Annotated in this window: 108 protein-coding genes and 7 pseudogenes (2 of these 115 only partly in view); 82 read left to right on the forward strand and 33 right to left on the reverse strand. The window is 60.2% G+C overall.

The features are described 5' to 3' along the window. The 4 genes from G9X68_RS17495 to G9X68_RS17510 all read left to right on the forward strand — a co-directional run. A protein-coding gene (locus G9X68_RS17495; RefSeq protein ID WP_171603463.1) for a sugar ABC transporter substrate-binding protein crosses the window boundary here: on the forward strand, positions 1-763 show its 3' portion. The gene continues 317 nt to the left of window position 1, outside the view; 763 of the gene's 1080 nt are visible here — the last part of the coding sequence; its start codon lies off the left edge, out of view; its stop codon occupies positions 761-763. Between the two features lie 109 nt (positions 764-872). Further along, the gene (locus G9X68_RS17500; protein ID WP_240603662.1) at positions 873-1913 is read left to right on the forward strand and encodes an ABC transporter permease; all 1041 of its coding nucleotides are present in this window, start codon (positions 873-875) and stop codon (positions 1911-1913) included. Positions 1914-1918: 5 nt separating this feature from the next. Next, positions 1919-3421 carry a sugar ABC transporter ATP-binding protein gene (locus G9X68_RS17505; RefSeq protein WP_171603464.1) on the forward strand — a complete coding sequence of 501 codons (1503 nt, stop codon included), beginning with the start codon at positions 1919-1921 and terminating at the stop codon, positions 3419-3421. A 10-nt stretch (positions 3422-3431) separates the two neighbouring features. Further along, a complete protein-coding gene (locus tag G9X68_RS17510; RefSeq protein WP_171603465.1) occupies positions 3432-4400 on the forward strand; it encodes an ABC transporter permease in 969 nt (322 codons plus the stop codon). A 77-nt stretch (positions 4401-4477) separates the two neighbouring features. Here G9X68_RS17510 and gloA read toward each other — a convergent pair whose 3' ends face one another. Next, positions 4478-4891: a lactoylglutathione lyase gene (gloA, locus tag G9X68_RS17515; protein ID WP_168311130.1), complete on the reverse strand. Its 414-nt coding sequence runs from the start codon at positions 4889-4891 to the stop codon at positions 4478-4480. A 160-nt stretch (positions 4892-5051) separates the two neighbouring features. Here gloA and G9X68_RS17520 point away from each other — a divergent pair, with 160 nt between their 5' ends. The 4 genes from G9X68_RS17520 to G9X68_RS17535 are packed head-to-tail and all read left to right on the forward strand — an operon-like array spanning position 5052 to position 8855. Beyond that, positions 5052-6497, forward strand: a complete 1446-nt coding sequence (locus tag G9X68_RS17520; RefSeq protein WP_171603466.1) for an FAD-binding oxidoreductase — start codon at positions 5052-5054, stop codon at positions 6495-6497. Between the two features lie 3 nt (positions 6498-6500). Next, positions 6501-7220, forward strand: coding sequence for a FadR/GntR family transcriptional regulator (locus G9X68_RS17525; RefSeq protein ID WP_171603467.1), 720 nt, complete (start codon positions 6501-6503; stop codon positions 7218-7220). Positions 7221-7237: 17 nt separating this feature from the next. Next, on the forward strand, positions 7238-7981 hold the full coding sequence (locus tag G9X68_RS17530) for an SDR family oxidoreductase (RefSeq protein ID WP_171603468.1): 744 nt from the start codon (positions 7238-7240) through the stop codon (positions 7979-7981). 28 nt (positions 7982-8009) lie between these two features. Continuing rightward, positions 8010-8855 (forward strand): fumarylacetoacetate hydrolase family protein, encoded by an 846-nt coding sequence (locus G9X68_RS17535; RefSeq protein WP_171603469.1) that lies wholly within the window; start codon positions 8010-8012, stop codon positions 8853-8855. Between the two features lie 35 nt (positions 8856-8890). On the opposite strand, the gene larB is transcribed toward G9X68_RS17535, so the two are convergent. Genes larB through G9X68_RS17555 form a run of 4 tightly spaced genes read right to left on the reverse strand, consistent with a single transcriptional unit; the run spans position 8891 to position 12568 of the window. After that, a complete protein-coding gene (gene larB / locus G9X68_RS17540; RefSeq protein ID WP_171603470.1) occupies positions 8891-9553 on the reverse strand; it encodes a nickel pincer cofactor biosynthesis protein LarB in 663 nt (220 codons plus the stop codon). Then, positions 9550-10341: an ATP-dependent sacrificial sulfur transferase LarE gene (gene larE, locus G9X68_RS17545; RefSeq protein WP_171603471.1), complete on the reverse strand. Its 792-nt coding sequence runs from the start codon at positions 10339-10341 to the stop codon at positions 9550-9552. The genes larB and larE overlap by 4 nt, the downstream gene beginning before the upstream one ends. Continuing rightward, positions 10338-11654, reverse strand: coding sequence for a nickel pincer cofactor biosynthesis protein LarC (gene larC, locus G9X68_RS17550; RefSeq protein WP_206679758.1), 1317 nt, complete (start codon positions 11652-11654; stop codon positions 10338-10340). Before larC ends, larE begins: the two co-directional genes overlap by 4 nt. 5 nt (positions 11655-11659) lie before the next feature. Continuing rightward, positions 11660-12568 (reverse strand): NAD(P)-dependent oxidoreductase, encoded by a 909-nt coding sequence (locus G9X68_RS17555; protein WP_171603472.1) that lies wholly within the window; start codon positions 12566-12568, stop codon positions 11660-11662. A gap of 122 nt (positions 12569-12690) precedes the next feature. On the opposite strand from G9X68_RS17555, the gene G9X68_RS17560 reads away from it, so the two are divergent. Then, positions 12691-13437, forward strand: coding sequence for a FadR/GntR family transcriptional regulator (locus G9X68_RS17560; protein ID WP_171603473.1), 747 nt, complete (start codon positions 12691-12693; stop codon positions 13435-13437). Positions 13438-13441: 4 nt separating this feature from the next. On the opposite strand, the gene G9X68_RS17565 is transcribed toward G9X68_RS17560, so the two are convergent. From G9X68_RS17565 to G9X68_RS17590, 6 genes are all read right to left on the reverse strand, one after another. Further along, the gene (locus G9X68_RS17565) at positions 13442-14728 is read right to left on the reverse strand and encodes a nickel-dependent lactate racemase family protein (RefSeq protein WP_171603474.1); all 1287 of its coding nucleotides are present in this window, start codon (positions 14726-14728) and stop codon (positions 13442-13444) included. Positions 14729-14730: 2 nt separating this feature from the next. Beyond that, positions 14731-15459, reverse strand: a complete 729-nt coding sequence (locus G9X68_RS17570) for an ABC transporter ATP-binding protein (RefSeq protein WP_171603475.1) — start codon at positions 15457-15459, stop codon at positions 14731-14733. Further along, positions 15456-16178 (reverse strand): ABC transporter ATP-binding protein, encoded by a 723-nt coding sequence (locus G9X68_RS17575; RefSeq protein ID WP_171603476.1) that lies wholly within the window; start codon positions 16176-16178, stop codon positions 15456-15458. The genes G9X68_RS17570 and G9X68_RS17575 overlap by 4 nt, the downstream gene beginning before the upstream one ends. After that, positions 16175-17194: a branched-chain amino acid ABC transporter permease gene (locus tag G9X68_RS17580; protein ID WP_171603477.1), complete on the reverse strand. Its 1020-nt coding sequence runs from the start codon at positions 17192-17194 to the stop codon at positions 16175-16177. The genes G9X68_RS17575 and G9X68_RS17580 overlap by 4 nt, the downstream gene beginning before the upstream one ends. Before the next feature lie 19 nt (positions 17195-17213). Beyond that, positions 17214-18083, reverse strand: a complete 870-nt coding sequence (locus tag G9X68_RS17585) for a branched-chain amino acid ABC transporter permease (protein WP_112597275.1) — start codon at positions 18081-18083, stop codon at positions 17214-17216. Positions 18084-18185: 102 nt separating this feature from the next. Further along, the gene (locus G9X68_RS17590) at positions 18186-19397 is read right to left on the reverse strand and encodes an ABC transporter substrate-binding protein (protein ID WP_171603478.1); all 1212 of its coding nucleotides are present in this window, start codon (positions 19395-19397) and stop codon (positions 18186-18188) included. A 145-nt stretch (positions 19398-19542) separates the two neighbouring features. Between G9X68_RS17590 and G9X68_RS17595 the strand changes: the two genes are divergently transcribed. The 10 genes from G9X68_RS17595 to G9X68_RS17640 all read left to right on the forward strand — a co-directional run bounded on the left by G9X68_RS17595 (position 19543) and on the right by G9X68_RS17640 (position 30863). Further along, complete coding sequence (locus G9X68_RS17595) at positions 19543-20529, forward strand: aldo/keto reductase (protein WP_171603479.1); 987 nt, start codon at positions 19543-19545, stop codon at positions 20527-20529. A 12-nt stretch (positions 20530-20541) separates the two neighbouring features. Next, entirely contained in the window at positions 20542-21417 is an 876-nt protein-coding gene (locus G9X68_RS17600) for an amidohydrolase family protein (protein ID WP_171603480.1), read from the forward strand. After that, positions 21414-22409 carry an aldo/keto reductase gene (locus G9X68_RS17605; protein WP_171603481.1) on the forward strand — a complete coding sequence of 332 codons (996 nt, stop codon included), beginning with the start codon at positions 21414-21416 and terminating at the stop codon, positions 22407-22409. Before G9X68_RS17600 ends, G9X68_RS17605 begins: the two co-directional genes overlap by 4 nt. Before the next feature lie 659 nt (positions 22410-23068). Further along, entirely contained in the window at positions 23069-24100 is a 1032-nt protein-coding gene (locus tag G9X68_RS17610) for a substrate-binding domain-containing protein (protein WP_171603482.1), read from the forward strand. Between the two features lie 362 nt (positions 24101-24462). Continuing rightward, entirely contained in the window at positions 24463-25797 is a 1335-nt protein-coding gene (locus G9X68_RS17615; protein WP_171603483.1) for an extracellular solute-binding protein, read from the forward strand. Positions 25798-25903: 106 nt separating this feature from the next. Next, positions 25904-26806, forward strand: coding sequence for a carbohydrate ABC transporter permease (locus tag G9X68_RS17620; protein WP_171603484.1), 903 nt, complete (start codon positions 25904-25906; stop codon positions 26804-26806). A gap of 1 nt (position 26807) precedes the next feature. Next, positions 26808-27659 carry a carbohydrate ABC transporter permease gene (locus G9X68_RS17625; RefSeq protein ID WP_171603485.1) on the forward strand — a complete coding sequence of 284 codons (852 nt, stop codon included), beginning with the start codon at positions 26808-26810 and terminating at the stop codon, positions 27657-27659. 91 nt (positions 27660-27750) lie between these two features. After that, positions 27751-28731 (forward strand): zinc-dependent alcohol dehydrogenase, encoded by a 981-nt coding sequence (locus G9X68_RS17630; RefSeq protein WP_425328647.1) that lies wholly within the window; start codon positions 27751-27753, stop codon positions 28729-28731. Positions 28732-28801: 70 nt separating this feature from the next. Beyond that, the gene (locus G9X68_RS17635; protein WP_171603486.1) at positions 28802-29683 is read left to right on the forward strand and encodes a sugar phosphate isomerase/epimerase family protein; all 882 of its coding nucleotides are present in this window, start codon (positions 28802-28804) and stop codon (positions 29681-29683) included. Positions 29684-30440: 757 nt separating this feature from the next. Further along, positions 30441-30863: a GNAT family N-acetyltransferase gene (locus G9X68_RS17640; RefSeq protein ID WP_244956183.1), complete on the forward strand. Its 423-nt coding sequence runs from the start codon at positions 30441-30443 to the stop codon at positions 30861-30863. A gap of 8 nt (positions 30864-30871) precedes the next feature. On the opposite strand, the pseudogene tnpC reads toward G9X68_RS17640, so the two are convergent. The 3 genes and pseudogenes from tnpC to G9X68_RS17655 all read right to left on the reverse strand — a co-directional run. Then, positions 30872-32446: pseudogene (tnpC, locus tag G9X68_RS17645) on the reverse strand (IS66 family transposase). Between the two features lie 68 nt (positions 32447-32514). Further along, entirely contained in the window at positions 32515-32868 is a 354-nt protein-coding gene (tnpB, locus tag G9X68_RS17650; RefSeq protein WP_171603487.1) for an IS66 family insertion sequence element accessory protein TnpB, read from the reverse strand. 2 nt (positions 32869-32870) lie between these two features. Continuing rightward, a pseudogene (locus tag G9X68_RS17655) lies at positions 32871-33794 on the reverse strand (glycosyltransferase family 2 protein); the annotation flags it as partial. Between the two features lie 218 nt (positions 33795-34012). On the opposite strand from G9X68_RS17655, the gene G9X68_RS31950 reads away from it, so the two are divergent. The 8 genes and pseudogenes from G9X68_RS31950 (at position 34013) to G9X68_RS17695 (ending at position 41373) form a co-directional block, all read left to right on the forward strand. After that, positions 34013-34612 (forward strand): hypothetical protein, encoded by a 600-nt coding sequence (locus G9X68_RS31950; RefSeq protein ID WP_244956184.1) that lies wholly within the window; start codon positions 34013-34015, stop codon positions 34610-34612. Between the two features lie 805 nt (positions 34613-35417). Then, on the forward strand, positions 35418-36029 hold the full coding sequence (locus G9X68_RS17665) for a response regulator (RefSeq protein WP_171603488.1): 612 nt from the start codon (positions 35418-35420) through the stop codon (positions 36027-36029). A 354-nt stretch (positions 36030-36383) separates the two neighbouring features. Next, positions 36384-36656 (forward strand): BON domain-containing protein, encoded by a 273-nt coding sequence (locus tag G9X68_RS17670; protein ID WP_171603489.1) that lies wholly within the window; start codon positions 36384-36386, stop codon positions 36654-36656. 129 nt (positions 36657-36785) lie between these two features. Further along, positions 36786-37181, forward strand: a complete 396-nt coding sequence (locus G9X68_RS17675; RefSeq protein ID WP_171603490.1) for a DUF1236 domain-containing protein — start codon at positions 36786-36788, stop codon at positions 37179-37181. A gap of 85 nt (positions 37182-37266) precedes the next feature. Beyond that, positions 37267-38145: a DUF1236 domain-containing protein gene (locus G9X68_RS17680; protein ID WP_171603491.1), complete on the forward strand. Its 879-nt coding sequence runs from the start codon at positions 37267-37269 to the stop codon at positions 38143-38145. 257 nt (positions 38146-38402) lie between these two features. Then, positions 38403-38801, forward strand: a complete 399-nt coding sequence (locus G9X68_RS17685) for a hypothetical protein (RefSeq protein ID WP_171603492.1) — start codon at positions 38403-38405, stop codon at positions 38799-38801. Positions 38802-38984: 183 nt separating this feature from the next. Then, a pseudogene (locus tag G9X68_RS17690) lies at positions 38985-39738 on the forward strand (SDR family NAD(P)-dependent oxidoreductase). A 535-nt stretch (positions 39739-40273) separates the two neighbouring features. After that, positions 40274-41373, forward strand: a protein-coding gene (locus tag G9X68_RS17695; RefSeq protein WP_171603493.1) for an IS3 family transposase whose coding sequence is annotated in 2 segments (ribosomal slippage) — positions 40274-40526 and positions 40526-41373 — 1101 coding nt in all. Because the reading frame shifts where the segments join, the coding sequence is not laid out codon by codon here. Positions 41374-41570: 197 nt separating this feature from the next. Here G9X68_RS17695 and G9X68_RS17700 read toward each other — a convergent pair. Next, complete coding sequence (locus G9X68_RS17700; RefSeq protein WP_171603494.1) at positions 41571-42104, reverse strand: TetR/AcrR family transcriptional regulator; 534 nt, start codon at positions 42102-42104, stop codon at positions 41571-41573. Positions 42105-42274: 170 nt separating this feature from the next. Here G9X68_RS17700 and G9X68_RS17705 point away from each other — a divergent pair, with 170 nt between their 5' ends. From G9X68_RS17705 to G9X68_RS17715, 3 genes are all read left to right on the forward strand, one after another. Beyond that, the gene (locus G9X68_RS17705) at positions 42275-42970 is read left to right on the forward strand and encodes a glutathione S-transferase family protein (protein ID WP_171603495.1); all 696 of its coding nucleotides are present in this window, start codon (positions 42275-42277) and stop codon (positions 42968-42970) included. Positions 42971-43069: 99 nt separating this feature from the next. Continuing rightward, entirely contained in the window at positions 43070-43447 is a 378-nt protein-coding gene (locus G9X68_RS17710) for a tautomerase family protein (RefSeq protein ID WP_171603496.1), read from the forward strand. 106 nt (positions 43448-43553) lie between these two features. Continuing rightward, positions 43554-45020 (forward strand): NAD-dependent succinate-semialdehyde dehydrogenase, encoded by a 1467-nt coding sequence (locus G9X68_RS17715; protein WP_171603497.1) that lies wholly within the window; start codon positions 43554-43556, stop codon positions 45018-45020. A gap of 192 nt (positions 45021-45212) precedes the next feature. On the opposite strand, the gene G9X68_RS17720 is transcribed toward G9X68_RS17715, so the two are convergent. Next, complete coding sequence (locus G9X68_RS17720) at positions 45213-46121, reverse strand: LysR family transcriptional regulator (RefSeq protein WP_129420974.1); 909 nt, start codon at positions 46119-46121, stop codon at positions 45213-45215. Positions 46122-46405: 284 nt separating this feature from the next. On the opposite strand from G9X68_RS17720, the gene G9X68_RS17725 reads away from it, so the two are divergent. From G9X68_RS17725 to G9X68_RS17745, 5 genes are read left to right on the forward strand one after another with little or no spacing between them, the layout of a single operon-like run. Then, on the forward strand, positions 46406-47182 hold the full coding sequence (locus tag G9X68_RS17725) for a 5-oxoprolinase subunit PxpA (protein WP_171603498.1): 777 nt from the start codon (positions 46406-46408) through the stop codon (positions 47180-47182). A gap of 20 nt (positions 47183-47202) precedes the next feature. Next, positions 47203-47445: an acetyl-CoA carboxylase gene (locus G9X68_RS17730; RefSeq protein ID WP_171603499.1), complete on the forward strand. Its 243-nt coding sequence runs from the start codon at positions 47203-47205 to the stop codon at positions 47443-47445. Next, on the forward strand, positions 47442-48827 hold the full coding sequence (locus G9X68_RS17735) for an acetyl-CoA carboxylase biotin carboxylase subunit (RefSeq protein ID WP_171603500.1): 1386 nt from the start codon (positions 47442-47444) through the stop codon (positions 48825-48827). The genes G9X68_RS17730 and G9X68_RS17735 overlap by 4 nt, the downstream gene beginning before the upstream one ends. Further along, positions 48827-49702, forward strand: a complete 876-nt coding sequence (locus G9X68_RS17740; protein WP_171603501.1) for a 5-oxoprolinase subunit B family protein — start codon at positions 48827-48829, stop codon at positions 49700-49702. Before G9X68_RS17735 ends, G9X68_RS17740 begins: the two co-directional genes overlap by 1 nt. Beyond that, positions 49692-50663: a 5-oxoprolinase subunit C family protein gene (locus tag G9X68_RS17745; RefSeq protein ID WP_171603502.1), complete on the forward strand. Its 972-nt coding sequence runs from the start codon at positions 49692-49694 to the stop codon at positions 50661-50663. Before G9X68_RS17740 ends, G9X68_RS17745 begins: the two co-directional genes overlap by 11 nt. 72 nt (positions 50664-50735) lie before the next feature. Here G9X68_RS17745 and G9X68_RS17750 read toward each other — a convergent pair whose 3' ends face one another. Beyond that, positions 50736-51746 carry a GntR family transcriptional regulator gene (locus G9X68_RS17750; protein WP_171603503.1) on the reverse strand — a complete coding sequence of 337 codons (1011 nt, stop codon included), beginning with the start codon at positions 51744-51746 and terminating at the stop codon, positions 50736-50738. Between the two features lie 594 nt (positions 51747-52340). Between G9X68_RS17750 and G9X68_RS17755 the strand changes: the two genes are divergently transcribed. The 13 genes from G9X68_RS17755 (at position 52341) to G9X68_RS32330 (ending at position 64513) form a co-directional block, all read left to right on the forward strand. Continuing rightward, a complete protein-coding gene (locus G9X68_RS17755) occupies positions 52341-53414 on the forward strand; it encodes an ABC transporter ATP-binding protein (RefSeq protein WP_171603504.1) in 1074 nt (357 codons plus the stop codon). A gap of 60 nt (positions 53415-53474) precedes the next feature. Then, positions 53475-54374: an ABC transporter permease gene (locus tag G9X68_RS17760; RefSeq protein ID WP_171603505.1), complete on the forward strand. Its 900-nt coding sequence runs from the start codon at positions 53475-53477 to the stop codon at positions 54372-54374. 2 nt (positions 54375-54376) lie between these two features. Further along, on the forward strand, positions 54377-55222 hold the full coding sequence (locus G9X68_RS17765) for an ABC transporter permease (RefSeq protein WP_129420984.1): 846 nt from the start codon (positions 54377-54379) through the stop codon (positions 55220-55222). Next, a complete protein-coding gene (locus tag G9X68_RS17770) occupies positions 55222-55965 on the forward strand; it encodes an SDR family NAD(P)-dependent oxidoreductase (protein ID WP_171603506.1) in 744 nt (247 codons plus the stop codon). The genes G9X68_RS17765 and G9X68_RS17770 overlap by 1 nt, the downstream gene beginning before the upstream one ends. A gap of 13 nt (positions 55966-55978) precedes the next feature. Then, complete coding sequence (locus G9X68_RS17775; protein WP_171603507.1) at positions 55979-56746, forward strand: SDR family NAD(P)-dependent oxidoreductase; 768 nt, start codon at positions 55979-55981, stop codon at positions 56744-56746. A 110-nt stretch (positions 56747-56856) separates the two neighbouring features. Beyond that, positions 56857-58089, forward strand: coding sequence for an ABC transporter substrate-binding protein (locus G9X68_RS17780; RefSeq protein ID WP_129420987.1), 1233 nt, complete (start codon positions 56857-56859; stop codon positions 58087-58089). A gap of 74 nt (positions 58090-58163) precedes the next feature. Further along, positions 58164-59273 (forward strand): ABC transporter ATP-binding protein, encoded by a 1110-nt coding sequence (locus G9X68_RS17785; RefSeq protein ID WP_171603508.1) that lies wholly within the window; start codon positions 58164-58166, stop codon positions 59271-59273. A 41-nt stretch (positions 59274-59314) separates the two neighbouring features. Beyond that, positions 59315-60196, forward strand: coding sequence for a polysaccharide deacetylase family protein (locus tag G9X68_RS17790; protein WP_129420989.1), 882 nt, complete (start codon positions 59315-59317; stop codon positions 60194-60196). 57 nt (positions 60197-60253) lie between these two features. Next, positions 60254-60586: a hypothetical protein gene (locus G9X68_RS17795; RefSeq protein ID WP_129420990.1), complete on the forward strand. Its 333-nt coding sequence runs from the start codon at positions 60254-60256 to the stop codon at positions 60584-60586. Then, complete coding sequence (locus G9X68_RS17800; RefSeq protein ID WP_171603509.1) at positions 60579-61649, forward strand: CobW family GTP-binding protein; 1071 nt, start codon at positions 60579-60581, stop codon at positions 61647-61649. The genes G9X68_RS17795 and G9X68_RS17800 overlap by 8 nt, the downstream gene beginning before the upstream one ends. After that, positions 61649-62869: an ABC transporter substrate-binding protein gene (locus tag G9X68_RS17805; RefSeq protein ID WP_171603510.1), complete on the forward strand. Its 1221-nt coding sequence runs from the start codon at positions 61649-61651 to the stop codon at positions 62867-62869. The genes G9X68_RS17800 and G9X68_RS17805 overlap by 1 nt, the downstream gene beginning before the upstream one ends. Positions 62870-62881: 12 nt before the next feature. Further along, positions 62882-64243 (forward strand): amidase, encoded by a 1362-nt coding sequence (locus G9X68_RS17810; RefSeq protein ID WP_171603511.1) that lies wholly within the window; start codon positions 62882-62884, stop codon positions 64241-64243. Positions 64244-64324: 81 nt separating this feature from the next. Beyond that, positions 64325-64513, forward strand: coding sequence for a hypothetical protein (locus G9X68_RS32330; RefSeq protein WP_319004758.1), 189 nt, complete (start codon positions 64325-64327; stop codon positions 64511-64513). A gap of 86 nt (positions 64514-64599) precedes the next feature. Here the strand turns inward: G9X68_RS32330 and G9X68_RS17815 are convergent. Continuing rightward, positions 64600-64765, reverse strand: a pseudogene (locus tag G9X68_RS17815) (ribosome small subunit-dependent GTPase A); the annotation flags it as partial. A 396-nt stretch (positions 64766-65161) separates the two neighbouring features. Here G9X68_RS17815 and G9X68_RS17820 point away from each other — a divergent pair. The 4 genes and pseudogenes from G9X68_RS17820 to G9X68_RS17835 all read left to right on the forward strand — a co-directional run. Then, positions 65162-65302: pseudogene (locus tag G9X68_RS17820) on the forward strand (LysR family transcriptional regulator); the annotation flags it as partial. A gap of 78 nt (positions 65303-65380) precedes the next feature. Next, positions 65381-65635 (forward strand): FitA-like ribbon-helix-helix domain-containing protein, encoded by a 255-nt coding sequence (locus G9X68_RS17825; RefSeq protein ID WP_003550301.1) that lies wholly within the window; start codon positions 65381-65383, stop codon positions 65633-65635. Next, on the forward strand, positions 65632-66051 hold the full coding sequence (locus tag G9X68_RS17830) for a type II toxin-antitoxin system VapC family toxin (protein WP_171603512.1): 420 nt from the start codon (positions 65632-65634) through the stop codon (positions 66049-66051). The genes G9X68_RS17825 and G9X68_RS17830 overlap by 4 nt, the downstream gene beginning before the upstream one ends. A gap of 322 nt (positions 66052-66373) precedes the next feature. Next, the gene (locus tag G9X68_RS17835; RefSeq protein WP_171603918.1) at positions 66374-67627 is read left to right on the forward strand and encodes an MFS transporter; all 1254 of its coding nucleotides are present in this window, start codon (positions 66374-66376) and stop codon (positions 67625-67627) included. A gap of 521 nt (positions 67628-68148) precedes the next feature. On the opposite strand, the gene G9X68_RS17840 is transcribed toward G9X68_RS17835, so the two are convergent. The 6 genes from G9X68_RS17840 to G9X68_RS17865 all read right to left on the reverse strand — a co-directional run bounded on the left by G9X68_RS17840 (position 68149) and on the right by G9X68_RS17865 (position 73309). Beyond that, positions 68149-68631, reverse strand: a complete 483-nt coding sequence (locus tag G9X68_RS17840; RefSeq protein ID WP_171603513.1) for a MarR family winged helix-turn-helix transcriptional regulator — start codon at positions 68629-68631, stop codon at positions 68149-68151. A 129-nt stretch (positions 68632-68760) separates the two neighbouring features. After that, the gene (locus G9X68_RS17845; protein ID WP_003554957.1) at positions 68761-69795 is read right to left on the reverse strand and encodes a 2,5-dihydroxypyridine 5,6-dioxygenase NicX family protein; all 1035 of its coding nucleotides are present in this window, start codon (positions 69793-69795) and stop codon (positions 68761-68763) included. A 45-nt stretch (positions 69796-69840) separates the two neighbouring features. Continuing rightward, entirely contained in the window at positions 69841-70482 is a 642-nt protein-coding gene (locus G9X68_RS17850; RefSeq protein WP_171603514.1) for an N-carbamoylsarcosine amidohydrolase, read from the reverse strand. Positions 70483-70537: 55 nt separating this feature from the next. Beyond that, on the reverse strand, positions 70538-71290 hold the full coding sequence (locus G9X68_RS17855; RefSeq protein ID WP_342355347.1) for a maleate cis-trans isomerase family protein: 753 nt from the start codon (positions 71288-71290) through the stop codon (positions 70538-70540). 88 nt (positions 71291-71378) lie between these two features. Next, entirely contained in the window at positions 71379-72176 is a 798-nt protein-coding gene (locus G9X68_RS17860) for an alpha/beta fold hydrolase (RefSeq protein ID WP_171603515.1), read from the reverse strand. Beyond that, complete coding sequence (locus G9X68_RS17865; RefSeq protein ID WP_171603516.1) at positions 72173-73309, reverse strand: FAD-dependent monooxygenase; 1137 nt, start codon at positions 73307-73309, stop codon at positions 72173-72175. Before G9X68_RS17865 ends, G9X68_RS17860 begins: the two co-directional genes overlap by 4 nt. A gap of 350 nt (positions 73310-73659) precedes the next feature. Between G9X68_RS17865 and G9X68_RS17870 the strand changes: the two genes are divergently transcribed. From G9X68_RS17870 to G9X68_RS17945, 16 genes are all read left to right on the forward strand, one after another. Beyond that, the gene (locus tag G9X68_RS17870; RefSeq protein ID WP_171603517.1) at positions 73660-74184 is read left to right on the forward strand and encodes a 2Fe-2S iron-sulfur cluster-binding protein; all 525 of its coding nucleotides are present in this window, start codon (positions 73660-73662) and stop codon (positions 74182-74184) included. After that, positions 74181-77720 (forward strand): molybdopterin cofactor-binding domain-containing protein, encoded by a 3540-nt coding sequence (locus G9X68_RS17875; protein WP_171603518.1) that lies wholly within the window; start codon positions 74181-74183, stop codon positions 77718-77720. The genes G9X68_RS17870 and G9X68_RS17875 overlap by 4 nt, the downstream gene beginning before the upstream one ends. Before the next feature lie 11 nt (positions 77721-77731). Further along, the gene (locus G9X68_RS17880; RefSeq protein WP_171603519.1) at positions 77732-80416 is read left to right on the forward strand and encodes a carbohydrate-binding protein; all 2685 of its coding nucleotides are present in this window, start codon (positions 77732-77734) and stop codon (positions 80414-80416) included. A 17-nt stretch (positions 80417-80433) separates the two neighbouring features. Then, positions 80434-82671 (forward strand): MGH1-like glycoside hydrolase domain-containing protein, encoded by a 2238-nt coding sequence (locus G9X68_RS17885; protein ID WP_171603520.1) that lies wholly within the window; start codon positions 80434-80436, stop codon positions 82669-82671. Between the two features lie 365 nt (positions 82672-83036). Continuing rightward, positions 83037-84113 carry an ABC transporter substrate-binding protein gene (locus tag G9X68_RS17890; protein ID WP_171603521.1) on the forward strand — a complete coding sequence of 359 codons (1077 nt, stop codon included), beginning with the start codon at positions 83037-83039 and terminating at the stop codon, positions 84111-84113. After that, a complete protein-coding gene (locus G9X68_RS17895; RefSeq protein WP_171603522.1) occupies positions 84103-85017 on the forward strand; it encodes an ABC transporter permease in 915 nt (304 codons plus the stop codon). Before G9X68_RS17890 ends, G9X68_RS17895 begins: the two co-directional genes overlap by 11 nt. A 10-nt stretch (positions 85018-85027) precedes the next feature. Beyond that, positions 85028-85807 (forward strand): ABC transporter permease, encoded by a 780-nt coding sequence (locus G9X68_RS17900; protein ID WP_003554934.1) that lies wholly within the window; start codon positions 85028-85030, stop codon positions 85805-85807. Beyond that, on the forward strand, positions 85794-86843 hold the full coding sequence (locus tag G9X68_RS17905; RefSeq protein WP_171603523.1) for an ATP-binding cassette domain-containing protein: 1050 nt from the start codon (positions 85794-85796) through the stop codon (positions 86841-86843). The genes G9X68_RS17900 and G9X68_RS17905 overlap by 14 nt, the downstream gene beginning before the upstream one ends. Further along, on the forward strand, positions 86843-87442 hold the full coding sequence (locus tag G9X68_RS17910) for a cysteine hydrolase family protein (protein WP_171603524.1): 600 nt from the start codon (positions 86843-86845) through the stop codon (positions 87440-87442). The genes G9X68_RS17905 and G9X68_RS17910 overlap by 1 nt, the downstream gene beginning before the upstream one ends. A gap of 55 nt (positions 87443-87497) precedes the next feature. After that, positions 87498-87977: a MarR family winged helix-turn-helix transcriptional regulator gene (locus G9X68_RS17915; protein WP_171603525.1), complete on the forward strand. Its 480-nt coding sequence runs from the start codon at positions 87498-87500 to the stop codon at positions 87975-87977. Between the two features lie 33 nt (positions 87978-88010). Beyond that, positions 88011-90353 (forward strand): glycoside hydrolase family 3 C-terminal domain-containing protein, encoded by a 2343-nt coding sequence (locus G9X68_RS17920; RefSeq protein WP_171603526.1) that lies wholly within the window; start codon positions 88011-88013, stop codon positions 90351-90353. Between the two features lie 16 nt (positions 90354-90369). Beyond that, a complete protein-coding gene (locus tag G9X68_RS17925) occupies positions 90370-90699 on the forward strand; it encodes an XdhC family protein (RefSeq protein ID WP_171603527.1) in 330 nt (109 codons plus the stop codon). After that, complete coding sequence (locus G9X68_RS17930) at positions 90699-91394, forward strand: XdhC family protein (RefSeq protein WP_171603528.1); 696 nt, start codon at positions 90699-90701, stop codon at positions 91392-91394. The genes G9X68_RS17925 and G9X68_RS17930 overlap by 1 nt, the downstream gene beginning before the upstream one ends. Positions 91395-91583: 189 nt before the next feature. Continuing rightward, positions 91584-92207: a nucleotidyltransferase family protein gene (locus G9X68_RS17935; protein ID WP_171603529.1), complete on the forward strand. Its 624-nt coding sequence runs from the start codon at positions 91584-91586 to the stop codon at positions 92205-92207. Between the two features lie 464 nt (positions 92208-92671). Beyond that, complete coding sequence (locus G9X68_RS17940; protein WP_171603530.1) at positions 92672-92968, forward strand: type II toxin-antitoxin system TacA family antitoxin; 297 nt, start codon at positions 92672-92674, stop codon at positions 92966-92968. After that, positions 92965-93462, forward strand: a complete 498-nt coding sequence (locus tag G9X68_RS17945) for a GNAT family N-acetyltransferase (RefSeq protein ID WP_171603531.1) — start codon at positions 92965-92967, stop codon at positions 93460-93462. The genes G9X68_RS17940 and G9X68_RS17945 overlap by 4 nt, the downstream gene beginning before the upstream one ends. 285 nt (positions 93463-93747) lie before the next feature. On the opposite strand, the gene G9X68_RS17950 is transcribed toward G9X68_RS17945, so the two are convergent. After that, on the reverse strand, positions 93748-94851 hold the full coding sequence (locus tag G9X68_RS17950) for a TauD/TfdA family dioxygenase (RefSeq protein WP_171603532.1): 1104 nt from the start codon (positions 94849-94851) through the stop codon (positions 93748-93750). Between the two features lie 233 nt (positions 94852-95084). Between G9X68_RS17950 and G9X68_RS17955 the strand changes: the two are divergent. Then, positions 95085-95369: pseudogene (locus tag G9X68_RS17955) on the forward strand (enolase C-terminal domain-like protein); the annotation flags it as partial. Positions 95370-95379: 10 nt separating this feature from the next. On the opposite strand, the gene G9X68_RS17960 reads toward G9X68_RS17955, so the two are convergent. Next, positions 95380-96402, reverse strand: coding sequence for a LacI family DNA-binding transcriptional regulator (locus tag G9X68_RS17960; protein WP_171603533.1), 1023 nt, complete (start codon positions 96400-96402; stop codon positions 95380-95382). 238 nt (positions 96403-96640) lie between these two features. On the opposite strand from G9X68_RS17960, the gene G9X68_RS17965 reads away from it, so the two are divergent. The 7 genes and pseudogenes from G9X68_RS17965 (at position 96641) to G9X68_RS17995 (ending at position 103424) form a co-directional block, all read left to right on the forward strand. Beyond that, complete coding sequence (locus G9X68_RS17965; RefSeq protein WP_171603534.1) at positions 96641-97621, forward strand: Bug family tripartite tricarboxylate transporter substrate binding protein; 981 nt, start codon at positions 96641-96643, stop codon at positions 97619-97621. Between the two features lie 61 nt (positions 97622-97682). Then, complete coding sequence (locus G9X68_RS17970) at positions 97683-98159, forward strand: tripartite tricarboxylate transporter TctB family protein (RefSeq protein ID WP_171603535.1); 477 nt, start codon at positions 97683-97685, stop codon at positions 98157-98159. Positions 98160-98195: 36 nt separating this feature from the next. Further along, positions 98196-99695, forward strand: coding sequence for a tripartite tricarboxylate transporter permease (locus tag G9X68_RS17975; protein ID WP_171603536.1), 1500 nt, complete (start codon positions 98196-98198; stop codon positions 99693-99695). A 50-nt stretch (positions 99696-99745) separates the two neighbouring features. Next, positions 99746-100670 (forward strand): annotated as a pseudogene (locus G9X68_RS17980) (dihydroxy-acid dehydratase domain-containing protein); the annotation flags it as partial. 51 nt (positions 100671-100721) lie between these two features. Next, entirely contained in the window at positions 100722-101222 is a 501-nt protein-coding gene (locus G9X68_RS17985) for an EamA family transporter (protein WP_425328648.1), read from the forward strand. A 211-nt stretch (positions 101223-101433) separates the two neighbouring features. Next, positions 101434-102108 carry a response regulator gene (locus G9X68_RS17990; protein ID WP_171603538.1) on the forward strand — a complete coding sequence of 225 codons (675 nt, stop codon included), beginning with the start codon at positions 101434-101436 and terminating at the stop codon, positions 102106-102108. After that, positions 102105-103424 (forward strand): sensor histidine kinase, encoded by a 1320-nt coding sequence (locus G9X68_RS17995; protein ID WP_171603539.1) that lies wholly within the window; start codon positions 102105-102107, stop codon positions 103422-103424. The genes G9X68_RS17990 and G9X68_RS17995 overlap by 4 nt, the downstream gene beginning before the upstream one ends. A gap of 325 nt (positions 103425-103749) precedes the next feature. Here the strand turns inward: G9X68_RS17995 and G9X68_RS18000 are convergent, their stop codons facing one another. Further along, positions 103750-104217, reverse strand: coding sequence for a hypothetical protein (locus tag G9X68_RS18000; protein ID WP_171603540.1), 468 nt, complete (start codon positions 104215-104217; stop codon positions 103750-103752). Between G9X68_RS18000 and G9X68_RS31955 the strand changes: the two genes are divergently transcribed. After that, entirely contained in the window at positions 104217-105329 is a 1113-nt protein-coding gene (locus tag G9X68_RS31955; RefSeq protein WP_280526510.1) for a prolyl oligopeptidase family protein, read from the forward strand. The two genes, G9X68_RS18000 and G9X68_RS31955, sit on opposite strands and share 1 nt — an antisense overlap. Further along, the gene (locus G9X68_RS32335) at positions 105211-106353 is read left to right on the forward strand and encodes a prolyl oligopeptidase family serine peptidase (RefSeq protein ID WP_342355348.1); all 1143 of its coding nucleotides are present in this window, start codon (positions 105211-105213) and stop codon (positions 106351-106353) included. Before G9X68_RS31955 ends, G9X68_RS32335 begins: the two co-directional genes overlap by 119 nt. Positions 106354-106583: 230 nt before the next feature. On the opposite strand, the gene G9X68_RS18010 is transcribed toward G9X68_RS32335, so the two are convergent. Together G9X68_RS18010 and G9X68_RS31965 are read right to left on the reverse strand one after the other, a co-directional pair. Beyond that, the gene (locus tag G9X68_RS18010; RefSeq protein ID WP_171603541.1) at positions 106584-107654 is read right to left on the reverse strand and encodes a helix-turn-helix domain-containing protein; all 1071 of its coding nucleotides are present in this window, start codon (positions 107652-107654) and stop codon (positions 106584-106586) included. A gap of 6 nt (positions 107655-107660) precedes the next feature. After that, positions 107661-108293 (reverse strand): hypothetical protein, encoded by a 633-nt coding sequence (locus tag G9X68_RS31965; RefSeq protein WP_244956187.1) that lies wholly within the window; start codon positions 108291-108293, stop codon positions 107661-107663. Positions 108294-108436: 143 nt separating this feature from the next. Here G9X68_RS31965 and G9X68_RS18020 point away from each other — a divergent pair, with 143 nt between their 5' ends. Next, on the forward strand, positions 108437-109255 hold the full coding sequence (locus G9X68_RS18020) for a type IV toxin-antitoxin system AbiEi family antitoxin domain-containing protein (RefSeq protein WP_171603542.1): 819 nt from the start codon (positions 108437-108439) through the stop codon (positions 109253-109255). After that, positions 109252-110013, forward strand: coding sequence for a nucleotidyl transferase AbiEii/AbiGii toxin family protein (locus tag G9X68_RS18025; protein ID WP_171603543.1), 762 nt, complete (start codon positions 109252-109254; stop codon positions 110011-110013). Before G9X68_RS18020 ends, G9X68_RS18025 begins: the two co-directional genes overlap by 4 nt. A gap of 303 nt (positions 110014-110316) precedes the next feature. On the opposite strand, the gene G9X68_RS18030 is transcribed toward G9X68_RS18025, so the two are convergent. From G9X68_RS18030 to G9X68_RS18045, 4 genes are all read right to left on the reverse strand, one after another. Beyond that, complete coding sequence (locus G9X68_RS18030) at positions 110317-110889, reverse strand: TetR/AcrR family transcriptional regulator (protein WP_171603544.1); 573 nt, start codon at positions 110887-110889, stop codon at positions 110317-110319. Between the two features lie 62 nt (positions 110890-110951). Further along, on the reverse strand, positions 110952-111437 hold the full coding sequence (locus tag G9X68_RS18035) for a DUF302 domain-containing protein (RefSeq protein WP_171603922.1): 486 nt from the start codon (positions 111435-111437) through the stop codon (positions 110952-110954). A 41-nt stretch (positions 111438-111478) separates the two neighbouring features. Next, complete coding sequence (locus tag G9X68_RS18040) at positions 111479-112924, reverse strand: amidase family protein (protein WP_171603545.1); 1446 nt, start codon at positions 112922-112924, stop codon at positions 111479-111481. Positions 112925-113405: 481 nt separating this feature from the next. Beyond that, entirely contained in the window at positions 113406-114020 is a 615-nt protein-coding gene (locus G9X68_RS18045; RefSeq protein WP_171603546.1) for a TetR/AcrR family transcriptional regulator, read from the reverse strand. A gap of 103 nt (positions 114021-114123) precedes the next feature. Between G9X68_RS18045 and G9X68_RS18050 the strand changes: the two genes are divergently transcribed. Then, positions 114124-114906: a CocE/NonD family hydrolase gene (locus G9X68_RS18050; protein ID WP_206679761.1), complete on the forward strand. Its 783-nt coding sequence runs from the start codon at positions 114124-114126 to the stop codon at positions 114904-114906. Between the two features lie 182 nt (positions 114907-115088). Next, positions 115089-115343 carry the 5' portion of an MBL fold metallo-hydrolase gene (locus tag G9X68_RS18055; RefSeq protein WP_171603547.1) on the forward strand. It continues 612 nt past the right edge of the window, so 255 of the gene's 867 nt are visible here — the first part of the coding sequence; it begins with the start codon at positions 115089-115091; the stop codon falls past the right edge of the window.

Genomic DNA, 115343 nt, shown 5'->3' on the forward strand with positions numbered 1-115343 from the left:
CGACACGCCGGATGCCCGCCCGATCGTCGAGGCCTGCGCTAAGGCAGGCGCCTATGTCGTCACCCAGTGGAACAAGCCGAAAGATCTGCACCCGAAGGACTTTAACCCCAACTACGTATCGCATATTGAATTCGACGGCATCTCGAGCGGCAAGCAGATCGCCGAGATTCTCTTCAAGAGCATCGGCGGGTCCGGCGGCATCATCGCGCTGGGCGGCCAGATCTCGAACACCGCGGCAATCGAGCGCAAGAAGGGTCTTGAAGACGCACTTGCGGCCAATACCGACATCAAGCTCCTGGATTTCCAGGTTGCCAACTGGAAGTCGTCGGAGGCTTACGATCTGACGAGTAACCTTCTGACGCGCTTCGGCGACGACGTGAAGGGCATCTGGGCTGCTAACGATGACATGGGTACTGGGGCTCTCGAGGCGCTGCGTGCCGAAAATCTTGCCGGTCAAGTGCCCGTCGTCGGTGTGGACGGCATCAAGGCCGCAGTCGATGCGGTGCGCAAAGGTGAATTCGCCTGCACCGTCACCTCCGATCCATTCTGGCAGGGCGGCATGGGCCTTGCCATCGGTCTCGCCGCTCTTCAGAAAAAGTTCGACCCCGCAAAGGAGCCGGCCGATCATCGCGAGTTCTACGGCAAGGCTGTGCTGATCGCGAAGGAGAATGTCGAGGAATACTACAAGACCAATATCGAAACACATCCGACGCTCGATTGGAACGATCTTTGGGGTCGTGTGACGGGCGCCATCCGCGCATAGCAAGTACCATGTCTCCCCCGCAGCGGCGGCTCCTCCCGCGGCTGCCTCCTCGCTGGCAGGCGTACGGCGCCTGCCAGCTTTTCCGGATGACGCAACGAGGTGCCGCCTGTTGACCATCAATGCCGAAAACATCAAGACTGTGACAAAAAGCGAGCGGGCAGGTGCCATGCCGACTGTTGGAAGCCGCCTGTTCAGCGGGCCGAACCTCAAGCGCTTGCGCGCCTACGCTCCGGCGCTGGTGCTGGTCGCCCTCTGCATTCTCATCACTATCGCCAATCCCAACTTCATCGAGCCCCGCAATTTGGTGCGCATTGCCAATTCTGCTTCGGTGCCGCTGACGTTGGCGATGGGCCTAACCTTTATCATCCTTCTCGGCAGCATCGATCTCTCGGTCGAAGGCTCGCTTTCGGTAGCGGCGATGGTGACTGTCCTGCTCGCCACCAATGATGCCAATGCCAACGCCTATGGCTGGCTTGCGGTCATCGCGGCGATCGCCGCCAGCACTGTAATGGGTCTCACGACCGGCATCATCCAGACATATCTTAGAATACCGTCGTTCATGGCGACGCTCGGCGTCTGGTTTATCGGGCTCGGCATTTCCGTCTATATGCTTGGCGGTTCCGCCGTACGCCTCATGGATCCCTCGATCCGCGATCTGGCGCTTGCACGCTTTCTCGGATTGCCCTTCGCCGTCTGGGTGGCGCTTGCGGCGTTCCTGATCGCCTGCACCGTCCAATATTACACCCGCCTCGGCCGGCACATCATCGCGATCGGCGGCGGTGAGGACGTCGCTGAACTGTCCGGAATCAATCTTCGCCGTGTACGCATCATGGCCTTCGGCCTGGCCGGTTTCTTCTTCGGCATTGCCGGCGTCCTTGCGGCCGCGCAACTCGGCCGCTCAGACGCCGTTATTGCCGATGGCCGTCTGTTCGCCGCGGTCACCGCGGTCGTGGTCGGCGGCACGGCCCTGACAGGCGGTGAAGGTGGTGTCGTGAATACCCTCGTCGGAGTGCTGATCGTCACCGTTCTCAGCAACGGCATGATCCTGCTCGGCGTCTCGCCCTACGTGCAGCAGACCGTGCAGGGACTGATGATCATCGCTGCGGTAGCGCTGTCGTTAGACCGCCTGCGCCTCCAGATCGTGAAGTGACCCGCATGTTTTCAGTCAACGAGATCAGCAAATCCTTCGCCGGCGTTCACGCATTGAAGAACGTCTCGCTTGAAATCAGGCCGAACGAGGTCGTCGGCCTCATCGGTGAAAACGGTGCCGGCAAATCGACATTGATGCGCATTCTTGCGGGAACGCATCAGCCCGACAGCGGAACGCTTAAGCTCGACGGCCAGCCGTTGAAGCTGCGCAATGCCCGCGATGGTGCGGCCCAAGGCATCGGCATGGTGTTTCAGGAGCAGTCGCTGCTGCTCAACATCTCCGTTGCCGAAAACATCTATCTAGGCCAGGAAATCCAGTTCGTCCGCTTCGGCATTGTCGACTGGAAAGCGATGAGAGCAGCGGCAAAGCGCCAGCTCGACAAGATCGGCGTCGATATCGACGTGACCGCACGGACGTCGGAACTCACCTTTGCCGCGCGCCAGATGGTCGAGCTCGCCAAGGCTCTGACGCTGGAGGAGGCCGTCTCGCGACCGCTGGTGATCCTGCTCGACGAGCCGACCTCGGTCTTGAGCGGCAGCGATATCGACGTGTTGTTCAAGCGCGTCCGCTCGTTGAAGTCGCGGGCAAGCTTCGTTTTCGTCTCGCACCGGCTGGATGAAGTGCTGCGTATCTCCGACCGCGTCTACACGATGAAGGACGGACAGGTGGTGGCCGAGCATCTGGCAACCGATGTCACTGCTCCCGAGTTGCACGAGATCATGGTCGGTCGCGGCCTGCAATCGACCTATTACAAGGAAGACAAGCAGTTGCCGCCGAAGAGCGAGATCGTCGTCGATGCCAGCAGGCTGGCGATCGCTGGCGCCTTTAACGATGTCGATCTGCAGATCCATGCGGGCGAGATCGTCGGCATCGCAGGTGTAGTCGGCTCGGGCCGCGAAGAGGTGACGCGAACGATCGGCGGTTTCATGACCCATACCGGCGGAACCTTGAAGATCAACGGCGAGGCGGTTCATTTCCGCACCCCGGAACAGGCGGTTCGCAAGAGCATTGGCTACGTCCCGCGCGAGCGACGCGTCGAGGGGCTGGTGATGTTCCTGTCGATCGCCGAAAACATCACGCTTGCCGATCTATCCTCGGTGATGCGCGGCGGCGCGATCAACTACCGCCGTGAGCGGCAGCTGGCTGCCGACTGGATCAAGCGCCTACGCATCAAGGCGCCGGGACCCGATATCGCCTGCCGGAAACTCTCCGGCGGCAATCAGCAGAAGGTGGTTCTGGCGCGCTGGATGACGGCGGGATCGCGGATCCTGATCCTCGATCACCCGACGCGCGGACTCGATGTCGGGGCCAAGGAAGAAGTCTACGAGCTGGTCCGTGACCTCTCATCCCAGGGTGTCGCGATCCTTCTGATTTCCGATACGCTTGAGGAAACGATCGGCCTGTCGCATCGCGTGCTGGTGATGCGCGACGGCGTCGTTACCGCTCATTTCGATGCGGCGCCGGGAAACAAACCGGATCAGGTCGATCTCGTTCGGGCAATGGTGTGAGGAGAGCGTCATGACAAGCGTCAACAACATGAAAACTCTCCTCGCCGCGGGCTGGATGCAAGGGGCGATACCGCCTGCCTTGCTGGTGGTGCTGGTGCTGATCATCGAGCTTGCGGCACCGGGCTTCCTGACCGGTGACACGCTGCTACTTCTGCTCTCCAATACCGCCGTGCTTTTCATCCTGGCGGCTGGTGTCACCTTCGTCATCCTGATCGGCGGCATCGATCTGTCGATCCAATCGGTGGCGTCGCTGTCGAGCGTCATCCTGGCACAGCTTCTGCCGCAGATCGGCATGCTGGCCTTTCCCGTGGCAATCCTGTCGGGTCTCGTTTTCGGAGCGCTGAGTGGCTATGTCCATGTCCGCCTCAAGGTGCCATCCTTCGTGGCGACGCTGGCGACCGGCGGCGTCGTGGCCGGTATCGCATTGTGGGCCGCTGCCGGCCGGGCGATCACCATCGAGGAGGGCGGACGCGAAAAGACCGCCTGGATCAACGGGACGTTTGCCGGGCTGCCGACCGTCATCTGGATTGCCGTGATCATTGGGATCCTCGCCTTTTTCGGCCTCAGATACACGCGCTTTGGCCGTCATAGCCTGGCAATCGGCGCCGGTGAACCGGCCGCGATTGCCGCCGGCATCAACGTCGAACGCACGAAGATCGTCGCCTTTGCGATCTCCGGCATGCTGGCCGCAATTGCCGGGGTCATCCTTGCTGCTCGTCTATCGAGCGGTTCGCCCAATCTTGCCAATCAGCTGCTGCTGCCGGCAATCGCCGCCGTCATCGTCGGCGGTACCGCCATCACCGGCGGTCTCGGCGGTGTCGCCCGCACGGCCGTCGGCGCGCTGATCATCTCGATCGTGCGTATCGGCATGACCTTCATCGGTATCAACATCTTCGCCGAAAACGTCGTCTTCGGTTCGGTGCTGATCCTCGCCGTCGCCATCACCATCGACCGCAGCAAGATTGCGATCATCAAATGATGGGCCGCGCGCAGACGGCACCAGCAAACAAAAAAGGCCGCGCATTGCAGCGCGGCCTTCGGAAGACGAAGCGACCGTCACATTGTGTCCAGACCGATCAGCTCGATCTTGTAGCCATCCGGATCTTCGACGAACGCGATATGCGTGGTGCCGTGCTGCATCGGGCCTGGCGGGCGCGGGATCTTGGCACCCTGCTTCTCGAGCGCGGCGCAGACGGCGTAGATGTCGTTGACGCCGAGTGCCAGATGGCCGAATCCGGTGCCGAGTTCGTAAGGTTCCTCGCGGCCCCAGTTGTAGGTCAGTTCGATGACGGTGTCCGTCTCCTCGGGACCGTAACCGACGAAGGCATTGGTGAACTTTCCGCCCGGATAATCATCCCTGCGGAGAAGCGTCATGCCGAGCATTTCGGTGTAGAACTTGATCGACCTGTCGAGGTCGAACACGCGGATCATGGTGTGCATATTTCGAAATTGGCCGGACGCGGCGGTCATAATACGGATCCTCCTGCAAGTTATCGATTTTACACTGGTTTTTAGCGAAGGGCGAGCATGGAAAAGATCGCCGCACTTGATGTTCGGGACCAGTGTTGTATGATAACCATGTAACTGACCCAGTTGTCCAGATGTTTTCCCGCCTAACCGGAGCAACAGAATGAATGCCTTCCCGCCCCTTCAGGAAAGAGCGCTTGCAGCCCTTTGCGCCGCAATGCCGGCGGACCTGATCCTGACGGAAGGCGAGGCGCTGGAGCGCTATAGCCGCGACTGGTCAGGAGAGCATTACGGCCGGCCGCTGGCCGTGGCGCGGCCGCGCTCGGCCGATGAACTCAGCCGCCTGATGGCGTTTTGCCATGAAGAGAAGATCCATGTCGTCCCGCAGGGCGGGTTGACCGGGCTGGTTGGCGCAGCCGTGCCGAGCTATCCGGGCGGCGAGGTTGTCGTTTCACTGGAGCGGATGAACAAGGTACGCTCCGTCAATCCGATCGATTTCGCCATGGTTGTCGAGGCCGGCTGCATTCTCGAAGATGCCAAGCGCCACGCTGAAGCAGCCGACTGCATTCTGCCGATCACCTTCGGGGCGCAGGGCACCTGCCGGATCGGCGGCAACGTTTCGACCAATGCCGGCGGTTTCAACGTGCTGCGCTACGGCATGACCCGCGACCTGGTGCTCGGCCTCGAGGTCGTGCTTGCCGACGGACGGATCTGGAACGGTCTGCGCACGCTGCGCAAGGACAACCGCGGCTATGACCTGAAACAGCTTTTCATCGGCAGCGAAGGCACGCTCGGCATCGTCACCGCCGTGGCGCTCAAGGTGTTTCCGAAGCCGGAGCAGGTGGAAACCGCGCTGGTCGGGCTGGCCTCCGTGGATGATGCCATGCAGCTTTATGCGCGGGCGCGCCGCCAGTGCAGCGACCTGCTGACGGCATTCGAGCTTATCCTGCGCGGCGGCATAGAGATTGCCATCAATGCCCGCGACGATATCCCCGATCCCTTGGCCGAGGCCTATCCCGTCTATGTGCTGATCGAGGCTTCGGCGGCCGGACGCGTCGATCTTCGCGCCCTGCTCGAAGGATTTCTCGGCGATGCCTCCGATCTGGTCCTCGACGGCGTCATTGCCAGCAGCAAGGCGCAGGGCGACCGGCTCTGGCTGCTGCGCGAGATGATGGTCGAGGCGCAGGGCCGCGGCGGACGATATCTGAGGACCGATGTCTCGGTCTCGATCTCGAGCCTGGCCGCCTTCGTCGGCGACACGCTCGAGGCGCTATCGCAGAAACATCCGGAGGCGATCGCGGTCACCTATGGTCATGTCGGCGACGGCAATATTCATCTGAATATCGTCCCACCGGCCGGCATGGCGGCCGACCAGTTCGACAGCCTGTTTCATGCCACCGAAGAGGTGATCTTCGACATCGTCGACAAGCATGGCGGCTCGATCAGTGCCGAACATGGGATCGGCCGCGTCAAGCAGGAGGCGTTTCTGAAACGCGCCGACCCCTTGACGCTTGAGCTTTCGCGCCGGATCAAGGATGCACTCGACCCGAGGCATCTTTTGAGCGAGGGTCGGATACTGGCAAGCGCAGATGGCATGGCAGAGGGGTAGGGAATGACGCTGAAACTCGACAAGGTCAATCGGGGCCCGCATCTGTCGACGCTGGTCGCAAGCTCGATCTCGCGCGAAATCGCGCAGGGACGCCTGATGCCGGGTGATCAGCTGCCGACCGAACAGCAGCTCGCGCAGACCTTCGGTGTCAGCCGCAACGTCGTGCGCGAGGCGATCGCACGGCTGCGGTCCGAGGGCCGCATCTGGTCGCAGCAGGGCCGCGGCGCCTTCGTCGCCGACCAGCCGAACGCCACGACATTGACGATCGATTACGAAGCCCTGCAGCAGGCGGCGGCCTTCCAGTCGCTATTCGAGCTCCGCGGCATTCTTGAAGTCGAGGCGGCCGCCCTTGCCGCTAAGCGCCGGACCGGCGACGACCTGACGGCGATGAAGGATGCGCTGGTGACCATGCGTGATGCGCCCTACGGCAGCGTCATGTGGCTGAAGACCGATCTCGAATTCCACAAGACCGTCGCTGCGGCGACGGGCAATCTCTACATGGTTCAGTTCCTGATGTTCGTTTCCGAGCGGGTGCGCGAAAGCATTCTGGCCTCCGGCAACCAGCAGCGCTCCGAGGATCTGGCGGCCGTGACGCTCGGCGAGCATCAACGCATTCTCGATGCCATCGAAGCGGGCGACGGCGACGAAGCCCGCGATGCCATGCGGGCGCACCTCCACGGTGCCGCAAACCGCGTCGGGCTGGCCGGAGAACAACCCGAATAATCTGTTGAGGATAAGACATGACTGGAAGACTTGAGGGAAAAACCGCTGTCGTGACGGCAGCCGGGCAGGGGATGGGGCGCGCCACGGTGCTCGCCTTCCTGCGTGAAGGCGCGCGCGTCTGCGCCACCGATATCGATGCCGCAAAGCTCGATACGTTGCGCGATCAGGCGGGCGTTACCGCGCGCAAGCTCGATGTGCTGAACCCGGCGGAGATCAGCGCCTTCGCAAGGGAAATCGATGCGCCGGACATTCTCTTTAACTGCGCCGGTTTCGTGCATCACGGCTCGATCCTCGAATGCGACGAGGATGCCTTCGACTTTTCGGTCAACCTTAACATTCGCGCCATGTACCGGATGATCCGCGCCTTCCTGCCGGGCATGATCGCCCGCGGCGGCGGCTCGATCGTCAACATGGCATCGGTCGCCTCGACCGTGATCGCGGCGCCGAACCGCTTCATCTACGGCACCACCAAGGCTGCGGTGATCGGGCTGACGAAATCGGTGGCGCTCGATTATGTCGGCCAGGGCATCCGCGCCAACGCCATCTGCCCCGGCACCGTCGAAAGCCCGTCGCTGCAGGACCGCATGCGGGCGCTCGGCGATTACGATCAGGCGCGCGCCGGCTTCATCGCCCGCCAGCCTATGGGACGCCTCGGTACGCCCGAGGAAGTCGCCGACCTCGTCGTCTACCTCGCCAGCAAGGAATCGGCCTTCATGACCGGCAATGCCATCGTCATCGATGGTGGCTGGGCGAACGCCTGAAGACACATCTTAAAAACGGACAATCGATATGAAGCTTCTGAGATACGGTGAGCGCGGCGCCGAAAAGCCCGGCATTCTCGACAGAAACGGCAAGGTCCGCGACCTCAGCGGTCATGTCGACGACATATCAGGCGATAGTCTGACGGCTGCAGGTTTGGCAAAAATCGCCGCGATCGATATCGAGAGCCTGCCCGTCGTTGCCGAGCCCCGCCGGTATGGCCCCTGCGTCTCGTGCACCGGCAAGTTCATCTGCGTCGGCCTGAACTATGCAGACCACGCTGCCGAGACCGGTGCGGCCATTCCCGAAGAGCCGATCCTGTTCATGAAGGCGACCAGCGCCATCACCGGCCCCAACGACAACGTCATTATCCCGCGCAAGTCGAAGAAGACCGACTGGGAAGTCGAGCTCGGCATCGTCATCGGCGACGAAGCCCGTTACGTCACAGAAGCCGACTCAATGAAACATGTTGCCGGCTATTGCCTGATCAACGACGTTTCGGAGCGCGAATTCCAGGCCGAGCGCGGCGGACAGTGGACCAAGGGCAAGTCGGCCGACAGCTTCGGCCCGATCGGCCCCTGGATGGTGACGCGCGACGAGGTCGCCGATCCCCAGGACCTGAAGATGTGGCTCTCCGTCGACGGGACGATGCGGCAGAACGGCTCGACGAAGACGATGATTTTCGGCGTCTCCTTCCTCGTTCACTATATCTCGCAGTTCATGAGCCTGCAGCCAGGCGATATCATCTCGACGGGCACGCCGCCGGGCGTAGGCCTCGGCATGAAGCCGCCGCTGTTCCTGAAGGCCGGGCAGACGATCAAGCTTGGTATCGAGGGTCTGGGCGAGCAGACGCAGCTGACTGTCGACGCTGCCTGAGAAAAGGTCGGGGAGCAGCCCCTGCTGCTCCCCGATCAGCGAAGGTTCATGACACCAAGCATGCGCAGGGCCGCACAGGCCGCGCCATAGCCGTTGTCGATATTGGTGACGAGCAGGCCCGGCGCGCAGCTTGCCAGCATCGCGTTAAGTGCTGTGCGGCCTTGCTCGGCCGCCCCATAGCCGACCGAGGTCGGCACGCAAATCAGGCTGCCGCTGTATAGACCGCCCAGAACGCTGGCCAGGGCTGCGTCCATGCCGGCGACGGCAACGACAACAGGAAAGCGGCGGATCTCCTCAATCCTGTCCATCAGTCTCCAGAGCCCGGCGACCCCGACATCGATGAAAACGGATGCTTCGACGCCTGCGTGGCGAAGCGTACGCTCCGCTTCGCGGGCGGCGGGTGCGTCCGACGTGCCTGCGGCCACGATCGCGACGTTTCCGGCCAAGGATACCGGCGGAACCGGGCCGAAGAATGCGGTTTGCGACAGCGGACACCACTCTGTAGCGGCCTTCAATTCACCCGAAAGTGCCGCGAACTTCTCGGCGTCGAGACGCGTCAGGAGCAGACCGGCATCCCGCTGGCTGGCGCTCTGAAGGATCGCCGCAATCTGCTGTGGTGTCTTGCCGGCACAGAAGACAGCCTCGCTGAGGCCGATGCGCTCGGCCCGGGCGAAATCAAAGACGACATCGCCGCTCATGGCCTGACCCCGAGGAAAGCGCTGCCATTGCGGTAGGGTTCGAAGGTCAACGGGCCGTTCCTGTAACCGCGGGGCAGCATGCCGCGCAGGTCGTTGCCGACGTCATTCATGGCTGTTGCCAGTGCCAGCGCATCGCGATCAAGCTCGATGGCGATGCCGCTGCGCCGCACGCGGCAGCGGACGGTTTGCGGCCTGAGCGTCTCGGTCAGGAACGTCTCGATCCGGTGCACGGCCTCCAGCATTTCCGGCTCGATGGCGATCGAGGTTTCGATGCGGCTCGAGAGGCAGGGAGAGGCGGGCAGTTCCGAGAGCGCGCCGAGGCCTGCATCGCGCGCCAGCTGGCGCACACCCTGCTTGCCGATACCGGCCTCAACGAAAGGATGGCGGACGGAGAAATTCTTTGCCACTTCGAGCCCCGGACGATACTCGCCGAGATCGTCAAGATTGGTCCCGGACAGCAGCTGGCGGCTCGACCGGGCGGCAATGGCGCCGTAGAGATTGCCCTTGCAGAAGAAGCAGCGGTTGACAGGGTTCCTGAGATAATCCGGATCGGAGAACTCGCCGGCATCGATGATATCGAGGTCGAAGCCTTCGCTCCCCGCCAGCATCTTGACGCGCTCGGTGGCCTCTCCGGGGACCGCAGCCGAGACCGCGTGCATGATGTTCACGCGGGCCGGTCCGAGGAGCCGCGTCGCAATGACCGCCAGCGTCAGCGAGTCGATACCCCCACTGACTGCGATCGAGACGTCGCCGAGCGAGGCGAGACATTCCTCCAGAGCCTTTCTCACAACAGGTCTCCTCTCTTCTGTTTCAACAGGCCTTCGAGAAGTCTCCTCAGGCTGCGGCGTGCCGCGGCACCCGGGGTCGATGTCAGGCTGTCGGCTTCGAGCTTGGCGGTGCGGCCCGAGGGGCGGTCGACGAGCTTAAAGGCGTAGATCTTTCCCGCGTGTTCGACTGTTTCCTGCTCGCGGCTCAGCGTCATCCGCTCCGCGGTCATGGCACGGACTCCGATCGTTGTCGTTTCGTCGAGTATGGCGGCGGCGACATCCCTGCTTTTCGATGGGTCGGCAAGCACCTGGAGATGCGTCATCATCCGGCCCTTCTTGCCGAAGACGGGCATCTGGACGACGTCGCGCACATCCGGGCGATTGCGCAACCGGGCCACCGCCTGGGCAATGTCTTCCCCGGTCTGGTCATCAATCTCGCATTCGAGGACCGCGACCGTGTCGTTGAACGCAGATACCTCTTCCCGGCGTTCGAAGGCCAGCAGCCGCAGGCAGTTGCTGACGCCGGGGAGCCGCTTTGTGCCGAAGCCATGGCTTGATCCCTTCAGAGCCCGGCGGCCGGGCGCGATCTTGCTCCTGCAGAGATAGGCAAGGATGGCGGCACCCGTCGGCGTGACGCGCTCGCCGCCGATCCCGTCATCGATGACATCGAAATCTTTTAGCAGGTGCACGGTCGCCGGAGCCGGAACCGGGAGCAGGCCATGCGCGGTCTTCACCCGGCCGCCTCCAAGCGGGATCGGGCCAACGCTCCAATGCGCCGCGCCGACCTGCGTTATCAGCCAGGCCGCAGAGACGATGTCGGCGATCGAATCCCACGCGCCAACCTCGTGAAAGGCGACGTTTTCCGGCGTTGTGCCGTGGACTTTGGCTTCCGCTTCCGCCAGCTTTTCGAAGACACCGGTCGCGTGACGGATGGTTTCTCCGTCGAGCGCCGAACGGTTCAGGGCATCGCGGATGTCGCGCCAGGCGACATGATCGTGATGCCCTGCATGAGTGCGATCGTGCTCCGCATGACCATGATCATCTCCTGCGTGACTGTGCTCATGCTGCTGGTGGTCGTGATGGTCATGATGATGATTGTCGTCATGCGGGTGATCCGCCCCGTGTTCGGCATGATGCACCTTGAAGCGACTGCCGGTCAGCACGCCGTCGTGATGCGCCACGAGTTTGCACTCGACGTTTTCGATCAACGGGCAGCGCTTCAGCGCCGCCTGCAGGCCGGTATTCAGGTCCGGCCTGAGGTCGAGCAGGGCTGCCACGAACATGTCGCCTGCAATGCCGCCGACGGGGTCGAGGTGAATTTCAAGCACGGTCATCCGTCCTATTTTCCGTCCGCCGCTTCAGTCAGCGAAACACCGTTCGCAGCCGCAATGACATCCGAAAGGGCTGGCACGAAGGATTGACCGCGCCCTGCGGCAACCGCCGTCGCGAAGCTGTTGCGCACGGCAGCGCCAACCGGATTGACCGCCTGCAGCGCCTGGGCCAGCGATGCCAGATAGGACATGTCCTTTAACGCGTTGGCCATGGCGAAGCGCTGAGCGTTTTCGTTGCGGTTCAACACGAACTCGAAGAAGGCTTGATAGAAACCGCAATCCATGCGGCTGCCGCGCAGCACGCTGTCGAACACATGAGGGGTGAGCCCCGCTTTTGCGGCGATCATCAATGCTTCCGAATAGATCGCCGAATACCCCATCGACACAAAGTTGTTGAGCAGCTTCATCGTATGGCCGGTTCCGGCCGGGCCGGTCTCGATGATGCGGGCGGCAAAGGCTTCGAGGATTGGCCGGGCGCGGGCGATGCCATCGGCGGAACCGCCCGCCATCACATCCAGCTTGCCTTCGGCCGCTTCCTTCGGCGTGCGTGCGAGCGGCGCATCGACGAGCGTGATGCCCTGTTGGGAAAGCTCGGCGGCAAGCTTGATCGTCACGGCAGGGTTGGATGTCGAGCAGTCGATCAGCAACATGCGCTTGCCGGAGGCAAGCAGTCCATCCGGACCGGACAGGAGCTGCTGGACCTCTTCCGATCCGGTGACGCAGAGGATCACCACGTCGGATGCCAACGCCAATTCCTTGGGCGTCCCCGCCTCGGCTGCGCCGAGCTCCTTCAGCCGTTCGACGGCTTCGCGCTTGCGGTGCGCCATCACCGCCAGCGGCCAACCCTTGTTGACGAGATTGGCTGCCATGCCGGAGCCCATCGCGCCGAGACCGATGAATCCGATTTTCTCTTTCATGCTTTCCTCCCGGTTGTTTCCGTGGCCCGATATGCGGGCTTTTGCTTTTTCTAGTGGTATGGTTTAGCAACGGCAGTATTGGCAGCCCGGCGCCGGACGGCGAGATTGGACTTCGGAACGGAATGAAGGACAGGGATAGCGCGGTTTTCAACTCGATCCCGCAGGCGTCCAGCCTGCGCAACGGACTTGCCGAGAGCCTGATCGCGCATATCGAATCCGGCGATCTGAAGCCGGGGCAACGGTTGCCTACCGAGCAAGCGATCATGGAAGCGACCGGCGTCAGCCGCACGATCGTTCGCGAGGCGCTGGCAACGCTGCGGGCCAAGGGTCTGATCACCACTCGCCAGGGACTCGGCGCATTTGTTTCGAGCAATCCAACGCCGCGCTCCTTTTCCATCATTCCGAACGACCTGGAATCGATCGACGAAGTGCTGCGGGTTCTCGAATTGCGCCTCGGCGTAGAATACGAGGCCGCCGGTCTTGCAGCGCGGCGCCGTACGTCGGAGGACATCGTCCGCATGCAAGATCGACTCGACGCACTCGACAGAGCGGTCGCTGAAGGTGGTTATGGGGCCGAGGAAGACTTTGCCTTCCATCGCTCGATTCTCGTCGCCACGCAGAATTCTTATTACGGACGGCTGTTCGACACGTTCGGCACAGCAATGGTGCCGCGTCAGTGGGCGCATCTCGATCAGATGACGGCGACCGAACGTCAAAAGCATGGCGAGCGGATGCGCAAGGAACATTACGCGATTTTTGTCGCGATCCGCGACGGCAACGAAGCCGCTGCCCGCAAGGCGCTGCGCAATCACCTGTCGAAGAGCACCGCGCGCTTCGAAGAGTTGCGCGACGCCAACCTTCATCGCTAGCCGCTCACGCCGCATATCGAGGCACGACATAAGGCCCCTCCGGGATGATGGCGACATCGGCATCGCCGCTGGCGCTGATGCTGCGGGCGATCGCCGCCTGGATATCGTCGATCATGCCGACGCCTGTCAGCGTCCGGTCGTCGCAAACAAGTCCCGTCGTGTAGAGTTCGACGCTGCCGAGCCGCATCGGCTTCAGCTGCATCTCCGTCTGCCACTCGTCGATTTCGGCCAGGCTCTTTGCCGTCAGCGTCGCCAGGAAGCGTTCCGGGCCGAGCTCGACCAGCCGCGCCTGTGCCTCGCGGAATTCAGGTGAGCCGAAACCTTCCGAACATTCCGAGGCGATGATCAGCGTGCCGCCGGGCTTGAGGATGTCGAGCGGTGTTACCATGCCCTTGATCGTCTGGTAGTAGGTCTTGTCGAGCGGATAGCCGGCCGAGGAGGTGATGACGGTGGAGAATTTCCGGCCAAGCGGGATCTGCGTTGCGGCACTGACGAAGTCGACGGCCGCTTGATGGCTGGCGATGATTTCACCGAAGGTAACGCAGACCAGGTCACGATCCTCGTCGAGCACGGTGTTCAGTGCATAGACCTCACCGAGCATCCGAACGATTTCCAGCTGCTCCTCGTGCAGCGGATTGCCGATGAGGTTGCATTGCACCGCCAGCGGATCTTCCATGAAGCGCGCGGAGTGGAACGTCCGGATCGTTTCGTGATGGGCAACGCCGGGGGCAATGACCTTTCGCCCGCCCGACCAGCCGGCCATGAAATGCGGCTCGACAAGGCCGGTGGCGATCCTGAGATCGGCTTCGGCAAACAGCCGGTCGAGCTTGACCGGCGTGTTCCGCGTCTTGGTGAAGCCGAAATCGATATGCGCGTCCTCGTCTCTGGCATAGTGGTTCTCGACCCGGACATTTTCGAGCACCCAGGGATCGCCGACGAGTTCGGCCAGTTCCTCGCCGAGATTGGGCCGGTGCAGGCCGGTGGCGACCAGCACCGAAATCTTCTCCTGCGGAATGCCGGACGCAATCATCGTCTCTATCATCGGGCGCAGAAACAGCCGGTTTGGCACCGGCCGGGTGATGTCGCAGATCAGGATGCAGGCGCTTTGGCGGTTCTTTGCAAGATCAGCCAAGGGTTTGGAGGCAACCGGGTTGTGCAGCGCCTCGATAATCGCTGCCTTGCTGTCGGTAAGCTTCGGCAGCTGCTGCTTGCGGATCACGGTCGGCCGCGCGCCGGGCGGAAGCGTGATGTCGAGATGGCCGCGGCCGTAGGAAAGAGCGATCGTGTTCATCGTCACACCTGTTCCGCTACGCCGCCAAGATAAAGTTCGCGCATCAGCGACATATCCTTGAGATCCGAGATCGGCCCTGATGTGGCGATACGGCCATTCTGCATCAGATAACCGCGCGTGGCGACCGAGAGTGCAAGCCCGGCATTCTGCTCGACGAGCAGGACCGACGCGTTGAAGGTCTTGCCGATATCGAGAATGATCGCCTGGATTTCCTTGACGAGCAGTGGCGAAAGGCCGAGCGATGGTTCATCGAGGAGCAGCACACGCGGCCTCGCCATCAGACCGCGGGCGATTGCCAGCATCTGCTGCTGTCCGCCGCTTAGCGATCCGCCCTTCTGCTGACGCTTCGTCGCAAGAATCGGAAAGAAGCTCTCCATCGTCTTGACGTCGGCTTCGACGGCCTCGGTGTCGCGCCGCGCATAGGCGCCGAGGCGCAGGTTTTCCTCGACGGTCATATCGCCGAAGATCCGCCGCCCCTCGGGCACCAGAACGACGCCGCGCTTGGCCATGATATCCGGCGTGCGACCGGTCAGGTTTTCGCCAGCGAAAGTGATCGTCCCCGTGCGCGGTTTGACCAGCCCGACGATGGTGCGCAGCAATGTCGATTTGCCGGCACCGTTCGGCCCGAGGATGGTGATCACCTCGTTTTCGCCAAGAGTCACGGAGACATCGCGATTGACGAACGTTGCGCCATACCCGGTCGTCACATTGCAAACATCGAGCAGGTTCACAGCGCACCTCCGAGATAGACTTCGAGCACCTTCGGATTGGAAAGAACGTCCTGCGTCGGGCCATCGGCGATCTTCGATCCGAAATCGAGGACGACCAGCCGCTTGCAAAGCATCTGCATCAGCTTCATGTCGTGATCAATGACGCAGACGCTGATGCCGTGGGCCGGGAACTGCTTGACCAGACCGACCAGCGTTGCGGTCTCCTTGTCGTTGAGGCCTGCCGCCGGTTCATCGAGCAGGATCAGCGCGGGCCGCGTGGCCAGCGCTAGCGCGATACCGAGGAGACGCAGATTGCCGAAGGGCAACACGCCGGCGCGCTCATTTGCGAGCGCCGTCAGCCCAACGAAATCGAGCAGGGCGGCCGGCGTCGTCCACGGGTAGGGGCGGCTGGTGTTGCGCGCGTGCTCGCAGGCGATCTGGACGTTTTCCCAGACCGTGAGGCCGGGAAAGGCCATGGCCTGCTGGAAGGTGTAGCCGATACCGGCACCCGAGACTTCGTGGGCCGCAAGGCTGGTAATATCGTGACCGCGCCAGCGGACATGCCCCTCGGTCGGCCGGTAGACGCCGGTGATGACGTTGAAGAGCGTCGTCTTGCCGGAGCCGTTCGGGCCGACAATGCCAAGGATCTCGCCCTCTTCGATCGACAGATCGACACCTGATAATGCGGTGACACCGCCGAACTGCTTCTTCAGTCCGCTGATCTCAAGAATGGCGTTCATCGGCCTGCCTCCGAAGCATGCCTGGCAGTGGTTGCATGGCGGGACGCCTGCTTTGGCCCCGGGCCGCGAACGAGCCTGTTCCAGCCGTCGATGAGCCCGGCAATCAGGCCGTTCGGCAGCAGCAGGATCACCGCGATCAGGCAGACGCCGTAGAGAATGCGCGACTGGACCGGATCAAGGTTCAGAACCTCCGGCAGGAACGACACGAGGATGCCCCCCGCAATCGGCCCGAGAAGCAACCGGGCGCCACCAATCATCACCATCAGTGCCAGATAGATGCTCGGGAAGGAGGCGAACTGGCTTGGCGAGATGTGACGCAGGAAATAGGCGAGCAAGACGCCGGAGACACCGGCAAAGACGCCGCTGACGACGAAGGCGCCGATCTTGTGACGCCCGACATTGATGCCGAGCGAGGCGGCCAGTTTCTCGTTCTCGCGGATCGCGCGAAGCGTCCGGCCATAGGGCGAGTTGATGATCGCCCAGCTGGCAATGGCGCTGAGTGCCACGAAGGCAAGAACGACGAAGTAATAGGGGATGAGATCATCGATACGCATGCCGAAGAAGCTGGTCGGCAGCTGCAGGTCGAGGCCGGTCGCTGCACCGGTGAAATCGCCGCCATTGGTCAGTATGATGGTCAAAAGCTGGCCGAAGGCGAAGGTCATGATGACGAAGTGGTGGCCGCTGACGCGCAGCGACGGCACGCCGATGATAACCGCGAAGGTGGCAGCGGCGATCCCGCCGAGCGGCAACGCCACCCAGAAGCCGATCCCGGTATCACGGGCAAGCAGAGCCGCCGCATAGGCGCCGACGCCGACAAGGGCGGCATGGCCCATGGAGAGAATGCCGGTCTGGCCGAACAGCACCGAGAGGCCATAGAGCGCCACGATGTTGATGCCGGCGGAGATCGCCAGCGACAGCATGCGGTTGCTGGCGCCAAGCGCCGGGACGAAGGCAAGGATCGCCAGCACGACAAGGGCCGGGATCAGCGAGCGGAGCGACGAAAGTGAGGTGTTCATAGCATGCGCCTTTCGCGCGTCAGGCCATTTTCGGGCCGCTCGTGCCACCGAACAGTCCATTCGGGCGGAAGAGCAGCACCAGGATCATCAGGGCGAAGGAATAGGCGTCGGTCCAGGCGGAGAAGCCGTAGCCGGCGCTGAAGCCTTCGACGATGCCAAGAATGAGGCCGGCAACGACAGCACCTGTCAGGTTTCCGAGGCCGCCGATCAGCGCCACGGCAAAACCCTTCATGACCATGGTGCCGCCGGTGAACGGCGTGATCGGGAAGAGTGCGATCAGCAACGCACCACCGAGACCGGCAAGGGCGCTGCCGAGCACGAAGACGCCGGTGATGTAGCGGCGGACGGGGATGCCCATCAATGCTGCGGTATCACGATCATCGACCGCGGCGCGAAGTGCGCGCCCGTAGCGGCTGCGGGTGACCATGGCGAAGGTCAGCGCAACGACTGCAATGGTGACCAGAATGACCATGACGCGAACCGAGGCAATACGCACGCCGCCGATCTCCCAGATGCCGGTGAGCGGGCGTGGAATGCTTTTCTGGTTCGGGTCATAGAAGAAGATGACGATGTGCTGCAGCACGACGATCAGCCCGAGCGAGACGATGAAGCCATTGGTCGGGCGTGTCAGCGTGAAGCGGAACAGTCCGCGCTCGAGCACGAAGCCCATGACGCCGACGGCAAGGACGGCGAGCACGAGAGCGATGAAGAATCCGAGGCCGGCTTGGACGGCTAGCCAGGTGACGATGCTGCCGACCATCAGGAATTCGCCATGCGCGAAATTGATGATGCCGGTCAGGCCGAAGATCAAGGTGACCCCGACGGCGATCAGCGTGATAACGCTCGCGATCGACAGGCCGTTGAGGATTTGCTGAATGAGAATGTCCACTGCTCTATTCCGCTGTTGCGGGGACCACACGACGCGGAGTGTCCCATTTTCAATGACGTAATTCCCGCCGGCGCATCGGCCGGCGGGAGCCGCATCGGCAGTTTATTCCGCAGGGGCTTCTGCGGGTGGCTGCTGCATCGCGCAGGAGATGTCGCCGCCGGGTGCCGCCGCGCAGACTTCGGTCGCGTGTGTCACTTGGTGGCTCTTGTTGAAGGAGAGAACGTCGGAGACCACGCCCTTATGGTGCAGCGATTCGAGAGCTGCGACGGTCTTGTCCGGATCAAGCGAACCGGCCTTCGTCCAGGCTTCGGCGAGCATGTGGACATAGTCGTAGTAGAGCAGCGAGACCGAGGAGGTCACACCCTTCGGCGCGCCGGCAGCGAAGTAGGCCTTGAAATAGGTTTTCGCATTGGCGTTGGAGGATTCACCCCAGCAGATCGGGACGCAGCTCATGGCGACCGGCACGTCGGCGGTCAGGCCGCGTTCCTTCCAGATGCCCGGGTCGACGCCGAACAGGAAGTAGCTCGGGGCAACGCCGAGTTCGAGCGCCTGCGGCAGCGCGGTCAGGGTCGAGTCGCCATTGTACCAGAAGTGCACGACGTCAGGGTTCAGGCTCTTGGCGCGCGTCAGGAACGGCGAGAAGTCGGTGGTATCGGGCGGATAGGAAATGACTTCGGGGACTTCCTGTCCCTCGGCCTTCAGCGCCTTAACATAATAGGAGGTCAGGAACTGGCCGGTAGCGTCGTTGCCGACGATGACGACGGACTTTTTCAGCGGGTGGCCGACGAGCGGCGTCAGCAAGCTCAGAACCCCGCGGGCCGTCGAGCCGGAGCGCTGGAATTCCTGCGGCTCGGACTGGAAGAGGTAATGGTCTTCGGCGCCGGGGGCGACGGACTGCGGGTTCAGAATTTTTGCCAGCGTGCTGTTGCCGGCAAACTGGATCACCTTGGCGGGCTGGGTGATCTTCGTCATCGCCAGGGTAAAGTCGTGGGTTTCCGAACCGAAGATCGCCGAAACCTTTTCATCGCGAACCAGCTCCTGGGTCGCGGCAATGGCGGTGGCGATATCGGTGCGGTCGTCGCGCTTCACCATCTCGACCTTGTAAGTCTTGTCACCAACCTTGACGCCTCCCGCGTCGTTGATTTCCTTGACGGCGAGGCCGACGCCGGCCGGAAGCGTGTGACCGGCGGACACGAAGGCACCCGATTCAGCCGCGACGACGCCGATCTTGATCGTGTCCTCGGCGGCTGCCAATTGCAGTGACGCGCCGAGGCCGAGCGCAACAGAAATGCCTCCCAATACAAATGATCGCACGGTCTCATCCTCCCAGTGCAGATTTTGCGTACTTACCGGGTTGTCGTACAACCCTGTTTTCTGATAATTGGGTTGACGGAGAATGTCAAGCAAGTCTAACCAGACGGTGCCGGCCCGCCGGCCACCGCGAACGAGGGAGTGAGTTATGCGAACCAAGGGATTCGGCCGCACCGGCCGGAAGGTCAGCGAAATCGGCTTTGGCGCCTGGGCGATCGGCGCCGCCTGGGGTGAGGTCAACGATGAGGAGGCGCTTGCCGCGCTGCATGCAGCACTCGATACCGGCGTCACGTTCATCGATACGGCCGACGTTTATGGCGATGGTCATTCGGAGAAACTGATCGCAAAGGTGATGAAGGAGCGGGGCGGCGAGCGTCCCTATATCGCCACCAAGGCCGGTCGCCGCCTGCCGCAACAGTCGGTCGAAGGCTACAGCGCCGAAAACCTCGAGGGCTGGATCGACCGCAGCCTGAAGAACCTCGAGACCGATAGCCTCGATCTCGTCCAGCTGCATTGCCCGCCGACGGATCTCTACTATCACCCGGAGGTCTTCGGTCGCCTCGACAAGCTGGTCGAGAAGGGCAAGATCCGCAACTACGGCGTCAGCGTCGAGCGCGTCGAGGAGGCGCTGAAGGCGATCGAATATCCTGGCGTCATGAGCGTCCAGATCATCTTCAACGCCTTCCGTCAGCGCCCGATCGAGCACTTCTTCAAGCAGGCAGCGGAAAAGAAGGTGGCGATCATCGCCCGCGTGCCGCTGGCAAGCGGGCTGCTGTCCGGCAAGTTCAAGAAGGACACCAAGTTCGAGAGCAATGACCACCGGCTCTTCAACCGCAACGGCGAAGCCTTCGATGTCGGCGAGACTTTCTCCGGCGTGCCGTATGAGGTCGGTCTGGAGGCAGTCGAAAAAGTTCGCCCACTGGTTTCTGGCGATACCACCATGGCGAAATTCGCGCTCCGCTGGATCCTGATGTTCGACGCCGTCACGGTTGCCATTCCCGGTGCCCGCAATCCGGCGCAGGCGAGATCCAATGCCGAGGCCGCCAGCTTGCCCGCGATTTCCGACAGCGCGATGCGGGAGATCAAGGCGATCTACGACACCTACATCAAAAACTATGTTCATCAGCGCTGGTAGGGAGATTTATACATGACAAGCCCGATCATCGATTCCCATCATCACTTCTGGGATCCGTCCAGCGGCGGCGACTATGGCTGGCTGAGCGGCCCGTTCGAGCCGATCAACCGCGTCTTCGAGCCGGCTGATCTTCGCCCGGCGCTGCAGAAAAACGGCGTCACCGGCACCGTCCTTGTCCAGACCTGGAACGATCTTGGCGAGACCTGGGACTTCATCCGCACGGCGGAAGCCACGGATTTCGTCGCCGGTGTCGTCGGCTGGGTGGACCTGACAGACCCGAAACTTGGCCAGACGCTTTCCGAGCTCAAGTCTTCGCGCGAGGGTAAATGGCTGGTCGGCGTGCGTCACCTGATCCAGACGGAGAGCGATCCGAACTGGCTGCTGCGCGCCGATGTGAAAGCGGGGCTGCTTGTCGTTCAGGCTTCAGGTCTTGTCTATGATCTGGTGCCCAACCTGCCGCAGTTGCCGTCCTGCATCACCACAACGCAGACCTTCCCTGAGATGCGCTTCGTGCTCGACCACATCTCGAAGCCCGAAATCCGCAATCGCGGCTTCGACGAATGGGCGGTGCTGATCCGGCAGTTCAGAGGGCAGCGCAATCATGTCTGGTGCAAGCTGTCGGGTATGGTCACCGAAGCGAACTGGCAGAGCTGGACGCCGCAGGATCTCAAGCCCTACGTCCATGAAGTGCTCGACGTCTTTGGCACGGATCGCTGCATGTTCGGCACCGACTGGCCGGTCTGCCTCGTCGCGGCGAGCTACGACCGCGTCGTCGAGGCGCTGCAGGAATGCCTCAAGGATCTTTCCAGTGCTGAGCGTGAACGGATCTTCGGGCTGAACGCCGTCGAGGCCTATCGTCTCCCCGGCTTTCAGGAGCGCAAGGCATGACTGACGCTAAGACCTCAAGCAGGATCGGCTTTGCCTCGCGCCTCGGCTTCGGCGCCAGCGGCATCGGCACGCTCTATCGCGATGTCACCGAGGCGCAGGCCGCCGAGGTGCTGGCTGCGGCCTATGACGGCGGATTGCGCTATTTCGATACCGCGCCGCTCTACGGTCATGGGCTGAGCGAGTTGCGTCTCGGCACCTTCCTGCGGACCATCGACCGGCAGACGGTCACCGTCTCGACCAAGGCCGGCCGCTATATGGCGCCGCCCTATGGCGAGACGGTCGATTACGGCCTCTGGGCCTCGCCGCTGCGCCTCAAGCCGGTCTTCGACTACAGCTATGCCGGAACGATGCGCTCGCTAGAACAATCGGCAAACCGTCTCGGCATCGCGGATTTCGATCTGGTCTATATCCACGATATCGATCGCTTCACCCATGGGAATGCCTATGAGCGGCGCTTCAACGAGGCCGTCGAAGGTTGTTACCGGGCGCTCGACGACCTCAGAACGGCCGGTCACATCAAGGCGATCGGTGTCGGCGTCAACGAGAGTGATGTCGCGACGCGGTTCATCAAGGCCTGCGCGCTCGATGCCGTTATGATGGCCGGGCGCTATACGCTCCTCGACCGCACTGCTGAAGCAGACCTGTTGCCGGAGGCGGCGCGCCAGGGTGTGGAGATCGTTGTCGCCGGGGTGTTCAATTCGGGCATTCTCGCCACGGGTCCGGGCAATTCAGGCACGACCTTCGATTACGGCGCTCCGCCCGAGCATGTGGTCGTGAGGGCAAAGCAGATCGAGGAAATCTGCACGCATTACGGCGTTCCGCTGCAGGCGGCGGCGATCCAGTTTCCCTTTCGCAACCCGCAGGTCTCCGCTGCGGTCCTTGGCATGAGCCGGCCGGAACGCATTGCGCAGAACCTTGACTGGGCGAAGTTCTCCATCCCGAAAGCCCTTTGGGGTGAGATCGAAGCGCTTTTCGAGTCCATCCGCCGATAGGCGAAGCCGAATGATGCTGGCGCGGCCGCCGCGCTGGCATCCTCAGCTACCGTTTGGGTATCCTAAGCATGCGACTGCAGACCGAAGCATCAAATCAGTTTAGGCCCCGATACAACGATCACATCGTATCGTCACATGCTTGCGCCACGACAACTCCAAAGGACAATTCGCAAAGATGACAGCAGTCCGACTGACAAAAGTGGTGGCAGAGGCGCTGTCCTGCCGGGTCCACTTGTGGCGCACGCTCGCCCGCCGATGGATCCCATCCTACATCGAGTAATTCCAAACCTCCGCGGCAAGGCTGGCTTTGATGGCTTCTGCGGCGTTCTCAACGTGATCGTCTCTTTTGGCGTAGTGCAAAAGTTTCGCGATCCTAACATTACGGGCATTGTATAGAGGCGGTATTGAATCGTGGTCGTAACTAGGTCGCCTGCCTGAAGAAGGAAGAGCCAGCTGCAATCGGCTGTCTAAAGATCCTCGGTCCAATCGGAAAGCGGTTTGAGGAATAACTGCTGCAATACTCGCGATTAACACAGCGGCCTCTATGCCAGATTGCGAGGTTTTGATGGATCATTGGCAACGCTCCGTTCTTGATTGCACCTGCAGCTCCGATTAGTAACCGATGATCAGTTGCAGCAAGATGGTAGCGATATCTCCGAATGAATCAACAAAAGCCCAGAGCGACGCTACGAACCCTTGCCCAGTACCTCGGCATTTCCGTCACCACGGTTAGCCGAGCACTGAAAGATGGGGCCGAGGTAAACGCGGAGACTATCGATCGAGTTAAGCGCGCGGCTGACAAGCTTGGGTATAGGCCCAACACAGGCGGCGTTAATCTTCGCTCGGGCCGATCGCAGTCGATTGCAATGGTGCTTTCATTCGAACGACAAGAGCAGCTTAACATCGTGACTGCTTCACTCCTGGTTGGCGTCTCCACGGCCATGAGAGCGAGAGGGTTTCGCACCGGTATCGTTCCTCATCTGCAGCATGACGATCCGCTCGAGATTGTCCGCAATCTCGCCCGCGAAGGGTCTGTCGATGGCATCATCATAACCCATACACGTCCTCAGGACGAGCGCGTGAAATACTTGCTCGAAGTCGGGATGCCGTTCGTCACCTTTGGCCGAACGGAGCTTTTGAGCGCTCACCCTTATGTTGACATCGACCACGAACAGATCGGCGCGGACGCTGCAAAGTTACTGCTCGACAACGGACATCCGGCTCCCCTGCTTTTCGCGCCATCGAGCCAGTTCTCTTACAGTCTGCAATTCGTGAAAGGCTGGACTAAAACCTTCAACGCTCGCAACCTGACCGTGCCCGACGAATTGATCCACTTCTCCGCCACGACGCCGCAAAGCGGCGTTGATATGGCGCGCGAGGTGCTGCTCCGCCATCCAGAGTCGACAGGTGCCTTCGTTGCCTCGGACGAGGCGGGGTTGGGGTTCATCACTGCGATGCATCAGGCGGGTCGGCAGATCGGTAAGGATTTCGGCCTTATCACCTATGGCGGCGCGAGACTACACGACTTTCTGAGCCCACCGACAAGCGCGTTCCACTACCCGCACGCCGGAATCGCCGACCTGCTTTCCGAAATGCTCGCCGGCGCAATCGATGGCAACGACTACGCGCAACTCCGCCGCGTGGTCCCCGGTGAATTTATCGATCATGGCAGTCATATCCTTAAGCCATAAATATCCGTAACGTTATGGATCGGACTTCTGCGCTTTCGCGTGCGGAGGCCTAAAGCCAACGGTTTTGCGGTTGACAAACGCTCATTGATCGCTATTCGTAACGTTACGGATTGCGTCGAGCTACTCGACGTCGGCCGACAGGAAGTTAAAAAAGCCTGCCGCAATGGTCTTGAGGAGGACCACGCCCGCCGGCCACCGGTATCTGAGCCTTGGGAACTGATGTCGCGGTGTCGCCGGAAGCAGCGGAGAACTGAAACAAACTTCATGAGATTGGGATCCCGCGGCGGCCGATACCGCGCCGTTTCGGGAAGGAGAATTCGTGTGCTGCGCGGGATCCCCCGCCGGCTTGAGAGGAGGACCTTATGAACTACACAGTGACTAAATTGACCCGCAGCGTATCGTCGCTACTGCTTGTTACGGCAATAAGTCTTGCAACGACCGCCATCGCCCGCGCGGACGTAACCTTGACGGCGATCTTCCCCTTCACCAAGGTGGACCCCGACTATGCGCGGCTTCAGGAAACCTATGAGCGGTTTCATGCCGCAAATCCCGACATCACGATCAATTTCGACTACCTCGATCATGATGCCTATCATAACAAGATGCAGGCTTTGGCGATCTCGGGCAACTTGCCTGACATTCTCACACTTTGGCCCGGAAAACGCACCGGTTACCTCACGGGTCGCGGCTACGCCAAGGATCTTCGCGACCTCATCAAGCGCGACGGCGTCGATAAGCTCCTGCGCCCTGTGTCTACCCAGGCGCAGGCTGCCACCGGCGAGGTTTACGAGATCGGAGTGCCCTTCGTAAACTTTACCAATGTGGTCTACGTGAACCGCAAGCTGTTAAACGAGGTTAAGCTCGACTATCCAAAGACGCTCGGCGAAATGATCGGACAAGCGAAGACCATCCGCGCCGCAGGATATCGTCCGGCCGTCTTCGGCGATCAATCGAGCTGGGTGCTGCAGTCTTGCCTGCTGTCGGTGATGGTCGGTCGCATGGGCACACCTGAATGGTTTGCCAATGTCCTTAAAGGCGCCGATGGCGCAGCCTTCACGGATGCGCCTTTCGTCGGCGCGCTCAAGAAAATTCGCGAAATGGTCGATGCCGGCTTCATCGATCCCAGTGAGCCTTCTACGACACGCGAACAGGCGCTCTCCGCGTTCGTGAGCGGCCGTAGCGTCTACTTTATCGGCGGCATTTGGGAAGTGGTAAATCTTACTTCGGCCTTGCCGCCGGAACTGAAGGCGGACGTCGAAATTCATTCGCTTCCAGAAATCGAGGGCGCCGCACTCGCCGGTTCTGACTCTTCCTCCGGCCAGCCTTCCACGGGATTCGGCATGTCCGCCAAACTCGACGACACAAAGAGTGAAGCGGCGTGGAAGTGGATCAAGTTCAATCTCGATCCATCCAACAAGGACATCGATATCAAATACGGAATGCTTCCGATCTACGCTCAAGACGTGGGTATCGGCGACATGTTGAGCGATCCGCTGGCGAAGAAAAGCTACGCGTTTTCGTCGTCCATCACCCATGTGCTGCCGGTTCTTGATGATCGCCTGGACGCCGAAGGGGTTATGCAGGTCGTCAATGCCGGGTTGCAAGAACTGGTTCTAGGGTCGGTCACGCCGGAGGAACTCGCTGCAAAATACGAAGCCTGGGTCGGGGCGAACGACAGCAACCGTAAGGCCAAATAGACGCCCAGCTGAACTCCGAAGCAGCCTCGAAGGATGCTCTCGCCAGGGTTTGGCGGGAGTATCCCAGAAAATCTCACCCATCGCATCGATAAAGAGAGAGCCTGACGTGGCTTCCGTAGCAAAATCCGATCGCCTGAGCTATGCGATACTGACCACACCGGCCCTACTCATCTACGGGCTCGTGATCGTCATCCCGGTCGTCTACAGTCTCGTGCTGAGCTTCACCGACTGGGCGGGCGTGGGCATTCCGAACTTCATCGGCTTTACCAACTACGTGGTGATGTTTTCCGATCCCATCTTCTGGTGGGGCCTGCGAAACAACGGCCTTGTCATCCTGGTGTCACTGATCGGACAGATCCCGCTGGGCTTCTTCCTTGCCTATGTCATCTATCGACGCCTTGTGCGCGGCGTGGGCTTCTTTGAGGCCGTGATATTTTTTCCGGCGCTGCTGAGCCCCGTCGTCGTGGCGTTGCTGTTCGGGGTCGTCTTCGCCCCCACCGGCCTGGTCTCACAGATCATCGGCCGGGCTGTAGGCGATCCGATGTTTTCGCTCTCCGTATTCAATTCGAAGAACACGGCAATACTGCCCTATCTGATTGTGCTCCTGTGGATGTATACCGGCATCTACTTCATCATCTTTCTCGCCAACCTGCAGAAGACGAGTCCGGAGATGCTGGAGGCGGCCGTGCTTGACGGCGCAAATGAGTGGCACATCCTGAAGTCGCTTATCCTGCCGCAGCAGGTCCCCGTATTCCTGACTTCGGCGATCTATGCGGTCGCGGGAAGCCTCAAAAGCTTCGAAATTCTTTGGATCATGACAAATGGCGGCCCAAGCTACTACAGCAACGTGCTCGGCCTCTACATGATCCAGAATACCTTCTCATTCTACAAATACGGCTTCGGCAGCGCGATTTCGGTGGTCCTCATTCTGCTCAGCGTATTTCTGATTTTGATACTCTCTGCCATCGCCGCGCGGTTCACGCGCGCCTACGAAGAAGGGACCCGCTAGAATGTCGAGGTTCATCTCTGGTCAGGCCACGGTTCCAGTGCCGTTTCGGATTGCTGCCTACGCCGCGCTTGGATTCTTCACGGTATTTACGACGTTTCCGCTCATCTGGCTTACCTATACGTCGTTCAAACCGGAGACGGAGATCGTCTCCAACATGGTTGCCCTTCCGGTTAACTGGACGCTGACGAACTACATCCAGGCCTGGAAGCTCGGGGAGTTCTCTCACCTGTTCGTCAATAGCCTGATCTTCTGTGTGACGACGACTGTCATCGTGGTGTTATTTTCTATTTCGGCGGCATTTGCCTTCACCAAGATCCCGTCGAGGCTAACCCCGTTTCTCTTTTCGTTTATCGTCATGGGACTGCTGGTAACGATTTCGTCATCAATCGTGCCGCTGTTCATCGCGGCTAATTTCCTCGGCCTGACCAATACCCATCTCGGAATTATCATCCCATATGTCGCGTTCAACATCTCCTTCGCAGTCTATTTGGCGGCGGCCTTTGTTCGTTCCATTCCCAACGAGCTGATCGAGGCTGCCAAGATGGACGGCGCCGGCTATCTGAGGATTTACGTTTCGATTGTGCTGCCCATGGCGCGACCGATCATTACGACGATCGCCATTTTCACGTTTCATGCCTGCTGGGTGGAATATGTGCTGGTGTATATGATGTCTTCGGACACAACGATACGCACGGTCCAAGTCGGTCTTAGTCTCCTCAAAGGGCAGCTCTCATTCAACTTCGGCTTTCTGTTTGCAGCAGTGGTAATTTCCAGCCTGCCGCTGCTGGTTCTCTACCTTGTGTTTAGAAAGCATCTCCAGGCCGGGTTCTCCATGGGCGCGGTGAAGGGCTGAGGCCCGCTCGTGCAACATCTGTCATTCTTCAAGAACGGGAGTAACGAACATTCTTTGCGTAGAGATTCTCGGACCGCGCCAGGCGCAGGTCATCCATCGGCCGGAACCGCAAGCATCCGGTGATATAGTCAAGATCAGGGTTCTGGTTGCTCCCATGTGTACGGAGTGGCAATCCTGGCGCGCCGGCAAGTTATCGTGCGAGCTTGGCCACGAGGCTGTGGGTGAGGTTGTTGACGCTGCGCAATCGACACGCCTGAAGGTCGGAGACCGCGTCATCGTCATGCCGCATGCCGGCTGCGGCATTTGTCCCGCTTGCCGCGCTGGCGAGCACATCCACTGCACGTCGCAACGCGATCTGCTGAACGAGACTGGTTCATCGTCCGGCATAGGTTGTTATGCCGAGTATCTATTGAAGCCGGACTACCTGCTGCAGCCAGTTCCCGACGACATCGAGACGCATCATGCCGCGATGGCGATCTGTGCTCTCGGCCCAAGTTTCACGTCGATGCATCGCATGCGGGTAAGCGCGCAAGACACCGTCCTGATTTCGGGCTGCGGCGCGGTCGGCCTTGGGGCGATCATCAACGCCCGTACCATCGGCGCGCGTGTCATCGCGCTTGAATTGAACCCGTACCGCGCGGCGCTCGCGCAGGATCTGGGTGCGGAGTTGGTCATCGACCCCCGCGCGCCGGACCTTCTCGATCAAGTGCGAGCCGCAAGCGGCGGCTACGGCGTCGACGCGGCCCTCGATACCAGTAACAATGAGGGCGCTCCCGCCGTAGTCCTCGAATTGGTGCGAGCGCGAGGCAGGCTTGCCTTCGTTACCTGGAGCGGATCGCTCCCGGTCAACCGCATCACGGGAAAGGGAGTCGACATCTTCGGCACCTGGCACTGGAACCACGATGTCTTCGCCGATGAATTGTTGCAACGCGTGCGCGACGTTCGACCGCTGCTCGACAAACTGGCCACGCATCGCTTCGCTATGCCGGAGATCGGGTCTGCCTTTGCTCTTCAGGAAACTGGCAATTGCGGAAAGGTACTGCTTTATCCGAGCAAAGTCGCGCAGGCTTGACGGCCGAGAAAAATATTCGGCCGTCGAAGCGGCGACGGCTCGCTAACGGAGTTAACTTGGGAGATAGATCATGACCTTTAGAGTCGGTGGCTATGGGATCGATTACGACGGTGACCCCGAAGCTTATGCGCGCGCGCATGTCGAATTCGGGTACAACGCGGCCTACATGCCGAACATCAAGCTCGAGAACCGCGAAGAAATCGCCGCGCTCGTGAAGAGTTTCGCGGCGGCCGATCTCGTCATTGCCGAGGGCGGAGCATGGAAGAACCTGATTGCCCACGATGATGCGACGCGCAAGGCCAATCTCGAATATGCGGTGCATCAATTGGCTCTCGCGGATGAGCTGGGAGCAGGGGCCATCGTCGCCTATCATGGAACTGTCGGCCATCCGGGAGACCCGTGGCAGCTGAGCGACAATTACGACTATGGACCGCATCCAGACAATCAGAGCGAGGCTGGCTTCCAACGCGCCGTCGATACCGCCCGCTATGTGATCGATACAGTGAAGCCAAAGCGTGCGAAGTTCTCTTTGGAGATGGTGCCGTGGCTGGTGACCGATACCCCGGAGAACTACCTCAAACTGCTGAAGGCGATCGATCGGCGGCAGTTCGGAGCTCATATCGACGCTGCAAATATGGTCATCACGCCGCGACTCTATTTCAATACAGGAAAGATGATTCAAGATTGTTTCGCCCTTCTTGGACCCTGGATCGTTTCGTGCCACGCGAAGGATCTGGTGATGAAAGGCGGACCTGGAACGATCTCTTTCCATTTGGATGAGGTCGTGCCTGGCGAAGGTAATCTCGACTACGCGGCTTATGTCACCGAGATTGCCAAACTCGGGCGTGAAGTTCCGCTCATGCTCGAGCATTTCGATGTGCCCGGCTACCGGCGTGGACTTGCGCACATCAAGACGGTCGCCCGTGCCGCAGGGCTATTGGAGGCTGAGTGATAACCGGTAACCCATAGCGGCGACTGAGGAAATTAACGTCATTTGCACCGGACTAGGAGACCCAGCAGGCTCGCTCGAGACCCTATAACCGCAGGAAATAGGCGCGGATGAAGCTGCGTCTTTGGTGGCCCTCCGGGGTCGGTCGCAGCAAGTAACTATGATTCCAACCGGTAAGGGCTCCGGGCTTCGGCCGGAGCTCTTATACGACGTGGAAGCGCGATTGCGTGGTGCTTGTTGGTATAGGATGAAAGTTCGGTACAGATCAAGTTGACCGAGGTACCGCAGGCCGGCCGGTCCCACAAAATCGACGTGACTGTCGACATGATCGAGTACCTCGGCGGAACCCGCTATCTGTACGGCCGTCTCCCGATGACACGGCCATTGTCGTCGAGGCGCGTGCCCGCATCGACATCACCGCCGGCGAGCAGATCGGCGTCACCTTCAACGAAAACGACGTGATGCTCTTCGACGCGGCCGGCAAGCGGGTCCGCTAGAGCGCACACACACTTTTATGACGAAAAGGGTAAGGGATGTGCTCGTCACACTTAGCCAAATAGTCTCGGTGGGCAGCTTCAAATGCCATCGACCGTCAAGCCCTTTGGCGGTGAAGCACTAACGACGGCCACCGGCAACGGACCCGAGTTCCGATAGTCATCAAAATTATTCATGAGATCGTTTCGACTGGCACGATAGATGCCATTGCTGCGCTGGGCTATGTCTAAAGCAACGTTTGAAGAGGGGTATGATGATAAGACAAATGCAGCCCGAGGATGAAAGCGGATGGCGTTCGCTGTGGACGGAGTATCTGGCCTTCGATGGAAGCGTTCTTGATGTTGTGATTCACGACAAAACGTGGTCTCGAATATTAGAAGGCAAACTAATTCGCGGCTTACTGGCTTTCGAGGCATCTGAACTTGTAGGCTTTGCGCATTACATTTTCCACCCGTCAACATGGAGCCTTAGCGAGACGTGCTACCTGCAGGACCTTTTTGTCGTTCCTGAAATGCGGGGTAGAGGCATTGGAAGAAGTTTGATTTCTCACGTATTTGCGGATGCTGCTGCCTTCGGTTCCTCGCGTGTCTACTGGCAAACCCAGACCGACAACCAGTCCGCACTTGCGCTTTATGAAAAGGTTGCAGAACGTTCGGGTTATATCCAGTTCAGTAAATCGATTACCTGATACGAAGCTTAGATCGCAGTCGGCGGACTTGGGTACCGGGAACTACCGGGCGGGGCTCGATAATTCCACGGTAAAAGTTCGTCGACCCGGTTCTGCCTATGGCCGTTGACGATGGCGGTGAGCGCGCTGGTCAGGTAGGCCTGTGGATCGACAGCATTGAGCTTGCACGTCTCAACGAGTGAAGCGATGGTTGCCCAGTTCTCCGCTCCCGCGTCGTGCCCGGCGAAGAGAGCGTTCTTGCGATTGAGGGCTATCGGCCGGATCGTTCTCTCGACAGCGTTGTTGTCGATCTCGATACGACCGTCGGTCAAGAACACGCAGAGGCCGTCCCAATATTTGGCGATATAGGCGAGCGCTTCGCCAAGCGGTGATTTGCCAGCGATGTGGGCGCGATGCTGAGTAAGCCAGGCACGCATGTCCGCGATCACTGGCGCTGAACGCTCCTGCCTTCCACCAACGCGAGCGTCGGCGTCGAGACCGCGCAGTTCGGCTTCGATGCGATAGAGTTCACCGATCCGCTTCACGCCTTCCTCGGCAATCGGCGCTGTGCCGGTACGAGTGATCTCGACCAGCTTGCGCCGCGCGTGCGCCCAACAATAGGCAAGCCGGATGTCCGGGCCGACACGGTCTGGTGCAATCAAGCGATTATATCCGGCATATCCATCCACCTGGAGGATGCCCGAGAACCCTTGCAGTATCCGCTCGGCATGTAGCCCGGCGCGACCGGGCGCATAGGTGAAGGCGACACCTGGTGGCGTACCTCCGCCCCATGCTCGGTCGTCACGGGCCAGCGCCCAGAAGTATCCGGTCTTGGTTTTACGGGAGCCTGGATCGAGTACCGCGCACGGGTCTCGTCGATGAACAGCTTCGTCGACCGCTTCAGATCGGCGATCAGAGCGTCGAAGACCGGGCGCAGTTCGAAAGCGGCTCGACCGACCCAATCGGCCAGAGTGGAGCGGTCGAGATCGATGCCTTGACGGCTCATGATCTGGGCCCGCCGGTAAAGTGGCAAATGATCGGCGTATTTGGACACCAGCACATGAGCGATGGTTGCTTCCTGTCGGCAATCCGGCCTGGATCAGTCGGGCAGGTGCTGGAGCCTGGGCAACGCCATCAGTACAGGCACGGCAGGCATACTTGGGGCGACGAGTGACGATGACGCGGAACAGCGCCGGAACGACATCCAGCCGCTCGGACACGTCCTCGCCGATGCAATGCAGGCCTCCGCCGCATGCGCAGATCAGGCATTCCGGTTCGATGATTTGTTCAATGCGCGGGAGGTGGGCGGGAAGAGAGCCGCGATTTGCGGCGCGTGGTTTGGGCTGCGGCCTCCCAGAAGGGCCGTCGGCCTCGTCCTCGGCATGGACGGCGGCGATGGCCGTTTCCAGGTCCTCCAGTGCGAGATCGAATTGCTCAGGATCGACCTTCTCGGATTTGCGACCAAAGGCTGCCTGCTTGAAAGCCGCGACCAGCCTCTCCAGCCGTTCGATCCGCTCATCCTTGCGGGCTTCACGCGCTTGCGCCGCGATCAGCATCGCCTTCAAGGCAGCAATATCGTCCGGCAGATCGGCGGCGTCCAACATGCTGGAAGTCTATCAAATTAAGGCTCCGCTCTCCGTCAAAATTTGCAGCCCGAGTCATCGTGACGCACCTATTCGATTGCCGTCGGCGCTCTTGCCTCCACGGAACGGACCCGACGCCAGTCGAGCCCTGCAAACAGCGCTTCGAACTGAGCATGGCCCAACGTCATCAGGCCATCCCTGACGCCCGGCCAGGTGAACGTGTGCTCCTCCAGCCGCTTGTAGGCCATCACCAACCCGCTGCCGTCCCAGTAGATCAGCTTCAACCTATCCGCTTTACGCGACCGGAACACGAAGACTGCTCCTGTGAACGGGTCCTTATGCAACTCGTTCTTAACCAGCGCCGCCAATCCATCATGGCCCTTGCGGAAGTCGACCGGCTTGGTGGCCACCATGATCCGAACCCGGTTCGATGGAAAGATCATGTACCCTTCTCGAGTACAAGCCGAACCACGAAACACGGGTCGCTTCGGAAAATCACCCCAATGGTCACGAGTGACAGATACGTTCTCCGAGCTTGTCGGAATTCCCAAAACGCATATTTTCGGGTGGCGTCGATTGCACTTCCGATCGCGTATCGGGGGAGCTGCGGATTTGCGGCCAGCGAGCGCTTAACGACCTCCAGAGCACTTTTGCCCATTCGCAGGTGATCGGAAGACATGCTGCCGGGATGCTTTCGATATCCCACCAGCCGTTCGGGAACGACTTCGATGAAGTAGCGTGCGGCTAGCTTGAGCTCGAAATCGAGGTCCTCGCAGCCTCCAAGACCGGCTGCTGCATATGAGCTATCGAACCCACCTATCGCAAGCGCGGCGTTCCGCCGGACGAGAAGCGCGCTTCCATTCCCTATATACTTAACGTTCAGATGCCGGGCGTAGATATATCCTCTTGCGACATCGGAACTGCCAGGGCGAATGATCTCGTCGTCCTCGTTGATGATGTAATGCAGCGTGTAGACCGCAGCCCAGTGCGAAGGCAACCGGTTGAGCCCGTTCACCTGTTTTTCGATTTTCGTTGGGTGCCAGAGATCGTCCGCATCGAGGAATGCAACGAATCGACCTGATGATGCCTCGATCCCAGTATTCCTCGCGGCGGCGACACCGCGGTTGGGGGTGGACAGGAGGCGGATCCGCGAGTCCGACACCGCTATCTGCTCGACGAGTTTTGCGGTGTTGTCCGTGGAACCGTCGTTGACAACGATAATCTCCAGGGCGGCGTAGGTCTGGCGAACAGCGGACCGAAGCGTGCGCTCAATATAATTAGACGCGTTGAAGGCCGGGATGACTACTGAGACCAGAGGCTGGTCAGAATGAAGTGTGTCGCGTCGATCCTCATCTTTAAATGAAAGCATTGCAGATCTCTCGCCACGTCAACCAAAAGATACTTTCGTACAGATGAAGGGACTCTTTTTGATTTCTGCCTTTTTCGTACATTCAACTCGGAGCGGCCAAATCCCCGCCGCCGACATTGTTGGAAGATCACCAACGCCTACACTCTAACTTTGTTCTGCGAGCGCAAACGGACTTTGGTCCGACGTAGACCCCTCTACTTTGGTAGAAGAGGCTAGATATGAGAGCCGTACTTTGGTGGAAACTGAAAGAGTTCGGGCCTGACATCAAGGTCTGGTCCTCGGACACTTCGGTCGTGCGGATCGTGGACAGGGCGCGGGCGCGCGATCTCAGCGAGGCATCCGGATCCCGGACCTTGGTTGGGGGGTACTTGAGACTCAAGTCCTACACGTGGAACCGCTTGTGGTGGGCAGTGTTTTCGATTGGCGACGCCAGAGAGCGCCGCGCCGATTTTGTAGCCGCCCTGGAGACGAACATGCGTCTCCTCATCGTCGAAGACGAACCGGGAATCGCTCTGGTGATCGAGGACGTCGCGATCGACGCCGGATTCGAAATCATTGGCATCGCGGGGAACATGTCAGAGGCTCTGGAGCTCGGCTCCGAAGCGGACATCGCCATCATCGACGTCCGGCTTGGGGATGGACTCACCGGGCCGTCCATTGCCCGCGCCCTCTTTTCCGGGTTCGGCCTTATCGAAAACCCGGAGGGCCGAGCTGTCGTCACCAAACCGGCGAGCCCCGAAAGAATAGTGGACGCATTGTCCATGGCAGCCAAGAACGCAAGAACGCATCGCGTCGCGAGCGGCCCCACCTTCCACTGAACGCTTGAGGCGCCGTTGATCGGTTTCCTCCACCCCAACCCAATGCTGCCGACGCTATTCCTATTGTCGGTCAGGAGATTCACCTGCCCACTCCGCAATCGTATGACGCGGCTGTGCTGGAATTTTTCAACGAGGGCTACCTTCGGGAACTCCCCACGACGCCCGACATGGATCGACAGCGCTTCACCAGGGAGGTTCTGACTGGATACAGCAACATCGCTAAAACCTCCCTGGTGTCCTCTCAACAAGGATGAGGAAATTTAAGCGAGATAGCGCCGAGGGGAAGACGGACCTAAGTCTGATTGGCGCTCCAGGACCTGCTTCTCATGGTAGGATTGAAGTAATTGAAGCTCCGCGGAGGGACGGAACAGGAGGACGATATGAAGTTCGGTTCCGACCAAGCCAGCCATGAAGAGCGCTGCTCCCAAGGCCGTAGTTCAGGCTTACATAACAAACGCCGCTGACCGCGATAAAGGCATCTCGCTTGCGGCGATGATCGTCGGCAAGGAGAACGTCTAAGACCGGATGCTGAACCCCTTCCCCACGCAGTAGCGCGTCGCAATCTTTCAGATTCTCTACCAGTCCTGTCGCCGGAGCCGGACGCGATCAGATATCTGAACCGGCATGCCATGTCGTTTCGCTGGGGCCCGCAAAATCACGATATAACGCAGGCCTAACTAAAAGTGTTCAGTCGCTCATAGAGTGTCTCTAGACGTTTCCCAAACGCTTGCCATGTCTATGCCGAACAGCCAGTCGATGGGCCACAGATGGCTTTTCTTCAGCCCGAGGAGATGGAGAGTGCAGCTTGACAGCCATCACGATAGCGATCGTGGACGACCACCCTCTTTTTCGAGAAGGGGTGAGCCGCACTCTGTCCGAAATTGATGATTTCGTCGTTGTAGGCGAAGGGGAGAGCGCCGATGACGCGACCACGCTGGCGACGTCCCACAGGCCCGACGTCCTTCTGCTCGACGTGTCCATGCCCGGAGGAGGTATCGACGCGATTTCCGATATCCTGGCACGAAGCCCACAGACAAAGGTCCTGATGCTGACCGCCTCGGAGGACGTCGACTCTGTTGTCGCGGCACTACGACGGGGCGCAGCCGGATACATCGTCAAGGGTATCGGATCATGCGGACTTGCCGAGGCCATTCGAACGGTCGTCGGAGGCTCGAGGTACATCTCGCCGAGCATGCGCGCCAAGGTCGAAAAAACTCTTCTCGACAGACCGGCTTCACTGACGCCCCGCGAAACCGAGGTGATAGAACTGGTCGCCGGCGGACTTACCAACAAGCAAATCGCGCGCCGTCTGGACCTCCAGGAGAAAACGATCAAGCATCACATGACCGAAATACTGTCCAAGCTTGGCGCCACCAATCGAACGGAAGCAGCAATCAGATGGCGCCAGGGCGCCTAGGCGGAGATAGCGCAGCGACGGCGCCGAAGGCGCACGGGCTTATCGCCAAGGATTCGAGGTCGCCGACCGTTCGGGATTTCTATCGTCTTCTCCAAACGCAAGAGCATTCCGCATCCATCGCGGCGTTGGAGAGTCGTCAGGGAGGTTCTGACTGGAGTTGGGCAACATGCTTGGACCTCCCTGACACCCTCGCAAGATTACGAGCCTGACGTCCTTGCAAGGATCAGGAGAATCTAAGCCGGATCGTGCCGAGGGAAAGCCGGACTTAAGTCCGGCTGGTGATGTCATGGCACGCCGCTCATATCTAGTGCGAGGTATGTGTACGTCCGTGGAGGGGCGGAACAGGAGGAGAAAATGAAGTTCGGCCCCGATAACTACAATCACGAAGAGCGCTGCTCGCAAGGCCATAGTTCGGCATCCACGATCGCCACAATCGAAGCGGCCCTTTCCGCCGATCCGGATATCGACAGCAGTGCCATCGAGATCAGGATGCTCGGCCCTGTCGTCCTGCTCGAAGGCTTTATAAACAAGGCTGCAGACCGCGACAAAGCCATCTCGCTTGCTGCGATGATCGTCGGCTGGGAGAACGTCCAGGACCGGATGCTGAGCCGCTTTCCAACGCAGTAGGCAGCCGAATCCTACGGCTCGGACTAACGTCTGACCAAGCCCCGGCATGAGGTCCTACTTCTGGAACACTTCCTCCATCTTCCGGTTTGTCTCCGCAGCGGAACCAACCGCATCCAAGGAGGAAAACAGATGAATATCAAACTAGTAGGAATTGCCGTGGGTTTTCTGTTGGCATCGCCTTCTGCCTTTGCGCAGTCGTCGACAGTGACGGGCGCTGTAGGCGGTGCTGCAACGGGCGCGATTGTCGGCGGCCCGGTCGGTGCTGCTGTCGGCGGCATCGTCGGCGGCGTGGCAGGTAGCGTCATCGATCCGCCGCCACAGCAGGTTGTGACCTATGTTCAGCAGGCTCCGGCCCCGACTACGCGTGTCGTGGTGAAGGCGAAGGTCGTCGTCGGACAGCCCCTGCCGGATACCGTGGTCGTTACCCCAATTCCCGACGACCCGAAATATGCATACGCGATCGTCAACGATCAGCGTGTGATCGTCGAACCTTCCTCCCGGAAGGTCATCCAGGTCATCCAGTGACCTTGGGCGCTTACGCCAATCAGGCACGCGTGCGACGCTGAGAAAGCGAGGCGGCATCCCGTGCCCGAAATCTTGGAGATTGATCATGAAAAGCAACCACCTCACCATGCTCGTGGCGGCATTATCACTGAGCGTGTCGCCGCTTGCCACACTGCCGGCAGCAGCCCAGCAGGACACCAAGAGCAGCGGCCAGGCCCAATCCGGTTCTCAGACGGACACGGACGCCGGTTCGAAGTCCGGCTCCAGCGCCACCGGAACCGGCACCGACTGCACCCCCGACGCTTCGGGAGCCTGCCCGCAAGGCAAGGGCCAGTCGTCGCAGCAGAAATCCGGCCAGGATTCGGATATGAAAAAGAGCGCCGAGCAGCTTTCCAAGGACAAGTCTTCGACGAGCGGAACGGCCTCCGGCAAAGCCTCGACAGAAGTCAAGCCCGGATCTCAAGACGCCGGCGCCACGACCGAACAGAAGCCCGCCGCCAAGTCCGGTAGCACCGATGCAAGCGGTTTGGCCACAGGCACGAAGAGCAGCACCGAAACCAAGCCTGCTGAGGGCACGAAGAGCGGCACCACCACGCAAAGCGGCGATGCGTCGAAGCAGTCGACCGACCAGAACTCTTCGACGACGAACAAGAGCTCTTCCGAAACCAACGTCAACAACAACACCAACACCACGACGAACAATCAGACGTCCAACACCAAGACCAACGTCAACATTTCCATCGAGCAGCAGACCGAAATTCGCACAGTGGTGAAGGAGGTCCATGTCGAGCCCGTGAAGGAAGTGAATTTCACGGTCTCCGTCGGAACAAAGATCCCGAAGAAGGTTCGTCTCGAACCGCTGCCGCCACGCATCGTGAAGATCGTTCCGCAGTATGAAAGCTACCGCTTCTTTATCCTTGCAGACGGCCGGATCGTCATCGTCGATCCCGATGCCCTTACGATCGTCTACATCATCGAGGCTTAACAGGCATGTCCCGGCGGCGCAAAGACGCCGCCGGTCCCACCGGGAGTGATCAATGATCTACCATGAAGATAAGTCGTCCGGCATCGCGTTTCCCGTCGTCGTCATCCTGATTGCTATGGTCGCCATTGTCGGTAGCCTGGCGCTATCCTCGGGCCACCAGACATCGGCTCGGGTTTGGGTGCCTGGTAGTTCGGGAGGATCGTCATATGAATTGTCTCGCTGACGTTGCCTAGGGTCTCCGATCTTCCGAAGCCAGGATGCCCGCGAAGTCGCGGGCATCCTGGCTGGGACTTCCGTCGGCATCGAGCTCTCCTACGGGGGACCATCTCGCCGACTTCGTCGTCGCCGGCATCGACGACATCACCTTCGTAGTCGATGTCGCCCACGATTTTCATCGGTCGTGCTCACAGGTCGGACGCTGGCGAAAACTCCAACGCAAACCGCGTGCCTCGGCAGAGCCTCACCCACTTCGGTTCGCCGCCAAGCTGCCTGCTGATCGAGGTGATCAACCTGACGCCAAGGCTGCTTGTGGTGGACGGGTCGAAATCGGCAGGCAGACCTTTGCCATCGTCGTCGACGGAAAGTCGCAGCGTGCCATCGCCCGAGGCCGCGACCGCGACTTCAATCGATCAAGCCTGCGCGTGATCACGGGTTAGGCAAGTTCGCCCAAAAGCGGCTTGATTAACGCGGGCGTGCCGTTCGTTAAGTAGTCTGCATCAACGCGCTAGGGATTAAAATTCGTGGCCCGCTCGGCGGGATACGGTGTCTCTGACGTCACGCGGCCGCCACGGGCGTGTTCGGCTGATACGACACCCATCCAGAAAGCCATGCCAAACTCCATGAAGCGTTTTTACAATAAAGTTGCAATCGTTACGGGCGCAGGAGGCGGCATCGGATCAGCCACGCCCGTCGCCTCGCGTCGGAAGGCGCGCATGTCGGGTCACTGATGTGAATGAAGAGGCCGCTGGCGTAGTGGTCAAGGGTATCGAAGCGGAAGGCGGTAATGCGACGGTCATCGCCGCCGACATCTCGAAGAAAGATTCGTGCATTGCGTTGGTCGAGAAAGCATTCGGCCTTAACGGTCGGATCGACGTCCTGGTCAACAATGCCGGCATCAACCGGCGCGGGAACTTGCTGTCACTGTCCGATGAGGACTGGGACATAAGCTTCACAGTAAACCTAGACTCGATGTTCCATCTCTGCCGAGCAGCGTTGCCGCATATGATCGCCGGGGGTGGCGGGGCTATCGTCAACACCGCCTCGCAGTGGGGCCTGTATCCGGCCCCGGACCACATTGCCTACAACACGACCAAAGCCGCTGTCGCTGCGTTCACGCAAAACCTGGCTCGCGACTACGCACCGGACAAGATCCGCGTGAACGCCGTCGGCCCCGGCGAAATTCATACGCCGATGCTGGAAGCCGGCGTCAAGCGCTCAGGCCGCACGGTCGCCGATCTCGACAAGTTGGTTCCGTTCGGCCGTATCGGGAAGCTCGACGAGGTTGCCGCGCTGGTCGCTTTTCTTGCCTCAGATGAGGCGGCCTTCATGTGTGGTTCGCTCGTGGAGATTACTGGCGCGCAAGCTGTGGCTTGAGGTGAAAAGGGAAAGTTCGTTTTCGGGTTTTATAACGAACGCGCGGTGGTGAGAGCCTACCTTAAGTCAATTTGGTAATCCGATGAATGATCGGTACCCGACCGCAGACAGTTAAGTTCCATAAATATGCTTAAACCGGACGAGAAGCTGATTTTTCGCGTATGAGATCATTGATCAAAATTATCATGAGTCGTACGGCGTGTCGGCGGTTCGATGTTTCAAAACCAAGCTAGATATTCGTCGCCATGTAAAACTCAAATGGAAGAATATGCTGAGATACTGTAGGCTCGACCGGGATCGAGCCCTTCCGCCATGGCGCGCACCAGGGTCTCTGCCAGCAACTTTGCAGGATGGGACAACACGACGCTGATCAACCCCTCCGCCAGACCAGCTCTTGTGTCGTTCGTCAGTTCGTGAGCAACCACGATCAGACGCTTCGCGACGGGGCCACCACTGACGTGCCCCCAATAAATTAGGCCATTTGGAACTGGAATTTTCCACTTATGATCCCTGGTGGGAAGAAGAGGAGAATTCGATGAAGGCCTCGAAGTTTTCGGAAGCGCAGATCGCATTCGTGCTGAAGCAAGCGGAAGATGGAACGCCGATCGGCGAAGTCTGCCGCAAGGCGGGAATTTCGGACGCGACGTTTTACAACTGGCGCAAAAAATACGCTGGGCTGATGCCGTCGGAGATGAAGCGTCTTCGCCAGCTCGAAGAGGAGAATGCCAAGCTGAAGCGGATCGTCGCGGACCTGTCACTGGACAAGGCCATGCTCCAGGACGTGCTGTCAAAAAAGCTCTGAGGCCTGCCCGCAAGCGCAAGCTTGTCGACACGGTCAAGGTGGACTGGAAGGTCTCGATCCGGCGTGCATGTTCCGTTTTGAAGATCGATCGGTCGCTGTATGTCTACAAGTCCAGGCGCGGCGAGCAGGCCGAGTTGAAGCTGAAGATCAGGGACATCTGCCAGACGCGGGTGCGTTACGGTTATCGTCGCGTTCATGTCCTGCTCAGACGTGACGGATGGCCTGTCAATCCGAAACGAATCTATCGCTTTTACAAGGAGATGGACCTCCAGCTCCGCAACAAGGTTCCGAAGCGACGGGTCAAAGCGAAGCTGCGGGCTGACCGCACGGAACCGACCCATTCCAACCATGTCTGGGCGATGGATTTCGTTCATGACCAGTTGGCCACGGGTCGCAAGATCAGGGTTTTGACAGTCGTCGATACCTTCTCTCGCTTCTCGCCGGCAGTCGACGCTCGCTTCAGCTACAAAGGCGAAGACGTGGTACAGACGCTTGAGCGGGTATGCCGGCAGGTCGGGTATCCAGCCTCCATACGAGTCGATAATGGCAGCGAATTCATCTCGCGCGACCTAGACCTCTGGGCCTACCATAAGGGCGTCGAGCTCGACTTCTCGCGGCCTGGCAAGCCGACCGACAACAGCTACATCGAGAGTTTCAATGGCAAGTTCCGGGCCGAGTGCCTGAACGCCCATTGGTTCATGAGCCTTGACGACGCGCGCTCGAAGATGGAGGATTGGCGTAGAGACTATAACGAGTTCCGGCCACATAGCGCCATCGGCAACAAGGTGCCGATTTCGCTTATGAACGGCTCATCGGCACCCCCGCCGAACTGAGCCAAAACCCCGGAAAATTCCAGCTCCCGCTGGCCCAAAATCGGGGAGCACCTCAAAAACCGCCGGAGCGAACTCAAAACTGGATAAAACTTGGGGGCAAGGTCAGATCACCGACGGTCCCCTATCTCATACCTGACACAGATTTGAAGCCATCGCCTTTGTTTCAGGCTGTAGAAAGACCTTGAGTTTGATCGAATTTATGGAATGAGGCCGTTCGCCCGATAGGTTGCGATGATCTCCTCGTAGAGTGAGACATCGTTTCTTGTATGGGCAATGAGCTGCGCGCCTTGCACTGCGGCATAGATGGCGCGCGCCTGACGCTCGTTGTCCTCGGGCCCGCCGGGGTTGCGCAAAGCCAACACGCGGGCCAGCCAGCGTTCGTTCATCTCGCCGTATTTGACAACTTCGGTCTGAACTTCTTCAGGCAGCTGATTACGCTCGGCTCCGAGCATTCCGGCAAGGCACAAGCGGTTGTCGGCCCGCAGCGTGTCGGCAAAGACATCCGTGTAGCGCGCCATGCATGTCTCGACGTCAAGTCCCTGCGTCAGCAAGTCGTCGAGAACAGCGCCATAGTGGGCTGTATAGCGATTGGCCAGCGCCGCGCCCAACTCGCCTTTGGTCGCGAAGTAATAGTGAATGCTGGCACTCTTGATGCCGACATCCTTGGCGAGCTCACGAAAGCTAAGGCCGCCATAGCCGAGGTCCTGCACAGTGAGCCGTGCCGCCTCCATGATCCTATCCTTTGTATCCACAGTCACTGTCGTTCCTTTGATCGTCCAGACAAATTTAATCTACCTGACGACAGATAGACGTTGACACTAAGAAATGCAAGGCGTATTGGTGGATCGCTAACTACCTGACGACAGGTAGATAGCAGATCCAACCAATAGGGAACATCACCATGTCTGACAAGCTTCACCTCTTCACATCGCCCTCCGCCTTCCCAAACCCCCAGCGCCTTCGCCTCTTCATGCATGAGAAGGGCATCGCAGACCGGTTCGAGGAGCAAGTCTACGACATGAGCCCAGTCGGCGAGCAGCGCCAATGGCGACATGTCAAGATGAACCCATGGGGCGAAACGCCCACGCTGAAGCTGGCCGACGACACCTACATCGCGGAAACCGACGCCATCGCCCGCTACCTCGATCAATCTATGCCGGGCCGCAAGATCATGGGCGAAACGGCATTGGAGCAGGGGCTGGACAATATGTGGGGTAACCGCATCTGGGTGCACATCCTCTACCGCATCGTCACCGCCTTCCACGTTCTCCATCAGGGCCTTGGCCCCAAGCTCGAACTGACCACCAATCACGCCTGGGGCGAACATTGCCGCAAGGAAGCGTTGGCCCATGCAGGCCTGGTCAATCAGCATCTGTCGGACGGACGCGAATGGATGCTCGGCGGCGACGCTCCGACCTTCTCGGACATGACCATGGCGGTCGCCATCGCCTTCTCGAAATTCCCCATCAACGCAACGCCGCTCGACGAACGCTTCGAGCATATCGACGCCTACTGGAAGCGCTGGCAGGCGCGCCCATCCTTCCAATCCGCCTATGCCGACCGCAACAGCGGCGTGACCGAAATCGACGAACGCTAATCGTCGGCGCAACCGGCAACTCCGTGACCTGCCACCCCCTGGAATCTTAAGTCATCAATCTCGCAGCTTGCACTTCAACCTCAATCAAAGGAGACCACCATGCCCTTCGCACGTATCGATCTGATCAAGGGAAAGACACCTGAATATCGCGCTGCCGTTGCCGACATCGTCTACCGCGGCATCGTCGATGTTCTCAAGGCACCGGACGGCGATCGCTTCATCGTCGTCGGCGAGCATACCGCCGACAATCTCATCTACGATCCGAAGTTCCTCGGATTCGATCGCTCGTCCGACTTCCTGCTGATCCAGGTGACCAGCACGGTCGGCAACGACAAGGTTTCGAAGCTCGCCTTCTTCCGCTTCATCGCCGATGAACTGAAGGAAAAGCTTTCCGTCCGTCCCGACGACATCATGATCAACATGGTCTATGTCGATCGCTCCGACTGGTCCTTTGGTAATGGCGAACCCTGGAACTGATGTCTTGGCGTGACGATTGCCCAAGAGGGCGATCGTCACGGAAGCGATTTCTCCGCATGAACACTTGAGATAGATCAATCCATCAGACCTGGGAAAAGGCAAACCAATGACAATGTCAATCGAACAACTCAAAGCCGATGGCTGGATGAAGGAAGCCAACTACATCGCCGGTGAATGGGTCGGCGCCGACGATGGCAGGACTTACGCGGTGGAAAATCCGGCGACCGAGGCCCGGATCGGCGATGTTCCATGGGTCGGCGCGGTCGAAACCCGCAGAGCCATCGACGCAGCGCAGTCCGCGTTCGTCAGTTGGTCGCGAACAACGGCGGCTGAGCGCGCCGCGCGGCTGCACCAAATGGCGCAGATCGTCTACGACAATTTGGACACATTAGCCGCCATGCTCACGTTCGAGCAGGGCAAGCCTCTGGCCGAAGCCCATGCCGAAATGAAGCTGGGTGCGGACTATATCCAGTGGTTTGCCGAAGAAGCCCGGCGCATCAACGGCGAGATCGTGCCGTCCCCATGGAAGGATCGCCAGATCCTGGTGACCCGCGAGCCGGTCGGTGTCGTCGGCGCGATCTCGCCGTGGAATTTCCCCTTCTCGATGCTCTCTCGCAAGGTGGCACCGGCGCTGGCTGCCGGTTGCACCATCGTCATCAAGCCTTCCGAGTTCACCCCGTTTTGCGGCTTGCTCTATGGGATCCTGGCAGAAAAGGCCGGCGTGCCGGCCGGTGTGGTCAATGTCGTGTCCGGCGATGGCGCAGCGGTCGGCGGTGAACTCACCAGCAACGCGAATGTTCGCAAGATCACCTTCACCGGTTCCACACGCGTCGGAAAGTTGCTTTATAGGCAATCGGCAGACACCATGAAGAAGCTGTCCATGGAACTGGGCGGCAATGCGCCGACCATCGTCTTCGACGATGCGGATCTCGATCTCGCCGTCGAACAGGCTATCGCCGGCAAGTTCCGCAACAGTGGCCAAACCTGCGTCTGCACCAACCGTTTCTATGTGCAGGACGGCATCTATGACGAGTTTGCCCGGAGATTCACCGAGCGCGTCAAGCAGATGAAGGTCGGCAACGGTTTCGAGGTAGGTGTTGAGCAAGGGCCGCTCATCAACCAAGCGGCGGTCAAAAAAGTCGAAGCGCATGTTGAGGATGCCAGGGCCAAGGGCGGGCGCGTGCTAACGGGCGGCCAGAGGCATGCGCTCGGTGCGACGTTCTTCGAGCCGACGGTGATCGCCGACGCCACCTCAGACATGCTTATTGCCCACGAAGAGACATTCGGTCCTGTCGCGGCGCTGTTCCGGTTCAAGGACGAGCAGGAAGGCATAGATGCTGCCAATGCCACCGAGTTCGGCCTAGCCGCCTACTTCTTCACCCGTGATCTGGCACGTACCTTCCGCGTTGCCCGCGCGATCGAGAGCGGCATGATTGGTATCAATGCCGGGGTGATCACGACGCCGGAAGCACCGTTTGGTGGGGTCAAGGACAGTGGGATCGGCCGAGAAGGCTCCTCCCACGGCATCGAGGACTATCTCAACATCAAGTATCTGAGCCTGGGCGGGCTTTGATGCATTCGGTTCGTTTTGGGGCGCAATCTGATCTCAAAACGGACCACCCCATCACGCGTTGCGTAGCGAAATGCTTCTAAGCTTTGGCTGAATTATTGCATGCAATGCCCTCTACCATAGAACAGCATCAATCTCCAATGAACGCGCCGGTGGTTCGAACCCTTTCAAGGCGAGCAATACGAAACTATAGTCTCAGCGCGCATTCCCTGGCAGGTGGAATGCCTGCTGGAAATAGGATCGGAAGGCGAGCATCGGCGGTGAAAGTTCGATGTTCTTACGCCATGCAAGACCAACATCCATGGCCGGCACCGGGTCGCGAACATTGATGGTTTCAATCCGCCGACCCTCCAGTGACCAAGGCCGGTGCACCATGTCGGAGAGGATAGCCACGCCTTGGCCGTTGGCGACGAGGGATCGCACCGCCTCGACAGACGATGTGCGCAGGATCACCTGGGGCTGGTAGGGCGAGGCACTCCAGTATTTCAGCGACGAATGGGCGGCCTCGTCGACGGTCAGCATGATGTAAGGTTCCTCGGCGATTTCCTCCAAACCCACCGAATCTGCCTGTAGCAGGTGATGCTGTGCCGGCACCCACAGGCGGCGGGTCGAACTCAACACCTTCTCCGTCACAAGCGATGGGTTGAGGATGTTGGAGGTGAGTAGCACCGACATATCATAGCGGTTGGTCAGAAGACCTTCCTCGATCGATTCCCGTGTCAATTCGAAGAGCTGGATATCGAGCTTGGGGAAGAGGCGCCGCAGCCGTTCGATGTGCAGGGGCAGAAAATAACCGATGACGGTATAGGTTGCCGCCACCGTCAGGGTACCCTCGACGTCGTTGTTGACGACGTTCAGGTGCGTTGCCTCATCCACCTTTTTCAGGATGTCATAGGCATGCGACAGGAACTGGCGTCCGGCCGCCGTCAGGTCCATGCCGTGTGGGGCACGGATGAACAGGCTGGCGCCGACGGTCTGCTCCAGTTCCTTGATCGCCGTCGTCACGGCGGACTGCGAAATGGAAAGATCTACCGCAGCCTGCGATATCTGGCCAAGTTCCGCGGTCGCGACAAAATAACGAAGCTGCCGGAGACTGAGCGCCATGACGATGCCTTCCTATTCAATAAACCAAAACATGCCATCGGAAAATCAGAAGAGCCGACCCAAAAAGCAGCATATATCAGCACGCAAAGGTGCACACTCGTCTCAACTGATTGAAATTACGTGTTTCTTGGGTGCGCCAAATTTGAGCACTGCATTCTGATTTTCAGATACTAAGCATATAAAAATTGAATTTTTCAAATGAATTAATTCGTCCTAGCCTGATTTCGTCAAAAAAGCGGCGGACGGAAACGTGGCCCCATTGCAGGCAGGCGAGGAACAGTACGTTGATCGATGCAGTAGACATCAATTGCGACATGGGAGAAGCCTTCGGCCGGTGGCGCGTCGGCGATACCGACGACACAACGCTGATGGGTTTGATCAGTTCGGCCAATATCGCCGCCGGTTTTCACGCCGGCGATCCCAACCTCATGGACCAGACGGTTCGTCTCGCGACGGAGCATGGCGTCGGCATCGGCGCGCATCCAGGTTATAACGATCTTCAGGGTTTCGGCCGCCGCAAGATTGCCGGAACGGCCAAGGAACTGGTCAACGACATGGTCTATCAGGTCGGCGCGCTGCGGGAGTTCGCCCGTCGCCACGGCGCCCGCCTGCAGCATGTGAAGCCGCACGGCGCTCTCTATATGGAAATGGCTGTCGACGCCGAACTCTCGCAGATCTTCATGCAATACATGCGCACCGTCGAGCCCAATGCCTACATCTTCTGCATGGGCGGTTCGGAAACCTACCGGGTCGCAAAGGAAGCCGGGCAGCCGGTCGTGCGCGAGTTCTACGCGGACCGCGATTATGACGACACCGGCTCAATCGTCTTTACCCGCGATGCCGGGCGTCCGGATCCCGCCGCGATTGCCCGAAAGGTCGTGCGCGCCTGCAGGGAAGGCAAGGTCAGGACGGTCACCGGCAGTGATGTCGACATCGCCTTTGAATCCATCTGCTTCCATTCCGATACGCTTGGCGCGCTCGATATCGTGCGCCAGATGCGCGAGGCGCTGAATGCCGAAGGCATCCGCATCGCGCCGGTTTCGGAAATCGCAGGCCACTGAGACTTTAAGCGGAGAGAGACATGAGCAAGCTGGAAATCAGATCGCCCTTGCCGGGCACGTTTTACCGGACGCCGGCGCCGGACGCGACCCCGTTCAAGGCGGACGGCGACGCGGTCGCAAGTGCCGACACCATCGGCATGATCGAGGTGATGAAGACATTCCAGGAAATCCCGGCGGGCATCGACGGCACGGCCATCCGCTTCCTTGTCGACAATGAAGAGCCGGTGATGGCCGGCCAGGTGATCGCAGAGGTAGAAGCATGACCATCCGCTCGCTCCTCGTTGCTAACCGCGGCGAGATCGCGGTGCGTATCATCAAGGCGGCAAAGGCGCTCGGCATCCGCACCGTACAGGTCCACAGTGCAGCGGATGCCGACATGCTGGCGGTGAAGCTGGCCGACGAGGCCGTGAATATCGGCCCGCCATCTGCCGCCAAATCCTACCTCAATATCAATGCCGTTGTTTCCGCCGCCAAGGCGACCGGCGTCGATGCGGTGCACCCGGGCTATGGCTTCCTCTCCGAAAACGCCGATTTCGCCGACGCGGTCGAAGCTACCGGCTTGATCTTCATCGGTCCGAAGGGTGACGCGATCCGCCTGCTCGGCGACAAGGTCGCCGCCCGCGCGGTGGCCGCCCGCGCCGGCGTGCCGACCGTTCCCGGCAGTGCCGGACGGATCGCCAGCCTCGACGAGGCCCGCGTCATCGCGAACAACACCGGCTTTCCGATCATGATCAAGGCCGCTGCCGGCGGCGGCGGGCGCGGCATTCGCATCGCCGACAACATGGCGGACCTGGAACGGCATTTCCCGCAGGCTTCGGCGGAGGCCGCTGCCGCCTTCGGCGATGGCGGGCTCTATCTCGAGAAGGTTGTCACCACGGCCCGTCATGTTGAGGTTCAGATTCTTGGCGACGGCGAGAATTTCGTTCATTGCTTTGAGCGCGAATGCTCACTGCAGCGCCGTCGCCAGAAGGTCTGGGAAGAAGCGCCTTCTTTCCTGCTGCCAGCGGCCGTGCGTGAAAAGCTGTGCGCTAGCGCCGTCGCGCTTGCCAGGGAGGTTGGCTATCGCGGCGCCGGCACTGTCGAATATCTCTACGACGAGATCGCCCGCGAATTCTACTTCATCGAGGTCAACACCCGCATCCAGGTCGAGCATCCGGTGACCGAGATGATCACCGGCATCGACCTCGTGCAGGAGATGATCAAGGTCTGCGGCGGCGCCCAGCTGTCGATCGCCCAGAAGGATATCGTCGCGCGCGGCCACGCCATCGAATGCCGCATCAATGCCGAGGATCCGTCCCGCAACTTCATGCCGGCACCTGGGCGGATCGAGACGCTGAAAGTTCCCGAGGGCAAAGGCATCCGCTTCGACACTATGCTCTACGAAGGTTATTCCATCCCGCCGTTCTACGATTCGCTCGTCGGCAAGTTGATCGTCTGGGCCGAAAGCCGCGACGCATGCCTTGAGCGGCTGAAGAGCGCGCTCGAGGGCCTGACGATTACCGGCATTCCAACGACGGTGCCGCTGCATCTGGCGCTTGCCAGCGACGAGAGCGTCCGCCGCGGCGCGTTCCACACTCGCTTCCTCGAAACATGGCTTGAAACCGAATTCGCCGGTCTTTCCGGCAAGACCGCGGAGGTTGCCTGATGAGCATACGATATTCGTTCGGGGGCGATGAGCATCTGTTCATCGAATGCAGTGAGGAGATGTCGCTCGAAGCCTTCTTCACCAGTCTGTCAATGGCAACCGGGGTGCGCGAAAGCGGCATCAAGGGCGTGTCCGAAATCTGCCCGGCCAACGCATCATTCCAGATCAAGTTCAATCCCGACATCATCCACCCCAACGATATTCTACGGGAGGTAAAGTCGATCGAAGGAGCCGCCAGCAAGGCCGAACCGGTGATCAAGACCCGGATCGTCGAAATTCCGGTGTTCTACAATGATCCCTGGACGCACGAAACGCTGATGCGCTTCCGCGAGCGCCACCAGGATCCCGCGGGTACCGATCTCGACTACGCCGCCCGCATCAACAATTTCGGTTCGGTCGATGATTTCGTCGCCGCCCATTCCGGTTCGCCCTGGTTCGTCTCCATGGTCGGTTTCGTGGCCGGACTGCCGTTCATGTACCAGATGGTCGAGCGCCAAAGGCAGATCCAGGTTCCGAAATATCTTCGCCCGCGCACCGATACCCCGAGACTGACCGTCGGCCATGGCGGTTGCTTCGGCTGCATCTACTCCGTGCGCGGTGCGGGCGGTTACCAGATGTTCGGCATCACCCCCATGCCGATCTTCGATCCGACCCAGACCACCAGCTATCTCCGAGACTTCATGGTGTTCTTCCGCCCCGGCGACATCGTCAAGTTCAAGCCGATCGGCCGCGATGCCTACGACCAGGCGGTCGAGGATGTCGACAAGGGCCGGTTTGCTCCGCCGATCCGCGAGGTCAGCTTCGATCTCAGGGAGTTCCAGAAGGACATCGACGGCTACAACGCCACGCTGGAGGGCATGCTCAATGGCCATTAAGGTTCTTCATCATGGTCTCGCCACCACCGTCCAGGATCTCGGCCGGCCCGGCTATTTCCACCTCGGCATACCCGTCGGCGGTGCGATGGACCGTTACGCGCTGCGGGCGGCAAACCTGCTCGTCGGCAATGACGAGGGTGCTGCCGGGCTTGAAGCCGTCTTCATCGGGCCGAAGCTCGAATTCACCAAGGATGTACTGGTTGCCGTCACCGGCGCCGAGATGCCGGCCAACGTCGACGGCGTCGCGCAACCCGGCTGGACCGCCTTCAAGGTCAAGGCCGGGCAGACCCTGACCTTCGACTACCTCAAATCCGGCGCACGTATCTGCATCGCTGTCTCGGGCGGTATCGATGTGCCGGAAGCACTTGGCAGCCGCTCGACCTATCCGATCGGCGCACTCGGCGGCTACAAGGGCCGGGCGATCGCAGCCGGCGACGAGCTTCCGGTCGGCACTGCTAGCCTTGCGACCGAGGGTCGGACGGTCCCCGAAGATTTGCGCCGTAAGCCGGGCATGCTGGCGGAGCTTCGCGTTTTGCCGGGCCTCTACTGGCACCGCGTCACGGAAGAATCGCAGCAAAACTTCTTCGCCGACGAATGGAAAGTCGCCAACGAGGCCGACCGCATGGGTTATCGCTTCAAGGGCGGACGCAAGCTCGATTTCGTTGAGCGCGAGCAACCTTTTGGCGCCGGTTCCGATCCGTCGAACATCGTCGACAGCTGCTATCCCTATGGCTCCATTCAGGTCCCGGGCGGCAACGAACCGATCATCCTGCACCGGGACGCCGTCTCGGGTGGCGGCTACTTCATGGTTGGAACGGTCATCTCCGCCGACATGGATCTTATCGGCCAGCTCCAGCCTCATACGCCCACCCGCTTCGTCAAGGTGACGATGGACGAGGCGCTTAAGGCGCGGGCGGACCGGCAAGCCCTGTTGACCAGCCTTCGCAGGGCAGTGGCCTAAGGAAGGGGTGATCCGATGCGGGCTTTGCGACATGGCGACTGTGGCAGCGGGAAAGACAAGTCGGTGCTGCCGCTATTCCATCACCCGCGTCAGATAATCGGCCGTGACGCTCGGGCCTGGAATGATCGCAACGATCTTCATCTGGGCGATCGTGCGGTTGACGGAGGCATCGAGGTGGCTCTCCATCATAGCGGCAGCGGCCGTCGCCGCGCCACGCATCAGCAGCTCGGCGATCAGCCGAAGCTCGGTGATGATCGCCGGATCGCCGGGAAGGCCAAGGCGGCGAAGCAGCCGCTCGGTCGCCGTCACCGGCAGAAGATTGTTGCGGATCAGATCCTTCAGCCGTTCGTTCGGTGTCGCCAGAACGCAGGTTTCGATGAAGTTGGACTGGATGGCCTCGACCGCACCGAGATAATCTTTCGGCTGTTGCTGCTCGAGCGTGGAGAGGCGGGTAAACAGATCGGTCAGGACGGCGTGGTCGATATGCCCTGCTCCGACAACGATAGCCTGTGGCTCCAGCATGCGCCGCAGAACGAAGTGATCCTTGACGATCTGGGCCGTCAGCGGACCGGCGATCCAATGCGAACTCTGGTTCTTGCGCACGAGCCCGCGCTCGCGCAGCCGGGTCAGCACGTCGCGCACGACGGTGCGGCTGACGTTGAAATGGTTTGCAAGCTCGATCTCGACGATGCGGTACTGGCCGAACACGACGCATCCGGCCACATCCGCCTCGACGGTATTGTAGATGCGCTCCCAGGACGACCGGCTCTGGAGTGCCTCGTCGGCATGGCTTGTAATGTGCAGTCCAAGCGTCTTGATATCGGTGCGGTTGGGCTCGATGCCTCGATTCGGCGCTCCGACGAGATAGCCCCGGCCGCTGAAGCGATGCAGAAGCCCCTCGATTTCAAGGGTTTGCAGCGCACGTTGAACGGGCGCGCGGGAAATTTGCAGGATGTCCGCAATGGGACCTTCGAGCAGCACCAGACCCTCCGGCAGAACGCCGTCGATAATGTTACTGCGCAGAATATCCTCGGCGATTTCGTATCGCTTCTGCGCGGTCGACCTGGTTCGATCTTCGGTCATGAAATCCGGCGCTTTCCCTCTGGCCCATGTCCTAAATTCAGTTTTACGCATTTGCAGGGAGCAAGGACAGGCAAAAATAAAATGATTATTGAATACAATGTCACGATAAAATTCATTTTGTCGAGAGAGTGAATGAATGGGTAGCGACCTCGGGCTGAGATCGACATGATAAAGGCACCCGCATTCTGCCGCTTGATGAGCTGCTCCGGTTTATTGCCAGTTTTCTTGGGAATAGTTCTCTTATGAGACTGCAAAGTGTGTTTTGACTTGCGTAGAACGTTTGCGGCACGAAAAGGTGCGCTGGCTTTTAAGGGGTGACCACTGTGTCTTCGGGGTGCGCCGAGCCGACATGTCTTGATTTTGTAAAAGCCTATTGAATACAAAAACCATTCGTGTCATAGTTTTTGTAATGCAGGCGCTCGCAAGAAGCGTAACAGGTGGAACTTCTTAAAACGCCAAGGAACATCTCTTGACGCGCGTGTGATGTTTTGCGCGAACGGCTTTTGCTTGCCTGCCGGGACCTATCAGCGGTTCGGGTATGGGCGAAGCTTTGCCGGTAGAATGTTCCTTGCCTTTGGAACTGGCAGAATAGCGATGTCGGCAGCTCTTCAACTCATGAACGTCTCGAAATCCTACGGCGACCTCAAGGCGCTGGACAGGGTCGAACTGGCCTTGCCCGATGATGCCTATATCTCGCTTCTCGGCCCGAGCGGGTCCGGCAAGACCACGCTTCTGCGGGTGATTGCCGGTTTCGAGGAGCCGGAACAGGGCGCGATCCTGTTCGGCGGCAAGCGGATCGACGGCATCGCGCCGCACAATCGCGGTATCGGTTTCGTCTTCCAGAATTTCGCCCTGTTTCCGCATCTTTCGGTCTCGGAAAACATCGCCTTCGGCCTTGTCAACCGCGAGCTCAACCCGGTCACCGATGCCGCCAGCGTCAAGGCCAGGGTGCGTGACATCATTTCGCTGGTCGGACTGACGGGCCTTGAAGACCGGGCCGTGACGCAGATTTCCGGTGGCCAGCGCCAGCGCGTCGCTCTGGCCCGCACGCTGGTGACCGAGCCGAAGATGGTTCTGCTCGACGAGCCGCTCGGTGCGCTCGACGCCAATCTGCGCTCCCGGATGCGCACCGAACTGCGTGCTATCCGCGAGCGCTGCGGCGTCACCTTCCTGCATGTGACCGGCAGCGAAAGCGAGGCGCTCGCCATGGGCGATACGGTGCTGGTGCTTGACCGTGGGCACATCGCCCAGTCCGCTCACTCCGATCTCCTCTACAACCGCCCGGCATCGCCTGCCGTCGCGCGCTTTCTCAATTGCTACAATCTGTTTTCCGGCAGTGTTACCGGTGATGTTTTCGTCAGTCCGACCGGACGATTTGCGCTGGGGGGCTTTCGCCAGCCGGCATCGCAGCCTGCCTATGCGATCCGCTACGACCGGGTCGATATCCGCGAGCAGAATGCGCCGGTCCTTCAGGGGGAGGTGCGTCTAGAGGGCAATTTCGTCGCCAGCGAATATTCCGGGGCGGCAATCAATTCCTTCTTTGCGCTCGATGACGGCCGAGTGTTCGAGGTGGAAACGCACCTCAGCCGCTCCGCACCGCAAACCTATGTCGAGAAAGGCCGCTACGCGCTGGTCTGGAAGCGGGAGGACGCTCTTGTCTTTGCCTGAAAACGCCCTGCCTGAAAAAGTCCGGTCGCAAACGCCCTTGCCTGTTCTGGAGAATGAGAGATGACGATGGTCGCGATTGGCGATGAAGCGCAGGTCGAAACGACCAGCAAACGGAAGCTCTCCGGTCCCGCGCTCTGGCTGCTGGCGCCCGGCGTGATCTGGATGGTGCTGTTTCTGGTGCTGCCGATCCTGATGATGGTCTATGTCTCGTTCTGGACGCAGACGACCTTCAAGATCGAACCGATCCTGACGCTGAAGAGCTGGATCACCTTCTTCAGCAGCGAGACCTATCTGGGTGCGCTCTGGACGACGGTGCGCATCTGGCTGATCGTGCTGGTCTCGACGGTGCTGGTCGGCTATCCGGCCGCCCTTTTTGTCGGTCTGTTCGTCAGGAACAAGACGATCCAGACCGTTCTTCTGGTCCTCTGCGTCATTCCCTTCTGGACCTCGTTCCTTATCCGCGTCTTGGCTTGGCGGCCGATGCTCGGCAAGGAAGGTGCGATCAACCTGATCCTGATGAAGATCGGTGTCGTCCAGCAGCCGATCGAGATCCTGCTGTTTTCGGAACTGTCGGTCATTATCGGCATGACGCAGATCTACTGCGTCTTCATGGTCGGTCCGATCGCTTTCATGCTCGGCCGTATCGATCCATCGGTGATCGAGGCTGCACAGGATCTGGGTGCCAGCTTCGGCCGCATCTTCCGCACCATCATCCTGCCGCTGTCCATGCCGGGCGTGGTCGTCGGCGGCATCTTCGTCTCGGTTATGGTTCTTGGCGAATTCGCCACCTCGGCCGCACTTTCGGGCCGCAAGGTCAACCTGCTCGGCAACATCATCGTTACCCAGGTCGGGTCGCTTAAATGGGCCTTCGCGGCGGTGGCCGGCGTGGTGCTGACGATCCTCATGGGCGCCGTGGTCGCTGCCCTGCTCAGGATCGTCGATCTCAGGAAGGAGCTCTGATCATGAACGCAACCGGCATCAAATTCGGTCTCGGCACCTATACCGCGCTCTTCCTTGTCTTCCTGTACGGGCCGCTCGTGGTTCTGGCGATCCTGTCGTTCCAGACAGGGCCGGAAGGCGGACCGCAGTTTCCAATCATCGAATGGTCGACCTACTGGTACAAGCATCTCTTCGGTCTGACGCCGCCCTCGCGCATCGCACCGTTGCCGATCGAGCAGGCACTCGTCCGGTCGATGGGGCTGGCGGTGATGACGATGATCGTCTCGACGGTTCTCGGTGTTTCGGCAGCGCAGGCGTTCCGCCGCAAGTTCAAGGGCTCCGGCTTTGTGTTCTATCTGATCGTGCTTGGCATGATGGTGCCCGGCGTGCTCGTCGGCCTCGGCATGGCGCTGGTTGCCAACTCGCTCGGGATCGACCGCCATTGGTGGGGCACGGCCTTCGTGCTGCACGTCGTCTACACTTTCCCCTTCGCCTTTCTGGTTATGCTGGCCATTTTCAACCGCTTCGATCCCAGCGTCGAGGAGGCGGCCTGGTCGCTCGGGGTCTCTCCGGCGCGCACCTTCCGCAAGATCACCTTTCCGCTGATCTTTCCGGGCGTGCTGTCGGCCATGCTGTTCGCCTTCACGCTGTCTTACGACGAGTTCTCGCGCACGCTGTTTGCCTCCGGCCGTGACCTGACGCTGCCGCTGGCCATCTACGGCACTTTCTCGGTGGAAGTGCATCCGAATGTCTTCGCCTTCGGGGTGCTGACCACACTGTTCTCCTTTGCGCTGCTGGGCACCTACGCCGTGCTGATGACGCTGTCGGTGCGCCGCGCCAAGCAGATGGCAATCCAGGAGGAGGCGTGATGGTGACGCAAAAGCGCTCGGCGATCGTCACGGGTGCCGGCTCCGGTATCGGCCGGGCCATCGCCCACAAGCTGGCGGCCGTGGGCTACGCGGTGATGGTCAACGATCTGTCGCTGGTCCGGGCCGATGCGGTCGCCGGTGAAATTCAGGCGGCAGGCGGAACGGCTGCCGCCATTGCCGGGGACGTGTCATCCGAAGACGACGTGGCTGCCGTCCACGCCGCTGCGGTGACGGCGCATGGCAAGACGCACCTCCTCGTCAACAATGCCGGCATCGCCCATCAGGCGCTGTTCGAACATCTCGAGGTCAAGGATTTCGACCGGATGTTCGCCGTGCATGTGCGCGGCACCTTCCTGATGACCAAGGCGGTGCTGCCGGCGATGCTGGACCGCGGCGAGGGGGTCGTCGTCAATGTCGCCTCGCAACTCGGCCAGATCGGCGGCGTCGAGCTTGTGCATTATTCCAGCGCCAAGGCGGCCATCATCGGGATGACCAAGGCGCTGGCCCGCGAGGTTTCCAAGCGCGGCGTGCGGGTGAACGCCGTGGCGCCGGGGCCGATCAACACACCGCTGGTGATGGCGCTGTCCGACGACTGGCGCACCGCCAAGAAGGCCGAACTACCACTTGGGCGTTTCGGCGAGCCTGAGGAAGTGGCCGAAACGGTCGCCTTCCTCGCATCGCCGGCAGCGAGTCTGTTCGTCGGCCAGACGCTCGGGCCGAATTCCGGCGATGTGATGCTGTGAGAGGGACTAAACCATGACTGGACCATCGAAACGTATTGCCATCGTCACCGGCGCCGGGATCGGCATCGGGCAGGCGACGGCCAAGGCGCTTGCCGCGCGGGGCGACCACGTCATCGTCACCGACATTCTGGAAAAGCAGGGAATGGAGACAGCGCAGGCCATTCTGTCGGCTGGCGGATCGGCGGAATTCGCGCTTTACGACGTGCGATCGACCGAGGCCGCCGAGGCGCTGGTGGCAGACGTAGAAACCCGCCACGGCGGTATCGATGTGGTCGTCGCCAATGCGGGGATCGCACACCGCACGCCGCTGGCAGATCTCACCGACGAAAAGTGGGACCTGACCTTCGATATCGATCTCAAGGGCATTTTCCGGCTGGCGCGGGCGGCGGCTCCCGGCATGCGTTCGCGCAAATCCGGCAGCATCGTCGCGCTCTCCTCGATCATGGGAATTGCCTATGGCTGGGACGAGCATGTGCATTATTCGGCGGCCAAGTCCGGCGTCATCGGCCTCGTGCGCGGTCTGGCCGTGGAATTGGCGCGAGACGGCGTGCGGGTCAACGGCATCGCGCCCGGATACATCCGCACGGCGCAGCTTCTGTCGGAAGAAAATTCTCTGGGTCCGGCGGGCGCTGAAAAAGCCGCCGAATTCATCCCGATGGGGCGGCTCGGCACGCCCGAGGATATAGCGGATGTCATCGCATTTCTGGCGTCGAACGACGCGAGATACATGACCGGCCAGGTGCTGGTCGTGGATGGGGGCCTCTTGGTGGGGCGCTACTGAACCGTCAAGGCTGCATGGCGAGCGTTATCGCCGCCTGCGGCCTGCGGAGACTGAAGAATGGGCCGCGATCAAACGGGGTTCGGGGAACAACAATCAACTGGAGAAGAGACATGTCCAACATGGAAATCAATCGCCGCTCCCTTCTGAAGCGGTCCGCAGGCATGATGGCGCTCGCCATGGGCGGCGGCACGCATCTTCTGTCGTCTCGCGCAGCCTATGCCCAGGCTGCCGATCTTGCCGGCCAAAGCCTGCGCACCATCGGTCTTTCGGTGACGGTTCAGGAGCGTATTCTGGAAGAGTTCAAGAAGGCGTCCGGCGTCGGCAGCACGTCCGGCACGGCGGCGACCTTCCCGGATGCACAGACCAAGATCCTATCCGGTTCGAAGGATTACGATTGCTGGGAAATCATCGCCGAGCGCCTGCCGTCGATCGTCATGACCGACAATGTCGAGGTCATCCCGGCCGCATCGTTGAAGAACTGGGCGAACATTCGCGAGGTGTTCACCAAGCCGAGCGACAAGTGGGATGTGAAATCGCAGATCACCGGCCAGATCTGGGCCGACGAGGCGCAGACCACGCTCAACATGGTGCCTGCCGTCTATAACTACGATTCGATCGGCTACAATCCCGATGTCGTCAGCGCCGAGGAAGCCAACACCTGGGCGGCGATCTTCGATCCGAAGTGGAAGGGCAAGTCCGGCCTCAACACCGACCCGCTGATCGCTTTCGGCCAGGCCATCATGGCGATGAACACGCTGGGCCTTTCCGATGTCAAGAACCCCGGCAATGCGACGGCGGCGGAAATCGACGAGGCGGCCGCATTCCTGATTTCGAAGAAGAAGGAAGGTCAGTTCCGCGCGCTGTGGGGTGATTTCGGCGAGCTCGTCAACTTGATGGCATCGGGCGAAATGGTCGTCTGCGACGCCTGGCAGCCGGCGGTCATGGCCGTCAAAGCGCAGGGCAAGCCCTGCAAGTACGCGGTGCCGAAGGAAGGTTATCGCGGCTGGGCGATCGGCCCAACGATGATTGCCGGTACGACCAATAAGGAAGCCGTTATCGCCTATGCCGACTACTGGCTTTCCGGCGAGCCGGGCATCGCGGTTTCCGAGCAGGGCTACTATTCGCCTTCGACGAACATCAAGGATGTCATGGCGCCGGAGAAATATGCCTTCTGGTATGAGGGCAAGCCCTGGGTCGGCGCGGAAGAGCGCGGCATCAAGGAAGGCGATCTTCGGGACGGTGGTTCGCTTGAGGAGCGCGCGGCTAATGTCGCCTATTGGCACCAGTGGCCGGATGAATACGACCACCTCATCCAGAAGTGGGATGAGTTCCTCAGCGCATAAGCTTCTTTCTACCCTCCCCCTCTCAAGGGGAGGGTACACAATCAGACGTATCCCACACCGTCCGGAGCAACCCCATGATCTACGACCTCGAACTCAGAAATGTTGGCAAGGTCTACGACAACGGCACACCGGCCGTCATCGATTTCAACCTTTCGGTCACCAAGGGCGAGTTTATCGCGTTTCTCGGACCGTCCGGCTGCGGCAAGACGACGACGCTACGGATGATCGCCGGCTTCGAGGGGATTTCCTCCGGCGACATGATGATCAAGGGCATGCGGATGAACGACGTGTCACCGCAGGGGCGGCCGACCTCGATGATCTTCCAGAGTTATGCGTTGTTTCCGCACATGACCGTGCGCCGCAATGTCGGCTACGGTCTGGAGGTCAAGGGCATGGCAAGGGCGGAGCGTGATGCCAAGGTCGATCGCATCCTTGCGACACTCGGCCTGGAGGATATCGCCGATCGCAAGCCGGACAAGTTGTCGGGTGGCCAGCGCCAGCGCATCGCGCTGGCGCGTGGTCTCGTCGTGGAGCCGGATATACTGTTGCTCGATGAGCCGCTCGGCGCGCTCGACGCCAATCTGCGCAAGGCGATCCAGAACGAATTGAAATTGCTACAGAAGACACTAGGCATCACCTTCATCTTCGTCACCCACGCGCAGTCGGAAGCACTGGCGTTGTCCGACCGCATCGTCGTCATGAATCAGGGCCGCATCGAGCAGATCAGCCCGCCGCATCAGCTCTATACAAGGCCGAACACGCCGTTCGTGGCGCAGTTCATCGGCCGCAACACGATCTTTCAGGGCGAGGTGCAGGGCGGCGACGGGGAAAACACCGTCGTGTCCACCCCTGTCGGCATGCTGTCGGGGCGCGCCAATGGTGCCGTGCCCGGCAAGGCCAAAGTCAATCTCGTCATTCCCGCTGAAGCGATCGAGGTGCATGCGGCCGACACCCAGTTGCGCGAGCGTCTTGTCGGCAAGATCGGCGGCAATGTCGTCGATGCGCGGATCGAGCATTTCGCCGTGGTCGGCCACGTCTCGCACCTGACGGCCAGCCTGCCGGACGGGCGTTCCGTCGCGCTCGAGGCCCATATCGATAAATACCAGCCGGAGACCTTTCCGGTCGGCGCCGGCGTTCTTCTGTCGTGGAGTCCGGCGGAAGCAACCGTCATTCCCGTTCACTGAAACGACACTCTCTGACAAGAAACTAAAAGGAGACATAACCCATGGCGAAGGAAATCTTTTGCAGCTTCGGCGTCGACGTCGATGCCGTTGCAGGCTGGCTCGGATCGTATGGCGGCGAGGATTCGCCGGACGATATTTCGCGCGGGCTTTTTGCCGGCGAGGTGGGCAGCCCACGCCTGCTGAAGCTGTTCGAGCGTTTCGGTATCAAGACGACCTGGTTCATCCCCGGTCACTCGATCGAGACCTTTCCGGAGCAGATGCAGGCGGTGGCTGATGCCGGCCACGAGATCGGCATTCATGGCTATACCCATGAAAACCCGATCGCGATGACCCGCGAGCAGGAAACCGAAATTCTCGACAAGTGCATCGATCTCGTCACCAAGCTTTCCGGCAAGCGGCCGACCGGCTATGTCGCGCCGTGGTGGGAGTTTTCCAACGTCACCAATGAATTGCTTCTTGAGCGCGGCATCAAGTACGACCACTCGCTGATGCACAACGACTTCACGCCCTATTACGTGCGTGTCGGCGACAGCTGGACCAAGATCGACTATTCGAAGAAGCCGTCCGACTGGATGGTGCCGCTGAAGCGCGGCCAGGAAACCGACCTGATCGAAATTCCGGCTTCCTGGTATCTCGACGACTTGCCGCCGATGATGTTCATCAAGAAGGCGCCGAACAGCCACGGTTTCGTCAATCCGCACGATATCGAGCAGATGTGGCGCGACCAGTTCGACTGGGTCTATCGCGAAATGGATTATGCCGTCTTCCCGATCACCATCCATCCGGATGTCGCCGGCCGTCCGCAGGTGCTGATGATGCTGGAGCGGCTTTTTGCGCATATGAGCAAGCATCCGGGCGTCAAGTTCGTGACCATGAATGAAATCGCCGACGACTTTGCCAAGCGCTTTCCGCGCAAAAAGTAAACGGCAAGACGAGGAGCGGGCGGTGTCCGCTCCTTTCACATATTTCAAGGAAATACTATGTGCTCGCTGTGCGGGGTTCTCGGAGGAAATGAACACTGGGCCGATGCGGTGGCGCGGCCCGGCGTTTTTACGCGCAATGTCGAGCGGATCGATCGGCGTCGCGAGCGTGCCAACCGGGTGCGGGTGGCAAACCAGGTGCTGGCGGGCTTCGGCATGACGTTGTCGGACTGGCAGGGGGCGTCCTTCGTGCTGGCGACGCGTACCGGCAAAAGCGAAATCATCGAGGATCTCGGGCACCTCTGGCCGGCTGCCGAGCGGCTTTCAGGCCGGATCTGCGATCCGCTGAACATCGACATCATCGAGCGGATGGAGGCCGGGCGTCATGATTGATAGCCCTGCCTTTACCCCCGTCAACCTCTTCACCGGCTTCCTCGGCTCCGGCAAGACGACCTTGCTGAAACGCCTGCTGACCGACCCGGCGCTGGCTGATACGGCCGTGCTCATCAACGAATTCGGTGAAATCGGTCTCGATCATTATCTTCTCGAGCGGATCGATGAGACGATGGTGTTGCTGCAATCGGGATGCCTCTGCTGCACGGTTCGCGGTGAACTGGCTGATGCGCTGCGCGACCTGCATTCCAGGCGCGAGCGTGGGCTCATTCCGAATTTCAAGCGCGTGGTGATCGAAAGCACCGGCCTTGCCGATCCCTTTCCCGTGCTGTCGACGCTGAAGGCCGACCCGGTGCTGCGGCATCACCTCCGGCCGGGCAACGTCATCGCGACGGTCGATGCCGTGAACGGCATGCGCCAGCTCGATACCTATATCGAATCCAACCGGCAAGCGGCGATCGCCGACCGGCTGATGTTGACGAAGACGGACATTGCCGATGAAGACGGTCTGGACCTTCTTCGGGAGCGGCTGCGGCGGATCAACCCCGATGCCGCTCTGCTATCGACGGCCGATAAGGAGCTGGATGTCGCGGGGCTGTTTGACGAGGCTGTTGCCACACGTGGCAGCATCGCTCAATCGCCGAGCGGCTTTTATTGCGAAACGCCGGCCATGCTGAAGACGGCCGACGGCGGCACCCATCGGGCGGCTGTCACCTCCTTCGTCATGAGCGTCGAGGGCGCCATAGACTGGACTGCGTTCGGCGTCTGGCTGACCATGTTACTCCACCGGCACGGCGAACGGGTGCTGCGGGTGAAGGGCATCCTCAATCTTGAGGGCGAGGCCCGGCCCGTGGCCATCCATGGCGTGCAGCATCTTGTTCACCCGCCCACGCATATGGCTGCCTGGCCCTCGGACGATCGCCGCTCGCATCTCGTGTTTATTGTTGACGGACTCGATGCCAGTCTGCTGAAACGGTCCTTCGAGGCCTTCACCCTCGCAGGACCGGTGCCCTCCCTGGCCGGGGGAGCACCGTCAGCACGACAGGACGTCCAGACCTCTTGATGAACAAGCATCAGCCAAAGCCGCAACCACCTGCCATGCCTGCACTCCATCTTCAGGGCAGGCCGAAGCTGCGCGTACTCGGCACGGCGATTTCCCTGCTGGAGGAACTACGTCTGCAGGCCGAGCAGGATCTCGGCATCGACGTCACCTTCGACAATAACGACTTCCTGACGACGCAGCATAAGGCGGCGCAGGAGCCGGGTAGCTACGATATTTACGACCAGTGTTTCCACAATCTGGATATCGTCTGGTACTGGCGCGCGGTGCAACCGATTGATACCAGCCGGATCAAGCTCTGGTCTGAGATCAACGATCTCACCAAGACCGGCCACATCGGCCCGAATGCGCGGCTGGGACAGGGCGATGTACCGGCCAAGAAGCTGTTCGTACAGCCGAACCTCGCGCTTGGCGATACGCCATCGCCGCGCATTTCGATGTTGCCGACGACGCACAATTTCGACAGTTTCGCCTACCGTACTGACGTGGTGAAGCATACCATCGAGATGAATTCCTGGGCGTCGCTGCTGAACGAGAAATGGGCGGGCCGCGTCTCCTTGGTCGATGAGCCGGCCATCGGCATTTTCGATGCGGCGCTGGCCGCGCAGGCGGCAGGACTGATGTCGTTCAACAATATCGGCAATATGACGGTGGCCGAAATCGACCGGCTGATCGATCTACTGAAAGCACGCAAGAAGGACGGTTTCTTCCGGGAGTTCTGGCGAACGGCAGAGGATGCCGCTCGCTTGATGGTCGACGGTGAAACCGATGTACAGAGCATGTGGTCGACGGGGATTAACATTCTGAATGGGCAGGGCATTCCCGTCGAGCAGGCGGTCCCCGTCGAGGGCTACCGAGCCTGGCATGGCGGTCTGTGCCTGTCAAAGGATCTGAGTGGCCGGATGCTTGATGTCGCCTACGAATATCTGAACTGGTGGATATCAGGCTGGCCCGGTGCCGTCGTCGCGCGTCAGGGTTATTACATCTCGACGCCGCAACGTTCCCGGCAGTTCATGATGCCGGCAGAGTGGGATTACTGGTACGAGGGGCTCCCTGCCGCCACCGATCTTCCCGGCCCGGATGGATCGGTGCGAATTCGCAAGGGCAGTATAAGGGCCGGCGGGTCATACTGGCAAAGGGCAAACTGCATCGCCGTTTGGAACACGACGATGGATGAACACAATTATCTCGTCCGCCGGTGGATGCAGCTTGTCGGACGGTAGAAGAGGAAATGGATGATGCCGTCTCACGGTGGAAAAACAGTCGCCCAGCTTTCCGTGCTGATCCAGAACGGCGCGCTTGATCCGGTGGCGCTCGCTGAGGAAACATTTATCGCCATTGACAGCTGCAAGGACCAGTCGATCTTCGTCAACCTGCTGGAACAGCGGGCGAGGGCTGAAGCCGCCGCTTCGTCCAAGCGCATCAGGGATGGTCGTTCGCTTGGCCTGCTCGACGGCATTCCGGTCGCCTGGAAGGATCTTTTCGATATCGAGGGGCTTGCAACAACGGCCGGCTCCACCGTGCTCAAAACATCGGTACCCGCAACTCGGGACGCCGATGTCGTTGCGGCGCTTGCCGGGGCCGGCATGGTCAGCATCGGCCGGGTCAATATGAGCGAGTTTGCCTTTTCAGGGCTCGGCATAAATCCTCACTACGGAACGCCGCAGAACCCGGCCTCGACCGATGGTGCACGGTTGCCCGGCGGTTCTTCGTCCGGCTCCGGCGTTGCGGTGGCATCCGGACTGGTGCCGGTTTCGATCGGGACGGACACGGGCGGATCGGTTCGCATTCCGGCAGCCTTCAACGGCATCGTCGGCTACAAGGCAACCCGCGGCCGCTATTCCATGCGGGGTGTTTTCCCGCTGTCGAAAAGCCTCGATTCGCTCGGGCCGCTCTGCCATACCGTGCAGGATGCGGTGTGGATCGATGCGGCGATGCGCGGCCTCGGCACACCCGATGTTCGCCGTAGCTCGGTCGAGGGTCTTTCGCTCGTCGTTCCCGAAACCATCGTTTTCGATGATGCGGAAGCGGGCGTGGTGTCGGCCTTCGAGGTGGCCTTGAAGCTGCTGGAAAAGTCCGGGGCAAAAATTCGGCGGCAGGCGTTTCCGGCCTATGCCGCAATCTTTGAGCTGATGGCGAAATACGGCCCGCTGGTGACGGCCGAAGCCTTCGTGCTGCACCGGGAACGTTTGGCGGGACCGGAGGCCGAGGGAATGGACCCTCGCGTGGTTGCTCGCACGCGGCTGGGCGAGAAGATCACCATGACAGGCTATATCGAGACGTTGGCCGCCCGTGAGCATCTGATGGCGGAATTTGCGTCAAGCATCGGACCGGGCGAACTGGTCGTGTCGCCGACCTTGCCGCATGTCGCGCCCCTGACCGCACCGCTTTTGACCAACGACGAGCTTTTCGTGAAAACCAATGCCAAGACGTTGCGCAACACGCTGATCGGCAACTTCCTCGACGGCTGCGGTGTCTCGATCCCCTGTGGCGCCGGCGACGCCGGCATGCCTGTCGGTCTGCTCCTTTCCGGCTTGCCGAATGGCGACGAGCATTTGCTTTCGGTCGCGCTGGCCACAGAAGAAGCCATACGATAGCTCCAATCTGACTGTGCTATGCTTGCTGATTGCTGAAGCACTCGGTCTGTACTGACTTCGCGAGGATTACCTTCTAGCGTGATGCTCCGCGCTCGGCATGACAATGCAGGCGTGATCACGATCGAGATAAAGAGGATGTCATTCCTCCTCATCGATGAGAGGCAAGGATTGCGACCGCGCCTCATATCGCGGTTGTTCAAAGACATATCCCTCACAAGCGGGAGCGGCCGCTTGCAGGGTCTTCTTCTTGACCGCAATCCCAATCATTGAGCGCTCACGCCATCCCCCAGCCCAGCCGATTCAGGTGGCGGATTGTGGCTGACGCCGATGAGCACCGTCGCAGACATTCAACACTTTCAATATTTCTTCTTGAGAACGATCTTGTTGCTGCGGGGTCCGCTCACGACCGGTGTTCGGTCGCTGATTTCGGCAAGCAGGCTCCGCCATTTCGAGGCGATCGACGCCCAGGGCACCGCTTGCGACAGCTGCCTGGACCGCGCACCCAGGTTCATGGGCATGGGTGGCCTTGATCCGGATCAGCCGGTGCGATGCGACCGAGCTTGATCGGTAACTTCCCGAAGGCGCCGCCGTCTGTTTGAGGATTCATCCTCAAAAAGGAAGTCAAACGGAATTCCGGCTGCTGAAACAATCGCCCAAAGGACTCGATACTCGGATTTACCTTGCCGGCTTCAGCCGTGACGCGATCGGATTGGCCAGATTGGCTTTAACTGCAAGCGCGCAGGGGGCTCGTTGAAGCTCCATTCAGGCGAAGAGCGTCACCTCTGAAAATCCTTCACAACTTGCGCAAAACTATCACCTCTTCTTCATTTTGTGAACATTAATCACCAGGCCCAAGAGCAAGTCGGTGGTCGATGAGCCAAGACTTTCAACCGGAGACCTTCTACGGCCGCTTCGTCGGGGATCTTGAGCGAGGTCGATCTTAGTGCCGAGATCACACGGGCGGTGGCCGGCAAGACCATCCGGCAGATCAGGATCGGCACCGTCTATCGGGCCACAACCGGCGTGCTGCCGGCGTTCCTTTCAAAGATCGCCCGCAAGCCGCGTATCAATCTTGACGATTGATATCATTGTGCATATGCTGATGTCAGCGACATCGTTTTTGTTAGGTTGACATCAATGCCGGCGGTCACCATTCGCAATCTGTCTGATGAAACACATCGCGCCCTACGGGTGCGAGCAGCTCATCATGGCAGAAGCACAGAGGCCGAAATCCGTGACATTATCGAGGCCGCCGTTCGCCCGTCTGAACGCGTGAAGCTCGGCTCTTTACTTGCGGCCATCGGTCGTGACGCTGAGCTCTCCAATAGCGACGTTGAAGCCTTGCAGCAAAATCGCGATAAGGCGCCTGCTGAACCCATGACTTTCGAATGATCCTGTTGGACACCAACGTGATATCGGAGCCGTGGAAACCGGTTCCTGATGGAGCAGTGGTCGCTTGGTTGGACGCCCAAGCCATCGAAACTCTCTTCGTTTCCGCAATAACAATTGCTGAACTTCGTTTTGGGATCGCTGCTATGCCCTCAGGCAAACGGCAAACTATCCTTCGCGATCGCCTGGAGGACGAAGTGCTTCCGCATTTTGCCGAACGCATCCTGCCTTTCGGTCTTGCCGCCAGCCAATTCTACTCGGAACTGATGGCGCGCGCTCGAGTATCCGGGAAGGCGATCAGCAAGGCGGATGGATATATTGCAGCCACCGCCGTAGCGAACGGCCTTGCCGTCGCAACTCGCGACACAATCCCTTTTGAGGCCGTTGGGTTGAAAGTGATTAACCCCTGGCTCCCATGAACATCATGTGGTTTTAGGTACCGTTGGGCGAAGAAGCCGGGGCAGATCATCGACATCGCAGGCGAGCACGGCGTCTTCCACATCAAGGCCGACGGCTACCGGCGGCTGATCCGCCGGACAAGCACCAGCGCTGACATCGACGAATTATTGCGAGTGAGTCGGACTTTGGTCCGATGGTAGACAGATAATGGTGGGGGCTTGAGGATGGGCCTGTCAAACAGGTATTCAAAGGGCCGAAGCTCGTCATACGAGACGGATGCACTTGGCGTTAGTCGAGAGCCTTCAGTTCATAATCGGATCCTGAGGAGCTCTCGCCGTGGCCATGTTTGAAAAGCGGATGACTGCGGCAGGTGGATCCGATTCTGGCGACGTCGACTCTGGGTATGCCTGGTGGCGGCTGGTACTCACGTTGATCCTCGGCACCGTTGCCTGCGTCGGCAATTGGTCCGTCGTGGTGCTTCTTCCAACCCTGCAAGTCGAGTTCGACACGGTGCGTGGCGGTGCCTCGCTTCCCTATACCTGCACGATGCTTGGCTTTGCCTTTGGCGGGGTTGTAATGGGGCGTCTGGCCGATCGGGTCGGCATCGTCGTGCCAGTGCTGATCGGCGCGTTCCTGCTTTGCGTTGGCTACATCCTGGCTGCCCTTACCACCAATATCTGGCAGTTCGCAGCCTTCTCGCTGGTAATCGGCCTTGGATCTGCTGCCGGCTTCGCGCCGCTGATATCCGACCTCTCTCTTTGGTTTAGCAGGCACCGGGCGCTCGCAGTCGCCTTTGCGGCCTCGGGCAGCTATCTTTCCGGGGCGGTTTGGCCGATGGCTATCGAGCATTTCCAGACGACCCAGGGCTGGCGTGCAACCCATGTCGGAATCGGCATTTTCATCCCACTGGTGATGGTGCCCATCGGTCTGCTGTTGAAGCGGCGTCTACAGACCCTAACCTATGTCCAGGCCGAGGCGGTAACCGAAGCAGCACGCAACGAACTGGGCCTAAGCCCGAACGCGTTGCAGGTCGTCCTCGTCGTCGCGGGCTTTGCGTGCTGCATGGCAATGTCAATGCCGCAGGTCCATATCGTCGCCTATTGCGGGGATCTCGGCTACGGTGTGGCGGTGGGCACGCAGATCATCGCCTTGATGCTTGGATTGGGTGTGGTCAGCCGATTGGCATCCGGGGCAGTCGCCGACCGGATCGGTGCCGGGCCGATGTTGATCCTCGGTTCCTCAATGCAGGCGGCAGCGCTGCTGCTATATCTGTCTTTCAACAGCAAGTCGTCGCTTTACGTGATCTCCGGCCTGTTCGGGCTATTCCAAGGCGGCATAGTTCCGATGTATGCCGTGATTATTCGAAAATATTTGCCGCCACGTGAGGCAGGTATCCGGATTAGCCTGGTGTTGATGGCGACCGTACTTGGCATGGCTTGTGGGGGCTTAGCCGCTGGTTACATTTTCGACGCCACCGGCTCTTACCGCCTGGCCTTCCTGCATGGCTTCCTTTGGAACTGCGTCAACCTTGCTTTGGTGAGCTGGTTGATCCTATGGCCCAGGCTGCGTCGGAGGCAGCAAGCGATGGCGACGTGAACAGGGGCATTTCTCGCCCCGCAACAATGCTCTCGATTTACTGCGCAACGCGCTAACCAAAGCTTCTCGATTCCACACTTTATAACCCCACCCCCTGATTTGTGGACACCGGACCCGCCCCCGTTGTCAAAGGGTTGGGCAGATCACTAAGAGGCACCTGCTACCAAGGCCAGCATCATCCCGCTCCGAAGAGCGGCGCGAGATCGAATTGGGCATTGGCACTCACTGCAGTCTTCATCATTCGGTGGGCGCTTGGCATCTATGACGGGATGATGGCGCCAATGCTTAAATGGGTTGGTTGACGGTACGACGAAATGTGTCCGACCGAAGACAATACTCGCGGCAATCCGATGACGGTCTCTTAGAGCAAGGGACTGGCAGCCCCGCGACGCTCGCAACCGTTCAACTCCTCGGCGATTTCATCTGCGTCCCGCTTTCGAAGTCGCACCAGATCCTACCACGACGATGCCGGCCATGAGGTCGATACCACGACACGCCATCATGGCAGGGCGCCAATCTCGTCACCGCTCTCCAACCTCATCGTCCGCGATTTTGCGAAGAAGATACAGCAGCGCAATTCTCTCCGCCGGATTGAGGGGAGAGACGGTTTTCTCGCTGATGAGATATGCACGAGGATACATGTCCTGAAGCAGCGCCTCACCCTTCGGCAGGAGAGAAATCACGACCTTGCGGGCGTCGGCTTTGTCTTTGGACAGATCGATCAATCCACGTGCTTTCAGACGCTCGACGATCCCGCGGATGGTCGCCTGATCGACCGAGGTGGCCTTCACCAATTCGACCTGCGAGCTCGGGCCGAGATCGTGTAGCGCGCAGAGCGTGACGAACTGGACCGATGTCAGGTCTGGGTCACTGGCGTTGGCCTGGAAGATCGAGAGATGCCGCTGATAGGCTTTGCGCAGCAAGTGACCCACCTGCTCGGTAACATCATAGACGGTTTCTGACACCGCGGCTTCACGTGGGCGTTCGGTGTCTTTGACAATCATGTTAGCGGGTCCATCGGTTGCGGCGTCTAGTGCGTCCAATGAAGGAAACACCACAGCGTGTTTCACCGGTCAAGGTATACGAGGCTCGACCAGCTTGGCGTGTTTTCACGCCAAGCTGGTCGGTTGCGATCACGATTTGACGGTGTGCTGCATTTCCTTGACGGCGATATCACCGTTCAGGACCATCGGCTCATCGTCGAGAAAGAGCGAGCAATTACGCATCGGGATATCGAGATGGCAGGCCGTGTCGTTCGGGCCGCCCAGTTCATTGTTCGGGCCGGTCGAGAACATGACATTGCCGTAGAACGAGCGGGCCTCCATGCCCATGCCGCCCGGAAATTCGCCGGGCACCATGCGATGCCATTTGGCGTTCTGATTAAGACCCCAGCCGACATGGCTCATGCCCATGCCACGCGGATCGTTGAAACCGTCCATGTAGGATTTGACCAGCTCGGCGTCGAGGCCACCGCGAATGTCGGTGATCCAACCGTTTTCAATGGTATAGTAGATCGGATCGCGCACGTAGATGTTCTGCGGCAGCAGAATATCGCCCGGAGCAACGACGATCGTACCGTCGACGCCGTCATCGTCACCACCGGTGAAGACAAAGCCGGATGGCCAATGATCCCAGCGGCCCGGCTCGTCGGTGCACGCATATTCCGTGACGGCCGGATAGGTGTTGAGCTTGTAGGTGACATCCGTGCCATGGTCCGAGGTGATCCGCATCACCTTCGCCTTGGACAGCAGGTCTCCGGCAAATTCGACGCGCTCGCGCAGTTCCTTTGTCGGCAGCATGCGGGCAAGAATTTCCGGCGGTTCGACGGCGGTCAGGATGCGCGTTCCGGCCGCCTGGATCGCCATCTGTTCCGGGCTGAAGAGCAGGAAGATGCAATCGATCAGCATGTCGGCGGCCTTCAGGGCCTCGACCGCGTCAGGCATGGCCGCGAGGCCTGTCTGGCCGACGGCCCATGCACCCGCCGGTGGCACCGGCGGCAAACGCATGTGATACATCTTGGCTCCAAGACGCATGCCCGCCGCCATGAAGGCGTCGGCATAATCGAGGCGCTCGTTGCCCTGGGTCAGGACGATGAGTTTTTCGCCCTCGTGGACGCCCGACATCTTCAACTGATGCAGGCAGATTTCGGTGAAGCTGAATTGATCCATGCTCGTTCCCCTATCTTACGTGAAGGCTTGGCTGATTTTGTAAAGTTACAGACAGTCGGACTTGATCTTGGCGATTTCGGCGATGGCATCCTCCCTCGAAACGACATCGCCATACTTGCTGTCGATATCGAAGAGGTTGGCATTGTGCGGATCGGGGTGCCGGTCGCCGACGCAATCGCGCACGACGATGGTCCGGAACCCGTGCTGGACGGCATCCACCGCACTTGCGCGAATGCAGCCGCTTGTCGAGCATCCGGCAAGAATGACGGTATCGATACCCTGCGTATGAAGCAGAGAGGCAAGGCTGGTGCCGAAAAAGGCGCTGGCATATTGCTTGACGATGACCAGCTCGCCCTTTTCCGGCTCGACGCCATCGCAGAATTCGGCCAGCACGTTGCCCTCGACCATGGCCTTCATGACCGGAGCCTTTTTCACCCACATGCCGCCATCGGCGCAGTTCTCGGCGAGATAGAGAATGCGGGTGTGGATGACGGGAATGCCTGCGGCGCGCGCGGCGACCAGAAGTGCCGGTGTTTGTGCGACGGCATCGACGACACCCGGCGCATAGAGCGGCGCGCCTTTCACCGTATAGGCTTTCAGGAAGTCGATCACCAGAAGGGCCGGCCGCTGGCCGAAACCGATGCGGTTGCCCCAAATACCCTGATAGTTGGTTTTAGCACTCTGCATGGGGCACTCCTTGTTTTCCTCCGCCGCAATGCGGCCGGAAACGACAGGCTCGGGTTCAATAAGCGCCGGACAGGAGCGCGCCGGCACCCGGCACTACGGCTTCCAGTCCCAGTGATTTTAGCATGCAATAGGTGGTCGCCACGGCGGCGGTGAGCACCGGTTTGCCGGTCATGGCCTCGACCTTGGCGATGACGGGCAGCGACGGCATCTGCACGCAGGCCGAAAGCACGATGACATCGACATCGGAAAGATCGAGCGTCTGGACGATGGCCGGCAGGTTTTCCGGATCGTGGCGGGCAACATCCAGATTGTCGGGAATTTCAAGCGCCCGCCAATCCATCACTTCGAAGCCTTCCTCGCGAATATAGTTCACGACGAGTTCGGTCAGCGGCTTCATATAGGGCGCGACGACGGCGATCTTCTTCGCCTTCATCACCTTCAGGCCCTCGATCAGCGCGCCGGCGCTGGTGACGACCGGGATGTTCGTGTCGTTTTCCTGCGTGCGGCCGGTCAGGCGCTTTTCCGACTGGCGATGGTAGCCGAGGCCCATCGCCATGATGGCGACGAGGCAGGCATATCCCAGCACGTCGACGCGGGCATCGGACAGTTCGATCGCGCACCGATCGGATTCGGCGTCCATGGCGGCCAGTTCTTCCTTGACCACCTTCTTCATGCGCATGCGGCTGGAGTGGAAGGTGAAGCGCTCCGGGCGGATCAGCTGGCGAGCCAACAGCATCGCCGGAATTTCCGTCTCCATCGTTGTATTGGAACTCGGCACGATCTGGCCGATACGATAGGGTTTCTGCACGGACGGCTCCTTTGATGAGTGAGCGGGCGCACATTGGGCGCTCTCGCTGTGGCAATAAAAATGGCGGGCAAAGACCCGCCATTGGCGTTTATCGGGAGAGGAAATCTCCAAGCGCCTCGAAGAAGCCGTCGAGATCGTCCCAAGGGATCATGTGGCCGGCATTCGGGACGCGGCTGATCTCGATCGCGGGGTTGAGCCCACGGATTTCCGCTTCATCTTCCGGCGCGATCACGCCGCCACGTCCCGCGACCATCAACATCGACGGCTGCTTCAGCGTGGCGAAATCCGGGAAGATGTCGTCCTTGTGGAAGTCCTCGAAGGCGGTGACGATGGCAGGCTCGAAGCAGGTGTGCAGCCATTCAGCGCGCAACTGCAGCTGGCTTTCCGTCCATGTCGGGCAAAACGCCTTCATGCCCTCGGCATCGATGCCTGCCAGCGCGAGGCGAATGCTATCGACATACCAGGGCAGCCTGCTCGGATAAGGCCGGCGGCCCGGCCCGGAGACTGGGGGATCGACAAGGGCGAGGCGGGAGAACTCGCCGCCTGTATTTGCCGCCCGCATGGCGATGCGCGCACCCATCGAATGGCCAAGCAGCGCAGGAGCGCCAACACCGAGCGCCTGGGCAAGGCCGATGACGTCGGCGGCCATGGCATCGAGACCGTAGTCGAGATCCGGACCGGTCGAGGACAGGCCGCGTCCCCGGACATCGAGAACGTAGACGTCATGGCGTTCGGCAAGGCGTTCGGCAACGAAGCCCCAGGTGATCGCCGGGCTGGTGATGCCGGGAATGAGGATGACCGGCCGACCCTTGCCGCCATAGCGGAGGTAATGCTGGCGAATGCCGTTGGCAGAGACATTCGCGCCGTAGAGAAGGGCCGCGCTCATGCGACGCTCTTGTCGAGGATAGGCTCGGCATAGACGTCGTAGCCGTAGACCCATGAAGGATCTTCCTGCGTCTGCAGGAACGTATTGGCGTTGGACACGGTCTGAACCTGCGTCGCGCGATCGCGTCGGCTGGCCTCATAGAGGCGGAAGGCGGTCGCGTAATCCTGCGATCCGGTTTCCTCCAGGCATCGCGCCAGCATGGCCGCATCCTCGATCGCCATGGCGGCACCCTGAGCCATATGCGGCTTCATCGGGTGGCAGGCATCGCCGAGCAGGACCATGCGGCCCTGGCTCCAGAGCGGTAGCGGGTTACGGTTGAACAGCGGCCACTTGGTGACGTCGTCGGTGGCTTCGATCAGCGCCTGGATGACCGGATGGTATCCGGCAAAGGCTTCCGACATTTCTTCGGGGCTGCTCTGCACGAAAGCGCCGTCGAATTCCCAGGCGGGGTGCGGGACGCCTGTCACGTAGTAATATTCGTCGCGGCGGCTGGTGGTGTAATAGACCATCATGTGGCGATCCGGCCCCCACCACTTGACGCAATCCTCGAAGGTCAGGTCGAACTTCTTCAGCTTTTCCCCCGAGATCATCGCGCGATGACCGACCCAGCCGCTATAGTTCGGCTTTTCGGCGCCCAGCAATGTCTCGCGGACGCGCGAATTGATGCCGTCGGCACCGATCACGATCGTGGCGCGCGCCTTGGTGCCGTCCTGGAATTCGAGGTAGACATCCGAGCCATTGTCTTCGAGGCGGGTCAATCGCTTGTTGAACTGGACGGTGCCGGGAGTCATGGTGTCCATCTGCAAGGCAGAGAGATCGCCGCGATGGACGGTACAATAGGTCGCGCCATAACCTTCGAGCGGAATGCGGGAGAGATAGTCTCCCGTCAGGCCATCCCGGCTGAACCAATAGGCCGGCGTGCTGCTGATATCGATCAGCTTCTGGTCCATGCCGATGCGCTGGAAGATCTTCAGGACATTCGGTCCCATGTGGATGCCGGCGCCGAGGCGGGAAAAGCTCGGGGCCTGTTCAAAGATCTGGACGTTGAAGCCGGCATGCTGGAGCAGCGCCCCCGCTGCCGCGCCGCCGAGGCCGGCACCGATGATCGCGATTTTTTCATTTCCCGTGGACATGGCGACCCCTTTTTTCCGTTTTTCCACGTATCGCTCTGGCGATAGGCGAATTGGCTTACTTATAGCGTATACGCTTTAAAATGCAACAGCGAGACAAGCATTCGTGGCGGCCGGTTTAGTTGGATACCCCAGCGTAACGCGTTTTTCGACGTTTGCAACAACGAAATTCGACTTGCCAGCGCTCAATATGAAGCGTATACGCTATTGTATAAAAATGAGGGGCAGTAGATGCGTGATGTCGGTGACAGTCGCATCGTTATGATGCGCACGCGCCGCCAAGGCGCCCGCCGTATAGCGATCCGTCCAGTAGCAAAAGGCCTGGCTATTTGCGCGATGCTGGAGGAGTTCCCGTGAAGCCTCCCGTTTCCGTTTCACTGAATGTCAACGACGCGCTCTGGCGCGTTAGCGCGAAACCGGAAACACCGCTTCTTTACATCTTGCGTAACGACCTCTGCCTGAATGGACCGAAATATGGCTGTGGCCTGGGCGAATGCGGCGCCTGCGCGGTTCTGGTTGACGGCCGTCCGGTGCGGTCTTGTACTGTGCCGCTTGGCGCGATCGGCAAACGACGCGTGATCACGCTCGAGGGGCTGGCGGTGGATGGGCTTCTGCACCCGGTACAGCAGGCTTTCATCGAAGAGGCGGCGGCGCAATGCGGGTATTGCCTTAACGGCATGATCATCGCCACGGTTGGACTGCTTCAGCGAAATACGGATCCCGACGAGGGTGATATTCGCGATGCTCTGCGGCACCATCTCTGCCGGTGCGGAACGCATGTTGAGATACTGGCCGCTGTGCGGCGCGCCGTAACCCTTACCAAAGCCGGCCGGCCAGTCGACTCGATGACCGACGACATGACGGAGGTTTTGCGATGAACCACCGCGAAGTACCCAAGTCCGCCTACATGGCAGCCGCGAGCACGCTTCTCATTGTCAATGACGCGTCGATGGGCGACGCCGCCGAGCTTTATATCGCTGTAGGGGCCGATAGCCGGGTGACAGCGTTCAACGGCCACGTCGATCTCGGGACAGGCATCCGCACGTCGCTGGCGCAAATCGTCGCCGAAGAGCTCAGCGTGCCGTTCGAACAGGTGGACATGGTGCTCGGCACGACGACCGCCGCGCCCAATCAGGGAGCGACCATTGCCAGCGAAACCATCCAGATCACCGCGATACCGCTGCGCCAGGCCGCCGCCACCGCCCGCCACCATCTGCTCGTCAAGGCCGCCGAGAAGGTCGGCCTGCCGATTGAGCGGCTGCGGCTGGAGGAAGGCGTCATCCGTGCCGACGGCGGCGAGAACTGGCAGCTGAACTTCGGCGATGTTGTCGTCGGCACCCATGTCAGGCTGTCGATCGACAGCAATGCGGCGCTGAAGCCGGCTTCGGACTATAAACTGGTTGGCTCGTCGCGCCCGCGCGTCGATATTCCCGAGAAGGCAACCGGGCGCTGGACCTATGTCCACGATGTGCGCGTGCCTGGCATGCTGCATGGCCGCGTTATTCGCCCGCCATATGCCGGATTCGATCACGGTGAGCATGTCGGAAACAGCTTGATCTCGATCGACGAGACCACGGTCGCGCATATCGACGGGCTGGTCGGCGTCGTCGCCATCGGTGATTTCGTCGGTGTTGTCGCGACCCGTGAGGAAATCGCTATTGAGGCGGCGAAAAGCCTGCAGGTCGTGTGGCGCGCGCCGCCCGAGTGGCCGGATTTGAACATGCCGGAGAAGGCGCTGCGCGCCAATCCGTCGACGCCACGCAAGCTTGCCGATCGCGGCAATGTCGACATGGCATTGGCCGGCAGCGCCCAGCCGATGAACCGCACCTATGTCTGGCCTTACCAGATGCACGGTTCGATCGGTCCGTCATGCGCGGTGGCCGATTACAATGACACCGGGCTGACCGTCTGGTCGGGAACCCAGAACCCTTATCCCATGCGCCGCGATCTGGCGCTGCTGCTCGACATGCCGGAAGAGCAGATTAGGGTCGAGCGGCTGGAGGCGGCCGGCTGTTACGGCCGCAACTGCGCCGATGACGTAACAGCCGACGCGGCGCTGCTGTCGCGGGCCGTCAAGGCACCCGTCCGGGTCCAGCTGACGCGCGAACAGGAACATGCCTGGGAGCCGAAGGGCGCCGCCCAGATCATGGATGTGCGCGGCGGTCTCGACCTGGAGGGAGGTCCGTCCGCCTATGATTTCGAAACGCGCTATCCCTCCAATCTGGCGCCAACCCTTCCCCTGATCCTCACCGGCAAGCTGCCGCCCGTTTCCGACGTCGTGCAGATGGGCGATCGTACCGCCATCCCACCCTATGCCTACGGCAACCTGCGCGTAACCGTGCACGACATGCCGCCGATCGCACGCGCCTCCTGGTTCCGTGGCGTGTCGGCGATGCCGAATACATTCGCCCACGAATGCTACGTCGACGAGCTGGCCGCCGCCGCCGGCGTCGATCCGGTCGAGTACCGGCTCCGTTATCTCCACGACCCACGCGCCGTCGACCTGGTGCACGCGCTTGCCGAACGGGCGAAGTGGGTGCCGCATACGACATGGGGCACGCTTGGCGGCGAAGGCGATCTGCTCTACGGCCGTGGATTTGCCTATGCCGTCTACGTCCACGGGCCGTTTCCGGGCAAGGCCGCCGCCTGGGCGGCATGGGTTGCCGATGTCGCCGTCAACAAGAAGACCGGCGAGATCGCGGTTACCAAGGTGACCTGCGCACAGGACTCGGGAATGATGATCAATCCCGACGGCGTGCGCCACCAGATCCACGGCAACATCATTCAGTCCACCAGCCGGGTTCTGAAGGAAAAGGTCGAATTCTCCTCGACCGCCGTGCAGTCGAAGGAATGGGGCGGCTACCCGCTGATCACCTTCCCCGAGGTGCCTGATATCGACGTGCTGATGCTTCCGCGCCAGGACGAGCCGCCGCTCGGCGTCGGAGAGTCCGCCTCCGTTCCCAGCGCCTCGGCCATCGCCAATGCCGTCTACGATGCCACCGGCATTCGTTTCCGCGAACTGCCGCTGACGCCGGAACTGGTCCTTGTCGCGCTGAACGGCAAGACGAACGAAACGCCGGCCACCCCGCTTGCGAAAAAGCGGAGGTGGTGGAACGTCGGCCTCTCGGCGATCGGTGCCGTCGCCGCTCTGTCCGGTATCGTGACCATGGCATCGCCATGGCGCCCGGCGATCGGCACCATCCAGCAGCCGGACGCCAATGTCTACAGCGCCGCCACCATCGAGCGCGGCCGGCTGGCGGCCGCGGCCGGCGCCTGCAATGTCTGCCATGTCGGAAACGACGGGACACCCTTTGCCGGTGGCCGGCGCTTCGACACGCCATTCGGCGCAGTTTATGCCACCAACATCACGCCAGATGTCCAAAGCGGCATCGGCGCCTGGTCCTACCCGGCCTTCGAACGTGCCATGCGCGAGGGCATCAGCCGCGACGGCCATCACCTCTATCCCGCGCACCCCTACACCTCGTTCGCCGGCGCCGAGGATGCCGATCTTCAGGCGCTCTACGCCTACATGATGACGCAGGCGCCGGTCGCCGAAAAAGCGCCGGAGACGAGGCTCAAATTCCCCTACAGCATCCGCGCAATGATGGCGGGCTGGAACGCGCTGTTCCTGAAGGCGCAGCCGTTCAAATATGTCGAGACCCGCGACGCGCAGTGGAACAGGGGGGCCTATCTCGTCGAGACCCTGGGCCACTGTTCGGCCTGCCACACCGAGCGCAATGTGCTCGGCGCGGAAAAGAGCGGCAGCGCCCGGCTTGCCGGCGGCTTTGCCGATGGCTGGGAGGCGCCCGCCCTGAATGCGTTCGCCAACGGCCCGGTCGGCTGGACTGCAGACGCCTTCTATGACTATCTGCGCACCGGACATTCGCGCGATCACGGCAGTGCGGCCGGCCCGATGGCGCATGTCGTCGAGGTCATGCAGCCGCTGCCGGACAGTGATATCCGCGCAATGGCCACATATCTCGCAAGCCTCAACGAGGCCCCCGCCGATAGCAAGGCGCAGAGCCAGGCGGCCCTTGCCGCGAGCGAAGCGGCCAAGGCTTCCGCCGCGCGCATATCGCCGAAGGGCGAGCGGCTGTTTAGTGGCGCCTGCGCCACATGCCACACTGGAAACACGATCCTGTCGTCGCTGGCGCTCAACAGCAATCTTCATGCGGCGACCCCGGACAATCTCATCCAGGCAATCCTGAAGGGTGTCGAGGCGCCGGCAATCCTGGCGCAGACGACCGGTCGCCAAGCCCCTGAAGTGATGTCGATGCCGGCTTTCCGCCAGACGCTGAACGACGGCCAGATCAAGGATCTCGCCGATTATCTGAGAGCGCGCTTCGCCCCCGACAAGCCGGCCTGGACGGAAACGACCAAAGCCATGCAACGCGTAACGGCAGCAAGCCACTAGGGAGAGACGAGTTGGAGCAGATCCGAACCGGACAGGATATCGGCGGCCGCGACTTGTTCGAGAACCCGACAGCAGCGTTTCGCCCGTCGGCCTACTGGTTCTGGCATTCGATCCCGGCAGAGGACGTTTGCCACGCGCAGCTCGCCGATTTCAAGTTGAAGGGGATCGGCACGATCCTGATCCAGGCCCGTCTCGCAATGTCGCGCGATGACTACCTGTCGCCGGCCTATCTGGACGCCTATTGTGTTGCGGCTGGGATTGCCGGCAAGCTGGGCCTGAAGCTCGGAATCTACGACGATTACAACTGGATCAGCGGTCACGCCGGCGGCCGGACGGTCGTGGACCGCGACGACCTGCGCGAGCGCCACCTGTTCTGGTCGTCCTCGGGAGAGGCGCAGGGCGAGATCAGCGGCGTCCATCCGCCGTTCACCCGCAAGATGGGCGCCGATATCGTCGCGTGGCAGTATGAGGGGGGCATCGTCGAGTGGTGCGAATGGACCGTCGAGGCAGCGCTGCTGCATCCGTCGGTCGGCATCGACAGCCTCGATCAGGTGGTCGATGTCACGGCGCGGACATCCATCATCGAAAGCGACGGAATATCCTGCACCCATGCGTTCGACGGTGTACCCGCCGAGGGGCAAATACTCACGGTGTTCGTCAGCGCCCGGTCGACGACCTCGCGGTTGATCAATTATCTCCTGCCGGAGGCTGCGGAGCGGTTCATCGAAGTCGGACTCGATCCGCTGATCGAGGCGCTAGGCGATCTCGTGCCAGACCCCGTCGGCTTCGTATTCTACGACCAGCCGGCGGCGGGTTTCTACAAGTGGAGCCAGATCTCCGGTGACCTCGGCAACAGCCTGCTCTATGCGCCGACGCTGCCGGACGTCGTGTCGCGCGGCACAAGCGAAACCTTCGCCAGGGCCCTGCTGGCGCTGGTGCGTGGCGTCGGGCCTGAAACCCTGCGGCTGCGCGCCCAATTCTACGCCGCCTATTCGGCCCTGATGAACGAGGCCTTCTCCGGCACGTTGCGCCGATGGGCCGAGGGCAGGGGGATCGTCCTCACCGGGCACGAGATCCTGCCGCACGTCAGTTCCTGGTCGCTGAACGGCGGTTTTACCAGCATCGACCCCAGGGTGGCGCTTGCCGTGGATTTCTTCGGCATCGATGCCTACCGGCATGAGACGGCCGTTGATTCCAACAATTTCGTGGCGCAGCTGGCGCCGAAGCTCGGCGACTCCGTTGCCCGTTCGAATGGTCGCAGCCGATGCGTCGTCGAAACCTACGCCAGCGCCGAGCGAACGCCCGTTCGCGCTGCCGGGCAATGGGAACTGACCCTGGAAACGATGCGGGCGCAGGCCATCCGGCTTCACTGCCTCGGGACCCGACAGTTCCTCTGGCACGGCGTCTACCAGACGGACGGGCGCGACAACGATCCGACGCCGTTTTCCAATCCACGTTTCGATTTCGGGCCGGGCATCAATTTCGAGCCGTGGTGGAGCTACCACGATCTGTTTGCCGAGGAGACGGCACGGATTTCCGCCTTCATCGAGGGGGCCACGCCCCGCACGCCGGTTGCGATCCTTTATCCTCTTCATACAGGCTTCGCAGAAGGGCCTCGCCACAGCCATGCAACCCATATCGGCGCCTGGTGCGAAGGGCTCTTGGCAGACGGCTGCGACTTCATGTTCGTCAGCGAGGCCGATTTGGCGACCGCTACGATCGAGAACGGCCGCCTGCGCACGTCCGGCCTTGTTTTCGATGCTGTCGTTCTGCCGTCCGTCACCGTGCTCGAGACGACGAAGACCTTGCACACGCTCGCCGTCTTCAAGGCGGCGGGTGGCGCTGTCTGGTCTTCAGGCGAGCGGCTCTCCACCGTCTGCGATGGCGCAGCGGGGCGTGCCGTCGGCACGTCGATCCATCTCGAAGGAATGCCCGGCAAAGGCGACATCACCGCTCTGTTGCAGTCGCTTCGGTCATCGGGTCCAGATCTTGCCTGTCATTCCGCGGGCAGACCCTGGCAATGGGTGGGGTATGAGGCCGCTGGTTGGTGGCGGGTTGTGCTGTTCAACGATGGCGCATCGCACCTCATCAGTGAGATTTCCTGCGGCGACGGTTTCGCGTGCGAGGTCTGGTCCGCGACGACGGGAGACGTGGGAAAGGCAACCGCCTTCAGCCACTTGACAGTCGCGCTCGCGCCCCAGGAGGTGCAATGCATTCGACTGGGCGAGACGACGCAGAAGACCACTGTGCAAGGCCATCTCGAGCACCAGCCGCTGCTTGCCGCGGCTCGTGCCATATCGCTTGTCGACGGCTGGAGCTTCGCGCCCGGCCCTGACGCGGGATTCGTGCCGATCTCGGTGGTTGCAGGGTGGGAAACGCAGGGTTTTGCCGGTTTCTCCGGTACCGGCATTTATCGGCTGGCGCTCGAAATCGGCGATGAGGCCGAATGGGTCCTCGAATTGCCCGAGGTCCACACGGTGGTCGCGGCGCTGCTCGATGGCCGGCAGATCGATCGAAGAGGCTGGCGCCCCTACCGCTTTGCTCTGGGGCGGCTGCTTCCAAGCGTCCATTCGCTGGAACTTCGCGTCGCCAACACGGCCGCAAATCGCTACTACATCAACACGCCTTATCTCGGTGACACCGCCGACAAGAGCGGCTTGTCCGCCGCACCGAAGCTCATCCAGCTGGCAAACTGACCGGAAGTTACAGACCCATGCTACAACATTCGACGATACCCCTGATGCGTGCCTGGAATAGCTGGTCCAACCGGCCGGCCGAAATGGTCTTCCTGCCGCTCGGCGTGCGGATCACACCGGTTCTCTATTCGACCCGCAGCAAGACGACCTCCGCGATCGAGCCGCGGCGCGATATGGTTCGCCTTGGCCGTCACGCCATCGACGGCTCGCTGATCGAGCTGGAGACCGACCACAGCGGTACGACGGTCGCCTTTTCGACGACGAAGACAGACCCCTTCGCCATACGCGGCAGCTGGAACGGCAAGGTATCGGCCGAGTGGGGGCTGCGCTTCTGGTTGACGCTGGCGATCTCGTCCGAGGGCGGCGAAGTGGCGATCCATGATACGGGCCGCAACATCACGCTGTTGAAGGTTGGCACGCGATTCGTGGCGGTCGCGACAGCCGAGGCGCCGGTGCACGTGACCGGTCACGACACGATTGACGCGCTGCGGGCGGACTTCGAGGAAAACGGCTACTTCTACACCGCCACCCGCCAGAACGAGGCACCGGTGATCGCCTTGCGCTTCAATCTCGAGATGATGCGCAAGGGGGCCTATGCTGCAGCCGTCGCCGACAGCGCGGAGCTTGCGATTGCCAAGGCGCAGGCCTGCCTTGCCGCCGGCGCGCCGGCAGAGATCGCCAATGCGCAGACCGGTGTGTTCGAGGGCGCGCTCGACGCGATGCGTGACGTCGTTGCCTGGAACACCATCTGGGACGAAACCAACGCGCGTTCCTACACCGCGGTCACCCGCATCTGGAACCTCGGGAAATTCGCCGTCTGGTTCAACGACCAGATTTTCGCCGCCCTTCTTGCGGGCGTGTTCGACGCCGATCTGGCGCGCGAAAACATGGCAACGGCAATGGCGGGTGCGACGCCGCAGGGCAATATCGCCTGCATCGTCACCTCCAACGATGCATGGGTCGATCGCAGCCAACTGCCGTTCGGCGCGCTGGTCGTCTGGCAGCTCTACCAGCGGACGGGCGAGCGGTCGATGATCCAGGCAAGTTACGAGGCGCTGGTGCGCAATCGGCGCTGGTGGCAGGACAACCGTGATCCGGACGGTTTGGGCCTGCTGTCCTGCGGCACCTCCGATGTGGGCGAGGGCCTCTACAAGGGGACGGCCTTTGCCGCGCGCAACGAGACCGGCATGGACAATTCCGCGACCCATGACGAGGCGATCTACGATCCCGTCACCCGAACGCTGTCGACCTTCGATCTCGGCCTCAACTGCGCGGCCGCTCTCGATGCCGAGATGCTCGCGAAAATGGCCGCCGTGCTCGGCAAGGATGACGATGCCCGCGAATTCGCCGCCTTGGCCGAACGTCAGCGGACGCTGATCTCGCAGACGCTCTGGGATGAGAGCCGCGGCATCTTCGCCAATCGCCAGCGGCGCGGCGGTTTCGTGCGCTCGCTTTCGCCGACCAGCTTCTACCCGCTGCTGTGCGGCGCCGCGACGCCGGCGCAGGCGGCGCGTCTGCTCGAGCATCTGAGCGATGAGACGACCTTCGGCGGCGATTTCGTGCTGCCGAACGCAACGCGAGACGATCCGGCCTTCGCCGACAACGTCTATTGGCGCGGCCGCATCTGGCCGAACGTCAACTATATGGTCTGGCTTGGCCTGCGGCGCTACGGTTTCGTGGCGAAGGCGAGCAAGCTGGCAAGCCAGAGCTACGACCTGTTCATGAAGAACTGGCGTTACGATCGCATCGCCGCCGAAAATTACAACGCGGTGACCGGCGAAGCAATGGATCAGGGCGATACCGATCCGTTCTACATCTGGGCCGCCATGCTGCCGCTGATGGCTGCCAGTGAGATCGTTGACTTCGATCCGTGGACCGGATGGACGGTGCGCCATGCCGGCCGGGATGTGGTGCTCGGACCTATGGTCTCGCCGTCGGGAACGCTCGAGCTGGTCGTCAAGTCCGGGACCCTGGTGATGACATTGAACGGTCACGCAGCGCTGAAGACAGATCTGCACACTACGCTGTCGCGCATCGTCTTCGCCGCCGGGCGGGTGGCCTGCACGATTGCTCCGGTCTCCGAGGCTGGTTTCATCGAGTTGCCAGGCTTGGCATTGGGCGATGTTCTTGCCGCCCGTATCAACGGGCAGGACATCAACTATGTGTCGGGCGGCGACGGAATACGCGTCATGATTGCTGGACACGCTGAGGATCGCCGGCTGGACGTCTATTTTTCATCGTCAAGCGCTCACTAAAGCAAGGCAGTGCTTGACAGGTCTCGATTCCTAACCGATAGTTTGTATACAAATAAAATAAAAGACTGATGCTAAAGTCAGAGGGTTGAACGAACAGCTTGCAGGAGATCCTTGGATTCATGCCGGCCGCTCAATGAAGTGATGTGCTCTTCTTCGAGAAGTGGTGTGCCGCTGCGTCGTGGCGCGCGCTTCATTTCGCCGAGACGTCAGTGCTTCACGTACAATGCTCATCTGCTTTTAGTATGCATGCAAACGATTAAGCGTGCTTTGGCACGTTGTTTGTTTTCAAGCTAGCCGATCCGTTGAGGTCGATGACCGCGGGTCATGATGGTCCATAACTGTGTATCTTCAAGAGGGGTGCCACAATGACTGAACTCACCAGACGCAACACAATGAAGTTGATGTCCGCAGCACTGATTGCTGGCGTCAGCATCTCCACCTTGCCGCGCAAAGCCTTTTCGGCCGGATCCATCACGGTCCTCAACTGGCAGGGCTACGGCACCGACGAAGCCTGGTCGCTGAAGGCTTTCACCGAAAAGACGGGCATCAAAGTCGTCCATGACTACTACAGCTCGGAATCGGAAATGCTGACCAAGATGCGCACGAATCCGGGCGCCTACGATCTTGTTATCCTCAACGCCGCGCGCTGCGCCCAGGCGGTTGCCGAAGACCTGCTGCAGCCGATCGATTTCAGCAAGGTTCCAAACGCGTCAACAGTCGACGAGACCCTGCGCGCCAACCCGAACTTCAGCAAGGATGGCAAGGGTTACGCCGTTCCGTGGGTCTGGGGCATGACCTCGCTTGCCATCCGTGAAGGCATGACCGTTCCCGACAGTTACGCGGTGCTCGCCGACCCGGCCTATAAGGGCCGCGTTGCCATGGACGACGACGCCATCATCAATGTCGGCGTTGGCGCGCTGATGAGCGGGCAGGACATCAACGATCCCAAGGATCTGGCTGCTGTTACGGCCGCGCTGAAATCGATCAAGCCGAACGTCAAGTTGCTGTGGTCGACGGAAGATCAGTGGAACAAGTCGTTCGCCGCCAAGGAATTCGACCTGTCGCTGTTCTGGTCGGGCGGCTCGGTGCGATCCAAGCGCGTTTCTAAACTTCCGGTTCAGTTCGTAGTGCCTAAGGAAGGCGGCGTCGGTTGGGTCGATGGTCTCGGTGTTCCGACATCGGCTCCGAATCCAGAAGGTGCTCTTGCCTTCGTCAACTGGATGATCGATCCGACATTCTATGTCGAATGGGCAACCAAGATTGGGGCCCCTGCTTCTTCAAATTCGGCAGCCCTTTCAGCACTTCCTGCCGACGATCTCACCCGCCTGGTACACAAGACCGAATATTTGAAGACGACGTCCTTTGTCTCGGGCATTCCCGACGACCGGCGCGAAGCCTTCAACAATATCTGGCAGGAAGTGAAAGCCTTCTATGCAGAATGATCGTCTGACATCAGCGTCAGAGCGCGGACCTTCGGGTCCGCGCAGCCGGCGCCCGCTCCCGCCATGGGTTTCGACGACGGCGCTGCTGCTGCCGACCTATGGGTGGCTGACACTTGCCGTCTTTCTGCCGCTGCTGACCATGTTCGTGTTCAGCTTCATGTCGGCGACACCGATGGGCAAGACCCCGATCGTCTTTACGCTGAAGCAGTACCGCGCGTTTATCGATCAACCCTATCTGGTCGGGATCGGCATTACGTCGCTGCTGATCGGCTTCTGGACGACGCTGTCCTGCGCCGTGCTTGGTTTCCTGGCGGCCGTGGCGCTGGTCCGCTCGACCTTCGGCAAGACGCGCGAGATGTTGTTGATCCTCATTCTCCTGCCATTCTGGACCAACGGTCTTGTGCGCGTCTTTTCGTGGACCATGGTCCTGCGCGAAAACGGCTTTCTCGACAGTCTGCTGCATATGATTGCTCCGGACGCGGGTTCCATCGGCTTTCTCTACACGCGCTATGCCGTGGTGGTTGGTCTTGTTCACGGCTACCTGCCGTACATGATCCTGACCTGCTACATAGCGCTGGTGGCCATCGACGACGCGATCATTGAGGCTGCTTCAAGCCTCGGCGCGCGCTGGTGGACCATCCTGTTCAAGATTTTGATGCCGCTTGCGGCTCCCGGACTGATCTCCGGCGCCGTTTTGATCTTCATTCCGGTCATCGGTTCATTCATGGAACCGCGCATTCTGGGCGGTCGTGTCGGCGTGACCATGGGAACGGTGATCGAGGATCAGTTCACCCAGGCCTTCAACTGGCCCTTGGGTGCATCGTTGTCCTTTACGCTGCTGGCTGTCGTGCTCGCAATTTTCGCAACCTTCTCCGGTGTCCTGCGCCGCGGAACGGCCGCTTGAGGAAGGGATCATGAAAACGCTCGGTCCAATCTATCTCATCGCCATCCTCATCTTCCTCTACACACCCATTCTCGTGATGATGGCGATGGGATTCAACGCTTCGCCACTTTACGAACTGCCATTCCATTTCTCGCTGCAATGGTACGACGCGCTCTGGGACAACAGCATCCTTCTGACGGCGGGTCTGAACAGTCTGGTGATCGCGAGTATCACCGCGGTTCTGGCGACGGCTTTGGGTACCATGGCGTCCGTTGCGCTGTCGCGCCGGACCTTTCGCGGCAGAAGTCTCCTGCAACTGATGCTGCTGCCGCCGATTGCCATTCCCTGGCTGATCACCGGCACGGCCATGCTGATCTTCTTTTATTGGACCGGTATCGGGCGCGGCATGCATGCCCTTTTGATCGGTCACGTCGCGCTTGCCATCCCCTACGTTGTTCTGGTCGTCGGCACGGGCTTCAAGACAATCCGTGCCGACCTTGAAGAAGCCGCGATGAGCCTTGGTTCGACACCGGTTCACGCCTTCTTCTCGGTGACGCTACCGCTGCTTTATCCGAGCATCCTTGGCGCTGCGCTCTTCGCCTTCGCCGTGTCGCTCGACCAGTTCGTGATTTCCTACTTCCTCGCAACGCCCGGATACACCACCCTGCCGGTGCAGATCTACTCCTCGATCCGCAAGGGCTTCACCCCTGAAATCAACGCGATCTCCACCGTGCTTCTGCTCGGCTCGATGACGATCATCCTGATTTTTGCGCGCTTCGCCAAGCCCGGAGACACAAGTGACAAACGTTAAAGTCAATTCCGTCGCCAAGACCTACGGCACCACACCGGTCCTGTCCGATATCACCACCGAGTTCCCTGAAGGCTCTTTCACCAGCCTTCTCGGCCCATCCGGCTCCGGCAAGACCACACTGCTGCGCATCATCGCGGGCTTTATCAAGCCCGACCAGGGCGTCGTCACGATCGGCAACAATGATGTCACCGACATTCCGGTCTGGGGCCGTAACATCGGCATGATGTTCCAGTCTTACGCGCTGTTTCCGCATATGACGATTGCCCAGAACGTCGCCTTCGGTCTCGAACGCCGGGGCATCAAGGGCGCAGCCGCCCGCAAGGAAGTCGACCGTGCGCTGGAAATGGTGCATCTGCCTGGCTTTGCCGATCGCATGCCCAAGCAGTTGTCCGGGGGCCAGCAACAGCGCGTTGCGCTTGCCCGCGCCATGGTCATCAAGCCGAGCGTGCTGCTCCTCGACGAGCCGCTGTCGGCGCTCGATCGGCGCCTGCGCCAGGAAATGCAGGTCGAACTGTTGCGCATCCAGCGCGAAAGCGGCCTGACGACGATCTTCGTCACCCACGACCAGGAAGAGGCGCTGACGCTGTCCGATAACGTAGCGATCCTCGACAAGGGCCGCATCGTCCAGATCGGCGAGCCGGAAACCGTCTATGAGCGACCGCTGACGCGCTTTGCCGCCGAATTCCTCGGCGACTCCAACTTCCTCACCGGCACCGTGGAGAACGGCGCTGTGCGTCTCGCCGATGGGACGGTAATTCAGACCACCGGGACGTTGCCATCAAGCGGCTCGAACGTCACGCTCGCCGTACGTCCCGAGAAGATGTCGATCGCATCGGGTCCGACGGATGGCAACAGCCTGACGGCGCGCATCACCACCGTCATCTATGCAGGTCCCGTGCTGTCCTATCTGCTGGAAACCGCAGATGGTCTGCCGCTGAAGCTGTTTGCACAGAATCGTGATGGCAAAGTCCTGAGCGATGGCGACACCATCACCCTGACCTGGGCCGCGGAACACACCGTCCCGGTGGCCGACTGATGATGGCACCCGCGCCACTCTCCAGGAATGCGCTGCATGTCGTCATCGACATGCAACGCCTCTTCGCTGAGCAAACGGCGTGGTATACGCCAGCGATCGAAGGCATCCTGCCCAATGTGGTGGCGCTCAGCAAAGCGCGGCCCGCTGAGACTGTCTTTGCTCGCTTCATGGTGCCCCAAAATGCCGAAGGTGCAATGGGCCGCTGGAAGACCTACTATCGTCGCTGGTCATCGGTGACGCTGGATGAGCTCGATATCGCCATGCTGGATCTGGTCGCGCCGCTTACAGCGATAGCCGCTCCAGGCTCCATCGTCGACAAAAAGACCTACTCGGTCTTTGGCTCGCCCGGGTTTACTGCGCGCTTGCAAGGATCGGCAACCGACACGCTGATTTTCTCGGGCGTCGAGACCGACGTCTGCGTCTACGCCAGCGTTCTTGATGCGGTCGACGCCGGCTACCGGGTCATCCTCGCCGAGGACGCACTGGCAAGCGGCGACTTGAAGGCGCACGCCATGGTCATCGAGATCCTGGCGCCAAGGCTTTCGGAGCAGATTGAAATTCTAACGACAGAAGCCATTCTGAAATTATGGCGAGAGTAAATTCGGCAGCGCCATTGCCGGTCACCACGACGAACAGGCAGATTTGAGAGATCCTATGGACGTTCCGTTCAAAGAAAAAGGCGGCCGACAAAAGACCGCAGCGACCGAGGCGCCCGGCCAGCAGGCACAGTATGCGCTTGGCGAGCAGATCGGCTTCTATCTGCGCCAGGCCAACCAGCGGCACGTGGCGATCTTTGCGAGCCTGATGGCGGAGAAGCTGACCACCACCCAATGGGCGGCGCTCGTCAGGCTGAAGGACCTGCAGCCCTGTTCACAGGGCAATCTCGGCCGCGAGACCGCCATGGATATGGCGACCATCAAGGGCGTCGTCGACCGTCTGGTAAAACGTGGGCTGGTGCACACCGCACCCGACGCCACCGACGCGCGCCGGCTGGTGCTGACGTTGACGCCGGAAGGCGAGGCGACAGTGGACCGCAACCTGTCGGTCGCACTGCAGATCTCGCAGGAAACGCTGAGCACGCTGACGCTTGCCGAGCGGATGATGCTGATGGAACTCCTTCAGAAGATCTGTTGACACACGCCTGATCCGCAGTACCGGAGACCAATCATGTTCCAGCCGAGCGACGCCGACATTCGAACGCTTGTCGATCAGATGACGGTGACCGAAAAGGTCGAACTCCTGAGCGGGCGTGGCCTGTGGAAGACGGCATCGATCAGCAGGCTCGATGTTCCTTCGATCGTCATGACCGATGGGGCCTATGGGGTGCGCTATTCGACCACCCAGATCGACGCCGGCGACAACGACGAAGACAGTCTGCGGGCGTTCCTCGATCTCGTCGGGCAACAGGGCGACGGATCGGGCGGCATGTTCGGTGCCACCCGTCCAGCCACGTGCTTTCCCAACGGCAATCTGCTGGGCTGTTCCTGGGATATTGATCTTGCCTATCGCATGGGCGCTGCGCTGGCGGCGGAGTGCCAGGATTTCGGGGTTCATCTGCTTTTAGGCCCCGGCATCAACATAAGGCGCACGCCGCTGGCCGGGCGGGCCTACGAGTATTACTCCGAGGATCCTGTTATTAGCGGCGACATGGCATCAGCCGTCATCTGCGGATTGCAGGATAACGGCGTCGGGGCGTCGCTCAAGCATTTCGCCTGCAACAATTCCGAAATCGAGCGAACCACCACCAGTTCCGATGTCGATGAGCGCGCCCTGCGCGAAGTATACTTGGCAGGCTTCGAGCGGGCCATCGAAAAGAGCGCGCCGTGGACCGTGATGAGCGCTTATAATCCGCTGAACGGCATCCAGGCCGCCGAACATCATTGGCTGCTGCGCACGGTGCTGCGCGAGGAATGGGGCTTTGACGGGCTTGTCGTGTCCGATTGGCATGCGATCAAGGATCGTGGCGCAGCACTCGATGCCGGCACCGAACTGGACATGCCGGAAAGCAAGCCCCGCAAGGCGCGTCTCCATGCATCGATCAACGCCGGCGACGTGGCGCCCGAGGTGATCGATGCCGCCTGCGCGAGAGTTCTGGCGTTCGTGCGCAAGTGCAAGTTGGGCGAGCGGCGCGGCACGCCGGCGGGTCTCGAGGCGCATCATGCGCTGGCGCGCGACATAGCGGCGGAATCGATCGTGCTGCTGCGCAACCAAGACCAGGCGCTGCCGCTCGATCCCGACCGGGCGGGTGAGCTTCTCATTGTCGGCGACGGCGCCGTCACCCCTGTAATCCAGGGCTCCGGTTCGGCGACTACCAATCCCTATCGCGTCGACAGTCCATTCGTTCGGATCGCTGCGCGGGCAGGAGACAGCCTGAAGGTCCGGCATCTGCCCTTCTCGCCGGTCGCGCAGCCCGACGTGACGGCGTCGATCGAGGTGATCGTCGAAGCCGCGGAGCGTGCCGATGTAGTTGTCGTGTTTGCGGAAAACGAGAAGAGCCGTCACGGCGAGGGCAACGACCGCGACACACTGAAACTCGCCGCCAGCCACGATGCACTCATCACGGCGTTGGCGGCGACAGGTCGCAAGCTCGTCGTCGTGCTCTCGATGCCAGACACGGTCGAGATGCCATGGATCGGAAATGTCGACGCCGTCCTGGCCAGTTTCTATGCCGGGCAGGGAGGTGGCGAAGCACTGGCCCGCATCCTGTTTGGCGAGCAGAACCCGTGCGGCAAGCTCTCCGCCAGCATGCCGGTTCGCATGCAGGATATTCCGGGCTGGCACACCTATCCGGGCGAGCATGGCCGGCATGTCTATAGCGAGGGCATTTTCGTTGGTTACCGGTTCTACGATCTGAAGGCGATGACGCCAGCCTTTCCGTTCGGACATGGGCTCAGCTACACCACGTTCGCCTATGAGGATCTCAGGCTCGATACGCAGGAGATCACGCCCGGCGCCGGCTGCACCGCCGCCCTTACCATCCGCAACACAGGTACGGTTGCCGGTAAGGAAATCGTGCAACTCTATGTCCGGCCGATTAAGCCGGGTCTCAAACGACCCGTCCGTGAGCTTAAGTGCTTCACCAAGCTTCATCTGGCGCCAGGAGAAGCGAAGACGGTAACGCTTGGGCTGGCGCAGCGCGATTTCCAGTATTTCGACACGTCGCGTTCGGCTTGGGTTCTTGACGCTGAGGCTTTTGTAATCGAAGCGGCTGCATCCTCCAGAGATATCCGCTTGTCGATCACCTTGCCATGCAGGTCGGAGGCTGCGGCCCTGCCGACGATTTCGGCCAATTCTCCGACAGCGCTTGTCTTTGCCCACCCGAACGCCGAGGCCGCTCTCGTTCGTTTCTTCGTCAGCAGGCTTTCGATCTCCGCTGCCGAAGCCATGGCCCTTCTTGCCAAGACAAAGGGCTCCTTTCTCGGCTTCTACGACACTTTGAGCTGGTATGTCGGAGACTGTGTCAAAGAGGCGGATATTGCCGAAGTCTTTTCAGAACTAAACCAACACTAGATTGAGGCCCGCAGGAATGACCATCCAGACGAACCTGACCGACCCGCTGCTGACGGCCGAGCACTGGATGGAAGCGGGCCGAGCCGTTGCGATTGCGACGGTGATCGAGACGTGGGGTTCGGCGCCGCGTCCGGTTGGCAGTCAGCTGGTGGTCGATGGTGATGGCAACTTCGAGGGTTCGGTTTCCGGTGGCTGCGTCGAGGGTGCGGTGGTTGCCGCCGCTGCCGAGGTGATTGCCGCCGGCAAGGCGCAGATGCTGGAGTTCGGCGTTGCGGACGAGACCGCCTGGCGCGTCGGGCTGTCGTGCGGCGGGCGCATCCGTGTCTTTGTCGAGAGGCTCGGCTGATGCTCCGCGACAGCCTGCAGCGTTTGAATGCCGCGCGCCGGAAACGTCTCGCCGTCGTGCTGCTGACAGATTTTCGGGGAGAAGAGCATATCTTCCTGGAAGGGGATCCGGTCGAGCCGCCATTTGCCGCGCTCGTCGAAGGCGCCTTTCGGTCTGGCCGCTCGATGGCTTTCGACACGATAGATGCCAGCGGCTTCCTCAATGTCTACATACCTGCCCCGCGCATCGCCGTCATCGGCGCCGTCCATATCAGCCAGTATCTGACGCCGATGGCAAGGTTGGCCGGCTTCGATGTGCGCATCATCGATCCGCGCACAGCCTTTGCGACGCGTGATCGCTTTCCCGATGTGCAGATGTGCACCGATTGGCCCGTTGATGCATTGATGGCGGATCCACTCGACCGCTATACCGCCTTAGTCGCACTCACCCACGATCCCAAGATCGATGATTTTCCCCTGGCCGAGGCATTGCGCACCGGCTGCTTCTATATCGGCGCGCTCGGCAGCCGAAAGACCCACGCAGCGCGGACAAGCCGCCTTGCTGCACACGGCTTCGGTGCCGATGCGCTTTCAACGATCCACGCGCCGATCGGGCTCGACATCGGCGCATCCAATCCAGCTGAGATCTCCGTAGCGATCCTTGCTCAGGTCATCAAAGCGCTTCGCACGAGCAGCCGCCAGACGATGCCTGCGTAGCGCCTACGGAGGGGCTCACCCTCTGACGATGACGCAGATGGAAAATAGCTTGCCTGGACGCTAAGCTGCTGCAAGGCGTTGTTTCGAAGACGCATTGCTGCCGATGTAAAAGCCGCTGCACATTCGCGACCTCGCAACTTGGAGCTTGTCGACGGAGGACGCTGCGGCGCTGGTGGGATCGGGAAATAGATGGGAGCAGAGCCGAAGGTATCAATCGTCGTGCTGGCGGCTGGCTTGGCAACGCGCATCGGCTCGAATGGCGGGCACAAGCTTTTGGCTATGTTTGACAGGATGCCGCTCGTGCGTCGCTCGGCTTTGGTCGCCAAGGCCAGTACCGCCCTTTCCATCGTCGTCGTCGTCGGCCATCGGCAAGACGATATCCGCGACGTTCTCACCGGCCTGCCCCTGCATATTATCGTCAATCCAGACTACGGAGCGGGCATGTCGAGTTCACTGGCGGCCGGATTTGCCGCTGCTGTAGCCGACGGCGCCGATGGTGTTCTGATCTTCCTTGCCGATATGCCAGGCATTTCTACAGACAATCTGAATCAGCTGATTGACGCGTTCCAAGTCGCGGACGGCGCCGCAATCGTTTGCGCCGCTTCTGAGGGTATGCGAGGCAACCCGGTAATCTTGCCACGGTCCCTTAACGACAGCGTTCTCCGCTTGAGGGGCGATATCGGTGCCCGTGACCTGATCAGAACATCGGGGCTGCAGGTGATTGAGGTCGAGATAGGAACTGCGGCGCTAACCGATGTCGATACCGGGGAGGCGATTGTCGCAGCCGGTGGCATTCCTGTTGAGGACTGCTAAGCGATGCCGCCGCTCCACCCAGCGGATTCTCACGGCTTCTGAGCGCCTACGATGAAGAGTTCCACGTCACCGTGGTCATCTGTCATGCGGTCTTAGCCCGTCGAAGCCGTTAGGCTGCCAACTGCGTACCCCGGCGACCAGTCCGTCGCGCCGCAGGAAGGCAGGTCGTTATCAAAACAGGCAGAAGATAATTGAGGAAGACCCTTTCGCGTTGCCTTCAGCCGGTTTGAAGACTGGGGCCGCCGCCGAAAGTACATTGGCATCATAGTTCCATAAATTGGCGTTACGCCTCAAAAGCTGAGATTTGTCAGCACCTTAGGCGGTTCGTGAGCTAATCGAATATGTGTGTCGCCGTTTCCGATCCCATCAAGAGCTGAGAATGAACGCGTAACGACATCATCTTTACGAGCCTTGTAAAGATGATGTCGTTACGCTATATGGTCCTTCTAGACAGGAGCCTTCCCATGCCGACCTCGCACACAAGCAAAAGCCCGGACGCAAGCGTGGCCCTGAATATGCGCATCAAGCCTGCGACGCGCAACTTGATTGACCGCGCCGCTGAGATGCTAGGCAAGACACGTACAGATTTCATGCTGGAGGCTTCCGAGCGCCGTGCCGAGGAAGTACTACTTGACCGGACGATCTTCACTGTCAGCGCAGAAGTCTACGCAGAGTATCTGGTCCGGCTCGACGCGCCAACACAGTCCAATGAGCGTCTTAAACGAACCATGTCGACCAAAGCGCCGTGGGATGAGGTGTGACTTTAAGCGTACCCGCGCCACTTGGTGACCATCACGAGCTAGCCGAATTCCATTCTGGTGTCCCTGAGCTTGACCATTGGCTGCGTCTCCGCGCCCGCGCCAATCAGGCGAGCGGCGCATCGCGTACCTTCGTCGTGTGTGAGGCCAACCGCGTCATCGCCTACTACGCCCTCGCTTCCGGCGCGGTAAGGCAACCGGAAGCGCCGGGACGTTTCCGGCGGAACATGCCTGATCCGATACCAGTCGCAGTGCTTGGACGCCTTGCCATTGATCAAACCTATCAGGGACGTGGTTTCGGCAGGGCGTTAGTGCGCGACGCATGTCTGCGCTTGATCAATGCCGCCGAGATACTTGGGATTCGCGGCGTTTTGGTCCATGCGATTTCGGATGACGCACGAGCCTTCTACGAAGCGGTTGGCTTCCTGCCTTCCCCGTCCGACCCCATGATGCTGCTGGTCGGGTTGCATGACCTCAACAACGCGCTGACCTCCTGACCAAGCTGATTGCTAAATCGCTGAAACCAAATCATGAACTTCGGCGCAAGAAATGAGTGCCGAGGGTTCCGATCCGTTCAAGGCGAGCCACCTGGCGGATAGCTGTGCCCGCGGTCCATTGCCATTAAGAGTAGCTGTAAGCATGCCAAGTGCTATGCACCCCGGGGCCGGTGCCAATTCGCGCATTGAGTTAGCGCGGGAGGGTCATGACTTCGTCGAGCCCGCAGTGGGCCGCCTGGCTGTTCGCGTTTGTCGGTCATTATGAGAATGGGTCGGCGCAACCGTTCATGTTCGTCCTGCCAGCATCCTGATCCGGCTGTCGAACTCGCCACGATCGACATAAAAGCCCTTGAGCAGCCGGTGACCTGTCATCGGATCGAAAGCGGTTCGGCCATGCAGGATCCGCCTGTTGTCGAAGACGACCATCTCTCCAGGTTTCATTTTGAAGGTGATGATATTGGTCGGGTCACGCGTCTCGGCCATGAAGCGTCTGTAGGCGGCATAGTAGTCGGCCATCACGGTGTCGGGTATATCGAAGCTGTCCATGAGATGGGCGCTGTAGCGGACATCGAAAACGCGGTTCCGCTCATCGACGCTGACCATCGGTCTATGCACGCGAATATCATATTGGCGATCGTGGAACCGGTACGGAATTGGTATCGACGTCAGCAGCCGGAACGCCTCGGCGTCCTTGCGGCGGACCTTCTCGGCAATCATGTAGGCGTCCGCGAACACGGATTCTCCGCCTTCTGCGCCGTTCCGCACACAGTGAAGGAACTGGTACCCCGGCGGCATCTCCTGGTTCGGAAGGTCGGTATGAAGGGGCAGGGCGTGCGAAGTGTAAGCAAGATTGTTGGGATCGGGAATGGTCTCGACACGGAAAGTCAGGCCGAAATTCGTGCGCCTCAGAAACCCGATGCGTTCCCCGAGCGCCACGCCTGCTTCCTCGTTATCTTCAAGTCCGGTGACCACCGAAAGACCGTGCCTTTTCGTGTTGCAAAGCCATTCGAAGAAGACGTGGTCGTCCGAGAGATCGCCGACAGACACTTTGGGAATGCGTAAGTCCGCTTCCCAGATCTCGGCGGCTATATCGGCGGGGTCGGCCGCGCGTACACCGGGGCGATGGCTGTAAAGCCAATCAGCGGCCAGTGTCGTTCTGTCGTGATCTCCTCGCCAATCGATGTGAACGGCGTCGCCATCGAGCGTGACCGCTTCGGCTGCCAGGTCGAGCGGCACGGACAGCAGATCGAACTGCCGCTCACCGGTCTGTGGGTGGAACCCCTTTTGGTCGTTGTCGCGCAGAAAGAGGTTTGGATAGAATGACGTGGTGCCGTCAATCCAATGCACGGCGATAACGCGTTCTCGCGCTTCTACACGTTCGATATTCATGAAATTTCTCCGTCGGTTTCAGGATCGCGTATGAACCCGAGATTCCGACGGCGGCGGCCACCAGCCCCCACGCTTGACATATCCGTATGTGGACACAAGCAGCTTCATGGAACGATTGTTAATCCTCCATGCGCGCGAGGACAATAGATATCGCGCGATCGTCCCCTGACTCGGTCGAGGACAAGATGTTCGATTTTCAGCGCTAGGCCGTAGTGACGATTTAACGTCTTGGGATTCCCGGCATAACCCAGTTCCTGAAGATCTGCGCCCTTGCAGAAGCCAAGAAGCTGCAGTTGGTCCCGCATTTCGCCATGGAGATCCACCTTCACCTTGCAGCAGCCTACGAGCTCGAGCCCTGGGTGGAACATTTCGACTGGCTCGACCCGCTGTTCAATGAGCATCTGGAGATAGAAAACGGCCGGATGATCGTGCCGACCCGCATTGGGCTCGGCATCACGCTGTCTGAACGGGCGCGGCATTGGACGAGGGCGGAGACCGAGTTCGGCAAGCGGCCGTAGGTCTGGTGCTTCAGGCCGTCCCACGCACGACGATGTGAAAATCGACATTGATCATCGTCTCCACGGACTCACCCGCGAGCTTTCTGAGAATCGATTGCGCAGCCTTGGTGCCGATATCGCGGCGGTCGATGCGCACGGTGGTCAGCGGAGGATGGGTGTGCGGGGCGAAGTCGAAGTCTCCGAACCCGACGATGGCGAGATCGTCCGGCATCGTGCATCCCCGCGCATAGGCTTCGGCCAGCGCGCCATGGGCGACGACATCCGACGAGCAGATCACGCCGAGCGTGCCATGGCCGCGGTCGAGAAGCTGCGCCATCGCCTGGCGCCCATCCCGAAACGTCGAAGGCGAGTTCATCTCGAGATCCGGCAGCTCGACCTCGGCAATGCCCGCAAGACGATGGACGAAACCATCCCGGCGCTGGACCGCGCGCGGATCGTTCGCCCCAATCTGGGCGTAACGGTCGTAGCCTTTGCGAAGCAGATGGTCCGCGACCAGCGCGCCCACGGCCGCGTGGGAAAAGCCCACCGCCGTGTCGAGCGGCGACGGTGTCGTATCCCAAATCTCGACGATCGGCAGGCGGGCGCCCGTCAGCATGGCGCGCGTCTCCTTGAGATGCGTGATACCGGTCAGGATGATGCCGTCAGGGCGGCGGGCCAGAATGGCGCGCGTCAGCTCCAGCTCGCGCTGGGGATCGTAGCCGCTGAGGCCGAGCAGCAGCTGATACCCCGCCGCGACGAGTTCCGCGTTCAGGCCCTCGATCGTTTCGGCAAAGATCGTGCTGGACACCGCGGGAACGATCGCGGCGATCAGCTTGGTCCTGCGGGATGCCAGGCCGCCGGCGAGCAGATTGGGAACGTAGCCGGTCCGGGCTATGACGCGTTCGATCGCTTCCAGGGTCTTGGGCTTGACGAGGCTCGGCGTATTGATCGCCCGCGACACGGTGACGGGGGATACGTCCGCCATTCTTGCGATATCGGCCAGTGTGACTGGGCCCGACGATGTTGTCTGCCTGTTTTTGATTTGATCCGCCATGGTTCCCCCCCCTGTAAAATGATCTACGCTTTCATTTCATGATCGATCAAGAGGCTTGAGGCAAAATCGCTACTCAATAATACTAAGTTCTTGATTATGATACGCTAAAAATTTTCTTCAACGGCTTGCGGCAAGCGAGCGCGACGATAAAATGGAAGCGCTTTCATTTCATCTGGGAGAGGGCCTGGAAGAGGTGACAATTCAAAACTGGCGAGGGCCAGGCAAGGGAGGAGAGACCATGCACCTGAAGAAGTTCGTGACATTCACAATTGCGGCGACGTTAGGATTGGCCGGCGCACAGCCTGGGCGAGCTGCCGACGAGTATCCGTCTAAGACCGTCACCGTCGTCGTTCCGTTCGCAGCGGGCGGCAACACCGACACGTTCGGCCGTCTCGTAGCCGAAGAACTGGACAAGCGCCTGGGGCAACGGTTCATTGTAGAAAACAAGCCCGGAGCCGGCGGCAATATCGGCCTTGGCGATCTGGCACGGTCGAAACCCGATGGTTACACGATCGGCATGGGTACGGTGAGCTCGAACGCGATCAACCAGACGCTTTACAAGACCTTGCCCTATGACAAGGAAAAGGGCTTCGAGCCGATCTCGCTGATTGCGAGCCTACCGAACGTGCTGGTGGTCAATCCCGACAAGATCAAGGCAAATTCCGTCGAGGAGCTGGTCGCGTTCCTGAAATCGGAGCCAGGCAAGCACACATATGCTTCTTCGGGTGTCGGCACCTCCATCCACCTTGCGGGCGAATTGTTGGCCACCAAGACCGGCATCAAGATGACCCACGTTCCCTACAAGGGCAGCAGCCAGGCCATTCTCGATGTCGTAGCGGGTCACGTAGACATGATGTTCGACAACATTCCGACGGCAGCGCAGCAGGTCAAGGCCGGCAAGGTCAAGGCGCTCGCCGTGACGAGCCTGGAGAGGGCCGACCTTCTTCCCAATGTGCCGACAATGGCAAGCGTAATCCCCGGCTTCGAAGCGACGTCCTGGCACGGCCTCTTTGCCCCTCCCGGCACGCCGCCCGAGATCGTCGAAAAGCTCAGCAAGGAAGTGCAGACCATCATCGCCGATCCGGCCATGACGGCGAAGCTCGAGGGGATGGGAGTCAAGCCTATCGGCAGCACGTCGGCCGAGTTCAAGGACTTCATCGCCAAGGAAACGGCGAAGTGGGCCGACGTCATCAAGGCCGCGAACGTCCCCCTGCAATGACCTGTCTTGCCGGCCGGCGCTTGCCGGGCCGGCAACACCCTTCATATGCGAGACCTTTCCTATGCTGAAGATAAGAAACGGCCGTGACTTCATCGGCGGCTTGACGATGATCTGCGTTGCCCTCCTGTTCATCTGGTTCGGCCGGGAACTGAACGTCGGCAATTCCTTCCAGATGGGGCCCGGCTATTTCCCGGTCATGCTGAGCCTGCTTCTGATCGCAATCGGAGCACTGATTGTTGTGGGATCGATCGTCGTTCATGCGGAGGAAAGCGAACCGGAAACGTGGAACTGGATGGCTTTCGCACTGGTCATCCTCGGGCCTGTCGGTTTCGGCCTCGCACTATCCGGTCTCGGATTGGCGCCCACCATGTTCCTTCTCATCGTCGGGGTAGCGGCTGCCAGCCGCTATGCGAACTGGCGGCATTCGATCCTGCTCGGCCTGTTCCTATCGGTCTGTTCCGTTCTGCTGTTCACGCGGCTGCTGGCACTACCTGTCAGCGCCTTCGGGCCGTGGGTTCCCTTCTTCGGCAGCGTTTGACGTTGCCGGGCAGCCGACAACCGGATTGGATTTTCTATGGACCTTTTCTCGAACCTCATGCTCGGTGCATCGACCGCCTTTCTTCCGATGAACCTGCTCTACGGTTTCATTGGGTGTCTTCTGGGCACGGCCATCGGCGTGCTGCCGGGCCTCGGGCCGACCGCGACGATTGCCATGCTGCTGCCGATCACCTTCGGCTTGCCGCCCGAATCCGCGCTCATCATGCTTGCGGGCATTTTCTACGGCGCCCAGTACGGCGGCTCGACGACGGCCATCCTGATCAACCTTCCCGGTGAAAGCTCCTCGGTCGTCACGGCGATCGATGGTTATCAGATGGCACGCAACGGTCGGGCCGGCGCCGCTCTCGCGACGGCCGCGCTCGGCTCCTTCTTCGCCGGCACGGTGGCGACGATCCTGCTGGCCATGGCGGCGCCGCCCCTGGCTGCCGTCGCACTCAACTTCGGCCCGGCGGAGTATTTTTCGCTCATGGTGCTCGGGCTCGTCGCATCGGTGGCGCTGGCGAGTGGATCGTTGCCGAAAGCCATGGCGATGATCGTTTTCGGACTGATGCTCGGCACGGTGGGAACCGACGTTGAGAGCGGCACGCCGCGCTATGTCTTCGACGTTCCCGAACTCTATGACGGCCTGAATTTCGTCGCCGTCAGCATGGGCATATTCGGGATCTGCGAGATCCTTCGAAATCTCGAGAATGAGCAGGAGAGGTCGGTCGGCGTCAAGCGCGTGACCGGGTTGATGCTGACGAGGGATGAAGGCAGGCGCATTGTCGGTCCCGTCCTGCGCGGCACGGCGCTCGGCTCGTTTCTCGGCGTCCTTCCCGGGGGCGGCGCCATGCTCGCGTCCTTTGCATCCTACGCGATGGAGAAGCGCCTGTCCCCGAACCGGGCAGAGTTCGGCAAGGGTGCGATCGAAGGCGTGGCGGCGCCCGAGTCGGCCAACAATGCCGGTGCGCAAACCTCGTTCATCCCCATGCTGACGCTCGGCATTCCCGGCAACCCAGTGATGGCCCTGATGGTGGGGGCAATGATCATGCAGGGTATCACGCCCGGCCCGAACGTCATTTCGGAAGAGCCGGCCCTCTTCTGGGGCATGATCGTTTCGATGTGGTCGGGCAACCTGATGCTGGTCGTTCTCAACCTGCCGCTCATCGGTCTTTGGGTGCGGATGCTGACGGTGCCTTACCACCTGCTGTTCCCGGCCATTATCGGCTTCTGCTGCATCGGCGCCTATAGCATCAACAACAGCGTCTTCGACGTTTTCGTGATGGCGGGCTTCAGCGTCGTCGGCTTCGCGCTGAGCAAGCTGCGCTTCGAGGCAGCGCCCTTGCTGCTTGGTTTTATTCTTGGCCCGATGCTGGAGGAGAACCTGCGGCGTGCCATGCTAATCAGCCAGGGCGACCCGACCATCTTCCTGCGTAGCCCACTCAGCCTCTCGCTCCTCGTTTTCGCCGTCGTCGTCCTAGCGCTCGTGCTGGCGCCGGGCATCAGCCGCAAGCGCGAAGAGGCATTTACGGAATAACGGACGGTCAACGTCCAATGCACGGGTGCCGGTCGGCACGGGAGTTCGGAATGGCAGACAGAAAGACATATGAAGACCTGCGCTCGGCGCGATGGATGGTGCCGGACGACCAGCGCTCCTTCGGCCACCGCTCGCGCACCATGCAGATGGGATATGCGCCGGAAGACTGGGAGGGGAGGCCCATCATCGCGATCCTCAACACGTGGTCGGATGCCCAACCGTGTCACATGCATTTTCGCGAGCGGGTGGAGTGGGTCAAGCGCGGCGTGCTGCAATCGGGCGGCTTCCCCATGGAGCTGCCGGCGCTCTCGCTGTCGGAAAAATTTCGTCAAGCCGACCACAATGCTCTACCGCAACATGCTGGCCATGGAGACCGAGGAGCTGCTGCGTTCGCATCCCGTCGACGGCGCCGTCCTGATGGGCGGGTGCGACAAGACCACGCCGGGACTGGTGATGGGCGCAGTCTCCATGGGCCTTCCCTTCATCTACCTTCCCGCCGGCCCCATGCTGCGCGGCAACTATGCCGGCAAGGCACTGGGTTCGGGAACCGACGGCTTCAAGTATTGGGATGAGAGGCGGGCCGGAACCTTGTCCAAGGAGGAATGGCAGGGGATCGAAGGCGGCATCGCCCGAAGCTACGGCCATTGCATGACGATGGGCACGGCCTCGACTATGACGGCGATCGCCGAGGCCATGGGCCTGACGCTTCCAAACGCCTCCTCCATCCCGGCAGCGGACGCGAACCACCAGCGCATGTCCGCAAGCTGCGGCCGGCGCATCGTCGAGATGGTTTGGTAAGACCTGACGCCGGACAAGGTAATCACGGCGGGGCTCGGTGTAACGATGCTGGTGGGCAGCCAGTCGGTTGCCATCGTCGGAACTCACCTGTTGCCGGCCGGCGTGGCGTCGGTGTTCGGATCGGCAGCGCCCATCTTCCTTGCTCTATTCGCACGGATTGCGATGCGCCAGCCGCTTGGTTCACGGCAAGTCTGTGGGATCGCACTCGGCTTCGCGGGCCTCGCGCTCATGACCTTGTTCACCTCGCACAGCGGTGGGTTTTCTCTACTCGGTGCGGTACTGACGCTCGCTGCATCGGCGTGCTGGGCGGGCGGGTCGTTGTGGGCACGGCGATTGCGCCTGCCGGCTGACCCGGTCGTAGCGTTGACGACGCAACTGGTCGCTGCGGCTGCGGTCCTCTCACTGGTAACGGTGGTAAGCGGCATCGCCGGCCAAACCGACCTGACGCACCTGCCTACTACAGCCTGGTGGGCTCTCGTCTTTCTCGTTATCGCCAGCACGCTTGTCGGTTATGGTGTGTTCCTGGCCGTGAACGCCGACGTGTCTCCAATAATCGCCAACACCTTCAACTATGCCTCCCCGGTGGTGGCGCTTCTGTTTTCAGCCGCCATATTGGGAGAACCCATGACGTTACCGAAGCTGTTTGCGGCTGGGGTTGCGCTGTCAGGTGTAGCGCTCATGGTCCGAGGTTCATCTACTCGGCAAGAGCGCCGGCCGCAGGAGAACTAACACCTGCTCAACGAGTTCCCCGTCGTAGTTTCCTCTTGCGCTTCCCCTAGCGCGACGGACACTTCGTCCCCAGGTACCTCGCGAGAAGCGCCACGCAAGGTAGCTGCAATGTGAAGCATGTATCATGGCGTAGGTCTTTGAGAACCGTCGATAGTGGACAGCAATAGCATCGGGTACCTGCAGCACAGACATATACATCCGGAGTGTCGTCGTGAGAGTATTGATTGTTGAGGATGAGGCAGAATTCACTAATACGCTGCGAGTAGCGCTTGAGCGGGAACGCTTTGTTGTCGACCAGGCGGACTGCGTTTCGATGGCGCGGGAAGCAGCTATGTCGGGGTCTTATGATCTCGTGCTGCTCGATCGTACGCTGCCGGATGGGGACGGGCTGTCGCTCGTACCGATATTGCGCGGAACACACCCGGGTCTTCCAATCATCGTTTTGAGCGCACGCGGCCAACTGATTGACCGAATTTCCGGTCTCGACCAAGGCGCCGACGACTATCTCATCAAGCCGTTCGATATAGACGAGATGTTTGCCCGGATACGAGCGGTGCGGCGGCGCCCCGCCGAGTTGGGAAGCGAGGAAATCCACGTCGGCGGGCTTGTGTTCGACTTGACGAATGACGAGGCGAGCGTTGAGAGTGTGAGGCTCGACCTCACTCGCAGGGAACTGCGGGTTCTAGCAGTTCTCGTGAAACGTCGCGGCAGGACGGTTCTGAGAGAGTCTCTCGAGCAAGCGGTTTTCGGTTTCGACGATGAGGTGCAGTCAAATACGCTGGACTCCCATATCTCACGTCTTCGCCGCAAGCTCGCTGAAGCGAATGCGCAGGTCGAAATCCACGCGATCAAGGGCGTCGGCTACCTGTTGAAAGATCTGTCATGAAGCGAGGTCCGCCGTCGCTGAAGCGCCCGCTGATCGTCAAGCCGCTGATCTTCCAGCTCGTAACATTGCTCATCGCATGCACATTCTTCATGGCTCTGGCGCTTCGTATGGACAGCGGCGGGCTCTACACCGACGAGGCAATCACGCCGGTGATTGCGCGCGCGATCGTTCGCGATCGCAATGGCGCTCTCTCGATTCGCGAGACGCCGGAACTTGCCAAGCTTCGCGAGACATCTCCCGATATCTGGTTTGTCGCCGAGGACGATTCCGGTCAAAATGTCACTTCAGGTGAAATTCCCTCACAATATGCGTCGCTTCTCGGACGCCTGGGTGATCTGTCCTACGCCCATCTGCGCGATCGGTCGCCACCTTACCGGCTGTCGGCCGTCATCCGGCGCGAGATTGCTCCGGCTGGGACGCTGACGATCCTCGGACATGGCAAGCTTACAGGTGTCAATCTCGTCGTTCTTCTTGCGTCCAACTTTATCGTCATCCCGATCTTTCTTGCACTGGCGCTGATCTCCCTGTTGGTGACGCCGTGGATCGTCCGGCAAGCGCTCGCCGGCGTATCCAGGATCGCCAAGGAAGCCGAACAGATCGACGCGAACCGGCGTGGGCGACGGCTGAGTGAGGAGCATGTACCGCGTGAGATCGCGCCACTGGTGCGAGCCGTGAACGACGCCCTTCGCCGGCTTGACGAGGGCTATGAACAGCAGCGTCGCTTCATCGCCTCTGCTGCGCACGAACTGCGCACTCCCATCGCCATCCTGCGCCTGAAGATCGACACAGCGGTGGAGCCTGCCACGCGAAAGTTGAGTGCCGACGTGGCACGCCTGAGCAACCTCGCCGAGCAGATGCTCGATATCCAGCGGTTGGATGCTGAACGGGTTGACGAAAACATCGAACTTGGAGCTCTGGCCCGTCGCGTTGCGGCGGATCTGGCACCCCTATTGATCGCGTCAGCGCGAACGATAGAGGTGCAGATCGAAGGCGTGTCATCGCTTCGCGGTGATGCGGGTGCGATCGAACGGGTCATGACAAATCTCGTCCAAAATGCGATCGAGCATGGCGGGCGCCATGTCATTCTGCGGGTGACAGGTTCAGGCTTCGAGGTAGAGGACGATGGTCCGGGCATACCGCTTGAGGAGCGTGAACGCGTCTTCGAGCCCTTCCATCGCCTGCGGCCACGTTCAACGGGCAGCGGCCTTGGCCTCAACCTGGTGCAACAGATCATTGAGCGGCATGACGGCCGAGTTTCGATATTAAGCGCACCCGAAGGCGGCACAATCGTGCGCGCCGAGTTCGGTTCACGTTAGCGGCTGTGCGCACGAGCCCGAGGTCCCGCAACGTTGAGTGGCTTCGGCATCGCAACAGTCGGGACGAGCTATTCACCTGGGAGGGACTGGTATGGGCCAGAAGGCAGACATCTTTGAAATGGATACCGGCGCTTACAAACTCGCGCTGAACACAGTTATCCGGGCACTTGTCGAACACGCGAGCGGTGCAGATCCAGAGTTACGCGGCCGCATCACTTCCGCGGAAACTTACATTGCAAACCTAGCTCCCCAGTCGGAGCGAGAGGAAGATTTTGCCGAGCGAGCCCGGGGTCACGTTGCATCGCTTGTTCGACCACCCTCCTGATCAACGCTCGATCGTCCGTGTCGAATTTTGTTTGCAGCGACGGTTTTCTATTCGATCCCATGTTCTCGCAATCTTGCCCTGCTTTTCTGGTCGCGTCGCCGATGATGGCGCCGAGAGGAGACCATGGACATGATAAGCCAAAATCCTACCAGACGTAGTCGAACTGCTCTGATAGCGCTTGCCGCGTTTTTGAGCACTGGCATTGCCGGCAGCGCGTCGGCAATCGATTGGGGTCGCGAAGCGCACCGGGAAGACAGCAGAACCTGCCAAAGCTTTGGAGCCGCTCATGGCAGGGAATACACCAGATGCATGATTGACCAGCAGCGCCGCCGTGACGACGCGTTGCTCAACGCTTCCGAGCAGCAGCGCAACAACGCTGAAGCCGCGCGTGATAATGTGGAGACGGTCCGCAGGATGCGCTGCAACCGGGAAGCGGAGCGTGCGCGCGAACGCGGGGAGCGGCCACAATGGTGCCGTTGATCTCCAGACGGCGGTTTGCCAAGACCATCTGCGCGTTCGCCGTATGGGCGGGCTCGCATAGAACCGGCTTCGCGGATGGGAATGCGGGGAAGGTATCTTCGCCAAATCCTGCTACCAAGCCAATCGTTTATCCGGAGACAAGGCGCGATACGGTCGTCGAAAAGTATTTCGGCGTGTCCGTCCCCGATCCTTATCGATGGCTCGAAGGGGATCCCCGCACTGACGCGGAAGTCGCTTCATGGATCGACGTGCAGCGGCGCTTCACGACAGAATATCTTTCCAGCCTTCCTGGCCGGGATGTCTTCCGCCGATCGCTCATCGCGACCTTCGACTACGAGCGCATTGGCATTCTGCAGAGGAGCGGGGACCGCTATTTCTTCACGCGGAAAGTCGGAGGGCAGAACCAGCCCGTGCTGGTCATTCGTGAGGCCGCCGGGCGGGACCGCGTTCTGATCGACCCCGCAACATGGTCGAAGGACGGAACCGTCGCCTTTCAGGAATGGAGGGCATCACGAGATGGAACGTATGTGGCCTATGCCGTGCAAGACGGCGGCAGCGACTGGCGCACTATCCGCGTCCTCGATGTGGCAGCCGGCAAGGAGACAAGCGACGTCGTGCAGTGGGCACGCATCACGCAGATCGCATGGGCGAATGACGGATCGGGTTTCTACTACTCCCGATATCCGGAACCAAAGCCCGGCGTCGCTGACGCCGCAGGCCTTGTCAATCACGCCGTCTATTTCCATCGGATCGGTACGCCACAAACGGACGACACGTTGTTCTTTGCGACGCCGTCAAGGCCTCGGCGACTCAATTCCGCCGGCCTCACCGCCGACGGCCGTTACGCGATCATCTATTCGAGTGACGACCTGGTGCATGCCGACGTTTTGGTTGTCGATCTGGAGCGGCCTGACCAAGTCCCTCGCGTTTTGGTTCAGAATGTGGCGGATCGCTGGTCTGCCATCGGTACGATCGAAGATCGTGAGCGTGGATCTCGCCGCACCGAACTCCGAGTTCATCGATCTTGTGCCAGAGCAGAACTCCCATCTGACTGGTGCATACATCGCCGGCGATCGGATCCTCGCCAGCTATTTCGTTGACGCGAAGTTTGAAATGCGCCGCTACCGGCTTGACGGTAGCCCCGACGGTATTGTGGATCTGCCTGGCATCGGCAGCGTTCACGCTGTCTTCGGCGAACCGGGAAATCGCGAAGCATTCTTCATCTATGCAAGCTTTAGCCAACCGCAAACGGTCTATCGCTATGATGTCGAAACCGGACAACAGAGTGTTTGGATAGAGCCTGAGATCAGCGCCGACCTGTCATCGATTGCCGTCGAACAGCGCTTCTTCCGTTCGAAGGATGGTACGCGCGTCCCAATGTTTATCGCGCGCCGGAAAGGCACCCTCGGCCCGATCCCGACCCTTGTTACCGGCTATGGGGCGTTCGGCGGCAGCATGCCGCCGAGTTATTCCGCAATGTTGACTCCGTGGATATTGCAGGGCGGCGCTGTCGCTATCGTCAACACGCGCGGCGGCGGGGAATATGGCGCTGCGTGGCATGAGGCGGGCCGCGGCCTGAAGAAGCAGAACAGCTTCGACGATATGATTGCCGCGGCGGAATATCTGCGTGTAAGCAAAATAGCGCCGCCAGACGCCGTTGCAATTTACGGGGACTCCGCAGGCGGTCTCATGGTTGGCGCGGTCGTGAACCAGCGTCCAGACCTGTTTGCCGCGGCCCTGCCGAACGTCGGCGTCATGGATATGCTGCGCTTCGACAAGTTCACCGGCGGCGCCTTGTGGCTCGGGGAATATGGCAATCCCGTGCGGGAGGAGGATTTCAGCAATCTGCTGTCTTATTCGCCCTATCACAACGTCAAGCCGGGCAAGCCCTATCCGGCGATCCTTGTCACGACGGGCGAAGCGGATAACCGTGTTGTGCCGGCACATAGCTTTAAATACCTGGCCGCCCTCCAGGCTGCTGATCTCGGACCGCGTCCACGGCTGCTGCGGGTCGATGCCCGGGCAGGCCACGGCTCGGGCAAGCCGACCACCAAGGTGATCGAGGAGTCGGCCGACATGTTGGCTTTCGCCGCCCGTTGGACAGGTCTCGAAGTAGGAGGGTAGATCTAAAACAGCAGCCGAGTGGCCGCAAATTGGTGGCCTGAGGCAGCGCATTCAGCTCAAGCATCCCATGCGATACCGTTGGTATTCTTCTCGGTCTCGCGCTTAAGCCTGTCAAAGATGTGCGGTTCTACCGCCATCTTCCGTGGTTTGGACGAGACGTCTATCATAAGGGCGCCGATGGTTCGTACGGTTTCAAGAGCGAAAAAGAAGCTTGCTCTTCCACAGTGAACTCAAGTCACAAGGCGCAGACCCGAGGATTTTTCTCTTTCGACGGTGACTGAAACATTCCCAGCTAATCCGAAGAGCAAATTCTCTATCTCCGCCGACGGAACTGAAAGCCGCTCCGCAATCTCTTTTTTCGTAATCCGTTCATTCCAGAGTGCGGTCAGCACTTTTTGCCAAACGACCGATTGCTCTCGTTGCACTCCAAACGGTTCGGAAGTTCGGTACCCGTGATCTGAAGCTTGGATACAGAACATGCGGTATTGCCAGTCGGATATGATCTCCAACGTGTGAAGGCGATAGATCATCGCCATTACCGATACTCCCCATCGCTTCTTTGCTTCGACGATCTGATTCAGGGTGTGAATGCGTGGCAGCCGGGCGATGACGTCTGCGGCAGGCATCAAGAAGGAGGACGCGAAACGGTTTGCCTCATCTTCGGCTCGTCTCCCGCTCGGACCTCCGTGCCGATGCAGAACAAGATGACCAAGTTCATGCGCGGCATCGAAGCGTCCATGTTCTGCAGTCTTTATCGTGTTTAGAAAAACAAACGGCCGGGTGCCTCTCCACACTGAGAAAGCATCCACCGTTCGTGTGTTCTCAACGAGCGAAAAGACCCTTACGCCTTTCGCCTCAAGCAGATGCACCGTGTTTTTGATGGGCTGCTCGCCGAGCCCCCACTCTTGTCGGAGAGAACGTGCGGCAACCTCTGGGTTTTCGCCCTTTAGGTCGATCAGAGCTGCCTCTGGCAGGCTAAAGTTATCATCCACCCAGTCGGAGAAGAGATAGGCCAGCGTGCCAGCGGCTAGCGCCGCATCACGATCCTTGGCAGTCATTGACGTGAGACTGCGGAAACTCGCGGCATCGCTGACGATCTCATCGACGTCAGGCGCACAAAGGAAGGCAGGGGGAAAGTCCAGAATTTGCGCAATTCGCTCTAGAGTCTCGGGAGAGGGCGATATGTCTCCGCTCTCGTAGCGCAACACCGTGTGTGGAGTTACGCCCAAGACCTCTGCGAATCCCTTCTTCGTCAGCCCCCTTCGCTTTCGAGCGAGGCTGAGACGACCAGGTGTGAGCATGACAGGTTACTTCCTGCGCACGGTGATGTCGAAATCCTGTCCGTCGTCGTCGGCAGGCTTCTCAACCGCAATCCGTTCCCACTCGCCGGGGCGAATGATCCATATGCGCTCGCTGTAGCCGACGTAGAAGCCGCCGCGAAATTCGATGGGGCGTGATAGCTCTGCCCGGACGTCTTTCCCGTCGTCGAACACACACAACTGCCAGAGATCGTAAATGTCGCGCCTGATTTCCCTCGGATGGTCTTGACGGAATAGATCAAGTTGATTGTTCAGGTCCGTAATTTTCTCCGCCATCGGACCCTTTTCGGTGCGGTTACGGGGGGAGCGCAAGGGATCGCACACGCCCTTGTCGGCGTTCATCACCGTTACCTTACGACGGAAATCGTGGTTGACGATCAGCTCGACGCCGCTTTCATCCAAGGCATTCCAGCCTTCGCGACAGAACATCTGGCGCATGCGAGTGATCCCGGCATCCCAGGCGAAATAGCCTGCGGAGGCTTTGGGGTTATGGGCAGTGCAAGAGCCGCGGGCCGCCACCATCGCCTTGACGATATCAATCCACTGGGACTGGTTCGAGTTGAAATACTGCGAGAGTCGGCGATCGCATTCGCGAGCTTCCTGATAAATTACCGCAGCCATGCCGAATCTCCACGTAACTTTTTCATCCCTCATTTGTGGAGGAAAAAAGTTACGTGGTCAAGCTCCAGGCGGGTGGCGACGATCTGTCGCCAATCATATGCAAAACCTCTATATTTCTGTTTGTTTTTGCGTATGATTGACGGATGCCTTCGCTGGATGATTACATCGAAAACAAACTGATGAGCGGGTACTCGACGTTTACCCGTGAAGACGCGTTGGCGGAGCTAGCGCTGAAACCACAAGCCTTTACCGCAGCTTTGACGCGGAAAATTTCCAGGAACCGATTGGCAAATCCACGACACGGATTCTATATCATCCTGCGGCCTGAAGATAGAACCGCCGGCGCTCCAGATCCTGCGCGCTGGATTGATCCCTTGATGAAATATCTCGGCACTGACTACCGCATATCCCTTCTGCGCGCGGCGGCCATGCATGGTTCTTCGCACCAGGCAGCGATGGTGTTCCAAGTTGTCGTGCCGCAGCAGTTCCGATCGATTATCATTGGGCGTCATCGAATCCAGTTCATCTATTTGGCCCCGAGCATCTTCAGCGCTACCAACCAAAAGGATTGGCTGACGCCTCTCAAGACGGACACAGGATACGCTCGAGCTGCCGGTGTGGAGTTAACGCTCCTGGACTGTATCCGTTACTTTAAGCGGGCTACGGGAATCAGTGGTGTGGCTCAGATCGTGAAGGATATCGGCGACCGCGCGAATCCTAGGAAATTGGCATCAGTCGCGCAGTATTTCGAAAACACTTCGATCCGTCGGCTCGGTTACCTGCTTGATTTGGCAAATCACAAAAAACAGGCCGATGCGCTGGAATCATTTGCTCAGCAAAGCGACAAATATACGCCGCTGGACCCATCGGTAAGGCCGCTAATTGAGGGCCTTCCACTCTCCGTAGCAAGAGACGATCGGTGGCGTCTCGACATCAATGAAAACGTGGAGATCGACTTTTGATCCCAAATGCCCACCTCACAGCTTGGGCTACCCAGGCGCCATGGCCAGATTCTCGCCAGATTGAGCAGGACCTTATTATTTCCCGCGCGCTTTGCGACCTTTTTTCGGCGCCAAAACTTAAGGGCAAAATCGCATTTCGGGGCGGTACTGCAATCAACAAGCTGCTCTTTAAACGGCCGATGCGTTATTCCGAGGATATCGACCTCGTTCAGATCACGGCCGAACCCATCGGACCAACAATCGACGCGATCCGCGACAGTCTTGCCTGGCTTGGAAAGTGCAAGAGGGAGCAAGCGGGTCATTCTGCGCACCTCGTTTTTCGCTTTGCGCCCGAGGCCGAGCCTGGAACGACACTTAAGCTCAAGGTCGAGATTAACACACGGGAACACGCTTCGTTGAATGGGACGCAAGCATATCCATTTAAGGTCGAGAATGGATGGTTTAGCGGTGTGGCCGACATCATTTCCTATGACAAGGAAGAGTTGTTTGGCACGAAGCTCCGGGCCCTTTTGCAGCGGAGAAAGAACCGCGATCTGTTCGATCTCCACGAGGGTTTTCGGGAGCTTTCGCTTGATCCAAAGCGGCTTGTCGCAGCATTCGAGCACTACCTGTCACTTGAGGAGAATGTGATCACGAGGGCAAATGCCGAGCAACGCATGCTCGAGAAGCTGACAAAAAGCCTTACGGAAGACATCGAACCTTTGCTCCGCCGGGGATCGAGTTTACCGACGACGACGCCATTGGCGCTTTCGGTGTGATTTGGAAGGACGTCCTGCCTATGCTAAAGGGGGAGCCGTGGAAATCGTCGGAAAAAGCGATAGAGCAGTTGCGCGAGAAGAGGTTTCCCAAGCTGCTTCTGTGACCGATCATATGCGCACCTGATGGTGAGGATTTCATAAGGCCGGTTAGGTCCGGTAATTACAGGGCCGACGGTTCGATTCCGTTCAAGGCGCTCAGTGAAAGGAGCGGGCGAACGGTCGACTCGCGTGTGTTCTGCTCCGCTCGAAACGGGTCGGGAGACAGGCTCCGGCAGCCCATCTCGTTACGCAATTCGGTCGTTGCTATGAGGCTGCAAGCAACAATGCCGCTTGAACCCCGCCCTCCAGAATGCTCGAAGCCGTTTCAGGGGTGGATACTGCTCGGGCAATCTGGAGGGTTCCCACCATCAAACCGAAGATTGCTGTTGCTCTCTCTTTGGGCGAGGATGTCGCCGTAGCGGGAAGTCTCGAAGATAGAACCTCTGTGAATTTGCTTAATTCATCCTGATATGCCGCACGGGTCATCTCGGGCTGTCTGCCGATCTCGGGTAGCAACGCAGCCGATGGGCAGCCGCTTTCACGTCGTAGCATATGGTCTATGCTAAGATAGTCGCGGATAATGCGCTCAAGATCCAAATGCTCGTCACGAGCTTTCTCTAGTTTTTCTCGCTGTTGCAACAGTGCGTTCACCATGGCCTCTTTCACGAGCGCCTCTTTCGAATCGAAGTGAGCATAGAACGCACCGTTCGTCAGTCCGGCCTCGGTCATGACTCCAGCTAGCCCCGAAGCGGCCGCGCCGTCGGCTCTGAAACGTCCGGACGCGACGTCGATGATCCGACGCCGCGTATTTTCCTTATGGCCTTTCTCAAATCGCATAGGTTGGCTCCAGAAATGCTATGTTCATGCGATAAACGTCGATCAGCATAATGCCTTTTACGTCAGGAGGCAGCTGCTTCGAGAGCGGCCATCAGGTCCTGATCGAGCTTTTGCGCAACTTCATCGACATTCGGATCAGCGAGGTGCCCAAAGGTAGTAATCGGCCGGTCATATTCGAAGGCCGCGCCGTCCACGTCCTCGAGCAGAAGAACCCGAACAGGTGCATAGAGACCCGCCGCGATGTGATGCCGCGTCATCTTCGACGCGGTCAGCGGATTCCCGATATCGTATTGAATCGACTGACGCTGCACGCCTGCCACCTGTAAAAGCGCTCCGTGATCCCTGAAACCAAAAATCGACAGAGCTGGCAGGGCTTCCAGTTCCTGAAGTGCGCGCTCCGTTTGGCGGTAGCGCAGGAGGGTGAATATCCCGTCATCGACCCGGGGGATGATGGATTCCAGCTTCGCCTTGACGGCATTGAAGTCTCTGCCGGAGCGGATCGTGACATGTTCGATACTGATCTTCTTGATGTCTATTGAACTCGTCATCTGCAATGCCTTTCTAAGCGTTAGTCGAACAAACTCGCGTTTCAAAGAGACGAAATGGCGAGCGCCTCGACCCGGCGTGCCAATGTCAGCAGGCGACGATCGCTATCAGCAGGAGCATCGATCTCCAGGCCGATCGGAAGGCTGTCGCTCACTTTGCCCATCGGTATGCTGATTCCGGGGAGGCCTGCTCCGCTGGCAGGGATGGTGTTGTTCGCGAGCGCTGCGAAAGTCACTTGCTTGCCCGCGATCAGGAATTCATTTTCCTTGCCGATTTCCGGCGCGGGGCAGGGGGTTGCCGGCAGGATCAGTGCCCAGGCGCCGCTCTTTGCAAAAGCCTCGGTAAACAATCGTTGAATCTTGGGCCGATCGACGGTCAGAGCATTGTGGTACGCATCAGGTGTCAGCCACTTGGATCCGGTCGGAAGAACCAGATGCTGCCAAACTTCTTTCAGACCCGGCTTCAAATCCCTGTAAATCTCGTCAAACGAGGTCGGGACTCCGTTTTCCTGTAGAAAGCCGGCAATTGCTTCCCTTGTTTCTCGGAAGAACAGGTTCCACGTCGTCGTATTCGCAAGCGTGGAAAACTCATCGCCGAGATCGATCTCAATAACTTCGGCTCCAGCGTCGCGGAGCCTGCGCGTCACTTCGTAGAATCGCGCTTCGACGTCCGCGTCAACGACGTTCAGATATTGCCTTGGAGCATAGGCAAATCGCACGCCCTTGAGATCATCTTCCTCGAAGGTCGTCGACGGAGAGGCTCCGGTCACGATCTGGTCGATCAATTCGCAGTCTTCGACAGATCGAGCGAAAACACCGGTCGTGTCGAGAGCGTGCGAAATCGGAGCGACACCGTCCCGTGGCCAACGACCGGTCGTCGGCTTGAAGCCAACCACGCCACAGAGCGATGCCGGCACACGGATCGAACCGATCGTGTCTCCCCCGAACGCCGCCGGTACAATTCCCGCGGCTACAGCCGCCGCCGAGCCGCTTGACGATCCACCGCTAATCCGCTCACGAGCATGGGGATTTTTCACCTGTCCAAACGGACTATTGTCTCCGGTCAATCCGAAAGACATTTCAACGAGGTTGTTCTTGCCGAAAACGATCGCGCCGGCGTCTTTGACGGCACTGACAACGCCCGCATCGTGCGCGGGTACGAAGTCTTTCAGATTGCTGACGCCGAGCGTCGTACGTAGCCCGTTCGTCAGATAACTGTCCTTCACCCCTAGGGGAACACCAAGCAAAGGGCCCGAAGCGCCGGCGGATCGCGCCCTGTCCGCTGCAGATGCCGCGGCGATGACAGCCTCATCGTCGATTGTAATGAACGCTTTGAGGTCCGCTTGCTCCCGAGCCTGCTGCAAGAGCGCCTCGGCATAGGTTTCCGCCGAGAAGGCGCCATCACTCAATGCGCGAGCAGCCTGTGCGACGCCGATTTCCGCGAAACCGCGCCCTTCGCTGGACCGGTCTGACTTTACTTCTTTTTGCATGAGAAATCCTTTGTTCGGTATCTATCTCGTGGATCACCGGTTGAGCGTCTCAGTCAGTGATATTACGATCATAATATAGAAGTACGAACGTAATACAATAGGGTGGGGAATTTTTCTCCGGGGCCCTTCTTCCGGTGAGCGTCGAGAACTTTTGCGGCTTCGAACCGGCGATCCCGTCAATCTGTGGCCGAGCGTCAGCGAGCGCAGTGTTTTGGACGTTTCACGTCACTTCCCGCGGCGGCTGAGCCACGGCGAACAGGAGATACGTTTTAATCGTGAAGGTTTGCGACCCCCCCCGCAAGACCCTAGCCTCGCACAGCCTTAAGACGGCGTTGGATGTATTTCGCACGACTGAACTTAGGGGCGTCGGTGCGCGTGTGCGACCGAACCATTGCACATCGTCTGCTGCAGTCGGAGCACTTGGTATCCCGACACATACGAGGCAGGCTGTACTGGAAATTTTGCGGCGTAGAAGCCTGCGCTACTTCAGGAGGACGTCGAAGATGATCGCCCTGAAGTCTCGCAAGGGTTCATTGCTCTTTTCTGCCCGCATGCGCAGCAAAGCGCCCTCCCAACTATTCAATACGAAGCGGGCCAAAAGCGCTGCGGGCAGGTCTCGACCAACCGTTCCTTCATCCTGTGCCTGCGCGATGCAAGCCTCAAAAAATCTGGTCCACGATCCGAAATGCCTTGAAAGGTGCTGGCGCATAAGGACGCTGTGATCGGCTACTTCAGCGCTGATATTTCCAAGAAGGCATCCCCTCACAAAGCCTGCTGTCTCGAAAGCCTTGATCCTTTCGTCGAAGTAAGCCTGCAAGCGGGCGAGGGGGGGGATCCCAGAATCGCAAACTACGCTGCGGAGCTTTTCTTCATTACGATCAAAATACGCATCGAGAACTTCGGCGCCAAAAACCTCCTTGCTCGGGAAGTGATTATAGAACGATCCCTTTGGGACGCCGACACTCTCGGCAATGCCCTGAACACCAGTCGCGGCATATCCCTCGTTGTGAAACATTCGCAAGCCCGCCTTCACGAGATTGTCGCGTGTGCCAGGTTTCGGCTTCGGCCCCCTTCGGCCACTTGACGAAGATTTCATCTAATCCATCCTTGACTAATTAATTCCGACCGGTCACCTTATAATTATCTTCGCTTGCCGAAACGGTGTCAAGCAAACGACTTTGCCCACAGGGAGAATAGTTGTGGTTTCGGGACTGGACATCATCTTTCCCGCGGAGGGCGGCGTACAGCTCGGTGCCTGGCTCTTCCCGCCCGAACCGTCAGGCCCTGGTCCCGCCATCACTATGGCGCACGGCTATGCCGGGACCAGGGAGCATGGCCTCGAGCGTTTTGCCAGGGCGTTCGCGGACGCGGGTTTGGTGGTACTCGTTCACGACCATCGCAATTTCGGGACAAGCGGCGGCGCGCAGCGCGGCGACATCGACCCGTGGCAGCAGATTGCGGATTGGCGCCGGGCGAACTCCTATCTTGAGACGCGTCCCGAGGTCGATGCGAAACGGATCGGTCTCTGGGGAACCAGCTATGCCGGCGGACATGCGATCGTGCTCGGTGCAACGGATCGTCGGTTACGGTGCATCGTCGCCCAGGCGCCTACCATCAGCAGATACGAACAGGGACCGCGGCGCGTCTCGCCCGATGCCTTGCCGGCGCTGGAAGGCGCGTTCAACACGGATGAACGGGCGCAATTGCGCGGTGAGCCGCCGCGCCGCCAGGCTGTCGTCAGCGCTGACCCCTCCGTTCCCGCCGCCTATCGCGCGCTGGAAGCAATCGATTTCTATCTGCAGCCGGTCCCGGCGGGCCATTGGGATAATGAGGTTACGCTTCGCTCGACAAGAGCTGCCAGGATGTACGAACCAGGCAACTGGAATTCCCGTCTCGCCGACGCCGTTGTTGCTTGTAGTCGCCCGCGAAGACAAGATCACTGTCACCGACGTTGCACTTGCGGCCTACGAACGCGCGCTTGAACCCGAGCGGCTTGTTTTAATCCCGGGCGGCCATTTCACCCCCTATCTCGACCAGTTTCCGATGGCCGAGGCTGCCGCCACCGGCTGGTTCCGCCAGCATCTCGCAGTGGCCGAGGCATAGCTGCATCCACAGCCTTTCCACTTGCACCGGCAACACGCCTTCTCACATCATGGAGACAATAATGACTGCAAACACAACCTCCAATAATGGCCTTTCCTGGAAAACACTCAACATCAAGCGACCAGGACTCAGCCGCGACGTACCACCTGGCCACGAGGAACTGATGTGGGTGGCGAATTCATCGACGCTGATCTACGGCGAGCGGGATGCGGTCCTGGTCGATACATTCCTCACCACCGAACAGACACAGACGTTGTCGGATTGGGTTGCCGCCAGTGGCAGGAACCTGACGGCTATCTACATCACCCACGGGCAT

Origin of the sequence: Rhizobium changzhiense, from assembly GCF_013087625.1 — a bacterium.
Classification (GTDB): Bacteria; Pseudomonadota; Alphaproteobacteria; order Rhizobiales; family Rhizobiaceae; genus Rhizobium; species Rhizobium sophorae.

Coding starts and splice junctions, on each gene's coding strand:
- G9X68_RS17505 (WP_171603464.1), top strand. CDS start 1,919: ATGTTTTCAGTCAACGAGATCAGCAAATCCTTCGCCGGCGTTCACGCA.
- G9X68_RS17510 (WP_171603465.1), top strand. CDS start 3,432: ATGACAAGCGTCAACAACATGAAAACTCTCCTCGCCGCGGGCTGGATG.
- gloA (WP_168311130.1), bottom strand. CDS start 4,891: ATGACCGCCGCGTCCGGCCAATTTCGAAATATGCACACCATGATCCGC.
- G9X68_RS17520 (WP_171603466.1), top strand. CDS start 5,052: ATGAATGCCTTCCCGCCCCTTCAGGAAAGAGCGCTTGCAGCCCTTTGC.
- G9X68_RS17525 (WP_171603467.1), top strand. CDS start 6,501: ATGACGCTGAAACTCGACAAGGTCAATCGGGGCCCGCATCTGTCGACG.
- G9X68_RS17530 (WP_171603468.1), top strand. CDS start 7,238: ATGACTGGAAGACTTGAGGGAAAAACCGCTGTCGTGACGGCAGCCGGG.
- G9X68_RS17535 (WP_171603469.1), top strand. CDS start 8,010: ATGAAGCTTCTGAGATACGGTGAGCGCGGCGCCGAAAAGCCCGGCATT.
- larB (WP_171603470.1), bottom strand. CDS start 9,553: ATGAGCGGCGATGTCGTCTTTGATTTCGCCCGGGCCGAGCGCATCGGC.
- larC (WP_206679758.1), bottom strand. CDS start 11,654: ATGACCGTGCTTGAAATTCACCTCGACCCCGTCGGCGGCATTGCAGGC.
- G9X68_RS17555 (WP_171603472.1), bottom strand. CDS start 12,568: ATGAAAGAGAAAATCGGATTCATCGGTCTCGGCGCGATGGGCTCCGGC.
- G9X68_RS17560 (WP_171603473.1), top strand. CDS start 12,691: ATGAAGGACAGGGATAGCGCGGTTTTCAACTCGATCCCGCAGGCGTCC.
- G9X68_RS17565 (WP_171603474.1), bottom strand. CDS start 14,728: ATGAACACGATCGCTCTTTCCTACGGCCGCGGCCATCTCGACATCACG.
- G9X68_RS17575 (WP_171603476.1), bottom strand. CDS start 16,178: ATGAACGCCATTCTTGAGATCAGCGGACTGAAGAAGCAGTTCGGCGGT.
- G9X68_RS17580 (WP_171603477.1), bottom strand. CDS start 17,194: ATGAACACCTCACTTTCGTCGCTCCGCTCGCTGATCCCGGCCCTTGTC.
- G9X68_RS17595 (WP_171603479.1), top strand. CDS start 19,543: ATGCGAACCAAGGGATTCGGCCGCACCGGCCGGAAGGTCAGCGAAATC.
- G9X68_RS17600 (WP_171603480.1), top strand. CDS start 20,542: ATGACAAGCCCGATCATCGATTCCCATCATCACTTCTGGGATCCGTCC.
- G9X68_RS17605 (WP_171603481.1), top strand. CDS start 21,414: ATGACTGACGCTAAGACCTCAAGCAGGATCGGCTTTGCCTCGCGCCTC.
- G9X68_RS17610 (WP_171603482.1), top strand. CDS start 23,069: ATGAATCAACAAAAGCCCAGAGCGACGCTACGAACCCTTGCCCAGTAC.
- G9X68_RS17615 (WP_171603483.1), top strand. CDS start 24,463: ATGAACTACACAGTGACTAAATTGACCCGCAGCGTATCGTCGCTACTG.
- G9X68_RS17625 (WP_171603485.1), top strand. CDS start 26,808: ATGTCGAGGTTCATCTCTGGTCAGGCCACGGTTCCAGTGCCGTTTCGG.
- G9X68_RS17635 (WP_171603486.1), top strand. CDS start 28,802: ATGACCTTTAGAGTCGGTGGCTATGGGATCGATTACGACGGTGACCCC.
- G9X68_RS17640 (WP_244956183.1), top strand. CDS start 30,441: ATGCAGCCCGAGGATGAAAGCGGATGGCGTTCGCTGTGGACGGAGTAT.
- tnpB (WP_171603487.1), bottom strand. CDS start 32,868: ATGATCTTTCCATCGAACCGGGTTCGGATCATGGTGGCCACCAAGCCG.
- G9X68_RS31950 (WP_244956184.1), top strand. CDS start 34,013: ATGAGAGCCGTACTTTGGTGGAAACTGAAAGAGTTCGGGCCTGACATC.
- G9X68_RS17670 (WP_171603489.1), top strand. CDS start 36,384: ATGAAGTTCGGCCCCGATAACTACAATCACGAAGAGCGCTGCTCGCAA.
- G9X68_RS17675 (WP_171603490.1), top strand. CDS start 36,786: ATGAATATCAAACTAGTAGGAATTGCCGTGGGTTTTCTGTTGGCATCG.
- G9X68_RS17680 (WP_171603491.1), top strand. CDS start 37,267: ATGAAAAGCAACCACCTCACCATGCTCGTGGCGGCATTATCACTGAGC.
- G9X68_RS17685 (WP_171603492.1), top strand. CDS start 38,403: ATGCCCGCGAAGTCGCGGGCATCCTGGCTGGGACTTCCGTCGGCATCG.
- G9X68_RS17700 (WP_171603494.1), bottom strand. CDS start 42,104: ATGGAGGCGGCACGGCTCACTGTGCAGGACCTCGGCTATGGCGGCCTT.
- G9X68_RS17705 (WP_171603495.1), top strand. CDS start 42,275: ATGTCTGACAAGCTTCACCTCTTCACATCGCCCTCCGCCTTCCCAAAC.
- G9X68_RS17710 (WP_171603496.1), top strand. CDS start 43,070: ATGCCCTTCGCACGTATCGATCTGATCAAGGGAAAGACACCTGAATAT.
- G9X68_RS17715 (WP_171603497.1), top strand. CDS start 43,554: ATGACAATGTCAATCGAACAACTCAAAGCCGATGGCTGGATGAAGGAA.
- G9X68_RS17720 (WP_129420974.1), bottom strand. CDS start 46,121: ATGGCGCTCAGTCTCCGGCAGCTTCGTTATTTTGTCGCGACCGCGGAA.
- G9X68_RS17730 (WP_171603499.1), top strand. CDS start 47,203: ATGAGCAAGCTGGAAATCAGATCGCCCTTGCCGGGCACGTTTTACCGG.
- G9X68_RS17735 (WP_171603500.1), top strand. CDS start 47,442: ATGACCATCCGCTCGCTCCTCGTTGCTAACCGCGGCGAGATCGCGGTG.
- G9X68_RS17740 (WP_171603501.1), top strand. CDS start 48,827: ATGAGCATACGATATTCGTTCGGGGGCGATGAGCATCTGTTCATCGAA.
- G9X68_RS17745 (WP_171603502.1), top strand. CDS start 49,692: ATGGCCATTAAGGTTCTTCATCATGGTCTCGCCACCACCGTCCAGGAT.
- G9X68_RS17750 (WP_171603503.1), bottom strand. CDS start 51,746: ATGACCGAAGATCGAACCAGGTCGACCGCGCAGAAGCGATACGAAATC.
- G9X68_RS17755 (WP_171603504.1), top strand. CDS start 52,341: ATGTCGGCAGCTCTTCAACTCATGAACGTCTCGAAATCCTACGGCGAC.
- G9X68_RS17760 (WP_171603505.1), top strand. CDS start 53,475: ATGACGATGGTCGCGATTGGCGATGAAGCGCAGGTCGAAACGACCAGC.
- G9X68_RS17765 (WP_129420984.1), top strand. CDS start 54,377: ATGAACGCAACCGGCATCAAATTCGGTCTCGGCACCTATACCGCGCTC.
- G9X68_RS17770 (WP_171603506.1), top strand. CDS start 55,222: ATGGTGACGCAAAAGCGCTCGGCGATCGTCACGGGTGCCGGCTCCGGT.
- G9X68_RS17775 (WP_171603507.1), top strand. CDS start 55,979: ATGACTGGACCATCGAAACGTATTGCCATCGTCACCGGCGCCGGGATC.
- G9X68_RS17780 (WP_129420987.1), top strand. CDS start 56,857: ATGTCCAACATGGAAATCAATCGCCGCTCCCTTCTGAAGCGGTCCGCA.
- G9X68_RS17785 (WP_171603508.1), top strand. CDS start 58,164: ATGATCTACGACCTCGAACTCAGAAATGTTGGCAAGGTCTACGACAAC.
- G9X68_RS17790 (WP_129420989.1), top strand. CDS start 59,315: ATGGCGAAGGAAATCTTTTGCAGCTTCGGCGTCGACGTCGATGCCGTT.
- G9X68_RS17795 (WP_129420990.1), top strand. CDS start 60,254: ATGTGCTCGCTGTGCGGGGTTCTCGGAGGAAATGAACACTGGGCCGAT.
- G9X68_RS17800 (WP_171603509.1), top strand. CDS start 60,579: ATGATTGATAGCCCTGCCTTTACCCCCGTCAACCTCTTCACCGGCTTC.
- G9X68_RS17805 (WP_171603510.1), top strand. CDS start 61,649: ATGAACAAGCATCAGCCAAAGCCGCAACCACCTGCCATGCCTGCACTC.
- G9X68_RS17810 (WP_171603511.1), top strand. CDS start 62,882: ATGATGCCGTCTCACGGTGGAAAAACAGTCGCCCAGCTTTCCGTGCTG.
- G9X68_RS32330 (WP_319004758.1), top strand. CDS start 64,325: ATGCTCCGCGCTCGGCATGACAATGCAGGCGTGATCACGATCGAGATA.
- G9X68_RS17825 (WP_003550301.1), top strand. CDS start 65,381: ATGCCGGCGGTCACCATTCGCAATCTGTCTGATGAAACACATCGCGCC.
- G9X68_RS17830 (WP_171603512.1), top strand. CDS start 65,632: ATGATCCTGTTGGACACCAACGTGATATCGGAGCCGTGGAAACCGGTT.
- G9X68_RS17835 (WP_171603918.1), top strand. CDS start 66,374: ATGTTTGAAAAGCGGATGACTGCGGCAGGTGGATCCGATTCTGGCGAC.
- G9X68_RS17840 (WP_171603513.1), bottom strand. CDS start 68,631: ATGATTGTCAAAGACACCGAACGCCCACGTGAAGCCGCGGTGTCAGAA.
- G9X68_RS17845 (WP_003554957.1), bottom strand. CDS start 69,795: ATGGATCAATTCAGCTTCACCGAAATCTGCCTGCATCAGTTGAAGATG.
- G9X68_RS17850 (WP_171603514.1), bottom strand. CDS start 70,482: ATGCAGAGTGCTAAAACCAACTATCAGGGTATTTGGGGCAACCGCATC.
- G9X68_RS17860 (WP_171603515.1), bottom strand. CDS start 72,176: ATGAGCGCGGCCCTTCTCTACGGCGCGAATGTCTCTGCCAACGGCATT.
- G9X68_RS17865 (WP_171603516.1), bottom strand. CDS start 73,309: ATGTCCACGGGAAATGAAAAAATCGCGATCATCGGTGCCGGCCTCGGC.
- G9X68_RS17875 (WP_171603518.1), top strand. CDS start 74,181: ATGAACCACCGCGAAGTACCCAAGTCCGCCTACATGGCAGCCGCGAGC.
- G9X68_RS17885 (WP_171603520.1), top strand. CDS start 80,434: ATGCTACAACATTCGACGATACCCCTGATGCGTGCCTGGAATAGCTGG.
- G9X68_RS17890 (WP_171603521.1), top strand. CDS start 83,037: ATGACTGAACTCACCAGACGCAACACAATGAAGTTGATGTCCGCAGCA.
- G9X68_RS17895 (WP_171603522.1), top strand. CDS start 84,103: ATGCAGAATGATCGTCTGACATCAGCGTCAGAGCGCGGACCTTCGGGT.
- G9X68_RS17900 (WP_003554934.1), top strand. CDS start 85,028: ATGAAAACGCTCGGTCCAATCTATCTCATCGCCATCCTCATCTTCCTC.
- G9X68_RS17910 (WP_171603524.1), top strand. CDS start 86,843: ATGATGGCACCCGCGCCACTCTCCAGGAATGCGCTGCATGTCGTCATC.
- G9X68_RS17915 (WP_171603525.1), top strand. CDS start 87,498: ATGGACGTTCCGTTCAAAGAAAAAGGCGGCCGACAAAAGACCGCAGCG.
- G9X68_RS17920 (WP_171603526.1), top strand. CDS start 88,011: ATGTTCCAGCCGAGCGACGCCGACATTCGAACGCTTGTCGATCAGATG.
- G9X68_RS17925 (WP_171603527.1), top strand. CDS start 90,370: ATGACCATCCAGACGAACCTGACCGACCCGCTGCTGACGGCCGAGCAC.
- G9X68_RS17930 (WP_171603528.1), top strand. CDS start 90,699: ATGCTCCGCGACAGCCTGCAGCGTTTGAATGCCGCGCGCCGGAAACGT.
- G9X68_RS17935 (WP_171603529.1), top strand. CDS start 91,584: ATGGGAGCAGAGCCGAAGGTATCAATCGTCGTGCTGGCGGCTGGCTTG.
- G9X68_RS17940 (WP_171603530.1), top strand. CDS start 92,672: ATGCCGACCTCGCACACAAGCAAAAGCCCGGACGCAAGCGTGGCCCTG.
- G9X68_RS17950 (WP_171603532.1), bottom strand. CDS start 94,851: ATGAATATCGAACGTGTAGAAGCGCGAGAACGCGTTATCGCCGTGCAT.
- G9X68_RS17960 (WP_171603533.1), bottom strand. CDS start 96,402: ATGGCGGATCAAATCAAAAACAGGCAGACAACATCGTCGGGCCCAGTC.
- G9X68_RS17965 (WP_171603534.1), top strand. CDS start 96,641: ATGCACCTGAAGAAGTTCGTGACATTCACAATTGCGGCGACGTTAGGA.
- G9X68_RS17970 (WP_171603535.1), top strand. CDS start 97,683: ATGCTGAAGATAAGAAACGGCCGTGACTTCATCGGCGGCTTGACGATG.
- G9X68_RS17975 (WP_171603536.1), top strand. CDS start 98,196: ATGGACCTTTTCTCGAACCTCATGCTCGGTGCATCGACCGCCTTTCTT.
- G9X68_RS17985 (WP_425328648.1), top strand. CDS start 100,722: ATGACCTTGTTCACCTCGCACAGCGGTGGGTTTTCTCTACTCGGTGCG.
- G9X68_RS17995 (WP_171603539.1), top strand. CDS start 102,105: ATGAAGCGAGGTCCGCCGTCGCTGAAGCGCCCGCTGATCGTCAAGCCG.
- G9X68_RS31955 (WP_280526510.1), top strand. CDS start 104,217: ATGGTGCCGTTGATCTCCAGACGGCGGTTTGCCAAGACCATCTGCGCG.
- G9X68_RS18010 (WP_171603541.1), bottom strand. CDS start 107,654: ATGCTCACACCTGGTCGTCTCAGCCTCGCTCGAAAGCGAAGGGGGCTG.
- G9X68_RS31965 (WP_244956187.1), bottom strand. CDS start 108,293: ATGGCTGCGGTAATTTATCAGGAAGCTCGCGAATGCGATCGCCGACTC.
- G9X68_RS18020 (WP_171603542.1), top strand. CDS start 108,437: ATGCCTTCGCTGGATGATTACATCGAAAACAAACTGATGAGCGGGTAC.
- G9X68_RS18030 (WP_171603544.1), bottom strand. CDS start 110,889: ATGCGATTTGAGAAAGGCCATAAGGAAAATACGCGGCGTCGGATCATC.
- G9X68_RS18035 (WP_171603922.1), bottom strand. CDS start 111,437: ATGACGAGTTCAATAGACATCAAGAAGATCAGTATCGAACATGTCACG.
- G9X68_RS18040 (WP_171603545.1), bottom strand. CDS start 112,924: ATGCAAAAAGAAGTAAAGTCAGACCGGTCCAGCGAAGGGCGCGGTTTC.
- G9X68_RS18045 (WP_171603546.1), bottom strand. CDS start 114,020: ATGAAATCTTCGTCAAGTGGCCGAAGGGGGCCGAAGCCGAAACCTGGC.